This window comes from Micrococcus sp. NPDC078436, from assembly GCF_040702705.1.
Classification (GTDB): Bacteria; Actinomycetota; Actinomycetes; order Actinomycetales; family Micrococcaceae; genus Micrococcus.
Genome location: NZ_JBFBLX010000011.1, coordinates 1 through 85,332, shown reverse-complemented (window position 1 = coordinate 85,332; position 85,332 = coordinate 1). Strand labels below are relative to the sequence as shown.

Genomic DNA, 85,332 nt, shown 5'->3' with positions numbered 1-85,332 from the left:
GTTCCATTCCGAACCCGGAAGCTAAGGCCCACAGCGCCGATGGTACTGCAACCGGGAGGTTGTGGGAGAGTAGGTCGCCGCCGGACATCTTTTGAGGCAAAGGCCCCGCATTCGTGCGGGGCCTTTGCTGCGTTCAGGGGTCTTCTCCGCTCCGTTCCACCACGGCGAGCACGGGGAAGCCCCGAGCCCTCAGTCCTCCAGCAGCTCTCCCTGGGCCTCCAGGGCTGAGGTCAGGACACGCGTGAGCCGGCGCCGTGATCCTTCGACCCGCCGGCCCAGGACCTCGATCTGCCGAGCGAACTCGTCGGCGTGCCAGGGCTTCTGGTCGTCTGGGATGGCGAGGAACGCGTCCACGGCTCGGGGGAGGTGCCGCTGCAGGACGTCGAGCACGTCGAGAGCCTCCGCTGCGCGCGCGGCGGCCATCCGATCCCAGGCGGGAAGCAGTGCCTCCACCCCGGCATGGAGGTCCCACAGTTCCCTCCACGTGTCCGGGCGCAGACGGTCACTCTCCCGCGCCAGCAGCTCGCGGAGGCCGTCGGCGGCGGCCTTGAGGTCCTCCCTCGGGGCCAGGTTCTCACGGACGCCTCGCGGCCGGTCCTCGGCGCGAGCGGGCATGTCGGCGCGGGAGGAGTGCCTCCAGGGCGGCCAGTGCATCTCTCCTCCTCTGCTGTCACCTGCGGCGGCGGCGTCGTGACCATCCTGCCTGACGAGCGGGGGCATGGGCTGATTTGGCTCCGTCACTCCACCGTGGTAGTGTGGCTCCCTGTTGGATTCCGGTCTTCGACCGCCAACGGGGTGTGGCGCAGCTTGGTAGCGCGCGTCGTTCGGGACGACGAGGCCGCAGGTTCAAATCCTGTCACCCCGACCACAGGGAAGGCCCCCGCTCAGCTGAGCGGGGGCCTTCGTCGTCGGCACCGTCGAGGTGCCGAGCAGCCGTCGTCATCCCCGTTGCCGTGGACGGCGCAGACCACACGGCGGCTGGCGGTGCCCCACCGGGCCGCGCCTGCCTGCTCGAACAAGCGGGAGGGGCGGGACGCGAGTCCCGCCCCTCCCGTTCTGAGGCCGTCAGGGACGACCGTTGCCCTTGCCGGGGTGGCCGTCGCGGTGTCCCGGGGGGACGCCGTCCTTGAGGCCCTTGCCCTTGCCCGGATGCCAGGGGGCAGGTCCCGGCTCCACCTCGACGGGCGGCTCGGTGGGGGACACGACGACGAACTCACGCACGGCGCTGAGGTCGACGGCGCCGTACGGGTCCTCGGTGCGGATGTACCAGCCGTACTCGCCGGGCGTCAGGCCTGCCCAGGTCGAGCTCACGGTGGAGCCGGAGGCCACGTCGGCCTGCTGGTCGATGAGCTTGCCGGTCAGCACCTCGACGGTGACGGCGTCGGTCCCCAGGGTCTTGGTCCGCGACTCGATGCCGAGCTGGGCGTAGGACACCTCGAACTCCTGGTGCTGCGGCTCCAGGGACGGATCATCGGCGTTGTAGTCCTGCAGGGACGGCGAGTAGGTCCGGGCGAGCATCCGCTGCCCCTCGTTGTCGAAGTGCAGCAGGCGCAGGTATCCCAGGCCGTCCTCCGCGAGGCCCTGGTAGTCGAAGAGAACCTGCGTGACCTGACGGTCGTCGACCCCGTCCCCGTCGTCGTCGAACCCGTCGACGCGGGTGAAGGCGTCGTGGTAGTGACCCGAGAACACCAGGGAGACGTTCGGGTTGGTCGCCATGACCTCGTCGTAGATCCGCTGCGGGATCGGTCCGAGGCCGCCGGTCGTCAGCATGTACTCGATGAGGTTGAGGACCGCGGTGCGCTCGGGGTGCTGGGCCAGCACCTCGTTCATCCAGGCGATCTCCTCGTCGCCGGCCCCCACCCCTGGTACAGCATGATGAAGTCCACGCCGTCGACCGTGATGAGGTCGTCGTGGCCCCGGTTGTCCTCGTACGACCCGCCGTACCAGGGGTTGCCGTCGAACCGCTCCGCGCCGAAGAACGTGCCGTAGGGCCCGTAGTCCTCAAGGGCGTGCCCCACGTCATGGTTGCCGGCCAGGACTCCATACGGAAGACCCGCTTCGTCGAGCATCCGGTAGGCGTCGTCGGCGCGCTCCCACTGCTCCGGCTTGTCCCACTCGTCCACGATGTCGCCCGTGTGGAAGACGTAGGCCAGGTTGAGCCGCTCGAGCGCCTGGAGGAAGTACTCGTGGATCGCGAGCTGATGCTCGTACCAGGTCTCGTTGTAGTACTGCGTGTCCGACTCCCAGCCGAGGGTGAAGTCGTACTCGGAGCGGGGCACGTCCTCCGGGTGGCCGCCGGCCACCGCGGACTCGCGGGTGCTCAGGTCGGTGTGGGCGAAGCCCTCCGAGTGCTGGACGAGCAGCTGGACGCTGCCGTCGCGCACGTGGTCTGCGACGTCGACGAGGCCCTCGAGCGTGAACTCCGTCGGGTTGTCCCCGGTGGTCAGGGCGCGGTCGAGCTCCTCCCAGCGACCGGTGGCGGTGTTCAGCACCGAGAGGATCACCTTGGCGTCCGGATTGGCGCTGCCGTCCCAGGTGACGCGCACCTTCCCCTCGGCGGTGACGTCGTCGACGGGGACCTCGAGGAGCTGGTACGGGAATGCGTCGTCCGAGCTCACCACGTGCTCACGGCCGTCGTCGGCACCCATCAGCTCGAGCGCCGCGGCGTCGGCCACGACCTTGCCGTCCCGCTCGGTGGCCGCGGCCACGGTGGTCTCACCGGTCCACACGTCGAGGCCCTCCTCGCCCGGAACGACCTCCCGGCCCGCGTAGAAGTCGACGTCGAGCGCATCGCCGCTGGGGGCCGTGACGGTCGCGGACAGCTCCACGTCCGGGCCGTCGACGGCTGCGCCGCCCGCCGGTGACACCGGCGTCGCCCCGGGCTGCTCGACCGGGGTCGTGAACGTGATCGTCCGGGTCGAGGTGTTGCCGGCCAGGTCCCGCGCGGTGAGCACGAGCCGGTGCACGCCCGCCGGCAGGCTCAGCGAGCTGATCTCATGGGGAAGCTCGACGGGCGTGCCGTCCAGCTCGGCGGTGAGGACGTCCACGCCGGCCCCGGCATCGGAGGCAGTGGCCTGAAGGGTGTGGGCGCCGCGGACCTCCGCGCCGTCGGCCACCGTGGTGGTGTCCCAGTCGAACGCGGTCGCGGAGAAGGCGTCCTGGGGCAGGTCGAAGGAGGCGTCGATGTCGTCGTTCTTGCCCGCGGCGTCGCCCATGGGGATCCACTGCGTGCCGTCCTCGAGGCCGGCCGGGCGCAGGGTGCGGCCGTCCGGCAGGACGAGGCGCAGGTTGCGGATCTGGAAGTCGTCGTTGTTCTCGTCCGGGTCGATCTTCGGCCAGGCCTTGGTGCCCGCATAGACGCTGAGCGTCAGCGGCTCGCCGGCGGTGATGTGCTCGAGCGGCACGTCGACGGGCACGGTGACCTCTCGTTCGTAGAAGCCCTCGTCGAAGATGTGCAGCACCTCGTCCCCGACGAGCACGCCGTTGCGGAAGAAGGCGTCGGTGCTGGTGGCCTCGAAGGCGAACACCGGGCGACCTTCGAGTGCGGCCTCGGTGCCCTCCACACGCACGCCGTCCACCGCGACGGTGGTCGTGGAGGGGTGGGCGTCGCCGCCGGCGGTGATCCGTTCGCGGCCGGAGACGACCTCGCCCTCGGCCACGGACAGGCGGACGCCACTCTGATCGACGCCCGCGACCGGCACACGGCGGGTCTCCAGCTCCGTGGTGTGCGTGCCGTCGGAGGCCACGACGGAGTACTCGACCCACCGCTGACCGGTGAGGTCGACTGCGTTGATGACGTGCCGGTAGAGGTCGCCTTCGGCAGCCCGCAGGGTGTGCGTGACGGGCTCGGCCATGCCGGAGGTCCGCACCGCCACGGTGACCGTCTTGACCTGGACGTCGTCAGCGATGTGCAGCTCGATGGGGAAGTCCGCCGCCGGGTCGACCTCGGTGGCGGTCCGGTCCTCGATGACGGGTCCGGCGGCGTCCGCGGCGGGAAGCATGAGGCCGGCGGGGACCTGCTCGGTGGTGACGCTGCCGGGGGAGGCGGGGGCGGTGCCGACGAGGGTCTGCCGGTTCGGGTCAGCCGGGTCGACGGCGTACTGGATGCCCTGGTCGGCGATCGCGTCGTCCGCGCCGTTCAGGTTGTAGTAGGCCGTGTTCACCGGGAACCCGGTGTTCGTGACGATCTGCAGGCCTCGCGGGCTGCCGTTGGCCATGCCGCCGGTGTGGATCTCCACCAGCTCGGTTCCGGCCGCGAGGTCGGTGCCGAAGTGGGTGTTGAAGTCGTCCGATGTGAGGTGGTCGTTCTTGCCGTTCTTGATCCAGAACACGACGGTCTCGCCCGGCTGGATGAGGAAGGAGGCGGGATCTGCCGGCCACGTGACGACGTTGTTGTTGGTCAGATCGTCCGCGGGGTAGAGGTAGTCGAGCGTGTAGTCGCCGAAGTCCACCGGTTCGGAGGTCGCGTTGTAGACCTCGAAGAACTCGTAGCCGTCTGCGCCGTCGACGTTCGCCGTGTCAGGAGTGACCTCGGTGATCTGCAGCGGCGCCGTGGCCAGCGAGGGATCGGGCACCGGCGCCGGCTCCCCGGGATCGGGCTCCGGGGTCGGGGAGGCGAGCGCGTCGGACGAGACCTGGCCCGGGGTCGGGACGGCCGGCCCCTCCAGCAGCGCGGTTCCGCCGTCGCCGTCCACGCGGAACTGTGCGGTGCGGCCCGCCGAGGTCGAGCCCGCGGGATAGAAGGACCACGTCGTCGTGCCGTCGGGCAGGGTGAGGCGAACGCCCCGCTCACCGCCGTTGGCCATGCCGGGCTGGCCCTCCACGCGCACGAGGCGGTAGTCGGTCCCGGCGCCCTCGGTGGCCCAGTCGTCGCGGAAGTCCTGCTCGGTGCGGGCGAAGCTGTCAACGGTGCTGCTCGTGTAGGAGAGCCACAGCACGACCGTCTCGCCCGGCTGCACCAGCGTGCCGGACGGCACCTTCAGGGCGACGTCGCGGGACGTGTCGTCGCTGTCCGCGTAGATGTAGGCGAGACCGGCCTGCGACAGGTCGACGGCGGTGTCGCCGGTGTTCCGGACCTCGATGAACTCGAAGTGGTCGGAGCCCGCGGTGTCCGGGGCGATGTCGGTGATCATCAGCGCCGGCAGGGTGGGCGCGGCGCTGGCGGGCGAGGCCGCGAGCGGCGAGGCCACGAGGGCGGCGGCAGCCGTCAGGGCGACGAGCTGACGTGATCCGTGGGGCAGGGGAGCCATGGGTGATCCTTCGGGTGACTTCCGCACTGTTCCAGTCGTGGGCGACGACGATTCGATCGTTCGGCCACGGGAAGGTGAACGGTCGACGACGGCCCGGTCGTGAGGGCACTTCCAGCGCCTGACAAGGACGCGGAGGGCGTGGGGTGTGGTGCCGTTGGGGGTGTGCGCCGCTCTGAGGAGGCCGTGGGGAGGATCCGGCTGGCGGGGCCGTGGCTCTGAGGGGCGCAGCGGAAAGGTATTGACTTTCGATAGGTTCCGGTCGAAAGTCGGGGCATGACACATCGCCTCACCACCTGGGTGCTCCAGGCGCTGCTCGCGGCCGTCGGGGTGCTCATCCTCCTCCTGCAGGTGATCGGCCTGCCGGCCCTGGGCGCGGAGATGGCTCGAGAGCTCCCCGCCGAGGCCCACATGCGCTGGCCCATCACCGTTCTCGCGATCCTCGGCTTGGCGTGCGTCCAGGGCGGGATCGTGTGCACCATCCGCCTGTTGGCCCTGACCCGGTCGGACCGCATCTTCACCTCCCGCGCGCTGCCATGGGTGAACGCCATCGTGGGCGCCTTCCTCGGCGGCGCTCTCGTGTGCGCGGCCACGCTCATCTATCAGTCCGCCACCGTCGCCGGCCCGCCGCTGTGGCTCCTCCTGCTGTTCGCCGGTGTCGCCACGGGCCTGGCCATGGCGCTGCTCATGCTCGTGATGCGGGCCCTCCTGGTGCGCGCCACGCGGCTGCGCGCCGAGATGGACGAGGTGATCTGATGCCCATCGTGGTGAGGATCGACGTCGAACTGGCCCGCCGCAAGATGTCCGTGGGGGAGTTCGCCGAGCGGGTGGGCATCACGCCGGCCAACGTGGCGGTGCTGAAGAACGGGCGGGCCAAGGCGGTGCGGTTGACCACCCTCGATCGGATGTGCGAGGTCCTGCAGTGCCAGCCGGGAGATCTGCTGGAGTGGGTCCCTGAGGGCGACGACGTCGGCGCCCGCGCCTGAGGCAGGCCAGGCCCGGCGGAGCAGGCGCGGGCGCCCCGCTCAGAAGCTGCCCGACGAACCGGAGCCCGAGAACGAGCCGCCGGAGGAGCCGTAGCCGGTGCCCGAGCCCGTCGAGCCATGGTGGGACGACTCCACGGAGGAGACGCCGGCGCGGTAGCCGGCGTCGAACGAGGTGATCGTCCAGTACGTCCGCCAGCCGTCGCCGGCGTCGAGGATCGAGCCGCGCGCGTCCCGCGGACGACGGCGGTGTTCGTCCAGCCCCTCCTCCATGAGCCGGATGTCGTCCGAGTCGTCCTGTGCGAGCGAGACCGCCTGGGCGACCTGCTCCAGGAGGTCGGTGAGCCGGCGGCGGAGGCGGTCGAGCGACTCGAGCGCCGCCTGCGGGGTGACCCTCCGCTCGGTCAGGCCGGCACCGGTCGACTCGAGCTCGCCCAGGGCCTCGGTGCGGAAGGACTCGAGTGCGCCCAGCGGGGCCGCCGCGCCCGCGACCCCGTCGAGGTGCTCGCGCAGGTCGCCGACGTGGTCCAGGTCCGAGCGCAGGGGCCCGGCCTGGCGGTCCCAGGCGTCCTCCCAGCCGGGGAGGCGGTTGAGGAACGTGTTCGCATCGGCGATCGCGTCGTCGAGGCGGTCGAGCTCCGCGACGTCGTCGCGCAGGCTGCCGGCGTCCTTCCTGAAGGACTTCGCGTGACGGCGGCCCGGCGGCACGGCGTCGAGGTCCTCGAGCCGCCGCGTCGCGTCGAGGGTGGACTGGTGGAAGCCCCGGAACCGCTCCATCAGGCGTGCGCCGAACGGGTCGTCGGTCGGCACGGTGGAGGCGTTCACCTCCGTGGCGTCCCAGTCCATCGTCACGCTGGTGAGGTGGGTGCGGGCCGCGTCGAGGTCGGCCTCGGCCTTCCGGCGCTGGGACCGCCGGGTGGCGATCACCGCCGCGGCCGCGGCCGCCCCTCCGACCGCGACGCCGCCCGTGCCGAACCACAGGCCCGGCTCCTCGTGCAGCGGCCGCCCGATGCGGGAGGCCGCCGAGTCCACGATGTCCACGACGGCGTCCGTCCACCGCGCGTCGCGGGCCGCGTCCTTGCCGTCGTCGCGGACGGCCGCCTGTGTGTCCGTGCTGAGCCTGCGGTCCTCGCCCTGGTACACGCCGAGCATCCGGTTGTCCGGGTCCACGGCGACGATCACGAGCCCGTCCGCCCACTTCTGCCCGTCCGCGCTCAGCCAGTCGGGCCGCTGCGTGCGGGCGTGGTCGAGGACGCGCCCGTTGAAGGCCTGGGACCGGCGGTCCTCGTCGAGGTCCCGGATATCCGGGCCGCGCTCGGTGAAGACGGCGACGCGCGTGGGCTCGCGGAACTCGATCTCCGCGAGGTCGCGCAGCAGCTGGTTCCGGTCGAGGATCCCCGCGGTGTCCGCGAGGTCCACCTGCTCGGCCGGGACGGCGCTCGCGGCAGGCGCGAGGGCGAGGGCCGCGGCCGCGGACGTCCCGGCGACGGCCCCCGCGGTCAGGGCGGGAGTCCCCGCACCGGCCACCGCGGCGGCAGCCAGGGCCAGGGCGGCCGAGCGAGAGGCGGTGCGGTGGGGGCCCGAGCAGCGCGGGGAGGAGAGCGGAGCGTCGGGCGTCGGCCGGGTCATGGCGGTCCTCTCGGGGTCCGGGTGATCAGTCGATGACAGCCTACGCACAGGCGCGGGCGGCGTCGGCGTCATTCCCGTGGCCACGCGTCCGGTCGCGCATCCGGCCACTCCGGAGAGGATCTCATGCGGCGGGACAGCTCCTCGAGGTCTCCGCCGGAGCCGAACGCGGGGCCGCCGGGCTCGAGCCGGGCTCCCTCCTCGAACCCCTGGTACACGACCCCGTCGAAGCCCATCGCGTGGACGAGGTCGATCACCGTGTCCCGGGCGCGCAGCCGCTCTCGCCCGCCGGGGAGGGCATGCCCCCCGCCGTCGGTGTGCCGCTCCGTGCCGATGGCGAGCGCCCAGCGCGGTGCCTCGGTGCGGCCTGCGACGCCCAGGTCGTGGTGCGAGATCTCGGAGAACGCGCGGACCAGGGGCGCCGTGAGCCCGGCCGCCGCCCAGCGCGCGGCGAGGCGCTCCGTGCCGAGTCGTGGGTCGCCGTCGTGCGGGTCCATCCAGTCCGGCAGGGGCTCGGCCTCCCAGGTGTTGGTCATGTCCACCACCGCCCGGGTGGCGGGCCCGGCGAACCAGGCGGGGTCGACGTCGTCGAGGGCCTCGCGCGGGACGGCGACCACGGTCAGCTCCGCCTGAGCGAGGTCCTCCGGGGCGACCGCCACCGCCTCCGGGGCGTAGATGCCGAGGTGGCGCTGCACCGCCGCGGGCCGACGCGTGGCGGCCATGACGACGTCAGGCGCGGCGACCCAGGGATGGAGCCGGGGGATGCGCGCGAGGGCGCGGGCGAGCGCGGTGCCGGCGCGGCCGGCCCCCAGGATCCCGACGGTCGACGGGAGATGCGGGAACCGGGGGAGGGCGGGGTCCACGGACGTCGGGCTCATGGGACCATCCCATCACGGGAGGAGGGAACGAGCCCTGCGTCGTCGTCCACGTCCGGCGCCGATGGGTCCCACAGCGCAGGGCTCGTCTCTCAGGTGGTCCCGCCCCGCACCGACTGTTCACCGCCGCGCCACCGGCCCGGCGTCTGCGCGCCGTACCGTGGCCGCCGTCGTCGTCCCCTCCCGAAGGAGTCTCCCCATGCGTCCCCTCCGCACCCTCAGTGCCGCGATCGCCGTCGGCGCGCTCGCGGTGACCGGCGCCGTCGCCTCCGGCGCGGCTCCCGCCCCGCACGCCAAGGCCCGCGCCGCCGTCGAGGCCGGACCGGCGAAGGCCGTCGAGGCCCGCACCAAGCACGACGTGCGCATCGCCACGTACAACGCGTCCCTGAACCGCGGCACCGAGGGCCAGCTGGTCCGCGACCTCTCCACGCCGGACAACGCGCAGGCCCAGAACATCGCCGAGGTCGTGCAGACCACGCGCCCCGAGATCCTGCTGGTCAACGAGTTCGACTTCGACGCCGCCGGTGAGGGCGCCCGCCTGTTCCAGGAGAACTACCTCTCCGTGGGCCAGAACGGCCACGAGCCCATCGAGTACGCGTACCGCTACACCGCTCCCGTGAACACCGGCGTCCCCTCGGGCCTGGACCTGAACAACGACGGCACGGTCGGCGGCCCGGACGACGCGTGGGGCTTCGGCCTGTTCCCGGGCCAGTACGGCATGGTCGTCTACTCGCAGCACCCCATCCTCGAGGACGAGATCCGCACCTTCCAGGACTTCCGCTGGCAGGACATGCCGGGCAACGTCATGCCCACCGACTTCTACAGCCCCGAGGAGCAGGAGCAGCTGCGCCTGTCCTCGAAGTCCCACTGGGACGTGCCCGTGCAGGTCGGCACCACGACGCTGCACCTCCTCGCCGCGCACCCCACCCCGCCGTCCTTCGACGGCCCGGAGATGCGCAACAAGCGCCGCAACCACGACGAGATCCGCCTGTGGGCCGACTACGTCACCGGCGGCAAGACCGCCGAGTACCTCTACGACGACGCCGGCGTGCACGGCGGCCTGGACCGTGGCGAGCGCTTCGTCATCCTGGGCGACTACAACGCCGACCCGGTGGACGGCGACTCGTGGGACGGCGCGATCGACCAGCTGCTCTTCCACTCCCGCATCCGCGACCCGAAGCCCACCTCCGCGGGCGGCGCCGAGGCGTCCGTGCTGCAGGGCGGCGCCAACCTGACGCACGAGGGCGACCCGAGCCTCGACACGGCCGACTTCAACGACAGCCCGGCCCCGGGCAACCTCCGCGTGGACCTGGCGCTGCCGTCCAAGAACCTCCCGCTGCGCGGCGCCGGCGTCTTCTGGCCCGAGAAGGGCCAGCCCGGCTCCGAGCTGACCGGCGAGTATCCGTTCCCCACCTCCGACCACCGCCTCACCTGGGTGGACGTGAAGGTGCCCGGCAAGCGCTGAGGCCCCTCAGCTCCAGACGAGCCCTGTGTCGTCGCGCCTGTCCGCCGCGGACAGGCGCGACGACGCAGGGCTCGTCGCCGTCTGCGCGGATCAGCAGAGCTCGTTGCGCTGCCGGCCCAGCCCGGTGATCTCCACCTCCACGACGTCGCCGGCGCGCAGCCACGGGCGGCGGCCCTCCTCGTCCTTGCGGGCCAGCGCGACGCCGGCCGGGGTGCCGGTGAGGATGAGGTCGCCCGGGTTCAGCGTGATCAGCTGCGAGGCGTAGGCCACGAGCTGCTCGGGGGAGAACACGACGTCGGCCACGCGGCTCTCCTGCCGCACCTCCCCGTTCACGTGGGTCAGGATGCGGGCGTCCTTGGACAGCTCGTCCGGGGTGACGAGCCACGGGCCCACGGGGGTGGAGGCCTCCCAGACCTTCCCCTGGAGCCACTCGGAGGTGCGGCCCTGGAAGCCGCGCATCGAGACGTCGTCGGCCACGGCGAACCCGGCGATGTGCTCGCGCGCGTCCTCGACCGCGATGCGCCGCCCGGGCTCGCCGATCACGATGCACAGCTCGCCCTCGTAGTCCACGCGGTGGTCCTCCTCGGGGACCTCGATCGGGTCCAGCGCGCCCGTGAGCGACTGCGCGAACTTCGCGAACAGCGTGGGATGCTCGGGGCGCTCCTGGCCCGTCTCCGCGATGTGGTCCGTGTAGTTCAGCCCCACGCAGATCACCTTCGTGGGGAACGGGATGAGCGTGTCGTACACCAGCTGCGTGGTGTCCAGCAGGAGGGAGTGGTCCTCCTTGGCGGCGCGCAGCGCCTGCTCCACGCGCTCCTTCTGCTCCTGCGGCGTCGAGGTCAGGTGCTCGCCGACGTCGCGGCAGCCGGGGAGGGCCACGGCGCGCACCGCGACCTCGGGGTCATCCGGGTGCACCGAGGTGATGACGGCGGCGAAGGTGTCCCCGGGGTAGGCGGCGTCGGAGTCGGGCTGGCGGAACGTGGCGAGCTTCATGCGCCCATCTCACCACAGGGCCCCATGAGACGCTGAGGGCATGAGCACCGCCGAGCACGCCGCCGCGTCCCCGCTGATCCTGGGCACCATGGGATGGGGCGTCCCCGTCGACGACGGCGAGGGTCCCCACAGCGCAGGCCCCGGCGCCGGCGTCGCCCTGGCGCGGGCGCGCGGCGCGCTGCGCGCTGGCCTCGAGGCCGGCATCACGGTGCTGGACACCGCGGACATCTACGGCGGCGGCCTCTCCGAGTCGACGACGGGGGCCCTGCTGGCCGAGCTGGACCCGGCCGAGCGGGGACGCCTGCGTGTGCAGACGAAGGCCGGGATCGTGCTCCCCGGGCAGGACCCCGCGGGAGGCGGCGTCACGCGCTACGACTCCTCTCCGGCGCACGTGCGCCGCGCCCTCGAGGGCTCGCTGAGCCGCCTGGGCACGGGCGCGGTGGAGACGCTGATCATCCACCGCCCGGACGTGCTCACTCCCGTGGAGGACACGGTGCGGGCGTTCCTCGACGCGCGGGAGGCCGGGCTGGTGCGCCGGCTCGGGGTGTCCAACCTCGGCACCGGTCGCCTCCTGTCGTTCCAGCGCGCCCTCGGCCGCCTCGCCGCAGACGGCACGGGCCTGGCCTGCGCGCAGCTCGAGCTGGGCCTGCACCACCGCACCCTCGTGGAGGCCGAGGTCCTCGCCAATCACGGCGCGGCCCCGGCCACCGCCGGCGCGGCGGACCTGGGGCGGGTGTGCGCCGAGGAGGGGATCGAGCTTCAGGCCTGGGGTCCGCTCGGCCAGGGCCGCTTCACCCCGGGCTCGGACGGCTCGGTGCCCACCGACCCCGCCGAGGCCGCCGCGCTGGCCTCGGCGGGCGGGCCGGCAGCCGTCGTGGCGCAGGTGGCGCAGGAGCTGGGCGCGGGGCGGGAGGCCGTGGTCCTCGCCTGGCTGCTCAAGCTGCCGTGGGGCGTGCGCCCCGTGGTGGGAAGCCAGGACCCCGGCCGACTTGCGGCGTGCGCCGCAGCGCCTGAGGTGGCCGCCGCGATGGATGCGGCGCAGTGGCATCGGCTCTGGACCGCCGCGCGCGGCGAGAACCTGCCCTGACCCCGCCCTCCGGGGCGGAGCGGGTGAATCCGCGTCCGCGGCACGGGCACTCGATGTGACATGGCCCACAATGGAGCCATGGACTTCTCGCGTGTGGACCTCTGGACGCCCTGGATCCTCTACTGGACGGCCGCGGTCGCGGCCGTGGCGGGCGTCGCCCTCGTGGTCGCGGGGGCGTGGCGCGCGCACCGGCACCGCCGGTTCGCGGCGTCGACGGGGCGCAACCAGGACGTGCGGCTGCTGCGGGACACCCGCACGCAGCGCCGCGTGGGCATGGGATTCCTCGCGGTGACGGGGCTGCTGCTGGGGCTCGGCGTCTGGCTGCACCTCAGCGGGCTCGCCGCCCTCCGGGAGAACCTCGTGCGGAAGTACGGCTACACGGCCGTGGAGGGCATCCGGCAGTCCGGCAGCGGCTTCACGGCCGACCTCACCACCGCGGACGGCACGGTGCTGGAGGACGAGCTGGTGCTCCTCGAGCCCACGGGGGAGCCCCTGGTGGGGGAGGACATCTTCTACGACGTGCCCGGGGGGCGCTGAGCCCCCTCGGCGCGGGCGGCGACGTCCGGTCCTCCTGCCGCGTCCGGAGCCTCTGTTAGCGTCGGCGGAGTGATCCCCGCTGAGCGTCCCGTGCCCGCGTCCACCTATCGGCTCCAGGTCAGCCCGGACCTCCCGTTGCCCTCCGTGGCCGAGCTCGTGCCGTACCTGCACCGGCTCGGGGTGGACTGGCTCTACCTCTCCCCGCTGCTCGCCGCGGAGCCGGGCTCGGACCACGGCTACGACGTCGTGGACCCCAGCCGCGTGGACCCCGCCCGCGGAGGCGCCGAGGGCCTCGCCGAGGTGGCGCGCGCCGCGCACGAGGTGGGGATGAAGGTCCTCGTGGACATCGTCCCCAACCACGTGGGAGTGGCCACGCCCGAGGCGAACCCGGCGTGGTGGGACCTGCTGGCGCACGGCCGGGAAGCGCAGCACGCCGCGTGGTTCGACGTGGACTGGGGGGCCGGGGACGGCCGTGTGCTCATTCCCGTCCTGGAGGACGGTCCTGAGGGAGGCGATCGCGGGGACGACGCCGCGATCGAGCGCCTCGTGGTGGTCCCGGGCGAGGGGCCGGACGCCGGCCGGCTCCTGCACTGGGACACCGCCTATCCGCTGGCCCCCGGCTCGCTCGAGCATGCCGAGGCCGCCACCGGCCTGGGCGCCGCTGAGGTGTTCGCCGGCGCCCGCCCCGAGGACGATCCGACCCCCGAGCGCGCCCGCCTGGCCCACGCCGTGCACGAGCTGCAGCACTACCGCCTCATCGGCTGGCGCCGCGGGGACGCCGAGCTGAACTACCGGCGCTTCTTCACCGTGACCACCCTCGCGGGCGTCCGCGTCGAGGACCCGGAGGTCTTCGACGCCACCCACGCGGAGATCGCCCGATGGGTGCGCGAGGGGCTCGTCTCGGGGCTGCGCGTGGACCATCCGGACGGCTTGGCGGACCCGGCCGGCTACCTCCGCCTCCTGCGTCGACGCGTGCTGCCGCAGGGCTGGCTCGTCGTGGAGAAGATCCTGGAGCCCGGCGAGCTCCTGCCTGCGGCCTGGGACGCGGACGGGACCACCGGCTACGACGCCCTGGGCGAGGTCGAGCGCGTGTTCATGCCCCGTGCTGCTGGGGGGACGCCCGAGGAGGACGCGGCCCGCCGGGCGGAATGGCACGAGCTGATCGCCGAGGCCAAGGAGGACGTGGCCACCGGCTCGCTCGCGGCCGAGACCGGGCGCCTCGTGCGGGAGGCCCGCGCGGCCGGCGTCCTCGGCGCCCACGACGACGAAGCCCTCACCGCGGGCCTGGCGGAGGTGCTCGCCCAGCTGCCCGTGTACCGCACCTACCTCCCCGTGGGACAGGGCCACCTCGAGGCGGCCGTCGAGGCGGCCGCCGTGGAGCGACCGGAGCTCGCACCCGTGCTCGCGGACCTCTTCGCGGTGCTCTCGGACCCGGAGTCCCCGGTGGCCCGACGCTTCCAGCAGACCTCCGGCATGGTGATGGCCAAGGGCGTGGAGGACCGCTCCTTCTACCGGTATGCCCGGTGGGCCAACCTCAACGAGGTGGGCGGGGATCCCGCGCACGTCGCCCTCACCCTGAGCGGGTTCCACGCCGCGCAGCAGGCACGGCAGGCGTCCTGGCCCTCCTCCATGACCACACTCACCACGCATGACACGAAGCGCAGCGAGGACGTGCGCGCCCGCATCGCCGTGCTGGCCGAGGACCCCGAGCGCTGGGCGGCCGATCTGACGCAGCTGTGCGCCCTCCACCCGTTGGGGGAGCCGGACGCCGCGCGCCTGGTGTGGGAGTCCATCGTGGGCGTGTGGCCCACGGACGGCACCGCGCCGGACGCCGAGCGCGTGCTCGGCTTCCTCCAGAAGGCGGCGCGCGAGGCTGCCGTCCACACCACGTGGACGGACCAGGATGCCGACTACGAGGCCCGCCTCGCGGAGCTGGCCCACGCCGTCACGGCGGCGGACGGCCCCGCGCGCGGCCTCGTGCAGGCGGTGGCGGACCGGATCTCCGAGGCCGGGCTCGCGGTGCAGCTGGGCCACAAGCTCGTGCAGCTCACGGCGCCGGGCGTCCCGGACGTCTACCAGGGCACCGAGCTCCCGTTCCCCTCGCTTGTGGACCCGGACAACCGCCGCCCGGTGGACTTCGCGGCCCGCGCCGCCCTCCTCGACCGCCTCGACACGGGGTGGCGCCCCACGCGCCAGGACCCCGACGCGGCCAAGCTCGCCGTAGTCGCCGCGGCGCTGCGCACCCGCCGCGACCGACCGGAGCTGTTCACGGGATACCGCCCGCTGGACGTCTCCGGTCCGGCCGCCGAGCACGCCGTGGCCTTCAGCCGCGGCGGCGCCCTCGCCGTGGCCACCCGCTGGCCCGCCACGCTCACCGAGCGCGGCGGCTGGGGGGAGACCACCGTGACCGTCCCCGCCGGGGCGTGGGAGGACGCCGTGACGGGCCGCCGCGTCCAACCGGACGAGCGGGGCGCCGTGCGGCTCGCCGAGCTGCTGCACGACCTCCCGGTGGCGCTGCTCGTGCCCGCCGCCTGACCGAGCCGTCCACCCCAGGAGACCCGCCATGCGCGACCACACCGCCCCCGACACCGCTCCCTCCCGCGCGCCGCAGGCCGCCGCGGACGTCGTCGCCGCCCCCGTGCCGGATGCGGGCCTCGGCCTGCGCCGCATCGGGGCCGACCCGGTGGACCCCACCGGTGCGGAGCCGGAGGCCGCGGCCCAGGCGCGGCGCACCCCCTACGCGGTCTGGGCTCCGCACGCGCAGACCGTCGAACTCGTGCTCGTGGACGCCGTGCCCGGGTCGCGGCACGACGCGCAGGACCGCTGGGCGGGCGCCCGCGCGGTGGCCATGGACCGTGCGGCCGGCGGGTGGTGGACGCCGTCGCAGGACCCGGCGGCCGTGCTCGGCGCCCCGGCCCCCGCCGACCCCGGCTACGGCTACCGCGTGGACGGCGGCGACCCCGTGCCGGATCCGCGCTCGCGCCGCCAGCCGGACACGGTGCACGGGCCCTCCCGCCGCGACGTCGAGGGCGCGGACTTCGCGTGGACGGACGCGGACTGGCGCGGGCCGGCCGGCGTGCTCGCGGATCCGGCCGCCCCGCAGGGCGGGGGGCTGCGCGGCGCGGTGCTGTACGAGCTGCACGTGGGGACCTTCACGGCGGAGGGGACGCTCGAGGCCGCGATCGAGCGGCTTCCCCATCTCGTCGAGCTGGGCGTGACCCATCTCGAGCTGCTGCCCGTGAACTCCTTCAACGGCCCCCGCAACTGGGGCTACGACGGCGTCGCGTGGTTCGCGGTGGACGAGTCCTACGGCGGCCCTCAGGCGTACCGGCGCTTCGTGGACGCCGCGCACGCCGCGGGGCTCGGCGTGGTGCAGGACGTGGTCTACAACCACCTCGGCCCCGCCGGGAACTACCTCGGGGCCTTCGGCCCGTACCTCACCGCGGGGGACACCGGCTGGGGCGAGGGCGTCAACCTGGACGGTCCGGACTCGGACGAGGTGCGCCGCCACATCCTGGACAACGTGCGCATGTGGATCGAGGAGTTCCACGTGGACGGGCTGCGCCTGGACGCCGTGCATGCCCTGCGGGACACCCGCGCCGTGCACCTCCTCGAGGAGATGGCCGCGCTCGCGGACGAGGCCGCGGCCCGCGCGGGCCGCCCCGTGCCGCTCATGGCGGAGTCCGACCTCAACGACCCCCGGCTCGTGCTCCCGCGCTCCGCCGGCGGGCTGGGGCTGGCCGCCGCGTGGAACGACGACGTCCATCACGCCCTGCACGTCGCGACGACGGGGGAGACGGGCGGCTACTACGCGGACTTCGCACCCCTGGAGGCGGTGGCCAAGGTGATGGAGCGGGCGTACTTCCACGACGGCACCCGCTCGACGTTCCGCGGACGGGACCACGGACGTCCCGTTCCGGCGGACGTGCCGAACGAGGCGTTCATCGTGAGCATCCAGAACCACGACCAGGTGGGCAACCGCGCCGCCGGGGACCGCACCGGGGCGACTCTGAGCGAGGGGTCGCTGGCCGCGGAGGCGGCCCTCCTGCTCACCGGCCCGAACGTGCCCCTGCTCTTCATGGGCGAGGAGTTCGCGGCGAGCACACCGTGGGCGTTCTTCACCTCGTTCCCGGACGAGGAGCTGGGCGAGGCGGTGCGCCAGGGCCGGCGTCGCGAGTTCGCCGCGCACGGCTGGGACCCGGCCGACGTGCCCGACCCCCAGGACCGGGTCACCCGCGACTCCGCGGTGCTCGACTGGGCCGAGCCGGGGCAGGGCCGCGGGGCCCGCGTGCAGGAGACGTACCGCCGCCTCATCGGGCTGCGCCGCACCCTGCCGGCACTCACGGAGCCGCGGCGCTCGCTCACCCGCGCGTGGGTGGACCCCGAGCGACGGCACGTGCGCCTCGAGCGCGGACGGGCCGAGCAGGCGGCGTGCGGCGACGTCGTGCTCCTCGCCGCCCTCGGCGACCTCCCGCTCACCGTCCCGGAGGACCTGCGGGGCGCGCACGTGCTCGCCGGCCACACCGACGCCGGCCCGCTCGCCGCGGACGCGGACGCGCCCGCCGCCGCGCCGGTGGAGGTGGCCGCGCCGGGCTTCCTGCTGCTGCAGCGCTGAGCCGGCTCAGCCCGCGCCGGGCTCCGGGTCGGGCACGGCCCGCAGCATCGTGGTGGTGGGGTGCAGGGCGAGCGCGTCCTCGTCCCTGCGGGCGCGCAGGATCGTGTCCACGTAGGAGTCCACGGCCTCCTGGAGGGGCACGGCTGCGCCGCGCGCCTCGGAGAGGTACCAGCGGTGCTCGAGAAGCTGGTGCATGATCTCGGCAGGCTCGAGCTTGGCGCGCAGCTCGAGTGGGACGGAGTGCACCACGGGATCGAAGACCTCCACGACCCAGCGGTGGGCGGCCCCCTCCATGTCCAGGTACGGGTCCCAGGCCCGCCGGGCCGCGTCGATGTCCACGAGCAGGCGTCGGGCCTGGTTCTCCTGCACGTGCAGGCCCGTGAGCCGCTCGAGGCGGCGCCGGTGGAACCCTGCGAGGACCTCCGTGGGCCGGGCCGTCATCATGCCGGGGGCCTCCGCCGCCCGCAGGGAGTACTCCTCCACCTCGAAGCCGAGCTCGCCGAGGCGGCGGAATCGGCGGTCCATGCGCCACGGCTCGGCACGGGGGAAGGCGACCGGAGCGGTCAGCTCCTCCCACAGCCGGCGGTACGAGTCCACCATGAGGTCGGGGGTGGCCGCGGGGTCCACGTCCGGGTCGGCGAGCCCGCTGGCCAGCAGGTCCAGCAGCTCACCGCCCACGTTCACGCGGGCCACTTCGAGATCGTGCTCGCGCTGGCCCGTGGAGAGCCGTTCCCGCAGCTCGCCGGTCTCCGCGTCCACCAGGTGCGCCGCGAATCCGCCCGCGTCCCGGCGGAACAGCACGTTGGAGAGCGAGACGTCGCCCCAGAAGAACCCCTCCAGGTGCAGCTCCACCAGCAGGGTCGCCAGCGCCTCCATGAGCCGCACGAGGGTCGGCCGCTGCAGCCGCTCGGAGAACACGGCGCGGTAGGGCAGGGAGAAGCGCAGGTGCCGGGTGACCAGTGCCGCGGGCAGGGGCGTGCCGTGGTCGCGGGTGCGTCCGGTGACGACCGCGACGGGCTCCACCGACGGCGGCGGGCGGTCCGCGAGGCGGCGCAGCAGCCGATATTCGCGGAAGGCGAGCTCCTCCGTGGTCTCCTTGACGGCCACGATGCTCCCGCCCACGTGGGCGAAGCGCACCACGTGCCGCGAGATGCCGCGTGGCAGGGCGGCGAGGACGTCCTCCGGCCACTCCTCGAGCGGCGTGGACCACGGCAGCGCGAGCAGGGCCGTCGCGGGGTCCTCGGTCGCGTCGCCGGACGGGGCGCCGGTGACGGTCAGGCGGTCGGCGGGGGAGGGGGCGTTCGTCTCCGGGGGGGCCATGCCGCCGATCCTCCCAGACTGGGCGGATATGCTCGCCTCGCGCATCGCGAGCCCGGCCCCGGCAGGTGCCCGCGCCCGCCGCCCGGAGCGCACCGGGACGCACACTTCGACCCCAGGAGGACCCTTGGCCAGCAGCAGAGCCTCGACGCCGTCGACCGACGCCCGAGCGCGCGCCCGCCGCATGCAGGAGGAGCAGCAGCGCAGGGACCGCCGCCGCCGCTCCCTCTGGATCTGGGGCGCCGTGCTCGCCGCCGCGCTCGCGGCCGCCCTCGTGGTGGCGCTCGTGGCGAACCAGGGCCGCGACGCCGCCGCCGAGGCCGGGCCCCTGCCCGCAGTCGCAAACACCGAGGGCGGCGTGGCCCTCACCTCCACCACCGCGCTCGCCGACGGCGGGGAGGACGTCGGCGAGGTCAAGGCCGCCGACGTGCAGGTCCCCGAGGGCGCCGGCGGCCAGCCGGAGAGCGTCCCGGGCGCCGAGGCGCCCGCGGACGGGGAGCCCCACCACGTGGTGGTGTACGCCGACTTCAACTGCGTGCACTGCGCCGAGTTCGAGAAGAGCAACGCCGAGCAGCTGAACACGTGGCTCGACGAGGGCAAGGCGACCGTCGAGTACCGGATCGTCGACTTCCTCAGCACCCCGGGCAACCAGAACTACTCGGCCCGCGCCGCGAACGCGGCGTACTGCGTGGCCGAGCAGAAGCCCGAGGCCTACAACGCCTTCGTCGAGGGCCTGTTCGCGGCCTACCAGCAGCACGGGGGCAAGGGCATCTCCGACGACGAGCTCGTGGACCGCGCCGAGGAGCTCGGCGCGGACATCTCCTCCTGCGTGAAGGACGACGCCTACCGGCCCGCCGTGGCGTACGCGACCGCCAAGGCCAAGGCCGCCGGCGTCGGCGGCACGCCGACCGTCCTCATGGACGGCAAGAACTGGGCCATCGACGGCGCCGAGGACTCCTTCGGCGACTGGGCGTCCGCCAAGATCGAGGGCTGATCCCGGTATCCTTCAGGGGGTCGGTGCCGCGCCCGCGCGGACCCGGCCCCCTGCCCGCCCCCTTAGCTCAGCTGGCCAGAGCATCTGCCTTGTAAACAGAGGGTCACCGGTTCGAATCCGGTAGGGGGCTCGCGACGACCTCTGCATCCGTGCTGGTCAACTCCGCGCGTCGTGCCCTAGTGTGAGCCGCGTCACCCCCGGTGCCCGATCCCTCGGACTCCACCGCAGGCGGTGGCCCGTCCCCTCTTGGAGCAGCACGATGACGCCCTCTCCCCCCTCCCGCACGCGTCGTCTCGGCGCCCTGCTCGCCGCCGCCGTCGTGGCCGGCAGCGCCCTCGGCGCCTCGCCGGCCGTCGCCGTCGATGCCGCCCCCGACGCCTCACGCCCCGCGGTCTCCGCCCCGGCGCGCACGGCCGCGTCCACCGCCGCGGACCCGAACGCGGACGGTTACGACTCCTTCATCGTCACCTACAAGGAGACCGCGTCCGTCTCCGGCCCGAAGGGCAGGGCCCTCGCGTGGGGCAAGGCGGCGAAGGAGGCGGGCGTGTCCGTGAAGGAGCTGCGCGAGACCGCGCTCGGCTCCCACGTGATCGCCACGGACGAGAAGCTCAGCCCCTCCGCGTCCGCCGCGTTCATGGCGGACCTGAAGGCCTCGAGCCTGGTGGAGGCCGTGGAGCCGAACGCCATCATGACCGCGAGCGGCCTCACCCCCGCCGATCCGTACTACGGGCAGCAGTGGGGCTTCACCGGGGTGAACGGCATGCGCGTGCCGGGGGCGTGGGACAGCACCACGGGCACCGGCTCGATCGTCGCCGTGATCGACACCGGCATCACCTCCCATGCTGATCTCAACGCCAACGTGGTGGCCGGCTACGACTTCATCTCCAACACCACCTCCTCGCGTGACGGCAACGGCCGTGACGCCAACCCCGCCGACGAGGGCGACTGGTACCTCGCCGGCGAGTGCGGCGATCCCAACCCGTCGAACTCGTCCTGGCACGGCACGCACGTGGCCGGCACCGTGGCGGCCGCGGCGAACACGGTGGGCGTCGTGGGCGTGGCCCCGAACGCGAAGATCCAGCCGGTGCGCGTGCTGGGCAAGTGCGGCGGCTCGCTCGCCGACATCGCCGATGCGATCGTGTGGTCCGCGGGCGGCTCCGTGCCCGGCGCCCCCCTGAACGCCACCCCGGCCGACGTGATCAACATGTCCCTCGGCGGCTCCGGCACCTGCGGGACCACCTACCAGAACGCCATCAACGCGGCCGTGGGTCGCGGGGTGCCCGTCGTCGTGGCCGCCGGCAACGAGAACCAGCCCGCCGCCAACGCCCGCCCCGCCAACTGCCAGAACACCATCACCGTGGCCGCGTCCGACTCCTCCGGCCGCCGCTCCTCCTTCTCCAACTACGGCAGCGCCGTGGACGTGACGGCGCCGGGCAGCTCCATCATCTCCACGGTCAACACGGGCACCACCCGGCCGTCCGGCGCGGGCTACGCCTCCTACAACGGCACCTCGATGGCCACCCCGCACGTGGCGGGCCTGACCGCGCTCATGCTCACGAAGCAGCCCGGCCTGACCCCGGCACAGGTCGAGTCCACCCTGAAGTCGACCGCCCGCGCCATGCCCGTGACCTGCTCCGAGGGCTGCGGCGCCGGCCTGGCCGACGCCACCGCGGCCGTCGCCGCCGTCGGCGGGACGGCGCCGACCGACCCGACTGCTCCCGTGGAGCCGGCCCCCGCGCCCTCCGGCAACCTGCTGGTGAACCCGGGCTTCGAGTCGGGCGCCACCGGCTGGAGCGGCACCGGCCGGTCGCGGTACGAGTCCGTCTCCCCGCACTCGGGGATCTACCACGGCGTGCTCAACAACCTCGGCTACGCGAACACCGCGACTCTCTCGCAGACCGTGGCCGTGCCCGCCGGCACGACCACGACGCTGTCCTACTGGGTGCGCGTCGACTCGGTCGAGACCAGCTCGTCCACCGCGTACGACAAGCTGTCTGTGCAGGTCCGCGACGGCGCATACGGCACGTACACCCTCAAGACCCACTCCAACTTGGAGAAGGGTTTCGGCTGGGTGCAGCACACCGTGGACGTCTCCCGCTTCGCGGGCAGGACGGTGACCCTGCAGTTCCGGGGCGTGGAGGACTCGTCCGCCTGGACGGCCTTCAGCCTCGACGACCTCGCGCTCTCCGCGAAGTGAGGCGAGCGGCAGGAGGGCCGGCCGGCCCTCCCGCCGTCGCGCGGACTTGCCCCCGCCGGGGGGATCCGGTAGAGTTCTGCGAGTTGTCCGGTCCGCCACGGCGGATCGGGACGCGCGCGGATCTTTAGCTCAGTTGGTTAGAGCGTTCGCTTCACACGCGAGAGGTCGCTGGTTCGAGTCCAGTAAGATCCACCGCAGCGGGGCCCTCCTTCGGGAGGGCCCTTTTGCGTGCCCGAAGGTGCGTCCGGCGTGATTGGATGTCACCGGCGACCAGCCGCGATCGAGGAGCAGCCAGGCGCAGAGCGCAGGAAGGACACGGTGGACGGCGTGGACCCGGACGGCCCCCAGGAGGCGGAGCGCTTCGACCCGCGCATCCCCGAGCCCGCCGCGGAGCCCACCCTGATCCCCGTGATCCGCCCCGCGGCCGCCGCGGAGTCCCCCGGGCGGCCGGTGCCCCCGGTGATGCTCACCCCGGACTCGGCGGTGGACCTGGACCCGCTGCTGCTGGACGAGGACGCCGTCAACGAGACCGGGCTCGCGGCAGACCCCGGCCTCCACCCGGACCAGGGCGTCGTCCAGGCGGACGGGGCGGAGGACGCCACTCCCACCCCGGCCGCCGACTCGCCCCTGACCGAGCCGCCGCTCTCGGAGCAGGTGCCCACCTCGGTGCTCTCCCCGGCGGACGCCGACGGCGCCCTGCCCGCGCCGGCCGTGATCCCCGAACCGGACGTCACCGTCCCGGACCCGGTGGTCCCGCACGGCCCGCCGGAGAAGAAGGGCCGGCGCCGAGGGCGGCGGGGGCGCCAGGACCGCGCCGTGTTCGAGGAGGCCCTGCCCACGCAGACCCTCGCCATGGTGGAGCGTCTGCAGAGCTCGCCGTACGGGCGCAGGATGCGCTCCACCCTCCAGCAGCGCAGGGACGTCGAGCACCATTCCGTCGAGGCGCGGACCACCCTGGACTTCGCCCTCAAGCTGGGGGAGACGATGTTCAGCTTCGGGGCCACCTCGCTGGACGTGGAGACCTCGATCATCGTGGTGACCCAGGCCTACGGCATCCAGGAGACCGAGGTGGACCTGACCAACCAGGCCATCTCCCTCAACTACGCGCCCGACTCCTCCCGCGGCGAGGTGCCGTACACGCTGCAGCGCGTGGTGCGCTCCTCGTCCACGCACTTCGACGGCCTCGTGGCCGTCCACCGCCTCGTGGAGCAGATCTCCGAGGGGAAGGTCGAGCGCTCCGAGGCGCAGCGCCGTCTCGTGGAGATCCGCCACCGGCCCAAGCCGTTCCCGCCCTTCTTCGAGGTCCTGTTCGCGGGCGTGTTCGCGGGCTGCTTCGTCCCGTTCATCGGCGGCTCCTGGGAGGGCGCTCTGCTGGGCATGGTCTCCACGTGGCTGGTGTTCTGGCTCAAGGTCCAGGCGGACAGGGCCCGCTTCCCCGAGATCTTCTCCGCCATGTTCGCCGCCTTCCTCGCCACGGTCATCGCCCTGGTGGCGTTCGCCCTCCGGGTGCCCGTCAACCCCGCCGTGGTGACCGCGGGCGGCATCATGATGCTCCTGCCGACGGTGCGGTTCGTGACGGCCACCCAGGACGCGATCAACGGGTTCCCCGTCACGGCCGCCGGCCGCTTCATCTCCGCCCTGCTCGTCTACGCGGGGATCATGGGCGGGATCATGCTCGCGGTGGGGGTGGCGGAGATGGTCGGGCTGCCGCCGCTGGACCTCGCCGAGACCTCGCAGGAGAGCCACCCGTTCCTGCTCCTGCTGGCCCTCGTGGCGGTGGCGTCCATGTCCGACGCGGTGGTGGAGCAGAACCGCAGTCGCGCCATCCTCGCGAGCGGGGCGGTCTCCGCGGTGGGCTACCTCGTCTTCACGGCGGTCACCGCGGCGGGCACGAGCGGTCGGCTCGCCCCGGCGATCGCGGCGGCCGCGATCGGCTTCACGGCGCGGATCGTGGCGGAGCGGATCGGTGCTCCCGCCCTTGTGGTCGCGCTGCCCAGCGTGCTCTTCCTGCTCCCCGGCCTGACCATCTTCCGCTCCCTCTACGGATTCACCGTGGAGTCCCAGTCGGAGATGCTCGGGATCGTCGGGATCGTCGACGCGATCGTCATCGTCGCCGCGATCGCCGCCGGCGTGGCCCTGGGCAACACGGTGGCCAAGCCCGTCACGGACCGCCTGCGGGACTCCTCGCCCCGCGCGCTGCCGCCGCGCCTGCGCTGACGGGACCCGCCCGGCGTCGTCGGGGCGGGCGGGACCGACTCAGGCCGGGAGGCGCCAGTCCACCGGCTCCGCGCCCGCCTCGGCGAGGAGGGCGTTGACCCGGCTGAACGGCCGCGAGCCGAAGAAGCCCCGCTGCGCGCTCAGGGGGGAGGGGTGCGGGGACTCCACGACGCCGCACCCCGCCTCGCGCAGCACCGGAGCCATGCGCCGGGCATCGGCGCCCCACAGCAGGCCCACGAGGGGGGTGCCGCGCCCTGCCAGCGCCCGCACGGCGGCCTCGGTGATCTGCTCCCAGCCCATCCCGCGGTGGCTCGCCGGCGCGCCCGCGCGCACCGTGAGGACGCGGTTGAGCAGGAGCACCCCCTGGTCCGTCCACGCGGTCAGGTCGCCGTGCTCGGGGGGCGTGACGCCGACGTCGTCGTGGAGCTCCCGGTAGATGTTGGCCAGGGAGCGCGGCAGCGGACGCACACGGCGGTCCACCGCGAAGCACATCCCGATCGGGTGGCCCGGCGTCGGGTAGGGGTCCTGGCCCAGCACCAGCACGCGCACGTCGTCGAAGGGCTGGCGGAAGGCCCGGAGGATGTCCTCCGGCGCGGGCAGGACGTGCTCGCCGGCGTCGCGGCGCGCGCGCAGGGCGGCGCCGACGTGCTCGAAGGCGTCCGACTGCGCGGCCAGCGCCCTCTCCCATCCGGGGTCCAGGGGTGCGAGGAGATCCATGCTCCGAGCGTATCCGCGCGCCGACGGCCGCGACGGTCACTAGAGTGGCCGTCATGTCTCAGCCGGATCTCCGCCCCGACGACGCCGCCGCGCGCGCCTCCCGCGCGCCCCTCGGCGGTCTCACGGAGCAGGAACGGGCCGTCCTCGATCTCGAGGCCGCGACCTGGCGGCACACCGGCGCGAAGGACCACGCGATCCGGGAGCGCCTCGGGCTGGCGCCGACCGCCTACTATCAGGTGTTGAACGGACTGCTGGATCGCGAGGCCGCCCTGGCCTACCGCCCCCTCCTCGTCCGCCGCCTGCTGCGCACGCGCGGCACCCGGCGTCGGGCGATCAGGAGGCCCGTGACTCCCTCGTCCACCGCTCCCGCTTCCCCCCGCCAGGAGAACTGACCGATGGCATACCGGCCCGACCGCTTCGACGACGTCCCCGAGTACACCGAGCAGCGCGGCGCGCACCGCGCGTCCTTCGCACCGGCCGCCGGCGGCGCCACCGCCGCGTCCGGCGGCGCAGGCGGGGGCGCTCTCCGCCCGCTGCTGCTGCTCGCCGGGCTCGTGCTGCTCGCGGGCCTGTTCCTGGGTGTGATCCTGCCGTGGCTCACCGGCGGGGACGACCGCCCGACGGCCGGCGCGGCGGACTCCTCGTCCTCCTCGGCGCCCACGGACAGCACGACCGACGCCCCGGCCTCCTCCTCCGAGGCCGCCGCGTCCTCGACCGAGCCTGCCCCGCCCTCCGCGACCACGGACGCGTCGAGCACCGGGCCCGCCCCGGCCGCCGAGTCCTCCCGTGCCGCGCAGGAGTCCGCCGCCCAGGCGTCCCGTGACGCGGAGGCCTCCCGCGCCGCCGAGCAGTCCTCCGCCGCCGCGCAGGCCGCCGAGTCCTCCCGTGCCGCGCAGGCCGCCGAGTCCTCCCGTGCCGCGCAGGAGTCCGCCGCCCAGGCGTCCCGTGACGCGGAGGCCTCCCGCTCCGCCGCCGCGTCGGCCGAGGCCGCCCGCGCCGCCGAGGCATCGCGCTCCCAGGCTGCCGAGGCCTCCCGCTCGCAGGCTGCCGAGGCATCGCGCTCCCAGGCCGCCGAGGCATCGCGCTCCCAGGCCGCCGAGGCCTCCCGCTCGCAGGCCGCCGAGGCGTCGCGCTCGCAGGCCGCCGAGGCGTCCCGCAAGGCCGAGGCCTCCCGTGCCGCTGCAGCGGCGAAGAGCACCCGTGTGACGGTGTACAACGCGACCCGCATCAACCGCCTGGCCGCCCGCAACGCGCAGGAGCTCAAGAACGCCGGCTTCACGTCGGTGTCCGCCCAGAACTGGAGCGGCCCCCGCGTGGGCGCCTCCACCGTGATGTACAACCGCTCCGGGGACAAGGCCGCCGCCGAGGCCGTCGGCCGCGAGCTGGGCCTCCCCGTCGTCCAGAGCCCGAACCTGCAGGTCGACGGCGTCGCCGTCGTCGTCACCGGCTGACCCCGTCGGCGGCGCGTCCGCCGACGCTGTGCGACCCCCGTGGGCGCCACCCCCTGAGGGGACGGCGCCCACGGGGGTCGCGTGCATCCGGACCCGCACGCCGTCCTCGTGTCGTCCGCCCGGTGCGGATGCGGGCGGACGACGCCCCAGCCTTTTGCACTCTCCCGGGGAGAGTGCTCATAATGGGGTTAGCACTCCGAAGGTGGGACTGCCAGTCGTACCCCGGCCGGCACCCCCGTGGAGGAGGACCTGTCCATCGGTGAGGCCCCGTTCCGGGCCGTCCGTCGCGGGCATCGGTGCGGGTCAGCCACCAGCAAGGAACGTGACGTCCAGAAAGGACATGCACTCATGGCCAAGACCATCGCATTCGACGAAGAGGCCCGCCGCGGTCTGGAGAAGGGTCTGAACACCCTCGCGGACGCCGTGAAGGTGACGCTCGGCCCCCGCGGCCGCAACGTGGTGCTCGAGAAGAAGTGGGGCGCCCCCACCATCACCAACGACGGCGTGTCCATCGCCAAGGAGATCGAGCTCGAGGACCCCTACGAGAAGATCGGCGCGGAGCTCGTCAAGGAGGTCGCCAAGAAGACCGACGACGTCGCCGGCGACGGCACCACCACCGCCACCGTGCTCGCCCAGGCGCTCGTGCGCGAGGGCCTGCGCAACGTGGCCGCCGGCGCCGATCCGCTCTCCCTGAAGCGCGGCATCGAGAAGGCCGTCGAGGCCGTCACCGCCGAGCTGCTCTCCGCGTCCCGCGAGATCGAGACCAAGGAGCAGATCGCCGCCACCGCGTCCATCTCCGCCGCCGACCCGCAGATCGGCGCCCTCATCGCCGAGGCGCTGGACAAGGTCGGCAAGGAGGGCGTCATCACCGTCGAGGAGTCCAACACCTTCGGCCTCGAGCTCGAGCTCACCGAGGGCATGCGGTTCGACAAGGGCTACATCTCCGGCTACTTCGTCACGGACACGGACCGCCAGGAGGCCGTCCTCGAGGATCCCTACATCCTCATCGTGAACTCCAAGATCTCCGCCGTGAAGGACATGGTGGCGATCCTCGAGAAGGTCATGCAGTCCGGCAAGCCGCTGCTGATCATCGCCGAGGACGTCGACGGCGAGGCCCTGGCCACGCTGGTGGTCAACAAGATCCGCGGCACCTTCAAGTCCGTGGCCGTGAAGGCTCCGGGCTTCGGCGACCGCCGCAAGGCCATGCTCGCCGACATCGCCATCCTCACCGGCGGCCAGGTCATCTCCTCCGAGGTCGGCCTCTCCCTGGAGAACGCCACCCTCGACCTGCTGGGCACCGCCCGCAAGGTGGTCATCACCAAGGACGAGACCACCATCGTCGAGGGCGCCGGCGACGCCGAGCAGATCGCCGGCCGCGTGGCCCAGATCCGCGCCGAGATCGAGAACACCGACTCGGACTACGACCGCGAGAAGCTCCAGGAGCGCCTCGCCAAGCTGGCCGGCGGCGTGGCCGTCATCAAGGCCGGCGCGGCCACCGAGGTGGAGCTCAAGGAGCGCAAGCACCGCATCGAGGACGCCGTGCGCAACGCCAAGGCGGCCGTGGAGGAGGGCATCGTCGCCGGCGGCGGCGTGGCCCTGATCCAGGCCGGCGCGAAGGCGTTCGAGGGCCTGCAGCTCGAGGGCGACGAGGCCACCGGCGCGAACATCGTCAAGGTCGCCATCGAGGCCCCGCTGAAGCAGATCGCCTTCAACGCGGGCATGGAGCCGGGCGTCGTGGCGGACAAGGTCAAGACCCTCGAGGCCGGCCACGGCCTGAACGCCGCCACCGGCGAGTACGAGGACCTGCTGGCCGCGGGCATCAACGACCCGGTCAAGGTGACCCGCTCCGCCCTGCAGAACGCCGCGTCCATCGCGGGCCTGTTCCTCACCACCGAGGCCGTCGTGGCCGACAAGCCGGAGAAGAACCCGGCCGGCGGTGCCGAGGGCATGGACCCGATGGGCGGCATGGGCGGCATGATGTGACCACCCGCTGAGCCCGCCCGGTCCTCCCGGGCGCCCAGCACGCGAGGCCCGTCTTCCCGATCCGGGGAGGCGGGCCTCGCCGTGTCGGCTCAGGAGCGCAGCGCCTCCAGCTCGCGGCGCAGGTTCTGACGCGCCGGCTGCTCCCAGCGGGCGCGGCCGGTGGCGGTGGCGTAGAGGTGCTCGGCGGAGAGCAGGTGCTGGAGGACGGCAGCCCTCCCGGTGCGCCAGTGCGCGTCAGCGACGTGCGCGAAGTCCGCGCGCACGGCCTCGACGTAGCGGTCATACCCCTGGGGGGAGCTGCCGAGCACCGCGAGGTCCGCGTCGCTCAGAGCAGCCCCGGCGGGGTCGCCCGGGGCTGGGCGGTGGTCCACGGTGAGCAGCACGAGCCGCTCGACTTCGGCGACGAGGGCGGTGGGCACCCGCAGCCGCGGATCGCCGAGCAGGTGGAGGGCGAGCTCGGCCGAGTCCGCCTCGTCCTGGCCGGGGTCGGCCGTCTGGTCCGCCGCGTAGACGGCGTCGTGGAACCAGGCCGCCAGACGCACGGCGCGGGGGTCCGCGCCGAGGTCCTCACCAGCGGCGTCGAGCTCGTCCAGCGCCTCGAGCACGGCGAGCAGGTGCGCGGGGGAGTGGTAGTGGCGGTGCTCCTCGGCCCACCGCGTCAGCAGCTCCTGACCCGTCGCGAGCACCGCGTCCGGGTGGGCACCGGCCCCCGCGAAGAGCCGCTCCCAACGGCGGCGCAGCACCGGGGCGATCCGCGCCGGCCGGCGTCGGGCCGGAACGCGCAGGCCCGATCGGACGAGGCGCCGGACCAGCTCCGCGCCGCTGACCTCCTCCGCCCCTGCCGCCACGAGGTCCGCGTGGCGGTGCGCAGGCACGTCGTAGTGGTCCAGGTCGAAGGCGCGCGGGCTGAGGCCAGCCGTCCGCGCGAAGGCGTGCAGCTCCTCGAGGGAGGCGTCCGAGACGAGGTGCGAGAACACCGTGCCGTGCGCGGGCCAGACGGGTGGGTCGATGAGCACGCTCATGACCGCCACTCTAGGCCGCGCGCGGCACGGGCCCCGGATCAGAAGCGGAACATCGAGGCGTTCGCCGCCTCTGCGTCCTGGTACTGCTGGGCGGCGGCGTCCATGGCCTGGCGGATGGACGCCAGGGAGGCCTCCACGCGCTGCTGGGTGGCGCGCCACTCGGTCAGCACGCCCTGGAAGTTGCTGGACGCCTGGCCGCGCCACGTGTCCTGGAGCTGGCGGAGGCTCGCCTCCATGGTGTTCACCTCGGCCTGCAGGCGGCCGATGGACCCCTCGACGGCGCCGCTCTTGGCGCGCAGGTCCTCGATGTCGATCTGGACGATGGTCATGTGCGTGTCCCCTCTGTGAACGCCGGAGGTGCGGCCGGCTCCGCTGACCCCCACGCTAGGGACGGCCGCTGCCGGCCCGCCGTCGGTCCCCGCGGTCTGGGGACCGGCCGGGGGAGCGGTGAGCCCTGTGCAGGAGCCGCGGCCGGGCCGCGGGACTCAGCCGCCGTCGCGCGGGCCGCGGTCGCGACGGCTGGCCGCAGCGCGGCGCAGTCGTCCGGCGACCCGCGTCAGCCGACGGCGCTGGACCGCGGACGAGGCGCCCGCCCCCGAGGGGGCCGCAGAGGAGGAGGCGCGTCCGGCGGGATCCGCCGTCGGACGCCCGCCCTCCGGGCCGTCCTCCTCGAGGCCGGCGTCGACGTCGTCCTCGTGCCCGGCTTCGCCGTCATCCTCGAGGTCGTCGTCCTCGAAGGGGGTCCACGGCAGGTGCACGGAGAACGTGGCGCCGCCGCCCTCGGTCTCCAGGAGCCGGACGGAGCCGCCGTGCTGGGCGACGATCGCGGCGACGATCGCCAGGCCCAGCCCTGTGCCGCCGGTCTCGCGGTGGCGCGAGGAGTCCGCGCGGTAGAACCGCTCGAAGATCCGTGCGCGGTCCTCCTCGGAGACGCCCTGGCCGTGGTCGCGGATCTCGATCACCGAGTCCCGGTCCGGTCCCCCGCCGGAGCCGCCGGAGCCGCCGGAGGGGATCTCCACGGTGCCCACCGCGATCTCGATGGGGGTGCCGGCCGGGGTGTACCGCAGCGCGTTCGTCATGAGGTTGACCACCACCTGGCGGATGCGGTTCTCGTCGCCCATGAGGGGGGCCGAGGAGGCCCGTCCGCCGTCCAGCCCGACGAGCCGCACCGTGCGGTCCGGGGCGTTGACCGAGGCGTCCATCATGGAGTCCACGCCCAGCACGAGCAGGTCCACCGGCGCGTGCTCGAGGGGCCGCTGCTCGTCCAGGCGGGCGAGGGTCAGCAGGTCCTCCACGAGGCGCGTCATGCGGGCCGCCTCGGACTCGATCCGGCCCATCGCCGCGGCCACGTCCTCCTCCTTCGTGATGCCGCCGTGGCGGTAGAGCTCGGAGAAGCCGCGGATGGTCACGAGCGGGGTGCGCAGCTCATGGGACGCGTCCTGCACGAACCGGCGCATCTTGCCCTCGGAGACCTCCTTGTCCCGGAAGGCGGACTCGATGTGAGCGAGCATCGCGTTGAGCGAGCGGGACAGTCGCCCCACCTCGGTGTCCGGGGGCGCGGTCTCGACGCGCTGGCTCAGATCGCCCGCCGCGATCTTCGCGGCCGTGCGCTCCACGCGGTTCAGCGTCCGGAAGGCGCGCTTCACCGCCAGGTTGGCCACCACGACGGCGCCCGCCGTCGCCAGCAGCCCGATGGTCACCACGAGCGCGGTGACCCGCTCCACGGAGGAGGAGACGGTGTGCAGGGGCAGGGCGATGGCGATGGAGCCCTCGCCGCTGCGCAGGGGGTACAGCTGGACCCGCCAGCCGTTCGAGTCCGCCTGCGTGCCGGGCACCTCGAAGGACTCGGAGCCGATCTCGCGCACGCGATCCAGGGAGAGCCCCTCGAGGCGCGGGGCGTCCGCGCCCATGATCACGGGGGTGCTGACGACCGGCGCGCCCGTGGTGTCCCACAGGGCGCCGTAGAAGCGCAGGATCCCGTGCTGGGGCGTGTAGTACCCGCCGGTCTGGACTACGGTGGTCAGGTACACGGACACCGCGTCCCGGTTGGTGACCATGTCCTCGTCCAGCTGCCGCACGAGCTCCTGCCGGAACAGGGCGGAGGTGACGAGGGCGGTGACCGCCACGAGGGTGAGCATGAGCGCCGTGATCATCACGACGAGCTTGGTGCGCAGGGACTGGGCCGACCACGCGCCCCGGGCCCACGTGCGGGGGTGCCGCAGCCGGGACGACGCGACGCGGAGGCGCTCCGCCACCTCAGCGCTTGTCGGCCGTGCGCAGCATGTAGCCCACCCCGCGCTTGGTGTGGATCATGCGGTCCCGCCCGGCCACGTCGATCTTGCGACGCAGGTAGGAGATGTAGGACTCCACGATGGAGGCGTCCCCGTTGAAGTCGTACTCCCACACGTGGTCCAGGATCTGGGCCTTGGAGAGGACGCGGTTCGGGTTCATCATCAGGTAGCGCAGGAGCTTGAACTCGGTGGGGGAGAGGTCCACCACCTCGCCGCCGCGACGCACCTCGTGCGCGTCGTCGTCCAGTTCGAGGTCGTCCACGCGCAGCACGGCGCCGTCGTCATCCAGGGACGCGGTGCGCCTCAGCACCGCGCGGATGCGGGCCACCACCTCGTCCAGCGAGAAGGGCTTGGTGACGTAGTCGTCCCCGCCCACGGTGAGGCCGGTGACCTTGTCCTCGGTGCCGTCCCGGGCGGTGAGGAACACCACGGGGAAGTGGCGGCCCGCGGCGCGCAGCCGACGGGTCACGGTGAAGCCGTCCATGTCCGGGAGCATCACGTCCAGCACCGCCAGGTCCGGCTGGAACTCCTCCGCCGCCTCGAGGGCGTCGTGGCCGTTGGCGGCGGCGCGCACCTCGAAGCCCGCGAAGCGCAGGGACGTGGAGAGGAGCTCGCGGATGTTGGGCTCGTCGTCCACCACGAGGAGGCGGGCTTCAGGGTTCTGAGACTGCATGAGTCCAGTCTGGCCACTCCACCTGGGAGTCCGCTGGGCGTTCGCTGACGTGCCGGGCCGCTCAGGAGCGGGCGCGCCGCACGGCCGAGAGGACCAGGTGCAGCACCAGCAGGCCGAACCCCGCGGGAAGCCCGTAGAGGGCCAGGCGGTACAGGAGGGGCAGGGCCGGCGCCGAGAGGAAGTAGGCCACCAGGAGGGCCGCCAGCGCGAGGGCGGAGACCGCCGTGACGGCCACGCCCGCCACGAGCACCGCGCGCAGCCACGGGCTGGGCGCGCGGCCTTCCGCGGGGTCGGTGGCGGGTCGGCGCGCGGCGGAGGGGACGGTGGCAGGCATGGCCGCCACTGTAGTCCGGCTATCCTGGAGGATCAGTGCAGCACGTCCATCGCCGTCCCTCGAGGGCTCACGGTCAGAGGCGGTCCCACCGATGCCGCGGCCTCACCGCGCCGGTGCAGTCCAGGACCCCGCCGATCCCTCGGGCGAGACCCGGCCGAGCGCCCGTCGGAGACGGCGGCGGCGTCCGCCGGAGAGGCCGGTGGGCGACCCGACGACGAAGAAGCAGGTGCCAGAGATGCCCACCGGTCGCATCAAGTTCTACGACTCCGCCAAGGGGTTCGGATTCGCCCACACCGACGAGGGCGAGGAGGTCCACGTGCCCTCGTCGGCCCTGCCCGCGGGCGTGACGGAGCTCCACTCCGGGGCTCGCGTCGAGTTCGGCGTGGCCGAGGGGCGGCGCGGAAAGCAGGCGCTCTCCCTGCGCGTGCTCGACTCCGCCCCCTCCGTGGTCCGCAACCACCGCCCCAAGCCCGATGAGATGGCGGTCCTCCTGGAGGACCTCATCCGGGTGCTGGACCAGACCTCCAACGGCCTGCGCCGCGGGCGCTACCCGCAGCCCGCCCAGGCCGGCAAGATCGCGCAGGTCCTGCGCCGCGTCGCGGACGACCTCGAGGCATGAGCGCCGTGAAGCACGAGACGGAGCAGCCCGTGACGCCGTCCGCGAGCGGGCAGAGCCCCGAGCCCGAGGCGGCCGCCGTGCCGGCGCCTCCCGTCCGGCGTCGGGCCCCCAAGCGGGACGAGCTGCTGGCGGAGGCCGTGGAGACCGCGCGCGCCGCGCTGGCCGAGGACGCGGAGGAGGGCCAGGTGGGCGAGCACCTGGACGCCACGGCGGACGACGACCGGCTCGTCACCCACCGCTTCGCCGCGCACCTGCCCGGCTACGCGGGGTGGGCCTGGTACTGCACGCTCGCCCGGGCCCCGCGCTCGAAGCACGTGACCGTGTGCGAGCTGGGGATCCAGGCGCATGACGGGGCCCTCGTGGCCCCGCCGTGGGTGCCCTACGCCGAGCGCGTGAACGAGGACGAGCGCGAGCGCCTGGCGGCCGTCGCCGAGGGCCGCGTCCCCGGCGAGGCCTGAGCCCTGCTCAGCCCAGGCGCTCGACCACGTGGTCGATGCAGGCCAGCAGCGCCGTGACGTCGTCCGGCTCGATGGCCGCGAACGTGGCGATGCGCAGCTGGTTGCGCCCGAGCTTGCGGTAGGGCTCCACGTCCACGACGCCGTTGGCGCGCAGCACCTTCGCCACGGCGGCGGCGTCCACCGCCTCGTCGAAGTCGACGGTGCAGATGACGGCGGAGCGGTCCTCGGGGCGCGTCACGAACGGGGTGGCCACCGCGTGCCGCTCGGCCCACTCGTACACCCGGCGCGAGGACTCGGCGGTGCGCGCGGTGGTGAAGCCCAGGCCGCCGTTGCCGTTCATCCACTCCAGCTGCGCGTCCATCATCACCAGGGTGGCCAAGGCCGGCGTGTTGTACGTCTGGTCCTTGAGCGAGTTGTCCACGGCGGTGGCCAGGTCCAGGAACTCCGGGATCCACCGGCCCGAGGCCGAGACCTCCTGCACCCGCTCGAGCGCAGCGGGGGAGAACAGCGCGAGCCACAGGCCGCCGTCGGAGGCGAAGTTCTTCTGCGGGGCGAAGTAGTAGACGTCCGCCTGCGCCACGTCCACGGGCAGGCCGCCCGCCGCGGAGGTGGCGTCGATCAGCACGAGCGCGTCGTCGTCGATCCCCGCGGGGCGCTCCACGGGCGCCATGACGCCCGTGGACGTCTCGTTGTGGGGCCACGCGTACACGTCGACGCCGGCCACGGCCTCGGGCTCCGGGCGCGTGCCCGGCTCCGCGGTGCGGATGTCCGAGGCGCCGAGGAACGGGGCGGCGTCCGTGGCGCGGGCGAACTTGGAGCCGAACTCGCCGAAGCTCAGGTGCTGCGCACGCTCGTGGACCAGTCCGAAGGAGGCGGCGTCCCAGAACGCGGTGGACCCGCCGACCCCGAGGACCACCTCGTAGCCCGCGGGGGCGGAGAAGAGCTCGGCGACGCCGGCGCGCACGCGGCCCACGAGGTCCTTCACGGGCTTCTGGCGATGGGAGGTCCCCATGAGCCCGGCGGCGTCGGCCACGGCCTGCAGCTGCTCGGGGCGGACCTTGGACGGTCCAGCGCCGAACCGGCCGTCCGCCGGCAGCATGTCCGTGGGGATGACGATCTCGGTGGGGGAGGTCGGGTTCATGGTGCGCTCCTGGGCGGGGGACGGGGTCGTCCTCATTGTGGCCCAGCGGCGCTCGCGCCCCGTGAACGTGACCCCGGTCCCGTGGCTAGGATGGCGCGGGAGGAAGACCACGGGAAGAGGACGGCGCGATGACCGATCTGATCGACACCACGGAGATGTACCTACGCACCATCCTCGAGCTCGAGGAGGAGGGCATCACGCCCCTGCGTGCGCGCATCGTGGAGCGGCTGGACCACTCCGGCCCCACGGTCTCCCAGACGGTGGCCCGCATGGAGCGCGACGGCCTCGTGCACGTCGGCGCCGACCGCCGCCTGGACCTCACCGTGGACGGGCGCGAGCGTGCCGTGGCCGTGCTGCGCAAGCACCGCCTCGCCGAGCGCCTGCTCTCGGACGTCATCGGCCTGGACTGGGCGCTCGTGCACGACGAGGCCTGCCGCTGGGAGCACGTCATGAGCGACCAGGTGGAGCGCCGCCTGCTCGAGATCCTGGAGAACCCGAGCGTCACCCCGTACGGCACCCCGATCCCGCCGCGCCCCGAGCAGCGCTCCGCCGAGGACTGGAGCCGGGACATGGGCCTCGCCGGGGAGAGGCTGGCGACGGCGGCCGCCACACCCGGCCGGTTCCGCGTCCTCAGCCTCGCCGAGGGGATCCAGGCCGACCCGGAGCTCCTGACGGACCTCGCCGCCGCGGGCGTCGTGCCCGGCGGCCTCCTCCGGGCGCAGCCCGCGCTCGAGGCCGGATACGTCCGGATCGAGGCGGAGGCGGACGGCGACGCCGCCGCCGGCGACGCGCTGGAGCTGCACGGGGACACCGCCGCGCACGTGTGGGTGGAGGCCCTGCCCGGCGAGTGACCGGCGCGTGAGGCGCAGGTGACCGATCGGTGAAGACTTTGCGCACCCGCGTGCGACACGCCGCGCGCGGGGACCGGAGGCCCGTAGCGTGGGACCGTCCGCTCCCCGTCCCGAGGCCCGCCATGCGCACACTCGTCCTCAACGCCGGCTACGAACCCCTCTCGGTGGTCTCCGACCGCCGAGCGCTCCTGCTCGTGGCCACGGGCAAGGCCAGCGTCCTGGAGGACGGCGGGGATCCCATGCTGAGCCCGACGCGCGCGTGGGGCCGCCCCCTGGTGATCCTCCTGCACCAGTACATCCGCGTCCCCCACGGGGAGGCGGCACCCGTCTCCCGCAAGGGCGTGCTGCGCCGGGACGGCCACCGCTGCGCCTACTGCGGGGCCCACGCCACCACGGTGGACCACGTCCGGCCCCGTTCGCGCGGCGGGGAGAACTCGTGGGAGAACCTGGTGGCGTGCTGCCTGCGCTGCAACGGCGCCAAGGCGGACCGCTCGCTCGAGTCCCTGGGGTGGCGGCTGCGCGTGGACCCGGTGCGCCCGCGCGGTGCGCAGTGGCGCATCCGCGAGCTCGACCGCCCCGCCGAGGCGTGGCAGGGCTACCTGGGCCTGGCGGCCTGACGCTCCCAGCGGAATCCCCCCGTCGCTCCCTAGACTGCTCTCGGTCACGAGACGACAGGGGAGTGGTGCGCATGAGCATGGAGTCGGCGGCACGGGCGTCCATGATGCGCATGACGCGCAGCGGCCCGGAGGCGTCCCAGTCCCTCAAGAAGGGCACCGTGCGGCGCGCGGTCGCGTTCGCCGGACGGTACCGCGCCCGGCTGGTCGTGTTCGTCCTCGCCTCGATCCTGGGGGCCGTGCTCGGCGTCGCCTCGCCGGTCCTCGCGGGCGACGTCGTCAACGCGATCACCGGCGGCCGGGACGGCGACCTGATCGTGCGGCTCGCGCTGCTCATCGCCGCGGTCGCCATCGCCGACGCCGTCCTCGGCGTGTTCACCAAGTGGCTCTCCGCGGGCCTCGGCGAACGGGTCATCTTCGACCTGCGCACGCAGGTCTTCGACCACGTGCAGCGCATGCCCGTCGCCTTCTTCCAGCGCACGCGCACGGGCGCCCTGGTCTCGCGCCTGAACAACGACGTCGTCGGGGCCCAGTCGGCCATCTCCCGCACCCTCTCCGGCGTCGTGGCCAACGTGGTCTCCGTGGCGCTCACCCTGGCCGTGATGATCGCGACGAGCTGGCAGATCACCGTGCTCTCGCTCGTGCTCCTGCCGGTCTTCCTGTTCCCCGCCCGGTGGGTGGGCCGGCGCCTGGCCGGGCTCTCACGCGAGCGCGCCGGGCACAACGCCGCGATGGGCGACCAGATGACCGAGCGCTTCTCCGCGCCGGGCGCCACCCTCATCAAGCTCTTCGGCGACCCGGCCACGGAGTCGGCGGAGTTCGCCCGGCGCGCGGACCGCGTGCGCGCCACCGGCGTGGACATCTCCGTGCGCCAGGCCGTGTTCACCACGCTGCTCACGCTCGTCTCCGCGCTCGCTCTCGCGGCCGTGTACGGGGTGGGCGGGCTCCAGGCCCTCGCGGGCACCCTCGACGCCGGCGACGTCGTCACGCTCGCCCTGCTCCTCACGCGCCTCTACGCCCCGCTGACCGCGCTGGCCAACGCGCGCGTGGAGATCATGAGCGCGCTCGTCTCCTTCGAGCGCGTGTTCGAGGTCCTCGACCTGCAGCCCCTCATCCGGGAGCCCGGGCCGGGCCGCGCCGTGGCCGTGCCCGAGGGGCCGCTCTCCGTGCGCCTGCGGGACGTGCGCTTCTCCTACCCCACCGCGCAGGAGGTGTCCCTGGCCTCCCTCGAGGAGGTGGCCGTGCTGGACACGCGCGGCGGCGAGGAGGTGCTGCACGGGATCGACGTCGAGGTGCCGGCCGGGCGCACCGTGGCCCTCGTCGGCTCCTCCGGGGCCGGCAAGTCCACGATCGCCTCCCTCGTGACCCGCCTGCAGGACGTGAGCTCCGGCGCGGTCGAGCTGGGCGGCGTGGACGTGCGGGACATGACCTTCGCGGATCTGCAGCAGGCGGTCGGCATGGTCACGCAGGACGGACACCTGTTCCATGACACGGTGCGCGGCAATCTCGCCCTGGCCCGCCCCGACGCCACGGACGCCCAGCTGTGGGATGCGATCGAGCGCGCCCGCCTGGGAGACGTGATGCGGGCCCTGCCCGACGGCCTGAACACCGTGGTCGGCGAGCGCGGCTACCGCCTCTCCGGCGGCGAGCGCCAGCGCATGACCATCGCGCGCCTGCTGCTGGCCGCCCCGCGCGTCGTGGTGCTGGACGAGGCGACGGCGGCGCTGGACTCCACGAACGAGCGCGCCATCCAGGACGCGCTCGGGGAGGCGCTCGCGGGCCGCACGGCGATCGTGATCGCCCACCGGCTCTCCACGGTGCGCAGCGCGGACGAGATCCTCGTGGTGGAGGCCGGGCGGATCGTGGAGCGCGGCACGCACGCGGCGCTGCTCGAGCGGGGCGGCCGATACGCCGAGCTGTACACGACCCAGTTCGCCGACGCAGGCTGAGGCACGCAGGCGCCGCGACGGCGGTGGTGCCCCAGGCCGGAATCGAACCGACGGCCTACCCTTTAGGAGAGGGTCGCTCTATCCAACTGAGCTACTGGGGCAGGGACCCGTGGCCGGGTCCGGTCGGTCAGTCTAGCCGAGCGCGTCAGGCCGAGGCGGGCACCGACGTCGCGGCCTGCCGGCCCTTCCCGCCGCGCACCAGCATCACGACCACCGCGAGCGCGATCAGGGCGAGCAGCACCCAGCGGGCAAGGGTGAGCGCGGCCGCGAGGCCGGCGCCGGGGCCGCCCGCGGCGATCGCCTGCTCGATGGCGATGTTCTCGGCGATGTCCACCACGGCGAACAGCACGCCGAGTCCGAACGCGCCCCACTTCGCCGCCGCGGGACGCAGGCGCCAGGCCGCCACCGCGGTGAGCGTCAGGGCGACGGCGATCGGGAAGATGACCCCGGCCGTCTTGTGCACCCAGTTGAGCTGGCCGCGCGCCGCCTCGTCCATCACGCCGGCGAGGGCCCGCACGTGGTCCTGACCGTAGACGAGCATCGAGTCCGGCATGGCCAGCCCGCCGGTGAGCTGCGTCATCTGCTGCAGGACCAGCAGGTGGTAGTAGGCGCCGACGAACAGCGTGGTGCCGATCAGCGCGATCACGAGCATGGTCGGGTCGCCGTCCGAGCGGCTGGCGGCGGTCGGAGCGGGAGTCGCCGCCGTGGACGACGACGGTCGGGGCGTGCGGGACTTCTTCGACATGGGACCTCCAGGGGACATCATCGCAGACGGCCCCCGCTGTCGTGTCCGGGGCCGCGCCTAGACTGGACGGGCCATGGCTGACCTGTTCTCCGCGCTCGGACGCGACCCCCTGCCCTCCTCTCGGACCCGCCCGTCGGCGGATCCGCAGACCGCCCTGCCCGGGCTCGTGCCCGCCGCGGTGACGCGTGCCGCGCTGGACCCGGAGGCGCCGGGGGGAGCGTGGGGCGGGGACGGCGTCGGGAACGGCGCGGGCACCGCCGCCCACACCCCGGAGTCCCTCGTGGAGGGGCTGAACCCCCAGCAGGCGGCGGCGGTGACCCATGCCGGGGCGCCGCTGCTGATCGTCGCCGGGGCCGGCTCGGGCAAGACGCGCGTGCTGACCCATCGGATCGCGCACCTGCTGGCCACGGGGCGGGCTCGCCCGCACGAGATCCTGGCCATCACCTTCACGAACAAGGCCGCCGCGGAGATGCGCGAGCGCGTCGCCGGGCTCATCGGCCCCACGGCGCAGCGCATGTGGATCTCGACGTTCCACTCCTCCGCTGTGCGCATCCTGCGCAACGAGGCGGCGAGCATCGGGCTGAAGTCCACCTTCACCATCTACGACGCGGCGGACAGCCTGCGGCTGGTCACCACGATCGCCAAGCTGCACGAGCTGGACCCCAAGCGCTTCGCGCCCAAGGCCCTGCTCAACCGCATCAGCTCCCTCAAGAACGAGCTCATCGAGGCGGACGACTATGCGGGCACCGTGTCCGAGACGGATCCGTGGGCCCAGGCGGTGGCCGCGGTGTACCGCGACTACACGGCGCGGCTGCGCCAGGCCAACGCCCTGGACTTCGACGACCTGATCGGCATGACCGTCCACATGTTCGAGGCGTTCCCGCGCGTGCTGGACAGCTACCGCCGCCGCTTCCGCCACGTGCTCGTGGACGAGTACCAGGACACCAACCACGCGCAGTACCGCCTCGTGCGGCTGCTCACCGGCCCGGCCGGCGAGCCCGAGGGTGTGGACACCCCCGGCGGCGAGCTCACCGTGGTGGGCGACTCGGACCAGTCGATCTACGCCTTCCGCGGCGCGGACATCCGCAACATCGTGGAGTTCGAGCAGGACTTCACGGACGCGGCCACCATCCGGCTCGAGCAGAACTACCGCTCCACGCAGACCATCCTGGACGCGGCCAACGCGGTCATCCAGAACAATCCGGACCGCCGCAAGAAGGATCTGTGGACGGCCGAGGGTGCGGGGGAGAAGATCACCGGCTACGCCGCGGAGAACGAGTCCGCGGAGGCCGAGTGGATCTCCTCCACCATCGACCGCCTCCAGGACGAGGGCGGGGTGCGCCCGGCCGACGTCGCCGTGTTCTACCGCACCAACGCCCAGTCCCGCGCCCTCGAGGAGCGCCTCGTCACCCGCGGCATCCCGTACCGCGTGATCGGCGGCACGCGGTTCTACGACCGCAAGGAGATCAAGGACGCCCTCGCGTACCTGCGCGTGGTGGTCAACCCGGCCGACGACGTCAACGTGCGCCGCATCCTCAATGAGCCCAAGCGCGGCATCGGCGACCGTGCTGAGGGCGCCGTGGCCGCGTGGGCGCAGCGCCAGCGCACCACGTTCTTCGACGCCCTGCGGGACGCGGAGAACGCCCCGGGCATGGCCACGCGATCCGTGAAGGCGATCCGCGGGTTCGTCCAGATGATGGACGACCTCATGCAGCTGGCGGAGGGCGAGAGCCCGGCCACCGTCCTCGAGGCCGTCCTCGAGCAGTCCGGCATGCTCGCCGCGCTGCGCGAGTCGGAGGACCTGCAGGACGAGTCCCGCGCGGACAACCTCGGCGAGCTCGTGGCCGTGGTGCGCGCCTTCTCCACCGCCCACCCGGACGGCACGCTCTCGGACTTCCTCGAGCAGGTGGCGCTCGTGGCGGACGCGGACCAGCTGCCCTCGCCGTCGGACGCCGAGGGCACGGACCTCGCCGAGGCGCAGGGCCAGGTGACGCTCATGACGCTGCACACGGCCAAGGGCCTGGAGTTCCCGGTCGTCTTCCTCACGGGCATGGAGCACGGCGTCTTCCCGCACGCCCGCTCCATGACGGATGAGAAGGAGCTCGCGGAGGAGCGCCGCCTGGCCTACGTGGGGCTGACCCGCGCCCGTGAACGGCTGTTCCTCTCCCGCGCGGAGGCGCGCTCCCTGTGGGGCCAGCACCAGTTCAACCCGCCCAGCCAGTTCCTCGGGGAGATCCCCGAGCGGCTCATCGAGTGGGAGCGCGAGGGGACCACGCGCTCGGCCGGCTCCCTGACCTCGCTCACGGGGGCGGGGACCTCGCGGTACGCGGGGCGGTTCGGCTCCGGCGGCGAGGGCGGCCGGCCCTCGTGGTCCTCTCGCGATGACGGCACCGGCGCGCGCCCCGCGCGCCTCACCCGCGGCGAGGAGGCCGCGGACCTGACCGTGCCGTCGTCGGTGGTGCGCGGCAAGGCCCCCTCACGGGTGCAGCCGCAGAAGGAGATCGCGGCCCTGAACCCCGGAGACCGCGTGTCCCACGCCACCTTCGGTGCGGGCCGCGTGGACGCCGTCACCGGAGCCGGGGACAAGACCGTGGCCACGGTCACGTTCGAGGACTCGGGGGCCCAGAAGCGCCTGCTGCTGCGCTACGCACCCCTCACCAAGCTGGAGGGCTGAGAGCCCTCTGCCCGCCGGGCGGTGTGGACTACAGTGACGGAGGAGAGCTCCTCGACGTCGTCTCCGCGCCTCCGCGCGCGGCGGACCGGCGCGGGGCCCGCTCCCGCCGAGGCGCCGTGATGCGGCACCCCGGCAGACCGAAGTCTTCGACCCAGAAGGACATCCACCGTGGACCTGTATGAGTACCAGGCGCGCGATCTGTTCGAGAAGCACGGCGTCCCCGTGCTCGCCGGCATCGTGGCGCAGACCCCGGAAGAGGCCAAGGCGGCCGCTGAGAAGATCGGCGGCGTGACCGTCGTCAAGGCGCAGGTGAAGGTCGGCGGCCGCGGCAAGGCCGGCGGCGTCAAGGTCGCGAAGACCGCCGACGAGGCGTACGAGCACGCCAAGGCCATCCTGGGGATGGACATCAAGGGCCACACCGTGCACCAGGTCATGATCGCGCAGGGCGCCGACATCGCCGAGGAGTACTACTTCTCCGTGCTGCTGGACCGCGCGAACCGCACCTACCTGGCCATGTGCTCGGTGGAGGGCGGCATGGACATCGAGACCCTCGCCGAGGAGCGCCCCGAGGCCCTCGCCAAGGTGCCCGTCTCCGCGCTGACCGGCATCGACGCCGAGACCGCCCAGAAGATCGTCGCCGAGGCGAACTTCCCCGAGGAGCTGCGCGCCGACGTCGCCGACGTCCTGCAGACGCTGTGGACCGTCTTCGAGAAGGAGGACGCCACCCTCGTCGAGGTCAACCCGCTGGTGAAGACCGGCGACGGCAAGATCCTCGCCCTCGACGGCAAGGTCTCCCTGGATGACAACGCCGAGTTCCGCCAGGAGGGCCACGCGGCCCTCGTCGACGAGCGCACCGAGGACCCGCTGGAGGCCAAGGCCAAGGCGAACGACCTCAACTACGTGAAGCTCGACGGCCAGGTCGGCGTGATCGGCAACGGCGCCGGCCTCGTGATGTCCACCCTCGACGTGGTGGCCTACGCGGGCGAGAAGCACGGCGGCGTGAAGCCCGCCAACTTCCTTGACATCGGCGGCGGCGCCAACGCCGAGGTCATGGCCAACGGCCTCGACGTCATCCTCGGCGACGAGCAGGTCAAGTCCGTGTTCGTGAACGTCTTCGGCGGCATCACCGCGTGCGACGCCGTCGCCAACGGCATCGTCAAGGCCCTCGAGATCCTGGGCGACTCCGCCACCAAGCCGCTGGTCGTCCGCCTGGACGGCAACGCCGTGGAGGAGGGCCGCCGCATCCTGCAGGAGGCCAACCACCCGCTGGTCACCCTGGCCGCCACCATGGACGAGGGCGCCGACAAGGCCGCCGAGCTCGCCCACTCCGCGAACTGACCGTTCGGAAAGACTGAGGAACAGCTATGTCGATCTACCTGAACAAGGACTCCAAGGTCATCGTGCAGGGCATCACCGGCGGTGAGGGCACCAAGCACACCCGCCTGATGCTCAAGGCCGGCACGAACATCGTGGGCGGCGTGAACGCCCGCAAGGCCGGCACCACCGTGTCCCATGAGGACAAGGACGGCAACGCCGTCGAGCTGCCCGTCTTCGGCTCCGTCACGGAGGCCATGGAGAAGACCGGCGCCGACGTGTCCGTCGCCTTCGTGCCGCCGGCCTTCGCCAAGGACGCCGCGATCGAGGCCATCGAGGCCGAGATCCCGCTGCTCGTGGTCATCACCGAGGGCATCCCGGTGCAGGACTCCGCCGAGTTCTTCGCCCTGTCCCAGTCGAAGACCGGCGCGGACGGCAAGCCGAAGACCCGCATCATCGGCCCGAACTGCCCCGGCGTCATCACCCCGGGCGAGGCCCTCGCGGGCATCACCCCGGCGTCGATCACCGGCTCCGGCCCCATCGGCCTCGTGTCCAAGTCCGGCACGCTGACCTACCAGATGATGTACGAGCTGCGTGACTTCGGCTTCTCCACCGCCATCGGCATCGGCGGCGACCCGGTCATCGGCACCACCCACATCGACGCCCTCGAGGCGTTCGAGGCGGACCCGGAGACCCAGGCCATCGTGATGATCGGTGAGATCGGCGGCGACGCCGAGGAGCGCGCGGCCGACTACATCAAGGCCAACGTCACCAAGCCGGTCGTCGGCTACGTCGCGGGCTTCACCGCCCCCGAGGGCAAGACCATGGGCCACGCGGGCGCCATCGTGTCCGGCTCCGCCGGCACCGCGGCCGCCAAGAAGGAGGCCCTCGAGGCCGCCGGCGTGAAGGTGGGCAAGACTCCCTCCGAGACCGCCGAGCTCATGCGTGAGATCATGAAGGGCCTCTGAGTCCCCAGATCTCGGGCTGATCCCGACGACGCGGGCCCCGTGCCTCCCGAGAGGGAGGTGCGGGGCCCACTGCGTTCTTGCTCCCGTGTTCCTGCGTTGTTCCTGCGTTGTTCCTGCGTCGTCCCCGCGTGCGGGAGGGCTGCCATGGACGCTGCCGCCGATGAGCTGGGCGCAGTACTGCCAGGTAACCCCCGAGGTTACCTGGCAGTACTGCGCCCAGCTCAGGTGGACGCCGCCTGTTGCGCCTGTCGCGCCTGGTGCTGCCGTGGCGGCCCTTGCACCCGTGGCCGAACCCCGGAGCACCCGGAGGTCAGCCCACGTCGCCGCCCACCAGCATGCCCAGCACGTAGGTCACGGCGGCGGCGCCGTAGCCGATCGTGAGCTGGCGCAGGCCCCGAGCCAGCGGTGAGGAGCCGGACAGCAGCCCGACCACACCGCCGGTGAAGAGCAGGGCCACGCCCACCATCGCCGCCGCCAGGCCCAGGGCCCACAGCCCGGACATGCCGAAGATGTACGGCAGGATCGGGATGAGCGCGCCGGAGGCGAAGAACGCGAAGCTGGACAGGGACGCGCTCCACGCGGAGCCGATCTCCGCGAAGGAGCCCGAGTGGTCCACCGGTCCCTGGGAACCGTCGGGACGGGCGGAGAACTGCGGGTTGCAGTCGCACGTGAGATAGCCGAGGCGCTCGAGCGCGCGGTGCTCGGCGTCCTCGGGCGTCATGCCGCGGGCCAGGTAGACGAGCTTGAGCTCGTTGTGGTCCAGGTCCAGGTGCTGGGCCGCCTCGAGGGTGATCTGGGTGGGGGAGGAGGCCTCGAGCAGCTCCCGCTGGGACCGCACCGAGACGTACTCGCCGGCCGCCATGGACAGCGCGCCCGCCAGCAGGCCGGCCACGCCGGTGAACAGCACCACGGACGACGCCACGCCCGTCGCGCCGATGCCCATCACGAGCGCGAGGTTGGAGACCAGCCCGTCGTTCATGCCGAAGACGGCGGCGCGGAAGTTGCCGGCCAGCTGCTCACGGCCCCGGGCGGCCAGGCCACGCACGACCTCCTCGTGGATGGCTTCATCCGCCACCATGCCCTCGGGGGCGTCCTGGTCCTCTGCGTAGGGAGTGTCCGACTCGGCGCGCTGGGCCAGGGCCAGCACGAACACGGAGCCGAAGATCCGCGCGAGCCAGCGCAGCAGGATGCGGTGCAGGGAGGGACGCGGCGGGTTCTCGGCGTGCTCGCCCAGGAGGGTCCGCCAGTGCTGTTCGTGGCGGCGCTCGGCCTCGGCGAGGCCGAGCAGGATGTCGCGCTCCACACCGTCCTTGCGGGCGGCGATGTCGCGGTAGATCTGGCCTTCGGCGATCTCATCGGCGAGGTAGCGGCGCCAGCGTCGGACCTGTTCACGGGTGGGTTCGGGCAGTGCCGCGGGGGTGGCGGCATGGGCGGGACTCATGGGGCTCCATCGGATGGGCGTGCGGGGATGGGCGGCGCCGTCGCGGGCCGCGGCGGCCGGGCGCGCTCGACCGGCCAGTCTACGCCGCCACTACCATGGCCGCATGGACGCAGCGCAGACCCCCGAAGGCCCCGAGGCCACCGCGCACGACGGCGGCCGGCCGGCCTGGCAGCGCCGCCTCCTGGCGGGTGGGGACGAGCCGGACCCCCGATTCACGCTCGCCAACGAGCGCACGTTCCTGGCCTGGGTCCGGACGTCGCTGGCGCTGCTGGCCGGCGGGGTCGCGGTGGAGGCGTTCACCGGCGCCCTGTTCGCGCCGCCGGTTCGGGTGGTGCTGAGCACGGTGCTGCTCGTCCTTGCGGCGCTGCTCGCCCTGGGCGCGGGCGCGCGCTGGCTCCGGGTGGAGCGGGCGATGCGCCGCGGCCGTCCGCTGCCGCTGCCACTGATCGTCCCGGTCCTGGCGGGGGGAGTCGTGCTGGCCGTCGTGGTGCTGATGCTCGCCGTCGTCCTGCCGCGGGGCTGAGGCGATGCGCCTGCATCACGACCCGGGGCTGCAGCCCGAGCGCACCGTGATGAGCTGGGGCCGCACGGTCCTGGCGCTGAGCGTCCTCAGCCTCACGTTCCTGAGGTGGTGGCCGGCCGTCGGCGCGTGGGCGTTCGGGCCTGCGGTGGTGGCGGCCGTCGGCGGGGCGGCGGTGCTGGCCACGCAGCGCCGGCGCTACGTGGCGCAGGCGCGCGGGATCGCAGAGGAGCGGGCCCGGCCGGCCCTGGCGTCGGTGGCCGGCATGGTCGCGCTGGTGGTGGGCTTGGCGGCCCTCGGGATCACTGCGATGCTGCTGCACGCGGCCTGATCCGCGGACGACGACGGCGCCCCTCACCTGCGCGGGCAGGTGAGGGGCGCCGTCGTGCCGCCGGAGGCGAACCGCTCAGCGGGCGATCATGCCGTGGGGGTCGATGACGAACTTCTCCAGGGAGCCCTGGTCGAACTCCGCATAGGCCTGGGGTGCCTCGTCCAGGCTGATCACGCGCGGGTTGACCATCTCCGTCAGGTACGGCATCCGGTCCCACAGGATAGACATCATGAGCTGGCGGTTGTAGCGCATGATGGGCGCCTGGCCGCCGATGATGTGGGGCGACTTGATCCAGGCCTTGCCGAAGTCCACCGGGAAGGTGCCCTCCTGCTCGGCCTTCGTCTCCGCGATCGGGTCCGGCCCGTAGATGCCGATGATGCCCGTGGCACCGCCCGGACGGGTGATGTCCAGGACCTGGTTCACAGCGGCGATGGGCTGCATCTCATCGGACGCGGAGCCCAGGCCGTGGGCCTCGGAGCCGACGCAGTCCACCGCGCAGTCCACCATCGGCTCGCCGAGGATGTCGTTCACGGCGTCCTGCAGGTTCTCCGTGACGGAGAGGTCGATGGTCTCGCAGCCGTGCTTGCGCACCAGCTCCAGCCGCGAGGCGTCCTGGTCGCCCACGATGATGCACGAGGCGCCCAGCAGCCGAGCGGCGGCCGCGGCGCACCGGCCCACGGGGCCGGCACCGGCGATGTAGACGGTGGAGCCGGGCTTGGCGCCGGCCTCCACGAGGCCGTGGAACGCCGTGGGGAGGATGTCCGAGAGCACGGTCAGATCCAGGATCTTCTCCATCGCCTGCTCCTGGTCCGGGAAGCGCAGCAGCTGGAAGTCGGCGTACGGCACGAACAGGTACTCGGCCTGCCCGCCCTGGAAGTTGCCCAGATTGAAGCCGTAGGCGGCGCAGGCCTGGTCCGGGTTGGCGGTCTCGCAGATCTCGGTGCGGCCGGCGCGGCAGTTGCGGCAGCGGCCGCAGGCCACGTTGAACGGCACGGAGACGAGGTCGCCCTCCTTCAGGAACTGGACGTCGCTGCCGATCTCCAGCACCTGGCCGGTCATCTCGTGACCCAGCACCATGCCCTCGGGCACGGGGAAGGACCCGCGGTAGATGTGCAGGTCGCTGCCGCAGATGTTGGTGGCGACGATCTTGAGGATGACGCCGTGCGGGGCGGCGGAGCCGTCAGGCATCTCCAGCTTGGGGAAGTCCAGCTCGTCGACGCGCACGTCCTTGATGCCGTGGAATGCCACGGCGCGGTTCTTGGTGGTCATGGGAACTGTTGCCTTTCTGTCTCCAGCGAGTCCCTTGGCGGGGCGGGAGGAGGGGCGAACCCGAGGGGGAGTCCCTGTCACGGGCTGTTCGGCAACACTAGGGGCCGGGGGGAGCCTGGGGGAAGGATCGCCCGCCGCCGCATCGCCTGGCCTGACCATCGTGCGGGCATCGGAGGACCGCAGGCCCCGGAATTCCTGGTCAGAGACGCTCTCGGGCCGCGGCGTCGACGCCGTGGCGGGAGCGCACGCGCCAGGCCTCGAGGACAGCGGGGTCGGTGGGCGGGGTCACCAGGCTGAGGAGGACGTACACGACGGCGGAGGCGGCCAGGCCGACGTAGATCGGCTCGTTCGCGAAGACGCCCTCGAAGGGCTCCGCCGCGTTCAGCTCGAGCCAGCCCATGGTGCCGAGGGTGCCCAGCGTCCCGACCACCATGGACCACAGGGCCGCCGTCCCGGTGCCCCGCTTCCACACGAGGCCGCCGACGATCGCGACGAACAGGCCGCCCACGAGGATGTCGTACGCGATGGTCAGGGCCGCCACCACGTCCGGGACGACGATCGCCAGCCCCAGCACGACGGCGCCGAGCAGCAGCACCCAGCCGCGGTTCGAGGCGAGATCCGCCGCGGTCTCCGGGGCCTCGTCCTCGGCGGTGGTGTCGTCCTCGGGGGCGGTGGCCTCGCCGCGGAAGATGGGGAGGATGTCCGTGCGCATCACGGTCGAGGACGCGATGATCGCGCCCGAGGCGGTGGACATCATGGCCGCGACGGCGGCCGCCAGGGCCACGCCGCCGACGCCGACGGGCAGCAGGTTCTGGGCGACCCACGCGAACACGTCGTCCTTGGTGGCGATGTCCGCGGTGACCGTGCGGGCGGCCATGCCGATCACTGCGCCTGCGAGGCCGTAGACGATGCAGTACAGGCCCGCGGTGGCGCCGCCGATCTGCGCCACGCGCGGGGAGCGGGCCGTGAACACCCGCTGCCAGACGTCCTGGCCGATCAGCAGGCCGAGGGTGTAGACCACGAAGTAGGTGATGATCGACTGCACGCCGATCCCGTCCCAGCTGAAGAACTCGGCGCCCAGGCGCTCCTGCATGGCACTCCAGCCGCCGGCGTTGGCCAGGGAGATGGGGAGCATGAGGGCGAACAGGCCGATGGTCATGATGAGGAACTGGGCCATGTCCGCCAGGGTGATGGACCACATGCCGCCGAGCACGGAGTAGGCCAGCACGATGCCGCCGCCCACCAGGACGGACAGCCAGCGGTCCCAGCCGAAGAGCACCACGAAGATCGACGCGTAGGCGCCGGTGGAGGTGGCGGCGAGCATGAGCGTGTACGCGAGCATCACGAACGACGACGCGTGGGATGCTCCCCCGCGGCCGTAGCGCAGGCGGAGCATCTGCGAGACGGTGTAGATCTTCAGGCGGGCGAGGATCGGGGCGAACGCCACCGACAGGATGAGCACGCCGACGCCGATGGCGGCCACGAGCCACGCACCGGAGAGCCCGAACTGGTACCCCAGGCCGACGCCGCCCACGGTGGCGGCGCCGCCGAGCACCGCGGCGGCCATGGTGCCGGTGAACAGCGCCGGCCCGAGGCGACGGCCCGCCACAAGGTAGTCCTCCGCGCTGGCTGCGCGGGTCTTGCCCCACCAGCCGAAGGCGAGCATGCCGACCAGGTAGACGGCGACGATGGTCAGGTTGATGGTCACGGGTGGTCCTTGGGGCGAGGGGATCCACGGCGCCGGGGATGCGGAGGCGCTGTGGGCGAGCGGGGCGCGGCCAGCGTGTTGCCGATCACACGATCAGGGTCTATGGTAAACATATGTTGTCCATCGGGCAACATGCCGTCCAGGATGACATCGCGACGTCGCCCGACGCGAGGAAGGAGCGCGATGAAGGCCCTCCCGCTCGAGACCGCACCGGCCCAGGCCTTGATCGGTCGCCGGCTGCGCGCGCTGCGCGAGGCGCGGCGGCTCACCGTGGCGCAGCTGGCCGAGGCGGCCGGGGTCAGCAAAGGTTTCCTCTCCCGCCTCGAGCGAGACCTGACGAGCCCGTCCGTCAACACGCTCGTCACCCTGTGCCAGGTGCTCGGCGCGAGCCCGGGCGACGTCCTGGACGCGCCCGAGGTGACGGTCGTGCGCCTCGCCGACGCCCCCGCGGTCAGCCTCGGCGGCGAGGGCATCCGCGAGCGCCTCGTCACCCCGCGCGGCAACCGCGACCTGCAGATCCTGCGTGCGGACATCGCACCGCACGGTCGCGGAGAGGCGGAGCTGTACACCGTGGACTGCCGCGTGGAGGCGGTGCACGTGGTCGCCGGCCGCCTCGAGCTGCGGACCACCGAGGCCGTGCACCTGCTGGAGGAGGGGGACACCGTCACCTTCCCCGGCCGCGAGCCCCACTCGTGGACCAATCCGGACGGCCACCCCGCCGTCGTGCTGTGGACCCTCGTGGGCCACGCCTGACCCCGTGCGGCGCGCCCGCACCTGACAGGCCCCACCGACCAGACCGCACCGAACTGAACCACCCAGAGAGGACATCCAGATGCTCGAGATCCCCCGCGTCGAGGACAACGGCCGCATCGGCCCCGTGAACTCCGCCCTCGTGCCCCGCTACGGCGGTGCCCCCACCTACGCCCTGCTGCCCCGCCTGGACGAGGCCGCGGCCGCCGGCGTCGCCCCGGAGATCAAGGTCGTCGGCGTGCCGTTCGACGCCGGCGTCTCCTACCGCCCTGGCGCGCGCTTCGGGTCCGGCCATGTGCGTCAGTCCTCGCGGCTGCTGCGCCCGTACAACCCCGCCACGGACACCTCGCCCTTCGCGCAGGCCCAGGTGGTGGACGCTGGGGACATGGCGGTGAACCCGTTCAACATCGGCGAGGCCATCGAGGCGATCCAGCAGGACGCGATGGACCTCACCGAGGACGGCGCCTCGCTCATGATCATCGGCGGCGACCACACCATCGCCCTGCCGCTGCTGCGTGCCGCCTCCGCCCGCGCGGGTGAGCCCGTGGCCCTGCTGCACTTCGATGCCCACCTGGACACGTGGGACACCTACTTCGGCGCCGAGTACACCCACGGCACGCCGTTCCGCCGCGCCGTGGAGGAGGGGATCCTGGACACCGAGGCCATCTCGCATGTGGGCACCCGCGGCCCGCTGTACGGCAAGAAGGACCTCGACGACGATCACCGCATGGGCTTCGGCATCGTCACCTCCTCGGACGTGTTCCGCAAGGGTGTGGACGAGATCGTGGACCAGCTGCGTCAGCGCATCGGGGACCGGCCGCTCTACATCTCCGTGGACATCGACGTCCTCGACCCGGCACACGCGCCGGGCACCGGCACCCCCGAGGCCGGCGGCATCACGAGCCGCGAGCTGCTCGAGATCCTGCGCGGGCTGCGCGGCCTGGACATCGTGGGCGCCGACCTGGTGGAGGTCGCCCCGGCCTACGACCACGCCGAGCTGACCGGCGTCGCCGCCTCCCACGTGGCCTACGACCTGATCACCCTGATGGCCGACCGCCGCGCCTCCCGCGCAGCCGCCGGCGAGGAGCCGGGCCGATGAGCGCGGAGCAGACGACGACGGCGGCCCCGCGGCGCAACGGCGGCGACCTGGCCGTGGAGACCCTGCACGCGCTCGGCGCCAGGACCGTGTTCGGCATCCCGGGCCAGCACGCGCTCGGGCTGTTCGACGCGCTCTCCCGCTCGCCGCTGGAGTTCGTCTCGAACCGCGTGGAGAACAACGCGGCCTTCGCGGCGGACGGGTACGCCCGGGCCACCGGCGAGGTCGGCGTGCTGTTCCTCTCCACGGGCCCGGGCGCGCTGACGTCCCTGGCCGGTCTCCAGGAGGCCTACGCCACGGGCGTGCCCATGCTCGTCATCGCCTCCCAGATCCCGCTCTCGGGACTCGGGGCGCGCCGCAAGGGGATGCTGCACCAGCTGGACGACCAGAAGGCCTCCGCGAAGAACGTCACCAAGGCCCAGTTCACGGTGCACCACGCCTCCGGCATCCCCTCGGCCATCCAGGACGCGTGGGCGGACGCCGTCACCGTGCCCCAGGGCCCCGTGTGGGTGGAGATCCCGCAGGACGTGCTGCTCGGGGAGGTCATGGTGCCGCCCGTGCAGGACGCGCTCGCGGTGCCCTATGACCACCCGCCGCGCGCCGAGCTCGTGGACGAGTCCGTGCGCTGGCTGAAGGACGCCTCCCGCGTGGCGATCGTGGCCGGCGGCGGCGTGCGCCGCTCCGGCCGCGCCGCCATGGAGTCCCTCAAGGATGTCGCGGAGCTGCTGCAGGCCCCCGTGGTCTGCTCTCCCGGTGGCAACACGGCCTTCCCGTGGGAGCACCCGCTCTCCCTGGGCGGATGGGTCGAGGACCGCGTCGTCACGGACCTGCTCGAGGACGCCGAGGTGCTCCTCGTGGTCGGCTCCGCGCTCGGCGAGGTCACGTCCAACTACTTCACGCTCGAGCCCCGCGGCCGCCTCATCCAGGTGGACGCGGAGCCGCGCGTGCTGGAGACGAACCACCCCACGCTCGGCGTCCGCGCCGACGCCGGCCAGATGCTCGCCATGCTCGCCGACGCCCTCCGCGGGGCCGGCGTCACCCGTGCCCAGCGGGAGGCGGGCTGGCACGGCCGGGCCGCGGCCGACGTCGTGGCCGAGACCAACGCTCGGGTCATCGCCCGCCTCGACGCGCAGGACCTCGGCCGGGAGCGCCGCCTCATGGCGGACATCCGCGCCGCGGTCCCGGCGGGCATGCAGACCTACTGGGACATGACCATCGCCGCGTACTGGGGCTGGAACTGCTGGGACGCGCAGGACGGCGAGTTCCACTCGGCGCAGGGCGCCGGCGGCCTCGGCTACGGCTTCCCCGCGGCGTTCGGCGGCGCGCTGGGCCTGGCCCACCTCGGCCGGACCGGCATCGACGGGCGCGTGCTCGCCGTGGCCGGCGACGGCTCGGCCATGTACTCCATCGCCGAGCTCGCGGCGGCGAAGCAGCACGATGCGGCGGTCACGTGGCTGATCGTCGACGACGGCGGCTACGGCATCCTCCGCGAGTACATGGAGGGTGCGTTCGGCAAGGCCACCGCCACCGAGCTCGACCGGCCGGACTTCCAGCGGCTCGCGGAGTCGTTCGGGGTCCCGGCCGAGACGGTGACGGTCGAGGATGTGCGGGGCGCGCTCGAGAGAGCGTTCCAGGCCGAGGGGCCGAACGTCGTCGTGGTGCAGACGCGCCTGGCGATGTGGGCGCCGAGCCACCTGGGGGAGGCCCCGGAGGTCTGATCCGCCCCCGCCTGAGCGACGAGCCCGGCGGGACCTCAGTACAGTGGCGCCATGACCACTGTGAGCCCCGTCACTGCCCGCTCCGAGCACCGCGCCGACGTCGTCGTCCTGGGGCACGGCCTCGCCGGGCTCGTGGCCGCCGCCGAGCTGCTCGGGGCGGGCCGGCGCGTGGTGCTCGTGGATCAGGAGCGCGCCGCCGACCTCGGCGGGCAGGCGTGGTGGAGCTTCGGCGGCCTCTTCCTCGTGGACTCGCCCGAGCAGCGGCGCCTCCGCGTGAAGGACTCCGTCGACCTGGCCTGGTCCGACTGGCAGGCCACCGCGGGCTTCACCGACCACCCCGACGACGCCATGCCCCGCGCGTGGGCCGAGGCCTACGTGCACTTCGCCCACGGGGAGAAGCGCGCCTGGCTGCGCGAGCGCGGCCACCGGCTCTTCCCCGTGGTCGGCTGGGCGGAGCGGAAGGTCCCCGCGCCCGGCGTGGGCGGCAACTCCGTGCCCCGCTTCCACATCACGTGGGGGACCGGCCCGGGCATTGTGGAGCCGTTCTCCCGCATCGTCGAGCGCGCCGCCTTCGACGGCCGCCTCACCTACCTGCCCCGCCACCGCGTCACGCGCCTGATCACGGAGTCCGGTGCCGTCACGGGCGTGGAGGGCCACGTCCTCGCCGACGACGACGGCGCCCGCGGCACGGCCTCGAGCCGCACCGTGGCGGGGGAGTTCCGGGTGGGCGGGGCCGCCGTCGTGGTGGCCAGCGGCGGGGTGGGCGCCGACCACGACGCCGTGCGCGCCGCGTGGCCCGACCGGTTGGGGACTCCGCCCGCCGAGATGCTCTGCGGCGTCCCCGCCTCCGTGGACGGCTCCGGCATGCGGGCGGCCCGGGAGGCGGGCGCCGCTCTCGTGCACCCGGACCGCATGTGGCACTACACGGAGGGCGTGGCCAACCACGACCCGATCTGGCCTGGTCACGGCATCCGGATCCTGCCCGGGCCGTCGTCGCTGTGGCTCGACGCGACGGGCCGGCGCCTGCCGCATCCGCGTTGGCCCGGATTCGACACCCTCGGCACGCTGCAGGACATCCGCTCGCCCGGCTCGACGGCGGCGGGCGGCCGGGCCACGGAGCAGCGGCCCCCGGCGGACCACACGTGGTTCGTGCTCAACCGGCGGATCATCGGCAAGGAGTTCGCGCTCTCCGGGTCCGAGCAGAACCCCGACCTGACCGGTCGCTCGATCCGCCAGGTGCTGGGCCGCGTCACGCAGGACGTGCCCGGCCCCGTGCAGGCGTTCCTGGATCGCGGCGAGGACTTCGTGCAGGCCGACTCCGTGGGGGAGCTGGTCGCGCGGATGAACGCGCTCGTCCCGGACGGCCCCGCGGTGGACGAGGCGGCGGTGCGGGCCGCCGTCGCCGAGCACGAGGCCGGGGCCGAGCGCCCCGGCGCGGACCGCCAGGTGGACGCCGTGCGCGACGCACGCCGCTACCTCGGCGACCGGCTCATCCGCACGGCCGCCCCGCATCGGCTCACCGATCCGAAGGCGGGGCCGCTCATCGCGGTGCGCCTGCGCACGCTGACCCGCAAGACCCTCGGCGGGCTGCACACGGACCTGCAGGGGCGGGTGCTGGACGCCGGCGCCGCCGTGATCCCGGGTCTCTACGCGGCGGGCGAGGCGGCCGGCTTCGGCGGGGGCGGCATGCACGGGCACCGCGCGCTCGAGGGAACGTTCCTCGGCGGGTGCCTCTTCAGCGGCCGCACGGCCGGACGGGCCGCCGCGGCCGAGACGGCCTGATCAGTCCGTGCGGTGCGCGTCGATGCTGGCCGCGCCGTCGTCGTCGGTGCGCTCGGGGTGCTTCCCGAACGTGAAGTGGCGGCCGCTCAGGCGGGTGACGTCCACGCGGACGTAGTAGTCCTTCAGTGTGGGCACCCACGGCGTGATGCCGAGCGCCTCGGCCTCGGTCACCTCCGCCTCCATCTCGAGGCGGCGCGCGGTGCCGCGGGCGAGCACGGACCACGCCTGGTCGGCCAGGATGCCGTCCGCCTGCACCACCACGTTGGGGTTGACGGCGAGCTCCGCCAGCTTCGAGCCGGGGGCCGTGCGGAAGTACACGCCGCCGTCGTGGACGCGCACGTTCACGGGCACGATGTCCGGCTCGCCGTTCACGGCCAGGCCGAGGCGCGCGTGGCGGGTGTGCCCGAGGAGCCTCCACGACTGCTCGTCGGTCAGGGTGAGCACGGGCTCGCCGTCGGCGTGCGGGAACATCAGCCCGTCGCCGGGGCGCGCCGCGGGGTCGAGGCGCTGCATCGGGGGAGCGGTGGGGTCCTGGTGTCGATCGGTCATCACGGCCTCCTCGGGGGGTGAGAGGACGGCGCCACGGGATGCGACGCCGGTCACGTCTCCACTCTAGGCCCGGCCGTCGGCGCGGACGGCCAGCAGCTCGCCCAGCACCGCCTCCGCGGTCGGCGCCGCCCGGTGCGGGGCGAGCGCCAGCGCGAACGCCGCTTCGTGCGCGCGCGGCGAGTCCGGGGTGAGGCCGGCGGCGCCGGGGCCCGCCGGCGTCAGGTACGCGCCTCCGGCCCGGCGCAGGATGAGCTGCCCCGCCGCGACATCCCACGGCTTCGTGTCCACGAGCAGCGCGGCGTCCGCCCAGCCGGCGGCCACGTGGCAGAGCTCGAGCGCTCCGGACACCGTTCGGCGCACCGTGGCGTACGTCGCCACGAGCCGCCCGAAGCGGCGCAGCGCGCCCTCGCCCTCCGCGTCCAGCGCCTCGCCCGCCGGATAGGAGGTCACGACGTTCAGCGCACGCTCACCGCCGGCGGGGGCCGGGCGCCCGACCTCGGCCAGCGGCGCGTCCCCGAGGTACGCCCCGGCCTCGTCGGCGGAGAACGCGAGCCCGTTGACCGGGTCCAGCACGACGCCGGCCACCACCTCGCCGTGCACGGCGGCCGCGATGGACACGGAGAACATGGCGAAGCCGTGCGCGAAGTTGGAGGTGCCGTCGATCGGATCCACGATCCACTCGAGCGGGGGAGCGCCCTCGGCGTCCGCGCCGCCCCCGTGGCGCCCGAGCTCCTCGCCGAGCACCCGTGAGCCCGGCACCGCGGCGGTCAGTGCGGCGACGATCCGCTCCTCGGTCCTCCGGTCGTGCACGGTGACCAGGTCGTGGTGGTTCGACTTGGTCTCGGCGGACGCCGGGGCGCCGCGGGTGGGGCCGGCACGGAACGCCGCGGCCAGCGCGGGCGCCACCGCCCGGGCCGCCGAGAGCGCGACGGCGCGCAGGGCGCCGGGGGATGGGACGACGTCGTGGGGGGAGGCGGCGGGGGCGACCATGGCTCCCAGCGTAGGCGCGGGGGACAATGGGGGGACCCGACGCAGAGGAGACGCCCATGAGCGAGGACCGCACGCTGACCGGCCCCCAGGAGCCCACCCCGGAGCGCGTGGCCGCGGTGCGCACCCTGCGCGCGGTGCTGGCCGGGGGCGAGGGGACGCCGGAGGGCGTGCCCGCGGGGGATGCGCCGTCCCTGTCCGCCGACGACGACCGCGTGATGAGCGGGCTGATCGCCGCGCAGGAGCTCTCCGGCGTGGACCTCGACTACCTGCGGCACGTGGACGCCGTGAGCGACCGCGGGATCGCCGCGGCCTCCCTGGCAGACCTCGGCACGCTGTTCACGTACGTGCTGCGGGGTGAGCGGTTCTCCGAGGGTCACATCCGGGCGGCGATCGCCACGGGCAAGGTCGCCCGCATGCTGGACCGCCTCGCGGAATGGGTGCCCGAGACCCGCTGAGACCCGCGGTCGCCGCGGTGCACTACCCTCGGCGGTGGACGCCGCGGGGCCGCACGCACCGGGCGGCGCCTCGGCCCCTGCTCGCGGAAGGACGCCCCCGTGCCCCGCCCCGTCGCCTCGAACTCCGCCTACTTCCCCGGCCTGGACGGCCTGCGCGCGCTCGCGGTCCTGCTCGTGGTGGCCTACCACCTGGGCGTGCCGCACGCCTCCGGCGGCCTGCTCGGCGTGGGCGTGTTCTTCACCCTCTCCGGCTTCCTCATCACCGCGCTGCTGCTGCGCCGGCACGAGCGGCACGGCGACCTCGACCTCAAGGACTTCTGGATCCGCCGCTTCCGGCGTCTGCTGCCGGCCGTCGTCCTGGTGCTGATCGCCGTGCTGGCCGCCACCGCGCTCGTGGAGCCGGGGGAGTGGGACGAACGCGTCGGCGAGTCCCTCGCCGCCCTGTTCTACGTGGCCAACTGGCACACGATCCTCACGGGCGGCAGCTACTTCGAGCAGATGGACGGCCCCGGTCCGCTGGACCACCTGTGGTCCCTCGCCGTGGAGGAGCAGTTCTACCTCGTCTGGCCCCTCCTTCTGCTCGGGCTGCTGGCGCTCACCCGCGGCCTGGGTGGACGGCGGCGCACCGTGGTGCTGTTCGTCGTCGTCGTCCTGCTGGGCGCGGCGTCCATGGTGCTGCTGGCTCTCCTCGCGGATCCGCTGGGGGACACGACGCGGGCCTACGAGGGCACCGACACGCGGGCCGGCGGCCTGCTGTGGGGCGCGGCCCTCGCGCTCCTGTGGCGGCCCGCGAGCGTGGGGCGGGTGCGCGGCGCGGCCGTCTGGGCCCTCGACCTCGTGGGCGTCCTGGGCCTCGCCGGGATCCTGGCCCTGGTGGCCACCACGGACCAGGACTCGCCCTCCCTCTACACGTGGGGCATCGCCGCGCTGACCGTGGCCACGTGCGCCGCCGTCCTTCCCCTCGTGCACCCCGCGTCCCGGCTCGGCCGCGTCCTCGGCGTCGCGCCGCTGCGCTGGATCGGCGCGCGCAGCTACGGGATCTACCTGTGGCACATGCCCGTGGTCGCCTTCCTGCCGGACCGCGCACTCTACGGCCAGCCCGTGCTGCGCGGGGCCCTCATCCTGGGGCTCACCCTGCTCATCGCGGCCCTGTCCTGGCGGTTCGTGGAGGACCCCATCCGCCACCACGGCCTCCGCGCCGTCCTGACGGGCCGCGCGCCCGCGCGGCGGTCCGGGGCGGAGGGGGCGACGACGTCGGGCGCCTCCGCGCGCTCGCGGGGGTCCCGCGGGGTGCGGTCCGGCCTGGCCGCGGCGGCCGTGGCCGTGCTCGCCGCGGCGGGCCTGGCCGGGCTGACGGCCCTGCCGCAGACCTCCACCAGGGAGATCGTGGCGCAGGCCGGGCACGCGGACCCGGCAGTGCAGGACGCCGACCCGGCTCAGGGCGCCTCCACGCCGCCCGGGGAGGGCCCCGGCTCACCCGTGACGGCCCCGGCCTCCGCGGCGAGCCCGTCGGCCCCCGCGCCCGCCACGACCTCCTGCACCGAGGTGGTGCACATCGGCGACTCCAGCTCCCTGGCCTCCGGCAACACCGACGCGACCGTGATCAAGGACCCCGCCCTGCGCATCACGGCCCAGTACGAGGACGTGGGCGTGGAGGAGGTCGTGGAGGACATCCGGCCCGGGCGCGGGATCGTCGAGCGCTTCGAGAAGGACCCGGGCCAGACCAACGCCGTGCAGGCCATCACGGCCCATCTGCCCGACCTCGACCCGGACGGCTGCTTCGTGGTCAACGTCGGCATGAACGACGCTGCCCTGTTCACCAAGGTGGACATGTGGGACCAGCGGGAGCCGCGGATCGACATGGTGATGAAGGCCGCCCAGGGCCGACGCGTCCTGTGGGTGGACGTGATGCTGATGCCGTGGGCCGCCCTCCCGAACTACACCATGGAGGGTGCGGCCCGTTTCAACGAGGGGCTCGTCGCTGCCACCGAGCGCCACCCCAACCTGTGGGTCTACGACTGGGCGCACGACGCGGCGGACCGCCCCGAGTGGTTCGGTGAGAAGGACTCCCTCCACAACACCGTGGCCGGGGCGGTCGCGAAGGCCGCGAACATGGCCGAGGCCCTCACGCTGGCCTTCCCCGCCGGCCGGGAGCCCTCCACGGAGCGGGTCATCGTCGTCGGGTGAGAGCCGCACCCCCCGGCGCACCCCCGACCGGGCCCATGCGACATACTGGGGCCCATGCCCGCCGACGCCGCCCGCACCGATCCCGCCCGCCCGCCGCGCCAGGCGGGGGTTCCGACCCCCGCCGAGAACATGGCCACCCACCTCCAGGAGAGCTGGAACCGGTGGCACCGTGGCCGCGCCCTGCGCGCCGGCCACGTGCCCACGGTCATGGCGTTCACGGGCTACGGCTCCACCTCGTGGGTGCGGGTCCTCTCCCGCGTGGTGATCGCCAACGACGCCGACTTCCTCAACGGCCGGCGTCTGTCCAAGGTCGTGGCCGACGGCGTGCGAGGCTGGCGCAACTTCGTGGCCCCGCCCATGGCGTACGCCGAGGTCACGGTCACCGTGGGGGAGCGGACCACCACGGTGCGCGCCGACCGCATGGGTGTGGTGGACGCCGTCATCGACGTCCAGCTGGAGCCCGGCTGGCAGACCGCCACGCTGGACGTCGGCGACGAGGAGTCCGTGACCATGGACCTCTACATCGCGGACCCGGCGGCGCGCGTCGGCCTCGTCTCGGACATCGACGACACCGTGGTGGTCACGTCCCTCCCTCGCCCGATGCTGGCCGCGTGGAACTCGTTCGTGATCGACGAGCACGCCCGCACGCCCACTCCGGGCATGGCGGTGCTGCTGCGGCGCATCGCCGAGCTGGAGCCGCACGCGCCCGTGATCTACCTGTCCACGGGCGCATGGAACGTGGCGCAGACCCTCTCCCGCTTCCTGGGCCGCAACCTGTACCCGCTGGGCGCGCTGCTGCTCACCACGTGGGGTCCCACGAAGGACCGCTGGTTCCGCTCCGGCCAGGAGCACAAGGTCACCCAGCTCCAGCGCCTGGCCGAGGAGTTCCCGGATATGCAGTGGATCCTCGTGGGCGACGACGGCCAGCACGACCCCGAGATCTACGCCGACTTCGCGCATCGCCACCCGGACAAGGTCAAGGCGATCGTGATCCGTCAGCTGACCCCCTCGGAGGCCCTGCTCGCGGGCGGCCGCGCGGAGGGCACCCGTCAGTCCACCCCCGGCATCCCGTGGTGCTACGGGCCGGACGGGGCCGCCCTGTCCGAGCAGCTCGAGAAGCTGGGCATCCTGCCCGTGGAGTTCGTGGACGTGCACCCGGAGGGCTGGCGGGAGGACATCCTGGGCGACGACGCGACGGTGCTGGGAGTGCGGGAGACATCGGACGAGGCGGCGGAGGACGACGCGCTGGCGCGGCGTTCCGTGGCGGAGGGCTCGTGACCGGCTCCGCGGAGCTGCGCTCCGTGGAGGTGCGCATCCCGCTGCGCTGGGCGGACATGGACGCCTACGGCCACATCAACAACATCGCCGTGGTGCAGCTGCTTGAGGAGGCGCGCGTGGCCGCGTTCGGCGTCCCCTCGGGGACAGGCGCGGGCGGCGGGGCGCCGGCGCCGATCGATCTGCTCGAGGGCGTGGGCGAGGGCGTGCGCACGTTCATCTCCGAGCACACCGTGAAGTACCGCGCGCAGATGCCGTACCGGCCCGTGCCGCTGCGCGTTGTCGTGAGCGTGGACGCGGTGAAGGCGGCATCCGTGCACGTGGGCTACCGGCTGCACGACGGCGTGGACGACGCCCTGTGCGCCACCGCCACGTCCGTCATGGTGTTCGTCGACGGCGCCACCGGCCGCCCGGTGCGGGTGACCCCGGAGCAGCGGGCGGCACTGGCCGGCTGAGGTGGGCCGCTGACCGGTCGGCAGCCGCCCAGCGACATCACCGCCGTGCAGCACGGCTGCGATGTCGCAGAGCGGAGGTCGACCGCTCGGGCTCGCAGAGTCGAGACAGGGCCCGCGGGATGGCCGCGGATCAGACCGAGCGGGGGACGCCCGCGGCGGTGAGGATCCGCGCCAGCCGGTCCGGCCGCAGGAGATCGCCCCACGTCCAGTGCGCGCCCGCCCGGGTGACCAGCTGCAGGGCCACCTCCCGTTCCTTCTCCCGGCGGATGCTGGCGCGGCGGGCCGTGTCGTCACCGTCGAAGAACGACAGGTCGTACTTGCCCAGCCCGTCGAACTCCCCGTACACCCGCACCTGCTCCCACCAGAAGTCCGTGCGGGCCACCTCGCGTCCGTTCGCATCCCGGTGGCGATGCTGCAGCGCCGTGGGCGGGACGAAGCCGAGCTCGTGGAGGATGGCCCGGCTGTAGGACTCCCCGGCGGATTCCGCCCGCGCGTCCGCGAAGTGCCAGGCCCGCTCGAATCGGCGGAGGGCGGCCGCGGATTCGAGTCGGCTCTCCGCCTGCCTCGCCCAGCGTGCGGCCTCTTCGGGCCGGGCTCGGACGAGCGCGTCCAGCGGGGCCACGGCGTCGCGGAACGGGGTGGCCGCCCCCAGCACCAGCAGCACCGTGGGCAGCGGATCCGCCAGGACGGTTCCCAGGCTCTGCCCGTCCGACAGGACGGCCCCGACCGGCTGAGGCGCGGCGGGGGCCGCCTCTGGCAGCCCCCATCGGGGTCGGCGGCGCGGCGGGACGGGAAGCCGGCGATCGTGGGCCACCACGGAGGGGGCGAAGGGACGGCGGATCAGCGGCCCGGCGCCGTGATGCCCGGGCGAGGGGGCGCGCAGCTCGAGCGCGGGCGGCTCGACGGCCGGCCCCAGACCGTGCAACCGGGCCGCGGTCAGGCCCGTGAACACCGTCGCGGGGCGGGCGATCGAGAGGGCGACGGCGGACACGACCGCCCTGTCCCACGGACGCAGCGCGGCCCAGTCGCCGGCGCTGATGTAGACGCGCGGGCAGAGCCGCACGAGGACCCCGCGGGTCCAGGCGCGTTCGAGACGGCGCCGCGCCGCCCCGTCGTGGGGGTCCGCCGCGCTGAGCAGGGGCCCGCGTCCCGGGAGCAGCGCACGCGCGTGGTCGGAGAGCTGGGTCATGCGGCCCAGTGTCGTGGGCCCGTCCGGGGCGCGAGGGGTCGACCGCGCCGGACGGTGGAGGGCACCCGCCGTCGGGGGTCCTGTGCAGGAGTCGGGTGCCCTCGAACGACCGCCGCCCTGCGACATCACCGCGCGTCAGAACGGCGGTGATGTCGCAGGGCGGCGGAGGATCACGGAAGGGGCAGGGCCGGGCCTCAGACCAAGCCCTGGGCGATCATGGCGTCGGCCACCTTGATGAAGCCCGCGATGTTCGCGCCGGCCGCGTAGTTGCCCGGCGTGCCGTACTCCTCGGCGGTCTCCACGCAGCGGTCGTGGATGTCCCGCATGATCTGCTCGAGGCGGTCGTGGGTGTACTCGAAGCCCCACGAGTCACGCACCGCGTTCTGCTGCATCTCCAGGGCGGACGTGGCCACACCGCCGGCGTTGGCCGCCTTGCCGGGGCCGAACAGCGTGCCGGCGGCCACGAACAGGTGGGCGGCGGACTCGGTGCAGGGCATGTTCGCGCCCTCGGCCACGGCCTTCACGCCCTGCTTCAGAAGCGTCTTCGCGGCGTTCTCGTCGAGCTCGTTCTGCGTGGCGCAGGGCAGCGCGACCGTGCCCTCGACGTCCCACACGGAGCCGCCGGCCACGTAGCGGACGCGGCCGCCCTTGCGCTCGGCGTACTCGGAAATGCGGGCGCGCTCGACCTCCTTGAGCTGCTTGAGCAGGTCGACGTCGATCCCGTCAGGGTCCACGATGTAGCCGGCGGAGTCCGAGGCCGTGAGCACGGTGGCACCGAGGGCGGCCGCCTTCTCCGCGGCGTAGATCGCCACGTTGCCGGAGCCGGAGATGAGGACCTGCTGGCCGTCCATCGACTCGCCGCGGGTGCGGAGCATGGAGTCGGCGAACATGACGGCGCCGTAGCCGGTGGCCTCGGTGCGCACGAGCGAGCCGCCCCAGGTGAGGCCCTTGCCCGTGAGCACGCCGGCCTCGAAGCGGTTGGTGAGGCGCTTGTACTGGCCGAACATGTAGCCGATCTCGCGCCCGCCCACGCCGATGTCTCCCGCGGGGACGTCCGTGTGCTCGCCGATGTGGCGGTGCAGCTCGGTCATGAACGACTGGCAGAAGCGCATGATCTCGCCGTCGGAGCGGCCGGCCGGGTCGAAGTCGGAGCCGCCCTTGCCGCCGCCGATCGGCATGCCGGTGAGGGAGTTCTTGAAGATCTGTTCGAAGCCCAGGAACTTGATGATGCCCAGGTACACCGAGGGGTGGAAGCGCAGCCCGCCCTTGTACGGGCCGAGGGCCGAGTTGAACTCCACGCGGAAGCCGCGGTTGACCTGCACGGTGCCCTGGTCGTCGACCCACGGCACGCGGAAGATGATCTGGCGCTCCGGCTCGCAGAGGCGGTGCAGGACGCCCGCCTCCACGTACTGGGGGTGGCGCTCCACCACGGGATCCAGTGCCTCGAACACCTCGGACACGGCCTGGTGGAACTCGGCCTCACCGGGGTTGCGGGCGAAGACCTCCTCGCGGAGCGAGTGCAGAACCTGATGCATGGTGTCCTCCTTGTGGACGTCTCGTCGGGGGCGGTGCGGGCCCGCCTCGCCGACGGCGTCCGCGGCGGAGGAGGGAGGCCGCGGTGCCTGCCGTCATCCTGGCATGTGACCTGGTTCATGACGGAATTGAGACGCGGACCGTCGGATGGTCCGCATGCTGAGACGGTCGAGCCCCGCTCGCCTCAGCCGAAGACGCGGTGGGCCAGCAGGGCCGGCGAGGTGAGGAGACGCCGCGCCAGCTCGCCGCGGCGGCGGTGCTGCACGTGGATGGCCTTCTCGTAGTAGCCCACGAGCTGCTCGCACAGCACGGGCCACGTGCGGCCCTGCACGGACTCCCATGCGGCGTGCGCGAAGGCGGCGCGCTTGACGTCGTCGTACACGAGGTCGGCGACGCGGTCCCGCATCTCGTCGAGGTCGCCGGGCTGGTAGATCCAGCCGGTGCGGGAGGAGTCCACGATGTCCAGCGGGCCGCCGCGGCCCACGGCCACGACGGGCACGCCCGAGGCCATGGCCTCCTGGAGGGTCTGACCGAAGGTGTCCGACTCGCCGGGGTGCACGAACAGGTCCAGGCTGGCCACGTGCCGGGCGAGGTCCTCGCCTCCCCGGAAGCCGGCGAAGTGGGCGCCGGGCAGCTGGCGCTCGAGCGTCTCGCGCAGGGGGCCCGAACCGATGACGACGAGGCGCGTGCCGGGCAGGTCCGCGAGCGCGCGGAGGTCCTCCACCTGCTTCTCGTGCGCCAGACGCCCCACGAAGCCGATGAGGCGCTCGCCGTGGGGGGCCAGCTCGGCGCGCAGCGCCTCGTCCCGCTTGGCGGGGTGGAAGCGGCGGGAGTCCACGCCGCGGCCCCACAGGTGCACGCGGCGCACGCCCACGCGGTGCAGCTGGCGCACGGTGAACGACGACGGCGCGAGCGTGAGGGTGGCCGTGTTGTGCAGGCGGGCCACGTGGTTCCAGAGCACGTCCTCGAGCCACGGGAGCCCGTACTTGGTGGCGTAGCGCGGCACTTCGGTCTGGTAGACGGCCACGGAGGGGATGCTGAGCTCCTCGGCGGCCTGCACGCCGCGCCAGCCGAGCACGAACGGGGAGGCGATGTGCACCACGTCCGGGCCGAAGTCCGCCAGGATGCCGCGCAGGCGGGCCACGGTGCCGGCGGCCACGCGCACGGACGCGTAGCCGGACATGGGCATGGAGGGGAGGGCGTACACGGGGAAGCCCTCGACCTCGCGGGGGGCGTGGCCGGCGCCCGCGCGCTGGGTCCAGCCCGCGGTCCACGAGGCGGCGGGGGCGATGACGATGGCCTCGTCGCCGCGCTCCCGCAGGTGACGCAGCACCTGGAGGATGGAGTTGGTGACCCCGTTCATGTGGGGCAGGAAGGACTCAGCGATCACGGCTACACGCACAGGGCCAGCGTAGGGGCCGCGGGCCACCGCACGGGCATGTCCCGGCGACCCGCCGGTGGCCCGAGGGTGAACGTTCGGTGACCCCGCCGTGCCCGCGCCCGGCCGGCCGCGGGTGGCACCATAGAGGGGGTGAGCCGCCGAATGCCCCCTCTCCTGCGCCCCCTGCCCCTGCCGCTCTGGCTCCAAGGGGTGGTGGAGGCGCTCGTGACGGCGCTGATCAGCCTGCTCATCGTGCTGATCCCCACCCTGCTGGTGTGGGTGACCGGCGGGTTCCACCGTCCCCGCATCGACGACGTGCTGCAGGTGGGCGGAACCCTGTGGCTCGTGCAGCACGCCGTGCCCGTCACGGTCACCACCACCCTGCCCTCGGCCGCGGAGCCGAGCCTCGTCGGGACGGCGTGGCTCGTGCCATGGGGGCTCACCCTCGTCCCGCTCGCGCTCAGCTGGCGCGCCGGGCGGCGGCTCGCCCGGGCCTCGTACCGCGATCAGGCGTGGCAGGCCTTCGCGGGCGCGGTGGCCGCCTACGCGCTCGTCGGCCTGACCGTGGCCCTGCTGCCGGCCCACGGGGAGCTCACGGTCTCCCCGTGGGCCGGCACCCTGCTGCCCGCCCTGCTCTTCACGGGCGCGGCGCTCGCGGGCGCCCGCCGGGAGGCCGGCACGTGGGCCCACCTGATCGGCGTGGACCTCACCGAGCGGATCGCCCGCCGGTCCCAGTACGAGCGCTGGGCCGGCACGTACGCGTGGTCGGTGGTCCGCGCCGCCGTCGTGGCGCTCGTGAGCCTCGCCGGCCTGTGCGCGCTCCTGGTCGCGGGGCGCCTCGTGGGCGAGTGGACCGCCGTCGTGCACCTCTACCAGGAGGTCGGCGCCGGGACGCTCGGCGGGACCATGCTCACGCTCCTGCACGTGGGCTACCTGCCCACCTTCACGGCGTGGGCCGCGGCGTGGACGGCGGGCCCCGGGTTCTCCGTGGGCTCGGACAGCCTGTACTCGGCCTTCGGGGCGACGGCGTCCGCTGCCCCCGCGCTGCCCGTCTTCGCCGCGCTGCCCGCGCCGGGGCAGCCATGGCATCCCGTGTTCGTGCTGGTCCCCGTGCTCGCCGGGGCCGTCGCCGGCTGGTGGCTGCTGCGCGAGGGGGAGAACCACCTCGACGACTGGCTCGACGCCCGCTTCCCGAACCGCGCCGCGTCCCTCGCGCTCTCCACGCTCGCGCTCTCGGTGCTCCTGGGCCTCGTGGCCGCGCTGCTGGCGCTGCTCCCGCTCGCCCTCACCAACGGGACGCTCGGGGTGGGCACGCTGACGCAGATCGGGTCGAACGTGGGGGCCGTCGCGGCTGCTCTGGCCGGGTGGCTCGCGCTGGGCTGCGCCGTCGGCTATCTGGCGGCCCTCGCCCTGCAGGACCGCCCGTGGGAGGGCGCGCGGGTCCGCGCCGGGACCGCGGCGCGGCGCGGGGCCGCCGGCGGTGCGTCGGCCGTCCGGGACCGGGCGCTCGCCACGGGTGCGCGCATGCGCTCTGCGGGGGAGGGGCTGCTGGCGCGGGGACGACGCGCGGGCCAGGACGGGTGGGCCGCCGCGCGCGCACGCATGCCGCGCCGCGGGTCCCGGGCCGTGACACCCCAGGACGCGCCGACGCCGTCGGGCTCCGGCTCGAGCGCCGCGCCGTCTGCGGGCGAGGCACCCGCCTCCGGTCAGGCAGCCGCCGCCGGTGAGGCTCCCGCCCGTCCTGCGGCACCGGCCGATGCTGGACGTCGGACCCCACGGTCCCGACCGCGGCCGCGCCGCGCCCTGGACTGAGCGCGACGCCGGGGCCTCAGCCCGCCTGCGGCAGCCCGGTGAACTCCTCCACCTGACGCGTGAACTCCGCGGCGCACTCCTGCTGGGCCCGCACGGTGAGGGCGGAGGCGGTGCACTGCTCGAGCTGGACGGTCTGGTTCCACGCGAGCAGGGGCAGGGCGCCGATCGTGAGGCCGAGGAGGCCCAGGGCGATCCCGGCGGCGGCCGCCGCACGTCCGGCGCCCGTCGCCCCGGCGCCGGACCCGCGGGAGCCCGCGCTGCCCGCGCCGCTGCGCCCGGCGCGGCGGGAGACGGTCCAGGTGCGCACGCCGAGCACCACGGCGGCCAGGGCGAGCGCGAGCGTCAGCAGCTTCCACGGCAGCGGGAGGGAGAACGCCCCGATCATCCCCAGCAGGGCCGCGGACTGCCACAGCAGCAGCCGTCCGACGCGGGCGCGGCCGGGATCCGGGGCGCCGTCGGGGGTGCGGGAGGTCGGGGGAGGCAGGGGCTCGGACACCCCCTCACCCTACGAGACGCCCGCCCTACGATGGGGGCATGCGCATCGTTGCCCTCGTCTCCGGTTCCGGCACCAACCTCCAGGCCGTCCTGGACGCCGTCGCGTCCGGGGCGCTGGACGTGGAGGTCGCCGCCGTCGGCTCGGACGTTCCCGCCGCCCAGGGCCTGGAGCGCGCCCGAGCACACGGGATCCCGGCGTTCGCGGTGCCGCCGGCGGAGCACGCCTCCCGCGCGGAGTGGGACGCCGCGCTCGCGGATGCCGTGGCCGCCCACGAGCCGGACTGGGTGGTCTGCTCCGGGTTCATGCGGATCCTCGGCGCGCCCCTGCTCGAGCGCTTCCCCGGGCACATCCTCAACACCCACCCGGCCCTATTGCCCGCGTTCCCCGGAGCCCACGGCGTGCGGGACGCCCTCGCACACGGCGTGAAGGTCGCCGGCTGCACCGTGCACGTGGTGGACGCCGGCGTGGACACCGGGCCGATCCTGGCGCAGGCCGCCGTCCCGGTGCTGGACACGGACACGGAGGAGACCCTCCACGAGCGCATCAAGGTGCAGGAGCGCGCACTGCTGCTGCGCACCCTCGGCGAGCTCTCCGGGGCGCCGCGCCCCTGACGCCGCGCCCCGGCGGCCCTCAGTTCGCGTCCACCTCCAGGGCGCGGCCGCGGGTCTCGGGGGCGAAGGCGAACATCACGACGGCGGCGAGCACCACGAGGCCGCCCGTCACGGCGAAGGCGCCGGGCAGCCCCAGCGCGGGGACGAGCGTCCCCACGAAGAACAGGGGGCCCAGGCCCGCGCCCACGCGGGACGCGGCGGAGGCCCACCCGAACCCGGAGGCCCGCAGCGAGGTGGGGTAGAGCTCGGTCACGTAGGTGTAGAGCACGGGGATGGCCACCTGCACGATGAAGCCGAAGACGAGCACGAGCGGGAGGGCGGCGGCGGGCACGCCGATCACGGCGGCCAACGCCACGAGCACGCCGCTCGCGAGGATCGAGCTGACGGCGAGCAGCCAGCGGCGGCCCGTGCTCTCCACCAGGAGCGCGGAGACCACCACGCCGAGCAGGCCGACGGCGGCCATGCCCGAGGTCATCACGAACGCCCGGTCCTCGGCGTAGCCGGCCTCGATGAGGAACTGCGGCAGCCACTGCAGGGCGATGTAGTAGGTGAGCATGATGGTCACGAACAGGGCCCAGGCCACGGCCGTGATGCGCGGAGAGAAGCGCCACACGGCGGCCAGCTGGGAGCCGATCGCCCCGAGGCCGCCCGCCTGGCGCTCCTGGGCGGCGGGCATCACGTACGGGCGGGGCTCGGCGCCGGTCGCCGCGACCATCCGGTCGATCACGCGGCGCGCCTCGGCCTCGCGGCGGTGGCTCATCAGGAACAGCGGCGACTCGGGGATGCCCAGGCGCACGACGAACACGAGCAGGGCGGGCAGCACCATGACGAGCAGGGGCAGACGCCAGTCGCCCCACGTGCTCACGAGCCATGCGGAGACCACGCCGCACAGGGCCGCGCCCACCGGCCACCAGCCGTCCATGGCGGTGAGCACGCGGCCCCGCAGCCGCTTCGGAGTGAATTCGCTGACCAGCGCGTAGTCCACGGGGATGGTGCCGCCCAGGCCGATGCCGGCCAGGAAGCGGAACGCCGCGAACCACACGAGCGAGTCCGCCAGGGCGCCGGCCACCGTGAAGACGGCGAACACGAGGAGGGTCCAGGAGAACGCGGCCTTGCGGCCGATCCGGTCGGCCACGGTGCCCCACAGGAACGCGCCCAGGCCCATGCCGATGAGGTTGGCGGTGCCGATCCAGGCCGCCTCGGGCCGCGTGAGGCCCCACTCGGCGGAGAGCAGCGGGATCATGACGCCGTTCAGGGCCACGTCCCACGCGTCGAACATGAAGCCGAGGCCGCCGATGAGGAAGATCCGGCCCTGGACGGACCAGCGCCAGGGCAGCTCCTGCACGACGGACTCGCCGGTGGGCGGGGCGGGGGAGTCCAGGGGGGAGGTGCGGGTGGCTGAGGACACGGTGACGGGCTCCCTTGTGACGGCCGGGCGGGACGGGTGTGGGGCCATTATGCGCGGTCCTAGACTGGGAGGCGGCCCCGCACCGCATCCCCCCACCGAAGGAGAGTCCCCCGTGACCTCAGCCCAGTCCGCCCCCACCGTCCTGGACACGGTCCCGCTCAAGCGCGCGCTGATCTCCGTCTATGACAAGACCGGGCTGGAGGAGCTGGCCGCGGGCCTGCACGCCGCGGGCGTGCAGATCGTCTCCACGGGCTCGACGGCGCAGCGCATCGCCGGCGCCGGCGTCCCGGTCACGGAGGTCGCCGACGTCACCGGGTTCCAGGAGTGCCTGGACGGCCGCGTGAAGACCCTGCACCCGCGTGTGCACGCCGGCATCCTCGCGGACCGCCGCCGGGAGGACCACGTGGCGCAGCTGCGCGACCTCGAGGTGGAGCCCTTCGACCTCGTGGTGGTGAACCTCTACCCCTTCGTGGACACCGTGAAGTCGGGCGCCGGGGAGGACGCCGTCGTCGAGCAGATCGACATCGGCGGCCCCTCCATGGTCCGCGCCGCGGCGAAGAACCACGCCTCCGTGGCGATCGTCGTCGACCCGGCGCGCTACGGGGACGTCGTGGCCGCGGCCCAGTCCGGCGGCTTCGACCTGCGCACCCGCAGGCGCCTGGCCTCGCTGGCCTTCGCGCACACCGCCGCCTACGACAACGCGGTGGCCGCCTGGACCGCGTCCCACTTCGGCGACGAGGACGCGGACGAGACCCCCGTGTTCCCGCCCTACGCCGGCTTCGCCCTCGAGCGCGCCGCGAGCCTGCGCTACGGCGAGAACCCGCACCAGCCGGCCGCCCTCTACGTGGACCACGCGGCCACCCCGGGCATCGCGCAGGCGGAGCTGCTGCACGGCAAGGCCATGAGCTACAACAACTACGTGGACGCGGACGCCGCCGTGCGCGCCGCCTTCGACCACAAGGCCCCCGCCGTGGCGATCGTCAAGCACGCCAACCCGTGCGGCGTGGCCGTGGCGGGCGAGGGCGAGGACGTGGCCGTGGCGCATGCCAAGGCGCACGCGTGCGACCCCGTCTCCGCGTTCGGCGGCGTGATCGCGGCCAACCGCCCCGTCACCGCCGCCATGGCGCAGCAGGTCAAGGACGTGTTCACGGAGGTCGTGGTGGCGCCGTCCTTCGACGTCGAGGCCGTGGAGATCCTCTCCGCGAAGAAGAACCTGCGCCTGCTGAGCCTGCCGGCGGGCTTCGCCCACGACTCCGTGGAGGCCAAGCAGGTCTCCGGCGGCATGCTGCTGCAGGTCGCGGACGCCGTGGACGCCGAGGGCGACGACCCGGCGACCTGGACCCGCGCCGCCGGTCCCGCCGCCGACGAGGCCACGCTGGCCGACCTCGCCTTCGCGTGGCGCGCGGTGCGCGCCGCCAAGTCGAACGCCGTGCTGCTGGCCTCCGACGGTGCCACCGTGGGCGTCGGCATGGGCCAGGTCAACCGCCTCGACTCGTGCCGCCTGGCCGTGGAGCGCGCCAACACGCTCGGCGCGGCGCAGACCGGCGGCCAGGACGTGGTCAAGGAGATCACGACGGCGGGCGGCGCGGAGAACGTCTCCGGCACCGGCGCCCCTGAGCGGGCCCGCGGCGCCGTGGCGGCCTCGGACGCGTTCTTCCCCTTCGCGGACGGTCTGCAGATCCTGATCGACGCCGGCGTCGAGGCCGTCGTCCAGCCCGGCGGCTCCGTGCGGGACGAGGAGGTCGTGGCCGCGGCCGAGGCGGCCGGGATCACGATGTACCTCACCGGGGCGCGGCACTTCTTCCACGGCTGACCATGGCGTCCGCCCCCGGCGGTGTCTAGTCTGGGCGCATGATGGGGGACGGCATGATGACCGAGGTGCTGATCGGCAGCGGCTGGGCAGGGCTGCTCGCGTGCATGGTGGTGGGCGCCATCGCCCGACTCCCTCTGGCCGCGGCGGGGAAGCGGCGTGCCGTCGGGCGTCCATGGGCCGGCCACGCGGCGCTCGGCCTCGGCCTGGTCGCCCTCGCCCTGGCCGCCGCGCTCTCCGCCCTCGGCTCCTTCTTCGGGCTGATGGGCCTCGCCTTCGCCGCCATCATGGCCGTCGGAGCGTGGCAGTCCTTCGCGGCGGCGGAGCGCCGGCGCCGGGCAGCGCAGGAGCAGATCGATCACGCCGCGCGCCTCGGGGCGGCGTTCCAAGGCTCGAGGGCCGCGTCGGGCACGCACCCCGGCGGCGAGGCCGGCGTGGACGACGGCCTCGGCGCCCGCTCCCCGGCCGCGCCGCCGGCATCGGCGGACAGGAGGCCGGGCTGGTACTCGTCGGAGGGTCCGGACCGGCAGGGTCCCGAGCCCCGCTGACAGCGCGCAGCCGGGGCGTGCCCGCCGGCGTCGCGCGCGTCCACACGCTCTGACGCGGGCGACCCGCCGGGTAGATTGGCGGTGAGACACCCGTCCCATGCCGACCACGGACGTGCCCCCGGGCGCGGCCAGAATGGAGAGATCCGCATGTCGAAGATCATCTACACGCTCACCGACGAGGCGCCCATGCTGGCGACCGCCTCCCTGCTGCCGATCGTGCGCGCCTACGCGGGCACCGCCGGCGTCGAGATCGAGACCCGGGACATCTCCCTGGCCGGCCGCATCCTCGCCGCCTTCAAGGACGTCCTCCCCGAGGACCAGCGCGTCGACGACGCCCTCGCCGAGCTCGGCGAGCTCGTGAAGACCCCCGAGGCCAACGTCATCAAGCTCCCGAACATCTCCGCCTCCGTGCCGCAGCTGCGCGCCGCGGTCAAGGAGCTCCAGGCCGACGGCTACGCCCTGCCGGACTACCTCGACGACCCGCAGACCGACGAGGAGAAGGACGCCCGCAAGCGCTACGACTCCGTCAAGGGCTCCGCCGTGAACCCGGTGCTGCGCGAGGGCAACTCGGACCGTCGCGCGCCCAAGGCCGTGAAGAACTACGCCAAGAAGTTCCCCCACTCGATGGGCGCGTGGTCCGCGGACTCCAAGACCGCCGTCGCTACGATGGGCGCGGACGACTTCCGCGCGAACGAGAAGTCCGTGACAATGCCGGCGGACGACACGCTGAGCATCGAGTTCACGGGCGCCGACGGGTCCGCCGAGGTCCTCAAGGAGGGCCTGAAGGTCCTCGAGGGCGAGGTCATCGACGGCACGTTCATGTCCGCGAAGGCGCTGGACGCGTTCCTCGCCGAGCAGGTGGCGCGCGCGAAGGAGGAGGGCATCCTCTTCTCCGCCCACCTGAAGGCCACCATGATGAAGGTGTCCGACCCGGTGATCTTCGGCCACGTCGTGAAGGCCTACTTCGCGGACCTGTTCGCGCAGTACGGCGACCAGCTGGCCGCCGCGGGCCTGGACCCGAACAACGGCCTCGCCGCCATCGAGGGCGGGCTGGACAAGCTCGACGCCGAGACCGCCGAGGGCGTGCGCAAGGCCATCGCCGAGGCCTACGAGAACGGCCCGGACGTGGCGATGGTGAACTCGGACAAGGGCATCACCAACCTGCACGTGCCCTCCGACGTGATCGTGGACGCCTCCATGCCGGCCATGATCCGCACCTCGGGCCACATGTGGGACAAGGACGGCGCCGAGCGCGACACCCTCGCGGTGCTCCCGGACTCCTCCTATGCCGGCATCTACCAGGCCGTCGTCGAGGACTGCAAGGCCAACGGCGCCTTCGACCCGACCACCATGGGCACCGTGCCGAACGTCGGCCTCATGGCGCAGAAGGCCGAGGAGTACGGCTCGCACGACAAGACGTTCGTCATGGACGCAGCGGGCACCGTCGCCGTGAAGAACGCGGCCGGGGAGACCCTGATCTCCCATGAGGTCGGCGAGGGCGACATCTGGCGCGCCTGCCAGACCAAGGACGTCGCGGTGCGCGACTGGGTGAAGCTGGCCGTGACCCGCGCCCGCGCCTCCCAGACCCCCGCCGTGTTCTGGCTGGACGAGTCCCGCGCCCACGACCGCGAGCTCATCACGAAGGTCGAGGAGTACCTCAAGGACCACGACACCGAGGGCCTGGACATCCGCATCATGTCCCCGGTGGAGGCCACGAAGTTCTCCATCGAGCGCATCCGCCGCGGCGAGGACACCATCTCCGTGACCGGCAACGTGCTCCGTGACTACAACACGGACCTGTTCCCGATCCTCGAGCTGGGCACCTCCGCCAAGATGCTCTCCGTGGTCCCGCTGCTCAACGGCGGCGGCCTGTTCGAGACCGGCGCCGGCGGCTCCGCCCCGAAGCACGTGCAGCAGCTCGTCGAGGAGAACCACCTGCGCTGGGACTCCCTCGGCGAGTTCCTCGCGCTGGCCGTGTCCTTCGAGCACGAGGCGACGGCGAACGGCAACGCCCGCGCCCAGGTGCTCGCCGACACGCTCGACGCCGCCACCGGCACCCTGCTGATCGAGGGCAAGTCCCCCGAGCGCAAGGCCGGGCAGCTCGACAACCGCGGCTCGCACTTCTACCTGGCCCTGTACTGGGCGCAGGAGCTGGCGAAGCAGACCGAGGACCAGGCCCTGGCCGACGCCGTGACGCCGATCGCCGAGGAGCTCGCCGCGAACGAGGAGAAGATCGTCTCCGAGCTCAACGGTGTGCAGGGCAAGCCCGTGGACATCGAGGGCTACTACGCGCCGTCCATGGACAAGGTCGTCGACGTCATGCGTCCCTCTGCCACGCTGAACGCGATCATGGACAAGCTGTCCGTCTGATCCACGGAGACCGGCGTCCCCTCAGGGGGCGGGACATCACGAGGGCCCCGGCACCGTCATGGTGCCGGGGCCCTCGTGCGCCCGGGGGTCAGGCCACGTGCCGCGCCTCGTGCTCCAGCAGCGCCCGCTTGGCGGCGGGGCCGTACAGGTACTGTCCGACCCCGCCGGAGGTCGGCACCACGCGGTGGCACGGCACGACGACGGCCACCAGGTTCGCGGCGCACGCCCCGCCGGCGGCACGCACGGCTCGCGGCGACCCGGCGCGCTGGGCCAGCTCCGTGTAGGAGACGGGCGCGCCGGGCGTGATCCCCCGCAGCGCCGCCCACGCGGCCTGGCGGAAGGCGGTGCCCGGCTGCGTCACCGCAAGGGCGTCGAGCGCGGCGACGTCGCCGGCCGCATACGCCCCGAGCGCATCGGCCACGGGCTGCGCCACGCCCGCACGGGGCTCGACCGGCAGCGGGTGCATCTCGCGGTCCGCCGTCGGCGGGTCCAGCACGGCCAGTCGGTCCATCAGCGTCAGCAGGAGGCGGCCGATCGCCGCGGCGTGCGGCTCGCCGTCGTCGGGGACGGCCACCCCGGAGGCCCGCACGGTGTGGTCCTCGGGGGAGTACACGGCCACGAGGTTCAGGCCCGTGTCGGGGAGGGCGGCGGCGGTCCAGCGCAGCTCGGGGGCGAAGTCCATGCCCCCATTGTCCGTCAGCCCGGGCGCGCCCCGCTCCGGTGTGCCAGGGTGAGGGCATGACCGAGACCCACGTGTTCGAGCACCGCACCCTCCTGCGCCACCCCCGCGACGTCGTGTTCCGCTGGCTGGCCAACCCCGGGGCGCTCCAGCGCATGAACCCGCCGTTCGCCTCCGAACTCGTGCACGGTCCCACGAACGGCCTGGCGGTCGGCTCGGAGACCCGACTGCGCATCAGCCCGCCGGGCTCGCTCGGACTGCTCGCGGACACCTCCCGGGGCCTGCTGGCCGGCATGCTGCCGGACGCCGTGTCCTCCCGCATCCCGGCGGCCGCCACGCCCAAGGTGCCGTGGCACGCGCGGCACACGGCATACGAGGAGGGCCGGATGTTCCGGGACGAGATGGTCTCGGGCCCCCTGCGCTCCTGGACGCACACGCACACTCTGGAGGACGCAGCCGCCGGTGAGGCGGACACGGCCGCCGGCACCCCGGGCACGGTGGTGCTGGACCGCATCGAGTACGTGCTGCCGGGGGAGGGGCTGCTGGGCCGTGTGCCCGGCATCGGCGGCACCGCGGCCGCATGGGCCGGCCGCGGCTTCGAGGCCGAGCTGCGCCGCCAGTTCGCCTACCGCGCCCGCGTGATGGCCGACGACCTCGCCTTCCACGCCGCACACCCCGGCCCGCTCACCGGCGGGCCCGCGCGCACCGTGGCGGTCACCGGGGCGTCCGGGCTGATCGGCGCCCAGCTGACCGCGCTGCTCATGAGCGGCGGGCACCGCGTGATCCGCCTCGTGCGCAGCCCGGAGCAGGCTGCGGCCCCGGACGCCGCCCTGTGGGACCCGGCGCGCGAGCGGGTGGACGAGTCCGCGCTGTCCCAGGTGGACGTGATCGTCAACCTCGCGGGGGAGCCGATCGCCGGCCGCTTCACGGACGCGCACAAGGAGGCCGTGCATGACTCCCGTGTGCGCGGCACGCGCACCCTCGTCGACGCGATGGGGCGCCTGCCCCGGGTCCCCGCGCTCGTGAACTGCTCGGCCATCGGCTACTACGGCGCGCACGCCGGCACCGGCCCGTTCGGCGCGGGGCTCGGGGAGGAGCTCGAGCCCGGCGACGACTTCCTCGCGGAGGTCTGCGCGGCCTGGGAGGCCGAGGCCGTGCGGGCCGAGGCCTTCGGCGCCCGGGTGGCCCGCGTGCGGGTGGGCGTGGTGCTCAGCCCCGCAGGCGGCATGCTCCAGCAGGTGCTGCCGCTCTTCCTCGCCGGGCTCGGCGGCCCCATGGCCACCTCCGGCGGCGAGAGCCACGACGGGAGCCCGTGGGTCAGCTGGGTGGGGGTCGACGACGTCGCCGGGGCCTTCGCTCACGCGGTGCTCGACGACGACGTGGCCGGGCCGCTCAACGCCGTCGCCCCCGAGCCCGTCACGGCCAAGGAGTTCGCCACCGTGCTGGGCCGCGTGCTGCACCGTCCGTCCGTGCTGCCGGTGCCCGCCTTCGGGCCGCGGCTCCTGCTCGGCGCGGAGGGGGACGCGGAGACCGTCCGCGCGGACCAGAAGGTGGAGGCCGGGCGACTCGTGGACTCGGGCTATGCGATGCGGGACGACGAGCTGGAGGGCGCGCTGCGCCACGTGCTCGGGCGCTGAGTCGCCCGCCGCGGTCGCCGCGCAGTGCGGTCGCCACGCCACGGCCGCGCCGAGCCCGTCGGCCCTCAGTCCTGCAGGGCGCCCGTCTCGCGGATGAGCTGGCTCAGGGCAGTGAAGGCGTCGCGCGCCAGCGCCTCCCACAGCTTGATGGCCAGCTGCGGGGACCCCTCCTGCAGGGCGTACATCACGTGCGCGGTCAGGACCCGGGCGGTGACGTCGCCACGGGCGCGCACCGTGGAGGGCTGGCGGCCGGACTGGCCGAGCGCCATCTCGCCGAAGGTCATCCCCGGGGTGAGCACGGTCCTGCGGGTGCGCCGCCCGCCCGTGCCCTGCCCCGTGAGCTCCACGCGGCCGGACGTGATCACGTAGATGCCGCCGAAGGGCTGGCCCGCGCGGCGGATGATCTGCCCGTCCGTGTACACGCGCTCGTCCATCATGGACTCGAGCAGGCCCGCGTCCTCGGCGGAGAGGTGCTGCAGCAGGGGCGCCACCGCGGCCTCCTCCTGCGAGTGGGGCAGCAGCTGCGGGGCGTGGCGGACCAGCAGGCGCTGCTCGGCCCACTGGATGGCCCGGGAGCGGGAGTCGAAGAACAGGAACTCCGGGCGGTCCGGGGCGGACTCGAGGTCCCGCGCGGCCTCCTGGCGGGGATCCGGCAGGCTCACGTCCACGGACTCCTCGACGGCGGCCATCAGCTCCGCCACCATGGCCTCGTCCCGGTCCACGAGCACCACGTCCAACCCCGAGTCCAGGGCATAGGCGAACCACCGCGCCACGAGCAGGCGGGCGGAGCGGGTCACGGTGCTGACGGACCGGATGTCCACGAGCAGGGTCTCCAGCTCGTCCGGGAGGCCGCGCACCACGCGGGCGAGCGCGTCCACCTGGCTGAACCCGACGTGCCCGCCCAGCTCCAGCACGTGCACCGTGTCCCCGAACGCGTCCAGTGCGTCCTGCACCTGGGCGCTGCGCACCGCGCCGGAGGGTGCCTGGTCCACGCGGTAGTGGGCGCGGAAGGCGGCCCGGGGCGAGCCGGTGACCACGGAGGGGTGCAGCTCGAAGTCCTCCACGATGCAGCGCAGCGCGGCCATGCCGGCGGCGGACACGCGGTGCTCGTCCAGATCAGGCGCCTGCAGGGCCAGGCCCATGTGCCCGGGCACGACCACCATGATCGTGCCGCCGCGGGTGGACGCCCAGCCGGGCTGGCCGACGTCGTACGCCCACAGGGGCTGCCGGGTGTCCATGCCGCACGAGTCCAGCACGGAGAGCACGGCGCGGACGGTCTCCTCCTCCAGCACGCGGGCCCCGGTGACGGGGTGGATGCCGCCGTGGGCCAGGGTGCCCGCCACGAGGGCGAGGTCCTCGACCTTCACGGGCACGGCGCGCAGGGTCGCGAGGTCCTCGAGCAGGGGCTCCGGGTCCGTGTCCAGCACGTCCAGGGACTTCAGCAGCCACGCGGCGGCGCGCGTCTGGTGCTGGGCGCGGTTCTCCACCTTGACGGCCGTCTCCGTGACGCTGACCTCGCGGTCCAGGAGGGTGGAGAGCAGCTGGAGCAGGCGCCCGGCCCGGTCGCGCCCGCCGCGGCCCTTGACGAGGGCGGCGGTGGCCACCACGCCCGTGTTCTGCAGCGGGTTGAACGCGCGTCCCGTCTCCGCCTCCACCTCGAGCCGGGAGTCGTCCTCCGGGACGGGCGTGCCGCCCACCCGCTCGGCCACGCCCGCCACGCCGAGGTCCTCCACGGCGAGGGCGTGGAGGACGGGGGAGGCCAGGGCCGCCAGCGGCACGGCGGCCGAGGAGCCGGAGACGTAGCGGTGCCCGTCCACGAGGGTCACGGCCACGCCCAGGCCGCCCCTGCCCTCGTCGTCGCCGGGGAAGGCGGCGGTCAGGCGGTCGAGGTGGTCCTGGACGGGAGTCATCATGCGCCTCAGCCTAGTCAGTGCCCCGCGCGCCGGACAGATCCGCGGCGGCCGCCACAATGGACGGTGATGCCCACCTCCGCCAGCCGCCCCCGCACGCCCTCGGACCCCGTCGCCTCCCGCCGGCCGGGGGCCCCGCCCGCGACGCCGCAGGGCCGGATCGCGGCCGCCCTCGATGCGCTCGGGGACGGCCTCACGGTCACCGCGGTGCTGCCCGAGCTGGAGGCCGCCCTCGAGGCGCACGGGGCCGCCGTGGTCCACGCCCCGCCCGGCACGGGCAAGACCACCGTGGTGCCGCCCGCCGTCGCCGTCCGGCTCGCGCGGCAGGGCGGCGGGCGCACCCTGGTCACGCAGCCGCGCCGGGTGGCCGTGCGCGCCGCGTGGCGGCGCCTGCACATGGCCGTCGGCTCAGACGATCCTGACGACGCAGTCGGCTACGCGGTGCGCGGCGAGTCGGTGGGCGGAGGCCGCTCGGCGGTCGAGTTCGTGACTCCGGGCCTGCTGCTGCGCCGCCTCCTGGCCGACCCGGGCCTCGACGGCGTCGGTGCCGTGATCCTGGACGAGGTCCACGAGCGCGACCTGGACACGGACGTCCTGTTCGCCCTCCTCGCCGACCTGCGGCAGCTGCGTCCCGAGCTGCTGCTCGTGGCCATGTCCGCCACGGTGGACGCCGAGTCCCTGTCCGCTCGCTGGGCCGCCGGCATGGGCGTCGACGCCGACGCCGTCCCGGTGGTGCGCACCCCGGCCGTCCTGCACCCGCTGCGCGAGGAGCACGCCCCGTTCGGCGCCCCGCGCCTCACCGCGGACGGCCGCGTCGAGCGGGCCTTCCTGGACCACGTGGCCGACGTCGCCGTCCGCTCCCACGCGGAGGCCCTCGCGGCCGACCCCACCGTGGACGCGCTCGTCTTCCTCCCCGGCGTCGCGGAGGTGGAGGCGGTGGCCGAGCGCATCACGCGGCGCGCCCCCGGCACCGAGGTGCACACCCTGCACGGCCGCCAGGAGGCCGCCGAGCAGGACGCCGCCCTCGCCGGACGCACGCGGCCGGAGGTCCCCCGCGTGGTGGTCACGACGGCGGTGGCCGAGTCCTCCCTGACCGTCCCGGGGGTCCGTCTCGTCGTCGACTCCGGGCTGGCGCGCGAGCCCCGGCGGGACCGTGGCCGCGGCATGACCGGCCTTGTCACGGTGCAGGCCTCCCGCGCGGCCGCCGGCCAGCGGGCGGGCCGCGCCGCCCGCCTCGGCCCCGGCACGGTGGTGCGCTGCCACAGTGCCGCGGCCCTCGGCGCCGCCCCCGCCGCCCCGACGCCGGCCCTGGCCGTGGTGGACCTCGCCCCCGTGGCGCTCGCGCTCGCCGCGTGGGGCGCGCCGGGCGGAGAGGGCGTGGTGCTGCCCGAGGACCCGCCCGCCGACGCGATGGCCGAGGCCCGTCGAACGCTCGCCGAGCTCGGCGCCGTGGACGGGGACGGCCGCATCACGGCGCACGGGACGGTCCTGGCCGGCCTGCCGGTGGACCCGGCGCTCGGCCACGCGCTCCTGGCCGGCGCGGACCGCGTGGGCGCGCGCGCCGCCGCCGCGGCCGTGGCCCTCCTCGCCCTCGACGTGCGCGCGCCCGGCGCCGACCTCGAGGCGCTGCTCGCCGCGCTGCGGGGTGGGGGCCACCCCGAGTCCGGCCGATGGCGGCGGGAGGCCGAGCGGCTCGAGCGGATCGTGACCCGGGGGTCGAGCGGCGGACGGGAGACGGGGCGACGCGCCGGCCGGGCCTCCGACGGGGGCGCTGACGGGGGCCGGGCCGCGCACGCGGCGGGCATCGTCGTCGCACTGAGCGCCCCGGGCCGGGTGGCGCGGCGGGTGGAGGACACGGACGCCTACCTGCTCGCCTCGGGGACGCGCGCATCCCTGCCGCGCAGCGGCGGGGGAGAGCTGCGGGGCGCGGCGTGGCTCGCCGTCGCGGAGGCCTCCCGCGCCGCCGGCGACGCCGAGGGCACCGGCGCCGTGATCCGCGCGGCCGCCCCGATCACCCGGGAGATCGCCGCGGACGCCGCGGCGGCACTCCTCCGGGACGAGGCGGACGCGGCGTGGAAGGGCGGACGGCTCACGGGCCGCCGCAGGACGATGCTGGGGGCGATCCCGCTCGCGGAGGGGCCCGCGCGCGTCGACGCCGCCGCGGCCGCGGACGCCGTGCGCGCCGCCCTGGCCGCGGAGGGGCTGGCCCGCTTCGAGCCCGGGGCCGGACCAGGTGCGGGGGAGCGCCTTCGCCGCCGCGTCCACCTCCTGCACCGGGTGCTGGGCCGGCCGTGGCCGGACCTCTCCGCCGCCGCCCTCCCGGACCTCGGGCCGCTCGTGGCCGGGATCGCGGCGGAGCTCGCGGCGGGCCGCTCGGCCGCCTCCGTGGACGTCGCCGGGCTGCTGCGCGGGATCCTGCCGTGGCCGGAGGCCGGGCGCCTCGACGAGCTGGCCCCCGAACGGCTGCCCATCCCCAGCGGGCGGACGGCGGCCGTGGAGTACCCGGCCACGGACGAGGAGACGGCGCCGGTGGTGGCGGCCAAGCTGCAGGAGTTCCTGGGGGCCGCGCAGAGCCCCGCCGTGGCGGACGGCCGGCTGCCCGTGGTGCTGCACCTGCTCTCCCCGGCGGGGCGGCCGCTCGCCGTCACCGCGGACCTGCCCTCCTTCTGGGCGGGGCCCTACGCCCACGTGCGCGCGGAGAACCGGGGCCGCTACCCCAAGCACCCGTGGCCTGAGGACCCCGCGACGGCGTCGCCCACGGCGAAGACGAAGCGCGCCGCCGGCGCCTGATGTGAGGTGGGCCACGCGCATCCGCGAGGAGTAGGGTGTGTGTCACATCTCCCGGAGCGAACGAGGTTTGCAGTGACGAGACAGCAGCGGGCTCGGCTCTCACGGGGGGCGACGATGGCCTCCGTGATGACCGCCGGAGCGCTCATCCTGGCCGGATGCGCCCCGGCGGAGGAGGGGGCGCCCACCCTCACCTGGTACACCAACCCGGACGACGGCGGGCAGGCGGCCATCGCGAAGCAGTGCACGGACGCGGCCGGCGGCGAGTACGCCGTCGAGACGTCCATGTTGCCCACGGACGCGGCCTCCCAGCGGGAGCAGCTGACGCGCCGGCTCGCGGCGGGCGACACCTCGATGGACATCATGTCCCTCGACCCGCCCTTCGTCCCCGAGCTCGCGGAGCCCGGCTTCCTGGCCCCCGTGCCGGAGGATCTGCAGCAGCAGGCGAGGGAGCACGCCCTCGAGGGTGCGTTGGCCGGCGCCACATGGAAGGACGAGATCGTCACGGTCCCGTTCTGGGCCAACACGCAGCTGCTGTGGTACCGCAAGTCGGTGGCCGAGGAGGCCGGGCTGGACATGTCCCAGCCCGTCACGTGGGACCAGCTCATCGAGGTGGCCCGCGAGCAGGACAAGGAGCTGGGCGTCCAGGGCGCCCGCGGGGAGTCGATGACCGTGTGGCTCAACGCCCTCGTGGAGGGCGGTGGCGAGCACATCCTCGCCAACCCCGACGCGCCCGCGGACGAGGTGCAGACGAACTTCGGGTCCGAGGCCGGCCGCAAGGCCGCCGAGATCATCTCCACGATCGGCAAGGAGGGGCTCGGCAGCGCCGGCCTCCCCACACAGGACGAGAACGCCTCGATGCTGCTCTTCCAGGGCGAGTCCGGGTCCTTCATGGTGAACTGGCCGTTCGTGTGGCCGGCCACCCTCGCCTCCGTCAAGGAGGGCTCCCTGCCGGAGGACCTCCCCGAGGACATCGGCTGGGCCCTCTACCCCCAGACGACGCAGGGGAAGGACTCCGCCCCGCCCGTGGGCGGCATCAACCTGGGCGTGGGCGCGAAGTCCGAGCACGCGGACCTCGCGTGGAAGGCGGTCCAGTGCATCACCACCGCCGAGCACCAGGCCCAGTACTTCCGGGACAACGGCAACCCGCCGGCCGACCCTGTCGCCTACGAGGACCCCGAGGTCATCGAGAAGTACCCCATGGCGCCCGCGATCCGGGAGTCCCTGGAACAGGGCGCACCGCGCCCGCAGACGCCGTACTACAACGAGGTGTCCACCGCGATCCAGCAGCGCTACGCGCCGCCGTCGAACGTGGACCCGGCCGTCACCCCGGCCGAGACCGACGCCTTCATCCAGGAAGTCCTCCGAGGGGAGCGCCTGCTGTGAGCACCGCTGTCACGTCCATCACCGCACCGGAGCAGTCGCGCCGGCCGCGCCGTCGGAAGTCCGCTCGCGCGACGTCCGAGGCCCGCCTCGGCTGGATGCTCGCCGGCCCGGCGTTCTTCGTCATGCTGTTCGTGGTGCTCTACCCGATCCTGCAGGCGCTCTACGACTCGCTGTTCACCTACCGCTTGACGGCGCCGGGGGAGCGGGAGTTCGTGGGGCTCGGCAACTACGGCGTGATCCTCTCCGACCCGGTCTTCTGGCGGGACCTCGGGATCACTCTGCTGATCACCCTGGTCACCGTGGTGGTGGAGCTGATCCTCGGCTTCCTGCTGGCCCTGGCCATGCACCACGCCATCACGAGCACCCGCGGGCTGATCCGCACCATGATCCTGGTGCCCTACGGCATCATCACCGTGGTGTCCGCCTTCGCGTGGTTCTACATGTTCTCCATCGACTCCGGCTTCATCAACCACTGGTTCGACTGGGTGCCGGGGATCAGCACGGACCTGAACTGGTTCGCCCAGGGCTCCACGGCGCTGTCCGTGATCATGCTCTCGGAGATCTGGAAGACCACGCCGTTCATCTCCCTGCTCCTGCTGGCCGGCCTGGCCCAGGTGCCGGGCGACCTCACCGAGGCAGCCGCCGTGGACGGCGCCTCGTGGTGGCAGCGCATGCGCCTCGTGATCCTGCCGACCATGAAGGCGTCCATCATGGTGGCCGTGCTGTTCCGCGCGATGGACGCGTTCCGCATCTTCGACTCCATCTACATCATGACCAACGGCGCCTACGGCACCGAGGTCCTCTCGCTGCTGGCCTACCGCACCTCCATCGGACGGCTCGAGATCGGCATGGGCTCCGCGATCTCCGTGCTCCTGTTCCTGTGCGTGGCGCTGATGGCGTTCATCGCGATGAAGGTCTTCAAGGTGGACCTGGCCGACCGAGGAGGTTCCAAGTGAGCAGCGCCGTCCCCGTCCCGTCGGTCGAACCCGCCGACCACCCCGAGCTGACCACGGCTCCCGTCGACCGCCATACCTCCGCCCGCCGTCCAGGCGCCGCCCGCCAGAGCCTGCTGTGGTGGCTCCTCGCCGTGGTGATCGGCGTGTGGTGCCTCTTCCCGCTGTTCTCCATCTTCGCCACGAGCTTCAAGACGCCCGCGGACCTGGCGAACGGGAAGCTGCTGCCCACGCAGTGGTCCACGGTCAACTACGAGGAGATCTTCGTGGGCGGCTCCCGCGAGCTGTTCCTCACGGCGCTGCGCAACTCGATCGGCATCACGGTGATCGCCACCCTGATCGCCGTCGTCCTGGCCACGCTGTGCGCCTACGCGATCGCCCGCCTGGACTTCCCGGGCAAGAAGCTCGTGCTCACCGTGTCACTCATGGTGTCCATGTTCCCCGTGATCTCGCTCGTCACGCCCCTGTTCAACATGTGGCGCACGCTCGGGCTCTACGACACCTGGCTCGGCCTGATCATCCCCTACCTGTCCCTGACGCTGCCGATCTCCATCTGGACCCTGACCGCGTTCTTCCGGCAGATCCCGTGGGAGCTGGACCAGGCCGCTCAGGTGGACGGGGCCACGCCGCTCGAGGCCTTCCGCAAGGTGATCGTGCCGCTGGCCGCCCCCGGTGTCTTCACGACGGCGATCATCGCCTTCTTCATCGCGTGGAACGACTTCGTGTTCGGCATCTCGCTGACCTCCACCGAGGACGCCCGCACGGTCCCCGCCGCGCTGGCCTTCTTCACCGGCGCCTCGCAGTTCGAGTCGCCCACGGGCGCGATCTCCGCGGCCGCCATCATCGTGACCATCCCGATCGTGATCCTGGTGCTGCTCTTCCAGCGCCAGATCGTCGCCGGTCTGACCAACGGCGCGGTCAAGGGCTGAGGCCCGCGAACGAGACCTTCCCGAAAGGACCCACCCCATGGCCTCCATCACCCTGAACCACATCGACAAGACCTACGACGACGGCTACCACGCCATCTCGGACGTGAACCTCGACATCGAGGACGGCGAGTTCGTCATCCTCGTGGGCCCCTCCGGCTCCGGCAAGTCCACGCTCCTGCGCATGATCGTGGGCCTCGAGGACATCACCGACGGCGAGCTGCTGATCGGCGGGCGCCGCGTGAACGAGGCGGCCCCCAAGGACCGCAACCTCGCGATGGTGTTCCAGAACTACGCGCTCTACCCCCACCTGACGGTGTACGAGAACATCGCGTTCCCGCTGCGCCTCGTCCGCGACGGCAAGCCCTCCGACGAGGAGATCGACCGCAAGGTGCGCGACGCCGCCCGCGTCCTCGAGCTGACAGACCACCTGGAGCGCAAGCCGGGCAACCTCTCCGGCGGCCAGCGCCAGCGCGTGGCCATGGGCCGCGCGATCGTCCGCGAGGCGGACGCGTTCCTCTTCGACGAGCCGCTCTCCAACCTGGACGCCAAGCTCCGCGGCCAGATGCGCGCGGAGATCTCCCAGCTGCAGCGTCGCCTGGCCACCACCTCCGTGTACGTGACCCATGACCAGACCGAGGCCATGACGCTCGGCGACCGCGTGGCCGTGCTCAAGAAGGGCGTGCTCCAGCAGGTCGCCAGCCCGCGCGAGCTCTACGAGCAGCCGCTGAACCTGTTCGTGGCCGGCTTCATCGGCTCGCCGTCCATGAACTTCCTGCCCGCCTCTCTGCGCTCCGAGGGCGGACGGCACGTCCTGTCCTCCCCGATCGGCGACATCCCGATCCCCGAGGCGAAGGCGCGCGCGGCCGCCGGCCGGGACCTCGTCCTCGTCGGCCTGCGCCCTGAGTTCTTCGAGGACGCCTCCCTCGTGGACGAGGACAAGAAGGCGGCGGGCTCCGTGTTCCGGGCCTCCCTCACCCACCTCGAGTGGCTGGGCCACGAGCAGTACGGCTACATCGAGTTCCAGCCGGACCCCGAGGTCGCGGGCGTGCTCGCAGACCTCGCGAAGGACCTGGACGCGGACGAGATGCGCCCCGTCGTCGTGACCACGCTCTCCGCGGAGTCCCTGGCCCGCCCCGGGACGCCCCTGGACCTGTGGGTGGACACCTCCCGCCTGCACCTGTTCGACCCCGAGTCCGGGGAGAACCTGACCCGGGATCCGGAGGCCGGTGCGGAGTTGACCCGCCGCGCCGCGGACGAGCGCCGCCGGCAGATCGAGCTCGCCACCCAGCGGGACGCCGCACCGCGATCCTGAGGCGTCCCCCGGAACGCGACGCGGCCCCGACTCGATCGAGAGGTGGAGGGCCGCGGCGCGGTGGGGGGGGGGGTGGGCCGTGGGGGAGGGGTGGGGACC

At 73.7% G+C, this 85,332-nt stretch carries 69 protein-coding genes, 4 tRNA genes and 1 rRNA gene; 46 read left to right on the top strand and 28 right to left on the bottom strand.

Features of this window, described 5'->3' with window-relative positions; genetic code table 11:
• Positions 1-86: ribosomal RNA gene (gene rrf, locus AB0302_RS07770) — 5S ribosomal RNA — on the top strand; the annotation flags it as partial.
• Between the two features lie 103 nt (positions 87-189).
• Here the strand turns inward: rrf and AB0302_RS07765 are convergent.
• Positions 190-654: a hypothetical protein gene (locus AB0302_RS07765; RefSeq protein ID WP_366371144.1), complete on the bottom strand. Its 465-nt coding sequence runs from the start codon at positions 652-654 to the stop codon at positions 190-192.
• Between the two features lie 137 nt (positions 655-791).
• On the opposite strand from AB0302_RS07765, the gene AB0302_RS07760 reads away from it, so the two are divergent.
• A tRNA-Pro gene (locus tag AB0302_RS07760) sits at positions 792-868 on the top strand.
• 197 nt (positions 869-1,065) lie between these two features.
• Here AB0302_RS07760 and AB0302_RS07755 read toward each other — a convergent pair.
• Both AB0302_RS07755 and AB0302_RS07750 read right to left on the bottom strand, forming a co-directional pair.
• Positions 1,066-1,830, bottom strand: a complete 765-nt coding sequence (locus AB0302_RS07755) for a hypothetical protein (RefSeq protein ID WP_366371142.1) — start codon at positions 1,828-1,830, stop codon at positions 1,066-1,068.
• Entirely contained in the window at positions 1,827-5,249 is a 3,423-nt protein-coding gene (locus AB0302_RS07750; protein WP_366371140.1) for a lamin tail domain-containing protein, read from the bottom strand. The genes AB0302_RS07755 and AB0302_RS07750 overlap by 4 nt, the downstream gene beginning before the upstream one ends.
• A gap of 273 nt (positions 5,250-5,522) precedes the next feature.
• Between AB0302_RS07750 and AB0302_RS07745 the strand changes: the two genes are divergently transcribed.
• Both AB0302_RS07745 and AB0302_RS07740 read left to right on the top strand, forming a co-directional pair.
• A complete protein-coding gene (locus tag AB0302_RS07745; protein ID WP_366371138.1) occupies positions 5,523-6,002 on the top strand; it encodes a DUF2975 domain-containing protein in 480 nt (159 codons plus the stop codon).
• A complete protein-coding gene (locus tag AB0302_RS07740; protein WP_248115332.1) occupies positions 6,002-6,232 on the top strand; it encodes a helix-turn-helix transcriptional regulator in 231 nt (76 codons plus the stop codon). The genes AB0302_RS07745 and AB0302_RS07740 overlap by 1 nt, the downstream gene beginning before the upstream one ends.
• A gap of 39 nt (positions 6,233-6,271) precedes the next feature.
• Here AB0302_RS07740 and AB0302_RS07735 read toward each other — a convergent pair whose 3' ends face one another.
• Entirely contained in the window at positions 6,272-7,858 is a 1,587-nt protein-coding gene (locus tag AB0302_RS07735) for a DUF5129 domain-containing protein (RefSeq protein WP_366371136.1), read from the bottom strand.
• Between the two features lie 68 nt (positions 7,859-7,926).
• Positions 7,927-8,733, bottom strand: a complete 807-nt coding sequence (locus AB0302_RS07730) for an NAD(P)-binding domain-containing protein (RefSeq protein WP_366371134.1) — start codon at positions 8,731-8,733, stop codon at positions 7,927-7,929.
• A 196-nt stretch (positions 8,734-8,929) separates the two neighbouring features.
• Here AB0302_RS07730 and AB0302_RS07725 point away from each other — a divergent pair, with 196 nt between their 5' ends.
• A complete protein-coding gene (locus tag AB0302_RS07725; protein ID WP_366371132.1) occupies positions 8,930-10,195 on the top strand; it encodes an endonuclease/exonuclease/phosphatase family protein in 1,266 nt (421 codons plus the stop codon).
• Positions 10,196-10,285: 90 nt separating this feature from the next.
• Here the strand turns inward: AB0302_RS07725 and AB0302_RS07720 are convergent, their stop codons facing one another.
• Entirely contained in the window at positions 10,286-11,188 is a 903-nt protein-coding gene (locus AB0302_RS07720; protein ID WP_366371130.1) for a fumarylacetoacetate hydrolase family protein, read from the bottom strand.
• A 40-nt stretch (positions 11,189-11,228) separates the two neighbouring features.
• Between AB0302_RS07720 and AB0302_RS07715 the strand changes: the two genes are divergently transcribed.
• From AB0302_RS07715 to treZ, 4 genes are all read left to right on the top strand, one after another.
• Positions 11,229-12,275, top strand: coding sequence for an aldo/keto reductase (locus tag AB0302_RS07715; protein WP_366371128.1), 1,047 nt, complete (start codon positions 11,229-11,231; stop codon positions 12,273-12,275).
• A gap of 78 nt (positions 12,276-12,353) precedes the next feature.
• A complete protein-coding gene (locus tag AB0302_RS07710) occupies positions 12,354-12,812 on the top strand; it encodes a hypothetical protein (protein WP_366371126.1) in 459 nt (152 codons plus the stop codon).
• 69 nt (positions 12,813-12,881) lie between these two features.
• The gene (treY, locus tag AB0302_RS07705; protein ID WP_366371124.1) at positions 12,882-15,347 is read left to right on the top strand and encodes a malto-oligosyltrehalose synthase; all 2,466 of its coding nucleotides are present in this window, start codon (positions 12,882-12,884) and stop codon (positions 15,345-15,347) included.
• A 28-nt stretch (positions 15,348-15,375) separates the two neighbouring features.
• A complete protein-coding gene (gene treZ / locus AB0302_RS07700) occupies positions 15,376-17,427 on the top strand; it encodes a malto-oligosyltrehalose trehalohydrolase (protein ID WP_366371122.1) in 2,052 nt (683 codons plus the stop codon).
• Positions 17,428-17,433: 6 nt separating this feature from the next.
• On the opposite strand, the gene AB0302_RS07695 is transcribed toward treZ, so the two are convergent.
• Complete coding sequence (locus tag AB0302_RS07695) at positions 17,434-18,747, bottom strand: DUF4032 domain-containing protein (protein ID WP_248115341.1); 1,314 nt, start codon at positions 18,745-18,747, stop codon at positions 17,434-17,436.
• 124 nt (positions 18,748-18,871) lie between these two features.
• On the opposite strand from AB0302_RS07695, the gene AB0302_RS07690 reads away from it, so the two are divergent.
• From AB0302_RS07690 to AB0302_RS07670, 5 genes are all read left to right on the top strand, one after another.
• On the top strand, positions 18,872-19,738 hold the full coding sequence (locus tag AB0302_RS07690) for a thioredoxin domain-containing protein (RefSeq protein ID WP_248115342.1): 867 nt from the start codon (positions 18,872-18,874) through the stop codon (positions 19,736-19,738).
• Between the two features lie 56 nt (positions 19,739-19,794).
• Positions 19,795-19,868: transfer RNA gene (locus AB0302_RS07685), tRNA-Thr, on the top strand.
• A 129-nt stretch (positions 19,869-19,997) separates the two neighbouring features.
• Positions 19,998-21,935 (top strand): S8 family serine peptidase, encoded by a 1,938-nt coding sequence (locus AB0302_RS07680; protein WP_366371119.1) that lies wholly within the window; start codon positions 19,998-20,000, stop codon positions 21,933-21,935.
• Between the two features lie 118 nt (positions 21,936-22,053).
• Positions 22,054-22,127 (top strand) — tRNA-Val (locus tag AB0302_RS07675).
• Between the two features lie 126 nt (positions 22,128-22,253).
• On the top strand, positions 22,254-24,152 hold the full coding sequence (locus AB0302_RS07670) for a threonine/serine exporter family protein (RefSeq protein ID WP_366371117.1): 1,899 nt from the start codon (positions 22,254-22,256) through the stop codon (positions 24,150-24,152).
• Positions 24,153-24,191: 39 nt separating this feature from the next.
• On the opposite strand, the gene AB0302_RS07665 is transcribed toward AB0302_RS07670, so the two are convergent.
• Entirely contained in the window at positions 24,192-24,869 is a 678-nt protein-coding gene (locus tag AB0302_RS07665) for a uracil-DNA glycosylase (protein ID WP_298713892.1), read from the bottom strand.
• A 53-nt stretch (positions 24,870-24,922) separates the two neighbouring features.
• On the opposite strand from AB0302_RS07665, the gene AB0302_RS07660 reads away from it, so the two are divergent.
• The 3 genes from AB0302_RS07660 (at position 24,923) to groL (ending at position 28,303) form a co-directional block, all read left to right on the top strand.
• A complete protein-coding gene (locus AB0302_RS07660) occupies positions 24,923-25,261 on the top strand; it encodes a DUF3263 domain-containing protein (protein ID WP_319076536.1) in 339 nt (112 codons plus the stop codon).
• A gap of 3 nt (positions 25,262-25,264) precedes the next feature.
• Positions 25,265-26,320: a LytR C-terminal domain-containing protein gene (locus tag AB0302_RS07655; RefSeq protein WP_366371114.1), complete on the top strand. Its 1,056-nt coding sequence runs from the start codon at positions 25,265-25,267 to the stop codon at positions 26,318-26,320.
• A gap of 348 nt (positions 26,321-26,668) precedes the next feature.
• Entirely contained in the window at positions 26,669-28,303 is a 1,635-nt protein-coding gene (gene groL / locus AB0302_RS07650) for a chaperonin GroEL (RefSeq protein WP_366371112.1), read from the top strand.
• Positions 28,304-28,392: 89 nt separating this feature from the next.
• Here the strand turns inward: groL and AB0302_RS07645 are convergent, their stop codons facing one another.
• The 5 genes from AB0302_RS07645 to AB0302_RS07625 form a co-directional block, all read right to left on the bottom strand.
• Positions 28,393-29,325 carry a DUF4031 domain-containing protein gene (locus AB0302_RS07645; protein WP_366371110.1) on the bottom strand — a complete coding sequence of 311 codons (933 nt, stop codon included), beginning with the start codon at positions 29,323-29,325 and terminating at the stop codon, positions 28,393-28,395.
• A 38-nt stretch (positions 29,326-29,363) separates the two neighbouring features.
• Complete coding sequence (locus AB0302_RS07640) at positions 29,364-29,654, bottom strand: WXG100 family type VII secretion target (RefSeq protein ID WP_248115349.1); 291 nt, start codon at positions 29,652-29,654, stop codon at positions 29,364-29,366.
• A gap of 156 nt (positions 29,655-29,810) precedes the next feature.
• Positions 29,811-31,580 (bottom strand): HAMP domain-containing sensor histidine kinase, encoded by a 1,770-nt coding sequence (locus AB0302_RS07635; RefSeq protein ID WP_366371108.1) that lies wholly within the window; start codon positions 31,578-31,580, stop codon positions 29,811-29,813.
• Between the two features lies 1 nt (position 31,581).
• The gene (locus tag AB0302_RS07630) at positions 31,582-32,289 is read right to left on the bottom strand and encodes a response regulator transcription factor (protein WP_319076543.1); all 708 of its coding nucleotides are present in this window, start codon (positions 32,287-32,289) and stop codon (positions 31,582-31,584) included.
• A 61-nt stretch (positions 32,290-32,350) separates the two neighbouring features.
• Positions 32,351-32,623, bottom strand: coding sequence for a hypothetical protein (locus AB0302_RS07625; protein ID WP_319076544.1), 273 nt, complete (start codon positions 32,621-32,623; stop codon positions 32,351-32,353).
• 235 nt (positions 32,624-32,858) lie between these two features.
• Between AB0302_RS07625 and AB0302_RS07620 the strand changes: the two genes are divergently transcribed.
• Positions 32,859-33,242: a cold shock domain-containing protein gene (locus AB0302_RS07620; protein ID WP_248115353.1), complete on the top strand. Its 384-nt coding sequence runs from the start codon at positions 32,859-32,861 to the stop codon at positions 33,240-33,242.
• Positions 33,239-33,700 carry a DUF3027 domain-containing protein gene (locus AB0302_RS07615; RefSeq protein WP_366371105.1) on the top strand — a complete coding sequence of 154 codons (462 nt, stop codon included), beginning with the start codon at positions 33,239-33,241 and terminating at the stop codon, positions 33,698-33,700. Before AB0302_RS07620 ends, AB0302_RS07615 begins: the two co-directional genes overlap by 4 nt.
• 7 nt (positions 33,701-33,707) lie before the next feature.
• Here AB0302_RS07615 and serC read toward each other — a convergent pair whose 3' ends face one another.
• On the bottom strand, positions 33,708-34,841 hold the full coding sequence (serC, locus tag AB0302_RS07610; RefSeq protein ID WP_366371102.1) for a phosphoserine transaminase: 1,134 nt from the start codon (positions 34,839-34,841) through the stop codon (positions 33,708-33,710).
• A gap of 128 nt (positions 34,842-34,969) precedes the next feature.
• Here serC and AB0302_RS07605 point away from each other — a divergent pair, with 128 nt between their 5' ends.
• The 3 genes from AB0302_RS07605 (at position 34,970) to AB0302_RS07595 (ending at position 38,255) form a co-directional block, all read left to right on the top strand.
• A complete protein-coding gene (locus tag AB0302_RS07605) occupies positions 34,970-35,692 on the top strand; it encodes a metal-dependent transcriptional regulator (protein WP_366371100.1) in 723 nt (240 codons plus the stop codon).
• A gap of 122 nt (positions 35,693-35,814) precedes the next feature.
• Positions 35,815-36,309 carry an HNH endonuclease gene (locus tag AB0302_RS07600; RefSeq protein ID WP_248115357.1) on the top strand — a complete coding sequence of 165 codons (495 nt, stop codon included), beginning with the start codon at positions 35,815-35,817 and terminating at the stop codon, positions 36,307-36,309.
• Between the two features lie 71 nt (positions 36,310-36,380).
• On the top strand, positions 36,381-38,255 hold the full coding sequence (locus AB0302_RS07595; RefSeq protein WP_366371098.1) for an ABC transporter ATP-binding protein: 1,875 nt from the start codon (positions 36,381-36,383) through the stop codon (positions 38,253-38,255).
• A 24-nt stretch (positions 38,256-38,279) separates the two neighbouring features.
• Here AB0302_RS07595 and AB0302_RS07590 read toward each other — a convergent pair.
• Both AB0302_RS07590 and AB0302_RS07585 read right to left on the bottom strand, forming a co-directional pair.
• Positions 38,280-38,356 (bottom strand) — tRNA-Arg (locus tag AB0302_RS07590).
• Positions 38,357-38,400: 44 nt separating this feature from the next.
• Complete coding sequence (locus tag AB0302_RS07585; protein ID WP_366371096.1) at positions 38,401-39,000, bottom strand: hypothetical protein; 600 nt, start codon at positions 38,998-39,000, stop codon at positions 38,401-38,403.
• Positions 39,001-39,073: 73 nt separating this feature from the next.
• On the opposite strand from AB0302_RS07585, the gene pcrA reads away from it, so the two are divergent.
• The 3 genes from pcrA to sucD all read left to right on the top strand — a co-directional run bounded on the left by pcrA (position 39,074) and on the right by sucD (position 43,956).
• Positions 39,074-41,674, top strand: a complete 2,601-nt coding sequence (pcrA, locus tag AB0302_RS07580; protein ID WP_366371094.1) for a DNA helicase PcrA — start codon at positions 39,074-39,076, stop codon at positions 41,672-41,674.
• 168 nt (positions 41,675-41,842) lie between these two features.
• Positions 41,843-43,012: an ADP-forming succinate--CoA ligase subunit beta gene (gene sucC / locus AB0302_RS07575; protein ID WP_248115363.1), complete on the top strand. Its 1,170-nt coding sequence runs from the start codon at positions 41,843-41,845 to the stop codon at positions 43,010-43,012.
• A 26-nt stretch (positions 43,013-43,038) separates the two neighbouring features.
• Positions 43,039-43,956 (top strand): succinate--CoA ligase subunit alpha, encoded by a 918-nt coding sequence (sucD, locus tag AB0302_RS07570; RefSeq protein WP_366371092.1) that lies wholly within the window; start codon positions 43,039-43,041, stop codon positions 43,954-43,956.
• Between the two features lie 310 nt (positions 43,957-44,266).
• On the opposite strand, the gene AB0302_RS07565 is transcribed toward sucD, so the two are convergent.
• Positions 44,267-45,397 (bottom strand): VIT1/CCC1 transporter family protein, encoded by a 1,131-nt coding sequence (locus AB0302_RS07565; RefSeq protein ID WP_366371090.1) that lies wholly within the window; start codon positions 45,395-45,397, stop codon positions 44,267-44,269.
• 103 nt (positions 45,398-45,500) lie between these two features.
• On the opposite strand from AB0302_RS07565, the gene AB0302_RS07560 reads away from it, so the two are divergent.
• Together AB0302_RS07560 and AB0302_RS07555 are read left to right on the top strand one after the other, a co-directional pair.
• On the top strand, positions 45,501-45,920 hold the full coding sequence (locus tag AB0302_RS07560) for a DUF202 domain-containing protein (protein WP_366371088.1): 420 nt from the start codon (positions 45,501-45,503) through the stop codon (positions 45,918-45,920).
• 4 nt (positions 45,921-45,924) lie between these two features.
• A complete protein-coding gene (locus AB0302_RS07555; RefSeq protein ID WP_319075190.1) occupies positions 45,925-46,248 on the top strand; it encodes a DUF202 domain-containing protein in 324 nt (107 codons plus the stop codon).
• 75 nt (positions 46,249-46,323) lie between these two features.
• Here the strand turns inward: AB0302_RS07555 and AB0302_RS07550 are convergent, their stop codons facing one another.
• Positions 46,324-47,517 carry an alcohol dehydrogenase catalytic domain-containing protein gene (locus AB0302_RS07550; protein WP_319075188.1) on the bottom strand — a complete coding sequence of 398 codons (1,194 nt, stop codon included), beginning with the start codon at positions 47,515-47,517 and terminating at the stop codon, positions 46,324-46,326.
• 199 nt (positions 47,518-47,716) lie between these two features.
• Positions 47,717-49,225, bottom strand: a complete 1,509-nt coding sequence (locus tag AB0302_RS07545; protein ID WP_319075186.1) for a sodium:solute symporter — start codon at positions 49,223-49,225, stop codon at positions 47,717-47,719.
• Positions 49,226-49,408: 183 nt separating this feature from the next.
• Between AB0302_RS07545 and AB0302_RS07540 the strand changes: the two genes are divergently transcribed.
• From AB0302_RS07540 to AB0302_RS07525, 4 genes are all read left to right on the top strand, one after another.
• On the top strand, positions 49,409-49,978 hold the full coding sequence (locus AB0302_RS07540; RefSeq protein ID WP_366371085.1) for an XRE family transcriptional regulator: 570 nt from the start codon (positions 49,409-49,411) through the stop codon (positions 49,976-49,978).
• A gap of 79 nt (positions 49,979-50,057) precedes the next feature.
• Entirely contained in the window at positions 50,058-51,074 is a 1,017-nt protein-coding gene (speB, locus tag AB0302_RS07535; protein ID WP_366371083.1) for an agmatinase, read from the top strand.
• The gene (locus tag AB0302_RS07530) at positions 51,071-52,789 is read left to right on the top strand and encodes a thiamine pyrophosphate-binding protein (protein WP_366371081.1); all 1,719 of its coding nucleotides are present in this window, start codon (positions 51,071-51,073) and stop codon (positions 52,787-52,789) included. The genes speB and AB0302_RS07530 overlap by 4 nt, the downstream gene beginning before the upstream one ends.
• A 51-nt stretch (positions 52,790-52,840) precedes the next feature.
• Positions 52,841-54,571, top strand: coding sequence for an FAD-binding dehydrogenase (locus tag AB0302_RS07525; RefSeq protein ID WP_366371079.1), 1,731 nt, complete (start codon positions 52,841-52,843; stop codon positions 54,569-54,571).
• Here the strand turns inward: AB0302_RS07525 and AB0302_RS07520 are convergent, their stop codons facing one another.
• Both AB0302_RS07520 and AB0302_RS07515 read right to left on the bottom strand, forming a co-directional pair.
• Positions 54,572-55,120 carry a pyridoxamine 5'-phosphate oxidase family protein gene (locus AB0302_RS07520; protein ID WP_366371077.1) on the bottom strand — a complete coding sequence of 183 codons (549 nt, stop codon included), beginning with the start codon at positions 55,118-55,120 and terminating at the stop codon, positions 54,572-54,574. It lies immediately after the preceding gene.
• 63 nt (positions 55,121-55,183) lie between these two features.
• The gene (locus AB0302_RS07515) at positions 55,184-56,110 is read right to left on the bottom strand and encodes an inositol monophosphatase family protein (RefSeq protein WP_319075179.1); all 927 of its coding nucleotides are present in this window, start codon (positions 56,108-56,110) and stop codon (positions 55,184-55,186) included.
• 56 nt (positions 56,111-56,166) lie between these two features.
• On the opposite strand from AB0302_RS07515, the gene AB0302_RS07510 reads away from it, so the two are divergent.
• From AB0302_RS07510 to AB0302_RS07495, 4 genes are all read left to right on the top strand, one after another.
• Complete coding sequence (locus AB0302_RS07510) at positions 56,167-56,565, top strand: DUF6508 domain-containing protein (RefSeq protein ID WP_366371075.1); 399 nt, start codon at positions 56,167-56,169, stop codon at positions 56,563-56,565.
• A 99-nt stretch (positions 56,566-56,664) separates the two neighbouring features.
• Entirely contained in the window at positions 56,665-58,752 is a 2,088-nt protein-coding gene (locus tag AB0302_RS07505) for an acyltransferase family protein (protein WP_366371073.1), read from the top strand.
• A 54-nt stretch (positions 58,753-58,806) separates the two neighbouring features.
• Positions 58,807-60,030 (top strand): phosphatase domain-containing protein, encoded by a 1,224-nt coding sequence (locus AB0302_RS07500; RefSeq protein ID WP_319075175.1) that lies wholly within the window; start codon positions 58,807-58,809, stop codon positions 60,028-60,030.
• Entirely contained in the window at positions 60,027-60,482 is a 456-nt protein-coding gene (locus tag AB0302_RS07495) for a thioesterase family protein (protein WP_366371071.1), read from the top strand. The genes AB0302_RS07500 and AB0302_RS07495 overlap by 4 nt, the downstream gene beginning before the upstream one ends.
• A 130-nt stretch (positions 60,483-60,612) precedes the next feature.
• Here AB0302_RS07495 and AB0302_RS07490 read toward each other — a convergent pair whose 3' ends face one another.
• From AB0302_RS07490 to AB0302_RS07480, 3 genes are all read right to left on the bottom strand, one after another.
• On the bottom strand, positions 60,613-61,671 hold the full coding sequence (locus AB0302_RS07490; protein ID WP_248115378.1) for a hypothetical protein: 1,059 nt from the start codon (positions 61,669-61,671) through the stop codon (positions 60,613-60,615).
• Between the two features lie 194 nt (positions 61,672-61,865).
• A complete protein-coding gene (gdhA, locus tag AB0302_RS07485; protein WP_366371068.1) occupies positions 61,866-63,206 on the bottom strand; it encodes an NADP-specific glutamate dehydrogenase in 1,341 nt (446 codons plus the stop codon).
• A gap of 182 nt (positions 63,207-63,388) precedes the next feature.
• A complete protein-coding gene (locus AB0302_RS07480; RefSeq protein ID WP_366371067.1) occupies positions 63,389-64,606 on the bottom strand; it encodes a glycosyltransferase family 1 protein in 1,218 nt (405 codons plus the stop codon).
• A 141-nt stretch (positions 64,607-64,747) separates the two neighbouring features.
• Between AB0302_RS07480 and AB0302_RS07475 the strand changes: the two genes are divergently transcribed.
• Positions 64,748-66,397 (top strand): DUF6350 family protein, encoded by a 1,650-nt coding sequence (locus tag AB0302_RS07475; protein ID WP_366371065.1) that lies wholly within the window; start codon positions 64,748-64,750, stop codon positions 66,395-66,397.
• Between the two features lie 16 nt (positions 66,398-66,413).
• Here the strand turns inward: AB0302_RS07475 and AB0302_RS07470 are convergent, their stop codons facing one another.
• A complete protein-coding gene (locus AB0302_RS07470; RefSeq protein ID WP_366371063.1) occupies positions 66,414-66,893 on the bottom strand; it encodes a hypothetical protein in 480 nt (159 codons plus the stop codon).
• Between the two features lie 38 nt (positions 66,894-66,931).
• Between AB0302_RS07470 and purN the strand changes: the two genes are divergently transcribed.
• On the top strand, positions 66,932-67,504 hold the full coding sequence (gene purN / locus AB0302_RS07465) for a phosphoribosylglycinamide formyltransferase (protein ID WP_298713967.1): 573 nt from the start codon (positions 66,932-66,934) through the stop codon (positions 67,502-67,504).
• Positions 67,505-67,523: 19 nt separating this feature from the next.
• Here the strand turns inward: purN and AB0302_RS07460 are convergent, their stop codons facing one another.
• Positions 67,524-68,912 (bottom strand): MFS transporter, encoded by a 1,389-nt coding sequence (locus AB0302_RS07460; RefSeq protein ID WP_298713970.1) that lies wholly within the window; start codon positions 68,910-68,912, stop codon positions 67,524-67,526.
• A gap of 112 nt (positions 68,913-69,024) precedes the next feature.
• Between AB0302_RS07460 and purH the strand changes: the two genes are divergently transcribed.
• The 3 genes from purH to AB0302_RS07445 all read left to right on the top strand — a co-directional run bounded on the left by purH (position 69,025) and on the right by AB0302_RS07445 (position 73,640).
• Positions 69,025-70,725, top strand: a complete 1,701-nt coding sequence (purH, locus tag AB0302_RS07455) for a bifunctional phosphoribosylaminoimidazolecarboxamide formyltransferase/IMP cyclohydrolase (protein WP_366371060.1) — start codon at positions 69,025-69,027, stop codon at positions 70,723-70,725.
• Between the two features lie 38 nt (positions 70,726-70,763).
• A complete protein-coding gene (locus AB0302_RS07450) occupies positions 70,764-71,270 on the top strand; it encodes a hypothetical protein (protein WP_366371058.1) in 507 nt (168 codons plus the stop codon).
• 147 nt (positions 71,271-71,417) lie between these two features.
• Complete coding sequence (locus tag AB0302_RS07445; RefSeq protein WP_366371056.1) at positions 71,418-73,640, top strand: NADP-dependent isocitrate dehydrogenase; 2,223 nt, start codon at positions 71,418-71,420, stop codon at positions 73,638-73,640.
• Between the two features lie 88 nt (positions 73,641-73,728).
• Here AB0302_RS07445 and AB0302_RS07440 read toward each other — a convergent pair whose 3' ends face one another.
• Entirely contained in the window at positions 73,729-74,322 is a 594-nt protein-coding gene (locus AB0302_RS07440; RefSeq protein ID WP_366371054.1) for a methylated-DNA--[protein]-cysteine S-methyltransferase, read from the bottom strand.
• A 56-nt stretch (positions 74,323-74,378) separates the two neighbouring features.
• Between AB0302_RS07440 and AB0302_RS07435 the strand changes: the two genes are divergently transcribed.
• A complete protein-coding gene (locus tag AB0302_RS07435) occupies positions 74,379-75,956 on the top strand; it encodes a TIGR01777 family oxidoreductase (protein ID WP_319075156.1) in 1,578 nt (525 codons plus the stop codon).
• Between the two features lie 65 nt (positions 75,957-76,021).
• Here AB0302_RS07435 and AB0302_RS07430 read toward each other — a convergent pair whose 3' ends face one another.
• Positions 76,022-77,869, bottom strand: a complete 1,848-nt coding sequence (locus tag AB0302_RS07430; protein ID WP_366371052.1) for a glutaminase — start codon at positions 77,867-77,869, stop codon at positions 76,022-76,024.
• Between the two features lie 66 nt (positions 77,870-77,935).
• On the opposite strand from AB0302_RS07430, the gene AB0302_RS07425 reads away from it, so the two are divergent.
• The 5 genes from AB0302_RS07425 to ugpC all read left to right on the top strand — a co-directional run bounded on the left by AB0302_RS07425 (position 77,936) and on the right by ugpC (position 85,233).
• Positions 77,936-80,656: an ATP-dependent helicase C-terminal domain-containing protein gene (locus tag AB0302_RS07425; RefSeq protein WP_366371050.1), complete on the top strand. Its 2,721-nt coding sequence runs from the start codon at positions 77,936-77,938 to the stop codon at positions 80,654-80,656.
• Positions 80,657-80,782: 126 nt separating this feature from the next.
• The gene (locus AB0302_RS07420; RefSeq protein WP_366371146.1) at positions 80,783-82,039 is read left to right on the top strand and encodes an extracellular solute-binding protein; all 1,257 of its coding nucleotides are present in this window, start codon (positions 80,783-80,785) and stop codon (positions 82,037-82,039) included.
• Positions 82,036-82,995 carry a sugar ABC transporter permease gene (locus AB0302_RS07415; protein WP_248115392.1) on the top strand — a complete coding sequence of 320 codons (960 nt, stop codon included), beginning with the start codon at positions 82,036-82,038 and terminating at the stop codon, positions 82,993-82,995. The genes AB0302_RS07420 and AB0302_RS07415 overlap by 4 nt, the downstream gene beginning before the upstream one ends.
• A 110-nt stretch (positions 82,996-83,105) precedes the next feature.
• The gene (locus AB0302_RS07410; RefSeq protein WP_248115500.1) at positions 83,106-83,921 is read left to right on the top strand and encodes a carbohydrate ABC transporter permease; all 816 of its coding nucleotides are present in this window, start codon (positions 83,106-83,108) and stop codon (positions 83,919-83,921) included.
• Positions 83,922-83,958: 37 nt separating this feature from the next.
• On the top strand, positions 83,959-85,233 hold the full coding sequence (gene ugpC, locus AB0302_RS07405) for a sn-glycerol-3-phosphate ABC transporter ATP-binding protein UgpC (RefSeq protein WP_366371048.1): 1,275 nt from the start codon (positions 83,959-83,961) through the stop codon (positions 85,231-85,233).
• The last annotated feature ends 99 nt before the right edge of the window (positions 85,234-85,332 follow it).

Bases quoted from the DNA above. Each gene is read 5' to 3' on its own strand.
- AB0302_RS07765 (WP_366371144.1), bottom strand. From the start codon at position 654: ATGCACTGGCCGCCCTGGAGGCACTCCTCCCGCGCCGACATGCCCGCT.
- AB0302_RS07755 (WP_366371142.1), bottom strand. From the start codon at position 1,830: ATGAACGAGGTGCTGGCCCAGCACCCCGAGCGCACCGCGGTCCTCAAC.
- AB0302_RS07750 (WP_366371140.1), bottom strand. From the start codon at position 5,249: ATGGCTCCCCTGCCCCACGGATCACGTCAGCTCGTCGCCCTGACGGCT.
- AB0302_RS07745 (WP_366371138.1), top strand. From the start codon at position 5,523: ATGACACATCGCCTCACCACCTGGGTGCTCCAGGCGCTGCTCGCGGCC.
- AB0302_RS07740 (WP_248115332.1), top strand. From the start codon at position 6,002: ATGCCCATCGTGGTGAGGATCGACGTCGAACTGGCCCGCCGCAAGATG.
- AB0302_RS07735 (WP_366371136.1), bottom strand. From the start codon at position 7,858: ATGACCCGGCCGACGCCCGACGCTCCGCTCTCCTCCCCGCGCTGCTCG.
- AB0302_RS07730 (WP_366371134.1), bottom strand. From the start codon at position 8,733: ATGAGCCCGACGTCCGTGGACCCCGCCCTCCCCCGGTTCCCGCATCTC.
- AB0302_RS07725 (WP_366371132.1), top strand. From the start codon at position 8,930: ATGCGTCCCCTCCGCACCCTCAGTGCCGCGATCGCCGTCGGCGCGCTC.
- AB0302_RS07720 (WP_366371130.1), bottom strand. From the start codon at position 11,188: ATGAAGCTCGCCACGTTCCGCCAGCCCGACTCCGACGCCGCCTACCCC.
- AB0302_RS07715 (WP_366371128.1), top strand. From the start codon at position 11,229: ATGAGCACCGCCGAGCACGCCGCCGCGTCCCCGCTGATCCTGGGCACC.
- AB0302_RS07710 (WP_366371126.1), top strand. From the start codon at position 12,354: ATGGACTTCTCGCGTGTGGACCTCTGGACGCCCTGGATCCTCTACTGG.
- treZ (WP_366371122.1), top strand. From the start codon at position 15,376: ATGCGCGACCACACCGCCCCCGACACCGCTCCCTCCCGCGCGCCGCAG.
- AB0302_RS07695 (WP_248115341.1), bottom strand. From the start codon at position 18,747: ATGGCCCCCCCGGAGACGAACGCCCCCTCCCCCGCCGACCGCCTGACC.
- AB0302_RS07680 (WP_366371119.1), top strand. From the start codon at position 19,998: ATGACGCCCTCTCCCCCCTCCCGCACGCGTCGTCTCGGCGCCCTGCTC.
- AB0302_RS07665 (WP_298713892.1), bottom strand. From the start codon at position 24,869: ATGGATCTCCTCGCACCCCTGGACCCCGGATGGGAGAGGGCGCTGGCC.
- AB0302_RS07660 (WP_319076536.1), top strand. From the start codon at position 24,923: ATGTCTCAGCCGGATCTCCGCCCCGACGACGCCGCCGCGCGCGCCTCC.
- AB0302_RS07655 (WP_366371114.1), top strand. From the start codon at position 25,265: ATGGCATACCGGCCCGACCGCTTCGACGACGTCCCCGAGTACACCGAG.
- groL (WP_366371112.1), top strand. From the start codon at position 26,669: ATGGCCAAGACCATCGCATTCGACGAAGAGGCCCGCCGCGGTCTGGAG.
- AB0302_RS07645 (WP_366371110.1), bottom strand. From the start codon at position 29,325: ATGAGCGTGCTCATCGACCCACCCGTCTGGCCCGCGCACGGCACGGTG.
- AB0302_RS07640 (WP_248115349.1), bottom strand. From the start codon at position 29,654: ATGACCATCGTCCAGATCGACATCGAGGACCTGCGCGCCAAGAGCGGC.
- AB0302_RS07630 (WP_319076543.1), bottom strand. From the start codon at position 32,289: ATGCAGTCTCAGAACCCTGAAGCCCGCCTCCTCGTGGTGGACGACGAG.
- AB0302_RS07625 (WP_319076544.1), bottom strand. From the start codon at position 32,623: ATGCCTGCCACCGTCCCCTCCGCCGCGCGCCGACCCGCCACCGACCCC.
- AB0302_RS07620 (WP_248115353.1), top strand. From the start codon at position 32,859: ATGCCCACCGGTCGCATCAAGTTCTACGACTCCGCCAAGGGGTTCGGA.
- AB0302_RS07615 (WP_366371105.1), top strand. From the start codon at position 33,239: ATGAGCGCCGTGAAGCACGAGACGGAGCAGCCCGTGACGCCGTCCGCG.
- serC (WP_366371102.1), bottom strand. From the start codon at position 34,841: ATGAACCCGACCTCCCCCACCGAGATCGTCATCCCCACGGACATGCTG.
- AB0302_RS07605 (WP_366371100.1), top strand. From the start codon at position 34,970: ATGACCGATCTGATCGACACCACGGAGATGTACCTACGCACCATCCTC.
- AB0302_RS07600 (WP_248115357.1), top strand. From the start codon at position 35,815: ATGCGCACACTCGTCCTCAACGCCGGCTACGAACCCCTCTCGGTGGTC.
- AB0302_RS07595 (WP_366371098.1), top strand. From the start codon at position 36,381: ATGAGCATGGAGTCGGCGGCACGGGCGTCCATGATGCGCATGACGCGC.
- AB0302_RS07585 (WP_366371096.1), bottom strand. From the start codon at position 39,000: ATGTCGAAGAAGTCCCGCACGCCCCGACCGTCGTCGTCCACGGCGGCG.
- pcrA (WP_366371094.1), top strand. From the start codon at position 39,074: ATGGCTGACCTGTTCTCCGCGCTCGGACGCGACCCCCTGCCCTCCTCT.
- sucD (WP_366371092.1), top strand. From the start codon at position 43,039: ATGTCGATCTACCTGAACAAGGACTCCAAGGTCATCGTGCAGGGCATC.
- AB0302_RS07565 (WP_366371090.1), bottom strand. From the start codon at position 45,397: ATGAGTCCCGCCCATGCCGCCACCCCCGCGGCACTGCCCGAACCCACC.
- AB0302_RS07560 (WP_366371088.1), top strand. From the start codon at position 45,501: ATGGACGCAGCGCAGACCCCCGAAGGCCCCGAGGCCACCGCGCACGAC.
- AB0302_RS07555 (WP_319075190.1), top strand. From the start codon at position 45,925: ATGCGCCTGCATCACGACCCGGGGCTGCAGCCCGAGCGCACCGTGATG.
- AB0302_RS07550 (WP_319075188.1), bottom strand. From the start codon at position 47,517: ATGACCACCAAGAACCGCGCCGTGGCATTCCACGGCATCAAGGACGTG.
- AB0302_RS07540 (WP_366371085.1), top strand. From the start codon at position 49,409: ATGAAGGCCCTCCCGCTCGAGACCGCACCGGCCCAGGCCTTGATCGGT.
- speB (WP_366371083.1), top strand. From the start codon at position 50,058: ATGCTCGAGATCCCCCGCGTCGAGGACAACGGCCGCATCGGCCCCGTG.
- AB0302_RS07530 (WP_366371081.1), top strand. From the start codon at position 51,071: ATGAGCGCGGAGCAGACGACGACGGCGGCCCCGCGGCGCAACGGCGGC.
- AB0302_RS07525 (WP_366371079.1), top strand. From the start codon at position 52,841: ATGACCACTGTGAGCCCCGTCACTGCCCGCTCCGAGCACCGCGCCGAC.
- AB0302_RS07520 (WP_366371077.1), bottom strand. From the start codon at position 55,120: ATGACCGATCGACACCAGGACCCCACCGCTCCCCCGATGCAGCGCCTC.
- AB0302_RS07515 (WP_319075179.1), bottom strand. From the start codon at position 56,110: ATGGTCGCCCCCGCCGCCTCCCCCCACGACGTCGTCCCATCCCCCGGC.
- AB0302_RS07510 (WP_366371075.1), top strand. From the start codon at position 56,167: ATGAGCGAGGACCGCACGCTGACCGGCCCCCAGGAGCCCACCCCGGAG.
- AB0302_RS07500 (WP_319075175.1), top strand. From the start codon at position 58,807: ATGCCCGCCGACGCCGCCCGCACCGATCCCGCCCGCCCGCCGCGCCAG.
- AB0302_RS07490 (WP_248115378.1), bottom strand. From the start codon at position 61,671: ATGACCCAGCTCTCCGACCACGCGCGTGCGCTGCTCCCGGGACGCGGG.
- gdhA (WP_366371068.1), bottom strand. From the start codon at position 63,206: ATGCATCAGGTTCTGCACTCGCTCCGCGAGGAGGTCTTCGCCCGCAAC.
- AB0302_RS07475 (WP_366371065.1), top strand. From the start codon at position 64,748: ATGCCCCCTCTCCTGCGCCCCCTGCCCCTGCCGCTCTGGCTCCAAGGG.
- purN (WP_298713967.1), top strand. From the start codon at position 66,932: ATGCGCATCGTTGCCCTCGTCTCCGGTTCCGGCACCAACCTCCAGGCC.
- AB0302_RS07450 (WP_366371058.1), top strand. From the start codon at position 70,764: ATGATGGGGGACGGCATGATGACCGAGGTGCTGATCGGCAGCGGCTGG.
- AB0302_RS07445 (WP_366371056.1), top strand. From the start codon at position 71,418: ATGTCGAAGATCATCTACACGCTCACCGACGAGGCGCCCATGCTGGCG.
- AB0302_RS07440 (WP_366371054.1), bottom strand. From the start codon at position 74,322: ATGGACTTCGCCCCCGAGCTGCGCTGGACCGCCGCCGCCCTCCCCGAC.
- AB0302_RS07435 (WP_319075156.1), top strand. From the start codon at position 74,379: ATGACCGAGACCCACGTGTTCGAGCACCGCACCCTCCTGCGCCACCCC.
- AB0302_RS07430 (WP_366371052.1), bottom strand. From the start codon at position 77,869: ATGATGACTCCCGTCCAGGACCACCTCGACCGCCTGACCGCCGCCTTC.
- AB0302_RS07425 (WP_366371050.1), top strand. From the start codon at position 77,936: ATGCCCACCTCCGCCAGCCGCCCCCGCACGCCCTCGGACCCCGTCGCC.
- AB0302_RS07420 (WP_366371146.1), top strand. From the start codon at position 80,783: ATGACCGCCGGAGCGCTCATCCTGGCCGGATGCGCCCCGGCGGAGGAG.
- ugpC (WP_366371048.1), top strand. From the start codon at position 83,959: ATGGCCTCCATCACCCTGAACCACATCGACAAGACCTACGACGACGGC.